Annotated in this window: 110 protein-coding genes and 2 pseudogenes (2 of these 112 cut by a window edge); 50 read left to right on the top strand and 62 right to left on the bottom strand. The window is 68.4% G+C overall.

Features of this window, described 5'->3' with window-relative positions; all coding sequences use genetic code 11:
- Both MJO54_RS16575 and MJO54_RS16580 read left to right on the top strand, forming a co-directional pair.
- Positions 1-96, top strand: partial view of an oxygenase MpaB family protein gene (locus MJO54_RS16575; protein ID WP_046285741.1) — the end only. 804 nt of this gene lie to the left of the window's left edge; only the last 96 of its 900 coding nucleotides appear in the window; its start codon lies off the left edge, out of view; it ends in the stop codon at positions 94-96.
- The gene (locus MJO54_RS16580; protein ID WP_233428569.1) at positions 96-899 is read left to right on the top strand and encodes an oxygenase MpaB family protein; all 804 of its coding nucleotides are present in this window, start codon (positions 96-98) and stop codon (positions 897-899) included. Before MJO54_RS16575 ends, MJO54_RS16580 begins: the two co-directional genes overlap by 1 nt.
- Before the next feature lie 26 nt (positions 900-925).
- Here the strand turns inward: MJO54_RS16580 and MJO54_RS16585 are convergent, their stop codons facing one another.
- Positions 926-3886: a UPF0182 family protein gene (locus MJO54_RS16585; protein ID WP_240175196.1), complete on the bottom strand. Its 2961-nt coding sequence runs from the start codon at positions 3884-3886 to the stop codon at positions 926-928.
- 56 nt (positions 3887-3942) lie between these two features.
- The gene (locus MJO54_RS16590; RefSeq protein ID WP_064887978.1) at positions 3943-4962 is read right to left on the bottom strand and encodes a YlbL family protein; all 1020 of its coding nucleotides are present in this window, start codon (positions 4960-4962) and stop codon (positions 3943-3945) included.
- A gap of 100 nt (positions 4963-5062) precedes the next feature.
- Here MJO54_RS16590 and MJO54_RS16595 point away from each other — a divergent pair, with 100 nt between their 5' ends.
- Positions 5063-6400, top strand: a complete 1338-nt coding sequence (locus tag MJO54_RS16595; RefSeq protein WP_046285733.1) for a zinc-dependent metalloprotease — start codon at positions 5063-5065, stop codon at positions 6398-6400.
- 22 nt (positions 6401-6422) lie between these two features.
- Here MJO54_RS16595 and MJO54_RS16600 read toward each other — a convergent pair whose 3' ends face one another.
- Positions 6423-7310, bottom strand: coding sequence for a lysophospholipid acyltransferase family protein (locus tag MJO54_RS16600; RefSeq protein ID WP_046285732.1), 888 nt, complete (start codon positions 7308-7310; stop codon positions 6423-6425).
- Between the two features lie 47 nt (positions 7311-7357).
- Here MJO54_RS16600 and MJO54_RS16605 point away from each other — a divergent pair, with 47 nt between their 5' ends.
- The 3 genes from MJO54_RS16605 to MJO54_RS16615 are packed head-to-tail and all read left to right on the top strand — an operon-like array spanning position 7358 to position 10254.
- Positions 7358-7933 carry a TetR/AcrR family transcriptional regulator gene (locus tag MJO54_RS16605; RefSeq protein WP_240175197.1) on the top strand — a complete coding sequence of 192 codons (576 nt, stop codon included), beginning with the start codon at positions 7358-7360 and terminating at the stop codon, positions 7931-7933.
- A gap of 40 nt (positions 7934-7973) precedes the next feature.
- Positions 7974-8843 carry a TOMM precursor leader peptide-binding protein gene (locus MJO54_RS16610; protein ID WP_046285730.1) on the top strand — a complete coding sequence of 290 codons (870 nt, stop codon included), beginning with the start codon at positions 7974-7976 and terminating at the stop codon, positions 8841-8843.
- Positions 8844-8898: 55 nt separating this feature from the next.
- Complete coding sequence (locus tag MJO54_RS16615; protein WP_046285729.1) at positions 8899-10254, top strand: macrolide-binding ATPase MABP-1; 1356 nt, start codon at positions 8899-8901, stop codon at positions 10252-10254.
- A gap of 12 nt (positions 10255-10266) precedes the next feature.
- Here the strand turns inward: MJO54_RS16615 and MJO54_RS16620 are convergent, their stop codons facing one another.
- The 3 genes from MJO54_RS16620 to MJO54_RS16630 form a co-directional block, all read right to left on the bottom strand.
- The gene (locus MJO54_RS16620; protein WP_046285740.1) at positions 10267-10512 is read right to left on the bottom strand and encodes a WhiB family transcriptional regulator; all 246 of its coding nucleotides are present in this window, start codon (positions 10510-10512) and stop codon (positions 10267-10269) included.
- Between the two features lie 124 nt (positions 10513-10636).
- Positions 10637-10768, bottom strand: a complete 132-nt coding sequence (locus MJO54_RS16625; protein WP_256364670.1) for a hypothetical protein — start codon at positions 10766-10768, stop codon at positions 10637-10639.
- A 72-nt stretch (positions 10769-10840) separates the two neighbouring features.
- Positions 10841-12949, bottom strand: coding sequence for an ATP-dependent DNA helicase UvrD2 (locus MJO54_RS16630; protein ID WP_240175198.1), 2109 nt, complete (start codon positions 12947-12949; stop codon positions 10841-10843).
- A gap of 81 nt (positions 12950-13030) precedes the next feature.
- On the opposite strand from MJO54_RS16630, the gene MJO54_RS16635 reads away from it, so the two are divergent.
- A complete protein-coding gene (locus MJO54_RS16635) occupies positions 13031-13279 on the top strand; it encodes a mycoredoxin (protein WP_046285727.1) in 249 nt (82 codons plus the stop codon).
- A 5-nt stretch (positions 13280-13284) separates the two neighbouring features.
- Here MJO54_RS16635 and nudC read toward each other — a convergent pair whose 3' ends face one another.
- From nudC to MJO54_RS16655, 4 genes are read right to left on the bottom strand one after another with little or no spacing between them, the layout of a single operon-like run.
- A complete protein-coding gene (gene nudC, locus MJO54_RS16640; RefSeq protein ID WP_109403019.1) occupies positions 13285-14211 on the bottom strand; it encodes an NAD(+) diphosphatase in 927 nt (308 codons plus the stop codon).
- Between the two features lie 28 nt (positions 14212-14239).
- Complete coding sequence (locus MJO54_RS16645; protein WP_046285726.1) at positions 14240-15316, bottom strand: potassium channel family protein; 1077 nt, start codon at positions 15314-15316, stop codon at positions 14240-14242.
- 55 nt (positions 15317-15371) lie between these two features.
- On the bottom strand, positions 15372-18884 hold the full coding sequence (locus MJO54_RS16650; RefSeq protein WP_240175199.1) for an ATP-dependent helicase: 3513 nt from the start codon (positions 18882-18884) through the stop codon (positions 15372-15374).
- Entirely contained in the window at positions 18881-22030 is a 3150-nt protein-coding gene (locus MJO54_RS16655) for an ATP-dependent helicase (protein ID WP_240175200.1), read from the bottom strand. The genes MJO54_RS16650 and MJO54_RS16655 overlap by 4 nt, the downstream gene beginning before the upstream one ends.
- Before the next feature lie 58 nt (positions 22031-22088).
- Here MJO54_RS16655 and MJO54_RS16660 point away from each other — a divergent pair, with 58 nt between their 5' ends.
- Complete coding sequence (locus MJO54_RS16660; protein ID WP_240175201.1) at positions 22089-22877, top strand: alpha/beta fold hydrolase; 789 nt, start codon at positions 22089-22091, stop codon at positions 22875-22877.
- Between the two features lie 11 nt (positions 22878-22888).
- Positions 22889-23185 (top strand): MGMT family protein, encoded by a 297-nt coding sequence (locus tag MJO54_RS16665; protein ID WP_046285555.1) that lies wholly within the window; start codon positions 22889-22891, stop codon positions 23183-23185.
- A 99-nt stretch (positions 23186-23284) separates the two neighbouring features.
- Here MJO54_RS16665 and MJO54_RS16670 read toward each other — a convergent pair whose 3' ends face one another.
- The 3 genes from MJO54_RS16670 to MJO54_RS16680 all read right to left on the bottom strand — a co-directional run bounded on the left by MJO54_RS16670 (position 23285) and on the right by MJO54_RS16680 (position 26536).
- A complete protein-coding gene (locus MJO54_RS16670; protein ID WP_046285554.1) occupies positions 23285-24139 on the bottom strand; it encodes a TIGR02569 family protein in 855 nt (284 codons plus the stop codon).
- A gap of 68 nt (positions 24140-24207) precedes the next feature.
- Positions 24208-25401, bottom strand: a complete 1194-nt coding sequence (moeZ, locus tag MJO54_RS16675; protein ID WP_240175202.1) for an adenylyltransferase/sulfurtransferase MoeZ — start codon at positions 25399-25401, stop codon at positions 24208-24210.
- A 100-nt stretch (positions 25402-25501) separates the two neighbouring features.
- On the bottom strand, positions 25502-26536 hold the full coding sequence (locus tag MJO54_RS16680) for a DUF3152 domain-containing protein (protein ID WP_064887996.1): 1035 nt from the start codon (positions 26534-26536) through the stop codon (positions 25502-25504).
- A gap of 203 nt (positions 26537-26739) precedes the next feature.
- On the opposite strand from MJO54_RS16680, the gene fasR reads away from it, so the two are divergent.
- Complete coding sequence (gene fasR / locus MJO54_RS16685) at positions 26740-27426, top strand: HTH-type transcriptional activator FasR (RefSeq protein ID WP_046285552.1); 687 nt, start codon at positions 26740-26742, stop codon at positions 27424-27426.
- Here the strand turns inward: fasR and MJO54_RS16690 are convergent.
- From MJO54_RS16690 to MJO54_RS16710, 4 genes are all read right to left on the bottom strand, one after another.
- Positions 27416-27670, bottom strand: a complete 255-nt coding sequence (locus MJO54_RS16690) for a DUF3107 domain-containing protein (RefSeq protein WP_046285551.1) — start codon at positions 27668-27670, stop codon at positions 27416-27418. The two genes, fasR and MJO54_RS16690, sit on opposite strands and share 11 nt — an antisense overlap.
- Before the next feature lie 100 nt (positions 27671-27770).
- Positions 27771-28178 carry a VOC family protein gene (locus tag MJO54_RS16695; protein ID WP_046285550.1) on the bottom strand — a complete coding sequence of 136 codons (408 nt, stop codon included), beginning with the start codon at positions 28176-28178 and terminating at the stop codon, positions 27771-27773.
- Positions 28179-28183: 5 nt separating this feature from the next.
- Positions 28184-28627, bottom strand: a complete 444-nt coding sequence (locus tag MJO54_RS16700) for a helix-turn-helix transcriptional regulator (protein WP_105295851.1) — start codon at positions 28625-28627, stop codon at positions 28184-28186.
- 121 nt (positions 28628-28748) lie between these two features.
- Positions 28749-29444 carry a ferritin-like fold-containing protein gene (locus tag MJO54_RS16710; protein WP_046285548.1) on the bottom strand — a complete coding sequence of 232 codons (696 nt, stop codon included), beginning with the start codon at positions 29442-29444 and terminating at the stop codon, positions 28749-28751.
- Positions 29445-29699: 255 nt separating this feature from the next.
- On the opposite strand from MJO54_RS16710, the gene MJO54_RS16715 reads away from it, so the two are divergent.
- Both MJO54_RS16715 and MJO54_RS16720 read left to right on the top strand, forming a co-directional pair.
- Positions 29700-31211 carry a DEAD/DEAH box helicase gene (locus tag MJO54_RS16715; protein WP_046285547.1) on the top strand — a complete coding sequence of 504 codons (1512 nt, stop codon included), beginning with the start codon at positions 29700-29702 and terminating at the stop codon, positions 31209-31211.
- Between the two features lie 14 nt (positions 31212-31225).
- Complete coding sequence (locus MJO54_RS16720; protein ID WP_240175203.1) at positions 31226-32461, top strand: Rv3212 family protein; 1236 nt, start codon at positions 31226-31228, stop codon at positions 32459-32461.
- Between the two features lie 124 nt (positions 32462-32585).
- On the opposite strand, the gene MJO54_RS16730 is transcribed toward MJO54_RS16720, so the two are convergent.
- A complete protein-coding gene (locus MJO54_RS16730; protein ID WP_434085447.1) occupies positions 32586-33377 on the bottom strand; it encodes a ParA family protein in 792 nt (263 codons plus the stop codon).
- Positions 33378-33464: 87 nt separating this feature from the next.
- Here MJO54_RS16730 and MJO54_RS16735 point away from each other — a divergent pair, with 87 nt between their 5' ends.
- On the top strand, positions 33465-34070 hold the full coding sequence (locus MJO54_RS16735; protein ID WP_064888002.1) for an acid phosphatase: 606 nt from the start codon (positions 33465-33467) through the stop codon (positions 34068-34070).
- Between the two features lie 59 nt (positions 34071-34129).
- Positions 34130-35188, top strand: a complete 1059-nt coding sequence (locus tag MJO54_RS16740; protein ID WP_240175989.1) for an isochorismate synthase — start codon at positions 34130-34132, stop codon at positions 35186-35188.
- Here MJO54_RS16740 and MJO54_RS16745 read toward each other — a convergent pair.
- A complete protein-coding gene (locus MJO54_RS16745) occupies positions 35148-35582 on the bottom strand; it encodes a hypothetical protein (RefSeq protein ID WP_064888006.1) in 435 nt (144 codons plus the stop codon). The genes MJO54_RS16740 and MJO54_RS16745 overlap by 41 nt on opposite strands.
- Before the next feature lie 13 nt (positions 35583-35595).
- On the opposite strand from MJO54_RS16745, the gene MJO54_RS16750 reads away from it, so the two are divergent.
- The gene (locus MJO54_RS16750; RefSeq protein ID WP_046285541.1) at positions 35596-36561 is read left to right on the top strand and encodes a diacylglycerol/lipid kinase family protein; all 966 of its coding nucleotides are present in this window, start codon (positions 35596-35598) and stop codon (positions 36559-36561) included.
- Between the two features lie 255 nt (positions 36562-36816).
- A complete protein-coding gene (locus MJO54_RS16755; RefSeq protein ID WP_024443658.1) occupies positions 36817-37071 on the top strand; it encodes a WhiB family transcriptional regulator in 255 nt (84 codons plus the stop codon).
- A gap of 65 nt (positions 37072-37136) precedes the next feature.
- Here the strand turns inward: MJO54_RS16755 and MJO54_RS16760 are convergent, their stop codons facing one another.
- Positions 37137-38624: a two-component system sensor histidine kinase PdtaS gene (locus tag MJO54_RS16760; protein WP_064888009.1), complete on the bottom strand. Its 1488-nt coding sequence runs from the start codon at positions 38622-38624 to the stop codon at positions 37137-37139.
- Between the two features lie 32 nt (positions 38625-38656).
- Complete coding sequence (locus MJO54_RS16765; protein ID WP_046284939.1) at positions 38657-38872, bottom strand: biotin/lipoyl-binding carrier protein; 216 nt, start codon at positions 38870-38872, stop codon at positions 38657-38659.
- Between the two features lie 263 nt (positions 38873-39135).
- On the opposite strand from MJO54_RS16765, the gene MJO54_RS16770 reads away from it, so the two are divergent.
- Entirely contained in the window at positions 39136-39591 is a 456-nt protein-coding gene (locus tag MJO54_RS16770) for a hypothetical protein (RefSeq protein ID WP_131810356.1), read from the top strand.
- Between the two features lie 106 nt (positions 39592-39697).
- Positions 39698-39772, top strand: a complete 75-nt coding sequence (locus tag MJO54_RS23840; protein ID WP_011728008.1) for a 50S ribosomal protein bL37 — start codon at positions 39698-39700, stop codon at positions 39770-39772.
- Positions 39773-39872: 100 nt separating this feature from the next.
- On the opposite strand, the gene rsrA is transcribed toward MJO54_RS23840, so the two are convergent.
- Both rsrA and MJO54_RS16780 read right to left on the bottom strand, forming a co-directional pair.
- The gene (gene rsrA, locus MJO54_RS16775) at positions 39873-40172 is read right to left on the bottom strand and encodes a mycothiol system anti-sigma-R factor (protein WP_046284920.1); all 300 of its coding nucleotides are present in this window, start codon (positions 40170-40172) and stop codon (positions 39873-39875) included.
- Positions 40169-40837 (bottom strand): sigma-70 family RNA polymerase sigma factor, encoded by a 669-nt coding sequence (locus tag MJO54_RS16780; protein ID WP_396876254.1) that lies wholly within the window; start codon positions 40835-40837, stop codon positions 40169-40171. The genes rsrA and MJO54_RS16780 overlap by 4 nt, the downstream gene beginning before the upstream one ends.
- 203 nt (positions 40838-41040) lie before the next feature.
- Here MJO54_RS16780 and MJO54_RS16785 point away from each other — a divergent pair, with 203 nt between their 5' ends.
- Positions 41041-41538 carry an aminoacyl-tRNA deacylase gene (locus MJO54_RS16785; protein WP_105295853.1) on the top strand — a complete coding sequence of 166 codons (498 nt, stop codon included), beginning with the start codon at positions 41041-41043 and terminating at the stop codon, positions 41536-41538.
- A gap of 16 nt (positions 41539-41554) precedes the next feature.
- On the opposite strand, the gene MJO54_RS16790 is transcribed toward MJO54_RS16785, so the two are convergent.
- The 3 genes from MJO54_RS16790 to MJO54_RS16800 all read right to left on the bottom strand — a co-directional run bounded on the left by MJO54_RS16790 (position 41555) and on the right by MJO54_RS16800 (position 43204).
- Positions 41555-42061: an anti-sigma factor antagonist gene (locus MJO54_RS16790; protein ID WP_240175205.1), complete on the bottom strand. Its 507-nt coding sequence runs from the start codon at positions 42059-42061 to the stop codon at positions 41555-41557.
- A gap of 192 nt (positions 42062-42253) precedes the next feature.
- Positions 42254-42427, bottom strand: coding sequence for a CsbD family protein (locus MJO54_RS16795; protein ID WP_046284941.1), 174 nt, complete (start codon positions 42425-42427; stop codon positions 42254-42256).
- 84 nt (positions 42428-42511) lie between these two features.
- A complete protein-coding gene (locus MJO54_RS16800; protein WP_240175990.1) occupies positions 42512-43204 on the bottom strand; it encodes a TetR/AcrR family transcriptional regulator in 693 nt (230 codons plus the stop codon).
- 181 nt (positions 43205-43385) lie between these two features.
- Between MJO54_RS16800 and MJO54_RS16805 the strand changes: the two genes are divergently transcribed.
- Positions 43386-44246, top strand: a complete 861-nt coding sequence (locus MJO54_RS16805; RefSeq protein ID WP_082957210.1) for an SDR family oxidoreductase — start codon at positions 43386-43388, stop codon at positions 44244-44246.
- Between the two features lie 20 nt (positions 44247-44266).
- Positions 44267-45235: a dimethylarginine dimethylaminohydrolase family protein gene (locus tag MJO54_RS16810; RefSeq protein WP_240175206.1), complete on the top strand. Its 969-nt coding sequence runs from the start codon at positions 44267-44269 to the stop codon at positions 45233-45235.
- Here the strand turns inward: MJO54_RS16810 and MJO54_RS16815 are convergent.
- A complete protein-coding gene (locus tag MJO54_RS16815) occupies positions 45232-46650 on the bottom strand; it encodes a sensor histidine kinase (protein ID WP_064888013.1) in 1419 nt (472 codons plus the stop codon). The two genes, MJO54_RS16810 and MJO54_RS16815, sit on opposite strands and share 4 nt — an antisense overlap.
- The gene (locus MJO54_RS16820) at positions 46647-47369 is read right to left on the bottom strand and encodes a response regulator transcription factor (RefSeq protein ID WP_046284925.1); all 723 of its coding nucleotides are present in this window, start codon (positions 47367-47369) and stop codon (positions 46647-46649) included. The genes MJO54_RS16815 and MJO54_RS16820 overlap by 4 nt, the downstream gene beginning before the upstream one ends.
- Positions 47370-47570: 201 nt before the next feature.
- On the opposite strand from MJO54_RS16820, the gene MJO54_RS16825 reads away from it, so the two are divergent.
- On the top strand, positions 47571-48914 hold the full coding sequence (locus MJO54_RS16825; protein ID WP_065038821.1) for a PPE family protein, SVP subgroup: 1344 nt from the start codon (positions 47571-47573) through the stop codon (positions 48912-48914).
- Between the two features lie 5 nt (positions 48915-48919).
- Positions 48920-50194 (top strand): PPE domain-containing protein, encoded by a 1275-nt coding sequence (locus MJO54_RS16830; protein WP_064888017.1) that lies wholly within the window; start codon positions 48920-48922, stop codon positions 50192-50194.
- On the opposite strand, the gene MJO54_RS16835 is transcribed toward MJO54_RS16830, so the two are convergent.
- A complete protein-coding gene (locus tag MJO54_RS16835; RefSeq protein WP_240175207.1) occupies positions 50191-51123 on the bottom strand; it encodes an SOS response-associated peptidase in 933 nt (310 codons plus the stop codon). The two genes, MJO54_RS16830 and MJO54_RS16835, sit on opposite strands and share 4 nt — an antisense overlap.
- Positions 51124-51139: 16 nt before the next feature.
- On the bottom strand, positions 51140-51874 hold the full coding sequence (locus MJO54_RS16840) for a class I SAM-dependent methyltransferase (RefSeq protein WP_064888019.1): 735 nt from the start codon (positions 51872-51874) through the stop codon (positions 51140-51142).
- A gap of 92 nt (positions 51875-51966) precedes the next feature.
- On the opposite strand from MJO54_RS16840, the gene MJO54_RS16845 reads away from it, so the two are divergent.
- The 4 genes from MJO54_RS16845 (at position 51967) to MJO54_RS23650 (ending at position 55990) form a co-directional block, all read left to right on the top strand.
- The gene (locus MJO54_RS16845) at positions 51967-53010 is read left to right on the top strand and encodes an LLM class flavin-dependent oxidoreductase (protein ID WP_064888021.1); all 1044 of its coding nucleotides are present in this window, start codon (positions 51967-51969) and stop codon (positions 53008-53010) included.
- Positions 53011-53231: 221 nt separating this feature from the next.
- On the top strand, positions 53232-53531 hold the full coding sequence (locus tag MJO54_RS16850; RefSeq protein ID WP_046284931.1) for a PE family protein: 300 nt from the start codon (positions 53232-53234) through the stop codon (positions 53529-53531).
- Positions 53532-53540: 9 nt separating this feature from the next.
- The gene (locus tag MJO54_RS16855) at positions 53541-54722 is read left to right on the top strand and encodes a PPE family protein (protein ID WP_064888023.1); all 1182 of its coding nucleotides are present in this window, start codon (positions 53541-53543) and stop codon (positions 54720-54722) included.
- Positions 54723-54736: 14 nt separating this feature from the next.
- Positions 54737-55990 carry a PPE family protein gene (locus MJO54_RS23650; RefSeq protein ID WP_165797942.1) on the top strand — a complete coding sequence of 418 codons (1254 nt, stop codon included), beginning with the start codon at positions 54737-54739 and terminating at the stop codon, positions 55988-55990.
- 12 nt (positions 55991-56002) lie between these two features.
- Here the strand turns inward: MJO54_RS23650 and MJO54_RS16870 are convergent, their stop codons facing one another.
- A complete protein-coding gene (locus MJO54_RS16870) occupies positions 56003-56131 on the bottom strand; it encodes a hypothetical protein (RefSeq protein ID WP_256364663.1) in 129 nt (42 codons plus the stop codon).
- A gap of 151 nt (positions 56132-56282) precedes the next feature.
- Positions 56283-57875, bottom strand: coding sequence for a serine/threonine-protein kinase (locus tag MJO54_RS16875; protein ID WP_240175208.1), 1593 nt, complete (start codon positions 57873-57875; stop codon positions 56283-56285).
- A gap of 141 nt (positions 57876-58016) precedes the next feature.
- On the opposite strand from MJO54_RS16875, the gene aroA reads away from it, so the two are divergent.
- The 4 genes from aroA (at position 58017) to MJO54_RS16895 (ending at position 62233) form a co-directional block, all read left to right on the top strand.
- Positions 58017-59309: a 3-phosphoshikimate 1-carboxyvinyltransferase gene (gene aroA, locus MJO54_RS16880; RefSeq protein ID WP_240175209.1), complete on the top strand. Its 1293-nt coding sequence runs from the start codon at positions 58017-58019 to the stop codon at positions 59307-59309.
- The gene (rsgA, locus tag MJO54_RS16885) at positions 59306-60295 is read left to right on the top strand and encodes a ribosome small subunit-dependent GTPase A (protein WP_064888027.1); all 990 of its coding nucleotides are present in this window, start codon (positions 59306-59308) and stop codon (positions 60293-60295) included. Before aroA ends, rsgA begins: the two co-directional genes overlap by 4 nt.
- A gap of 375 nt (positions 60296-60670) precedes the next feature.
- Positions 60671-60970: a PE family protein gene (locus MJO54_RS16890; protein ID WP_046284936.1), complete on the top strand. Its 300-nt coding sequence runs from the start codon at positions 60671-60673 to the stop codon at positions 60968-60970.
- 15 nt (positions 60971-60985) lie between these two features.
- Complete coding sequence (locus MJO54_RS16895; RefSeq protein WP_046284937.1) at positions 60986-62233, top strand: PPE family protein; 1248 nt, start codon at positions 60986-60988, stop codon at positions 62231-62233.
- 108 nt (positions 62234-62341) lie between these two features.
- Here MJO54_RS16895 and MJO54_RS16900 read toward each other — a convergent pair whose 3' ends face one another.
- The 5 genes from MJO54_RS16900 to MJO54_RS16920 form a co-directional block, all read right to left on the bottom strand.
- Entirely contained in the window at positions 62342-63601 is a 1260-nt protein-coding gene (locus MJO54_RS16900) for a fatty acid desaturase family protein (protein ID WP_046284938.1), read from the bottom strand.
- Between the two features lie 82 nt (positions 63602-63683).
- Positions 63684-64829, bottom strand: coding sequence for a ferredoxin reductase (locus tag MJO54_RS16905; protein ID WP_240175210.1), 1146 nt, complete (start codon positions 64827-64829; stop codon positions 63684-63686).
- Positions 64830-64896: 67 nt separating this feature from the next.
- A complete protein-coding gene (locus MJO54_RS16910) occupies positions 64897-65406 on the bottom strand; it encodes a DUF6912 family protein (protein WP_240175211.1) in 510 nt (169 codons plus the stop codon).
- Between the two features lie 73 nt (positions 65407-65479).
- The gene (gene ppk2 / locus MJO54_RS16915; RefSeq protein WP_064888033.1) at positions 65480-66310 is read right to left on the bottom strand and encodes a polyphosphate kinase 2; all 831 of its coding nucleotides are present in this window, start codon (positions 66308-66310) and stop codon (positions 65480-65482) included.
- Positions 66307-67701 (bottom strand): WS/DGAT/MGAT family O-acyltransferase, encoded by a 1395-nt coding sequence (locus MJO54_RS16920; protein WP_046286569.1) that lies wholly within the window; start codon positions 67699-67701, stop codon positions 66307-66309. Before MJO54_RS16920 ends, ppk2 begins: the two co-directional genes overlap by 4 nt.
- Positions 67702-67904: 203 nt before the next feature.
- On the opposite strand from MJO54_RS16920, the gene MJO54_RS16925 reads away from it, so the two are divergent.
- Entirely contained in the window at positions 67905-68447 is a 543-nt protein-coding gene (locus MJO54_RS16925; RefSeq protein ID WP_275564462.1) for an Rv3235 family protein, read from the top strand.
- 142 nt (positions 68448-68589) lie between these two features.
- Here MJO54_RS16925 and secA read toward each other — a convergent pair whose 3' ends face one another.
- The 4 genes from secA to MJO54_RS16950 form a co-directional block, all read right to left on the bottom strand.
- The gene (gene secA / locus MJO54_RS16935) at positions 68590-71373 is read right to left on the bottom strand and encodes a preprotein translocase subunit SecA (RefSeq protein ID WP_046286567.1); all 2784 of its coding nucleotides are present in this window, start codon (positions 71371-71373) and stop codon (positions 68590-68592) included.
- A gap of 108 nt (positions 71374-71481) precedes the next feature.
- Positions 71482-72183, bottom strand: a complete 702-nt coding sequence (hpf, locus tag MJO54_RS16940) for a ribosome hibernation-promoting factor, HPF/YfiA family (RefSeq protein ID WP_240175212.1) — start codon at positions 72181-72183, stop codon at positions 71482-71484.
- A gap of 120 nt (positions 72184-72303) precedes the next feature.
- A complete protein-coding gene (locus MJO54_RS16945; RefSeq protein ID WP_046286565.1) occupies positions 72304-72951 on the bottom strand; it encodes a ComF family protein in 648 nt (215 codons plus the stop codon).
- A 45-nt stretch (positions 72952-72996) separates the two neighbouring features.
- Positions 72997-73650: a carboxymuconolactone decarboxylase family protein gene (locus MJO54_RS16950; protein ID WP_240175213.1), complete on the bottom strand. Its 654-nt coding sequence runs from the start codon at positions 73648-73650 to the stop codon at positions 72997-72999.
- A 164-nt stretch (positions 73651-73814) separates the two neighbouring features.
- Between MJO54_RS16950 and MJO54_RS16955 the strand changes: the two genes are divergently transcribed.
- Genes MJO54_RS16955 through MJO54_RS16965 form a run of 3 tightly spaced genes read left to right on the top strand, consistent with a single transcriptional unit; the run spans position 73815 to position 77583 of the window.
- A complete protein-coding gene (locus MJO54_RS16955; protein ID WP_240175214.1) occupies positions 73815-76148 on the top strand; it encodes a nitric-oxide reductase large subunit in 2334 nt (777 codons plus the stop codon).
- A gap of 2 nt (positions 76149-76150) precedes the next feature.
- Complete coding sequence (locus tag MJO54_RS16960) at positions 76151-76798, top strand: hypothetical protein (protein WP_240175215.1); 648 nt, start codon at positions 76151-76153, stop codon at positions 76796-76798.
- Between the two features lie 8 nt (positions 76799-76806).
- Positions 76807-77583 (top strand): slipin family protein, encoded by a 777-nt coding sequence (locus MJO54_RS16965; protein WP_396872779.1) that lies wholly within the window; start codon positions 76807-76809, stop codon positions 77581-77583.
- An 11-nt stretch (positions 77584-77594) separates the two neighbouring features.
- On the opposite strand, the gene MJO54_RS16970 is transcribed toward MJO54_RS16965, so the two are convergent.
- The gene (locus tag MJO54_RS16970) at positions 77595-78365 is read right to left on the bottom strand and encodes an SDR family NAD(P)-dependent oxidoreductase (RefSeq protein ID WP_240175216.1); all 771 of its coding nucleotides are present in this window, start codon (positions 78363-78365) and stop codon (positions 77595-77597) included.
- Between the two features lie 168 nt (positions 78366-78533).
- On the opposite strand from MJO54_RS16970, the gene dosR reads away from it, so the two are divergent.
- Positions 78534-79175 (top strand): hypoxia response regulator transcription factor DosR/DevR, encoded by a 642-nt coding sequence (gene dosR, locus MJO54_RS16975; protein ID WP_046286837.1) that lies wholly within the window; start codon positions 78534-78536, stop codon positions 79173-79175.
- Positions 79168-80877, top strand: coding sequence for a GAF domain-containing sensor histidine kinase (locus MJO54_RS16980; RefSeq protein WP_064888043.1), 1710 nt, complete (start codon positions 79168-79170; stop codon positions 80875-80877). The genes dosR and MJO54_RS16980 overlap by 8 nt, the downstream gene beginning before the upstream one ends.
- A gap of 13 nt (positions 80878-80890) precedes the next feature.
- On the opposite strand, the gene MJO54_RS16985 is transcribed toward MJO54_RS16980, so the two are convergent.
- The 9 genes and pseudogenes from MJO54_RS16985 to MJO54_RS17025 form a co-directional block, all read right to left on the bottom strand.
- Complete coding sequence (locus MJO54_RS16985) at positions 80891-81901, bottom strand: Acg family FMN-binding oxidoreductase (RefSeq protein WP_240175992.1); 1011 nt, start codon at positions 81899-81901, stop codon at positions 80891-80893.
- Positions 81902-82163: 262 nt separating this feature from the next.
- Entirely contained in the window at positions 82164-83939 is a 1776-nt protein-coding gene (gene lpqB / locus MJO54_RS16990; protein ID WP_109403022.1) for an MtrAB system accessory lipoprotein LpqB, read from the bottom strand.
- Positions 83936-85585, bottom strand: coding sequence for an MtrAB system histidine kinase MtrB (gene mtrB / locus MJO54_RS16995; RefSeq protein WP_046285646.1), 1650 nt, complete (start codon positions 85583-85585; stop codon positions 83936-83938). Before mtrB ends, lpqB begins: the two co-directional genes overlap by 4 nt.
- Before the next feature lie 78 nt (positions 85586-85663).
- A complete protein-coding gene (gene mtrA / locus MJO54_RS17000; protein WP_013829915.1) occupies positions 85664-86350 on the bottom strand; it encodes a two-component system response regulator MtrA in 687 nt (228 codons plus the stop codon).
- Positions 86351-86402: 52 nt separating this feature from the next.
- Positions 86403-87032: a dTMP kinase gene (locus tag MJO54_RS17005; protein WP_240175217.1), complete on the bottom strand. Its 630-nt coding sequence runs from the start codon at positions 87030-87032 to the stop codon at positions 86403-86405.
- Between the two features lie 89 nt (positions 87033-87121).
- A complete protein-coding gene (gene ahcY / locus MJO54_RS17010) occupies positions 87122-88582 on the bottom strand; it encodes an adenosylhomocysteinase (RefSeq protein ID WP_105295883.1) in 1461 nt (486 codons plus the stop codon).
- Positions 88583-88655: 73 nt separating this feature from the next.
- Positions 88656-89261, bottom strand: coding sequence for a TetR family transcriptional regulator AlkX (alkX, locus tag MJO54_RS17015; RefSeq protein WP_240175218.1), 606 nt, complete (start codon positions 89259-89261; stop codon positions 88656-88658).
- A gap of 110 nt (positions 89262-89371) precedes the next feature.
- Positions 89372-89530: pseudogene (locus MJO54_RS17020) on the bottom strand (rubredoxin); the annotation flags it as partial.
- Positions 89530-90744 (bottom strand): alkane 1-monooxygenase, encoded by a 1215-nt coding sequence (locus MJO54_RS17025; RefSeq protein WP_240175219.1) that lies wholly within the window; start codon positions 90742-90744, stop codon positions 89530-89532. The pseudogene MJO54_RS17020 and the gene MJO54_RS17025, both read right to left, overlap by 1 nt.
- 169 nt (positions 90745-90913) lie before the next feature.
- Between MJO54_RS17025 and MJO54_RS17030 the strand changes: the two genes are divergently transcribed.
- The 5 genes and pseudogenes from MJO54_RS17030 to MJO54_RS23845 form a co-directional block, all read left to right on the top strand.
- Positions 90914-92482, top strand: coding sequence for an adenylate/guanylate cyclase domain-containing protein (locus MJO54_RS17030; protein ID WP_240175220.1), 1569 nt, complete (start codon positions 90914-90916; stop codon positions 92480-92482).
- The gene (locus MJO54_RS17035; protein WP_240175221.1) at positions 92472-93392 is read left to right on the top strand and encodes an alpha/beta fold hydrolase; all 921 of its coding nucleotides are present in this window, start codon (positions 92472-92474) and stop codon (positions 93390-93392) included. Before MJO54_RS17030 ends, MJO54_RS17035 begins: the two co-directional genes overlap by 11 nt.
- Positions 93389-93784 (top strand): PaaI family thioesterase, encoded by a 396-nt coding sequence (locus MJO54_RS17040; RefSeq protein WP_046285641.1) that lies wholly within the window; start codon positions 93389-93391, stop codon positions 93782-93784. The genes MJO54_RS17035 and MJO54_RS17040 overlap by 4 nt, the downstream gene beginning before the upstream one ends.
- Positions 93785-93792: 8 nt before the next feature.
- On the top strand, positions 93793-94557 hold the full coding sequence (locus MJO54_RS17045) for an alpha/beta fold hydrolase (protein WP_105295881.1): 765 nt from the start codon (positions 93793-93795) through the stop codon (positions 94555-94557).
- Between the two features lie 724 nt (positions 94558-95281).
- Positions 95282-95995 (top strand): annotated as a pseudogene (locus MJO54_RS23845) (PGRS repeat-containing protein); the annotation flags it as partial.
- Positions 95996-96607: 612 nt separating this feature from the next.
- Here MJO54_RS23845 and MJO54_RS17060 read toward each other — a convergent pair.
- Genes MJO54_RS17060 through MJO54_RS17085 form a run of 6 tightly spaced genes read right to left on the bottom strand, consistent with a single transcriptional unit; the run spans position 96608 to position 102942 of the window.
- A complete protein-coding gene (locus MJO54_RS17060; protein ID WP_046285009.1) occupies positions 96608-97681 on the bottom strand; it encodes a type I-U CRISPR-associated protein Cas7 in 1074 nt (357 codons plus the stop codon).
- Positions 97682-97686: 5 nt separating this feature from the next.
- A complete protein-coding gene (locus MJO54_RS17065) occupies positions 97687-98628 on the bottom strand; it encodes a cation diffusion facilitator family transporter (RefSeq protein WP_046285008.1) in 942 nt (313 codons plus the stop codon).
- 1 nt (position 98629) lies between these two features.
- Positions 98630-99883, bottom strand: a complete 1254-nt coding sequence (gene manA, locus MJO54_RS17070) for a mannose-6-phosphate isomerase, class I (RefSeq protein WP_064888784.1) — start codon at positions 99881-99883, stop codon at positions 98630-98632.
- Positions 99884-99891: 8 nt separating this feature from the next.
- Entirely contained in the window at positions 99892-101028 is a 1137-nt protein-coding gene (locus tag MJO54_RS17075; protein ID WP_064888785.1) for a hypothetical protein, read from the bottom strand.
- Positions 101025-102443 (bottom strand): phosphomannomutase/phosphoglucomutase, encoded by a 1419-nt coding sequence (locus tag MJO54_RS17080; protein WP_046285005.1) that lies wholly within the window; start codon positions 102441-102443, stop codon positions 101025-101027. The genes MJO54_RS17075 and MJO54_RS17080 overlap by 4 nt, the downstream gene beginning before the upstream one ends.
- Positions 102444-102501: 58 nt before the next feature.
- Positions 102502-102942: a DUF3499 domain-containing protein gene (locus tag MJO54_RS17085; protein ID WP_192830602.1), complete on the bottom strand. Its 441-nt coding sequence runs from the start codon at positions 102940-102942 to the stop codon at positions 102502-102504.
- Between the two features lie 93 nt (positions 102943-103035).
- Between MJO54_RS17085 and MJO54_RS17090 the strand changes: the two genes are divergently transcribed.
- Positions 103036-103488 (top strand): metallopeptidase family protein, encoded by a 453-nt coding sequence (locus tag MJO54_RS17090; RefSeq protein ID WP_046285013.1) that lies wholly within the window; start codon positions 103036-103038, stop codon positions 103486-103488.
- An 8-nt stretch (positions 103489-103496) separates the two neighbouring features.
- Here the strand turns inward: MJO54_RS17090 and MJO54_RS17095 are convergent, their stop codons facing one another.
- Complete coding sequence (locus MJO54_RS17095) at positions 103497-103892, bottom strand: WhiB family transcriptional regulator (RefSeq protein ID WP_105295842.1); 396 nt, start codon at positions 103890-103892, stop codon at positions 103497-103499.
- Positions 103893-104239: 347 nt separating this feature from the next.
- Between MJO54_RS17095 and cofD the strand changes: the two genes are divergently transcribed.
- Genes cofD through MJO54_RS17110 form a run of 3 tightly spaced genes read left to right on the top strand, consistent with a single transcriptional unit; the run spans position 104240 to position 107123 of the window.
- Entirely contained in the window at positions 104240-105247 is a 1008-nt protein-coding gene (cofD, locus tag MJO54_RS17100) for a 2-phospho-L-lactate transferase (protein ID WP_064888787.1), read from the top strand.
- Positions 105244-106593 carry a coenzyme F420-0:L-glutamate ligase gene (locus MJO54_RS17105; RefSeq protein WP_046285002.1) on the top strand — a complete coding sequence of 450 codons (1350 nt, stop codon included), beginning with the start codon at positions 105244-105246 and terminating at the stop codon, positions 106591-106593. Before cofD ends, MJO54_RS17105 begins: the two co-directional genes overlap by 4 nt.
- Positions 106590-107123 (top strand): NUDIX hydrolase, encoded by a 534-nt coding sequence (locus MJO54_RS17110; RefSeq protein WP_046285001.1) that lies wholly within the window; start codon positions 106590-106592, stop codon positions 107121-107123. The genes MJO54_RS17105 and MJO54_RS17110 overlap by 4 nt, the downstream gene beginning before the upstream one ends.
- A gap of 15 nt (positions 107124-107138) precedes the next feature.
- On the opposite strand, the gene MJO54_RS17115 is transcribed toward MJO54_RS17110, so the two are convergent.
- From MJO54_RS17115 to rfbD, 4 genes are all read right to left on the bottom strand, one after another.
- Entirely contained in the window at positions 107139-107495 is a 357-nt protein-coding gene (locus MJO54_RS17115) for an Rv1352/Rv1906c domain-containing protein (protein ID WP_046285000.1), read from the bottom strand.
- A gap of 89 nt (positions 107496-107584) precedes the next feature.
- Positions 107585-108658, bottom strand: coding sequence for a mannose-1-phosphate guanylyltransferase ManB (gene manB, locus MJO54_RS17120; protein ID WP_046284999.1), 1074 nt, complete (start codon positions 108656-108658; stop codon positions 107585-107587).
- Positions 108655-109542, bottom strand: a complete 888-nt coding sequence (locus MJO54_RS17125) for a glycosyltransferase family 2 protein (protein ID WP_275564464.1) — start codon at positions 109540-109542, stop codon at positions 108655-108657. Before MJO54_RS17125 ends, manB begins: the two co-directional genes overlap by 4 nt.
- A 10-nt stretch (positions 109543-109552) precedes the next feature.
- Entirely contained in the window at positions 109553-110425 is an 873-nt protein-coding gene (rfbD, locus tag MJO54_RS17130; protein ID WP_434085448.1) for a dTDP-4-dehydrorhamnose reductase, read from the bottom strand.
- A 224-nt stretch (positions 110426-110649) separates the two neighbouring features.
- Between rfbD and MJO54_RS17135 the strand changes: the two genes are divergently transcribed.
- The 4 genes from MJO54_RS17135 to ctpC all read left to right on the top strand — a co-directional run.
- The gene (locus MJO54_RS17135; protein WP_275564465.1) at positions 110650-112119 is read left to right on the top strand and encodes an LCP family protein; all 1470 of its coding nucleotides are present in this window, start codon (positions 110650-110652) and stop codon (positions 112117-112119) included.
- A gap of 10 nt (positions 112120-112129) precedes the next feature.
- The gene (locus MJO54_RS17140; protein WP_464515773.1) at positions 112130-112855 is read left to right on the top strand and encodes a TIGR03089 family protein; all 726 of its coding nucleotides are present in this window, start codon (positions 112130-112132) and stop codon (positions 112853-112855) included.
- A gap of 135 nt (positions 112856-112990) precedes the next feature.
- Positions 112991-113272 (top strand): DUF1490 family protein, encoded by a 282-nt coding sequence (locus MJO54_RS17145; protein ID WP_046284995.1) that lies wholly within the window; start codon positions 112991-112993, stop codon positions 113270-113272.
- A gap of 31 nt (positions 113273-113303) precedes the next feature.
- Positions 113304-115343, top strand: partial view of a manganese-exporting P-type ATPase CtpC gene (gene ctpC / locus MJO54_RS17150; protein ID WP_240175224.1) — the 5' portion only. It continues 177 nt past the right edge of the window; only the first 2040 of its 2217 coding nucleotides appear in the window; the start codon lies at positions 113304-113306; its stop codon lies beyond the right edge, outside the window.

Consider the following 115343-nt stretch of genomic DNA (forward strand, 5'->3'; position numbering starts at 1 on the left):
AACCGCTTCATTCCCCGATTCATCCGAACCGTCAACTACACCGTGCTGATGGCCGACGTTCGCCGTCGCATCCGCCGAGACAAGGCACTGATCTGATGGCTGACCACGACGACGGCCTGGGACCCGACAGCATGCTGTGGCACTTCCTGGCCGACCGACGCTACCTGTTCGTGCTCCCCAGGGCGGTATGTCTGCTGCTGCTGCATCCCGGCATCGCCGCCGGCATCAACGAGCATGCTCTGATGCGCAAACGCATTTGGCTGCACAAGAAACGCACTTTCACCCAAGCCGTCAACTACGCCTATACCGACGTGGACATGCGGCCCCAGATGCGGTTCGCCCACGAGCATGTCAAGGGCGTCGACAGTCTCGGCCATAAGTACCACGCCCTGAATCCCGATACGTTCCACTTTCAGCACAGCGCCTATGTCGAGTCCCTCGTCGTCATGGTGAACACCTTCATTCGTCGGCTCGACGCCGACGAGCATGAGCAGCTCTACCAGGAGTGCTGCACCTGGTATCGCCGATACGGCGTATCAACCCGGCCGATGCCCGCGACCTGGCCGGAATTCGTCGAGTACTTCGAGGATTACTGCCGGTCGCACCTGGTGGCCGGTGAACACTTCGAGCCGTTCCGCGAGCAGATTTTCGCGCCCACCGATTGGTGGATGCGCACCGTCCCCCACCCGGCCATCCGCGCCCTGCAGCACCCCCGCGCCGTGGAACTCACCGGGATCACTGTCAGCGCCGCCGACCGATGGTCACTGCGACAGTTCGTCCGGTTGGCTCAGCTGTCCGCGCTGGCCCCCAGACATCACTGGAACGCCAAGGCACGCGCCGCACTCAGCACCGCGGCACAAAACGCGCCGACGACGCCGCTGGACGCCACGCGCCGCTGACACCACGCGGCGGTTGAACTGCTCCCCTATTTGGCGCTGTTGAACTTGGCCATCGCATCGTCGAGGCGTTGCAGCGCCGCACCGTAGGCGGCGAAGTCACCACGGTGTTGGGTGTCGCGCACCGCATTGAGCGCCGATTCGACCTCGCGCAGCGCCGCGGCTTTGGCCGGGGACAACGCGACCTCGGCAGCCGGGGGCGTCGGCACCGCCGCAACCGGCGGGGTCGCCGACGGGGGCGTCCCCTGCGCGGCAGCGCCGCCCTCGGTCGGCGCGATGTCGGTGGCCGCCGCACCGGCACCGGGCCCGAACAGGCCGGTGAGTGCGTCGGAGACCGTCGGCCCGTAGCCGATCTTGTCGTTGTACATCATCGCCACCCGGATGAGGCGCGGGTACGACGACGAGGCATCGCTGGAACCCGGTGAGGCATAGACCGGTTCGACGTAGAGCAGTCCGCCCTGCGCCACCGGCAGGGTCAGCAGATTGCCCCACCGGATGCGGTTCTGGTTGTCGCGCCCGATCACGCCGAGGTCTTGGCTGACCGTGGTATCGGTGGTGATCGCGTTATTGGCCAGCTTGGGCCCGTTGACCTGCCCGGGAATGGTGAGCACGGTGAGCTTGCCGTAGGTGTCTGGATCCGAGCTGGCGCTGATGTAGGCGGCCAAATAGTCACGCTTGAACCGGTTCATCGCGCTGGTCAACTGGAAAGACGCCGAATTGTCGTCCTTGGCAAGGTTCTTCGCGACGATGTAATACGGCGGCTGGAAGCTGCTGGCGGTCGGGTTGGGGTCCAGCGGCACGTCCCAAAAGTCCGAGGTGGAGAAGAAGGTCACCGGGTCGTTGACGTGGTACTTGGCCAGCAGCATCCGCTGCACCTTGAACAGGTCTTCGGGGTAGCGCAGGTGCTCGGCGAGCTCGGGTGAGATCTCGGACTTCGGTTTGACCGTGCCGGGGAACACCTGCATCCACGCCCGCAGCACCGGGTCCTGCTCGTCCTGGGCGTACAGGCTCACCGTTCCGTCGTAAGCGTCGACGGTGGCCTTGACCGAGTTGCGGATGTAGGACACTCGCCGGTCCGGCAACAGCCGGTTGAACTCGACTTCTTTGGAGTCCGCGGTCGCCGACGACAGCGACGTCAACTCCGAGTAGGGGTAGTTGTCCAGTGTGGTGTAACCGTCGATGATCCACACCAGGCGCTTGTTCACGATCGCCGGATACACCGTGGAGTCGGTGGTCAGCCACGGCGCCACCGCCTGCACCCGGCTGGCCGGGTCACGGTTGAACAGGATCTTGCTGTCCGCGCCGATGACGTTGGAGAACAAGAAGTTGCGCTCGGCAAACTTCGCGGCGAAAACGCTACGGGCCAACCAGTTTCCGACGTTCACACCACCGGTACCGGTGTAGGTGTAGTTCTTGGTCTCGGTGTTGGTCTCGTAGTCGTACTCACGATCGGCGCCGTTGCGGCCGACGATCGCGTAGTCGGCGGCGGTGTCGGCGATCACCGGCCCGTAGTAAACGCGCGGCTGGTCGAGTCGGGCCGGTCCGTCGGACACGACACCGCCGTTGGCACCGACGACGTTGGCCAAGAACTCCGGGTATCCCCCGTTCTGGTTGGGGTCGTTGGCGATACCGCGCACGGTGTTGGCCGGCGAGGCGATGAACCCGTTGCCGTGGGTGAACACGGTGTGCCGGTTGATCCAGTCGCGCTGGTTGTCGATCAGTCGATCCGGATTCAGCTCGCGGGCGGCGACCACATAGTCCCGCAGCTTGCCCTCGTCGTCGCGATAGCGGTCGATGGTGAGCTGGTCGGGGAAGAAGTAGAAGTTCTTGCCCTGCTGAAACTGGGTGAACGCGGGGCTGACGATGGTCGGGTCCAGCAGCCGGATGTTGGAGGTGGTGGCCGCATCGGCGCCCACCTGCGCGGCGGTGGCGCGCGCGTCACCGCGGTAGTCGCGGTAGGTGACCACATCCTCGGTCAGGCCATAGGCCTGCCGGGTTGCCGTGATCGAGCGGGAGATGTACTCGCTCTCCTTCTGCGCCGCGTTCGGCTTGACGCTGAACTGTTCGACGATCAGCGGCCAGCCAGCACCGACCACGACCGACGACAGCAGCAACAGCACCAAACCGATCGCCGGAATCTGCAAGTCGCGCAGCACGATCGCCGAGAACACTGCGACCGCGCAGATCAGTGCGATCGCCAGCAGGATCATCTTGGCCGGTAGCACCGCGTTGATGTCGGTGTAACCGGCTCCGGTGAACGGCTTGCCGGTGCGGGTGTGGCTGAGCAGCTCGTAGCGATCCAGCCAGTAGGCCCCGGCCTTGAGCAGCACCAGGGTTCCGATCAGGCTGACCACCTGGATGCGGGCCGGGCGACTCAGGGCGCCGGCCCGGCCGGACAGTCGGATACCGCCGAAGATGTAGTGCGTGGTCAGGTTCGCGATAGTGGCCAGACACAGCGTTGCCAGCAGCAACCCCACCACCAGCCGGTAGAACGGCAGGTCGAAGGCGTAGAAGCCCAAGTCTTTGCCGAACTGCGGGTCGTTGATCCCGAAGTCACCGCCGCGCAGGAACAGCTGAATACGCACCCAGTAGCTCTGCGCGACGATGCCCGCCAGCACACCGATGCTGGCCGGTATTCCGAATCCGAACAGCCGCAGCCGCGACAGCACCGTGGTCCGATACCGCGCCACCGGGTCGTTGACGCCGTTGCTGGGGACGAAGACCGGTCGGACCCGGAAAGCGGTGGCCATCGCGGCGAACACGATGCCGCCGACCAGCAACGCCACCACAACGAACGTGACCAGGCGGGTCAGCAATGTGGTGACGAACACCGAGCGGTAGCCCAGCTCGCCGAACCACAACCAGTCGACATAGCCGTCGATCAGCCGCGGCCCCAACAGCAGCAGCGCGATCACGACGAAGGCGCTGCCAACCATGATCCGGCTGCGCGCGGTCAATTTCGGCATCCTCGCAGTGGGCCGCATCCCCACGTGCCACGCTCCCTAGCTCAGTTGTTCCTGACGGCCCCACTGTAGCCAACGAACACTCAGCAAGAGGGCGGCTGACCTCCGTCGGTGATGGTTCGCAACGCGCCCACCGCCTGGGCGAGGCTGTCGACTTTGACCAGTTGCAGACCCTTGTCGTCGTTTCTGGCCTCGTAGCAGTTGTCGGCCGGGACCAGGAACACCGTCGCGCCGGCCTCGCGGGCCGCCATCATCTTGTGCGCGATCCCGCCGATCGCGTCGACCTGGCCGTTGGCCTTGATGACCCCGGTGCCGGCAACGAAGTTCGGCCCGGCCAGGGTGCCGTTGGTCAGCTTGTCCACGACCGCCAGCGAGAACATCAGCCCCGCCGACGGGCCGCCGATATTGGCCAGATTGAAGTCGATGGTGAACGGCGCCCACGGCGCATCGAGGACGGACACACCCAGGAATCCGTTGGCTCGGTCCTTGTTCTCTCCGAGCGTAATCCGCGCCGTGCCGGGTGCGGCGTTCTTGCGCCGGTAGTCGATGACGACCGTTTCGCCGGGCTTGGTGTCGGCCAGCCGCGCGGTGAACTGTTGCACGGTGTAGACCGGTTGGCCGTTGACGGCGTCCACGGCGTCGCCGCGCTGCAGCGCGCCGGCTGACGGCCCGGGGTCTTGGACGTCGGCGAGGGTTACCGCTGACGGGTAGCGCAAGTAGCCGAGCGCGGCGTACTCGGCACTCTGTTCGGACGCACGGAAGTCGGCGTCGTTGCTCTCGTCGACTTCCTGACGGGATTTGCCGGGCGGATAGACCAGGTCACGCGGCATGAGCTGTTCACGTCCGGACAACCACAGAGCCAACGCCTCCCCCAGCGTCAGACCGTCACGCTGGGAGACCGTGGTCATGTTGAGGTGGCCGGTCGTCGGGTGTGTGGTGGTCCCCTCGATGTCGACCACCTGCTTGCCGTCGATCGTGCCGAGGGTGTCGAACGTCGGACCCGGCCCCAACGACACGAAGGGCACCGTCACCGCCGTCAGCAGCACGCCGAACGCGACCACCGGCAGCACAGCCGCCAACAGCGTCAGAATCCGCCTGTTCACCCCGGGTATGGTAAACGGCCGCTGCCCAGGCGGTGACGGCCCGACCACCGGTGGCCCCGTGTCGTACCGCCGGACGTTGGCGGTGAGTACGGTTGTATCTATGGCTGATCTGCCCTTCGGTTTCTCTTCTGGGGACGACCCCGACCGCGAGCGAGGTTCCCGGCCCTCCGACCCGTTCGGGATGGGTGCTGGTTTCAACATGGCCGATCTGGGCCAGGTCTTTACCCAGCTCGGGCAGATGTTCAGCGGCGCCGGTCGGGTCAGCGCGGACGGCCGACCGGCCGGGCCGGTGAACTACGACCTGGCGCGACAGGTCGCGATCAAGTCGATCGGTTCGGTGGCGCCCGTCACCGCCTCAACCGCGACCGCCATCGGCGATGCGGTGCACCTGGCTGAAACCTGGCTCGACGGGGCGACTTCGTTGCCGGCCGGCACCACCAGTGGGGTCGCCTGGACGCCGGTGAACTGGGTTGAGCACACCATGACCACCTGGCAGCGACTGTGTGACCCGATGGCCGAACAGGTTTCGTCGGTGTGGGCGTCGGCGCTGCCGGAAGAGGCCAAGAGCATGGCCGGTCCGTTGTTGTCGGTGATGTCGCAGATGGGCGGATTGGCGTTCGGCTCCCAACTGGGCCAGGCGCTGGGACGGTTGTCCGGAGAGGTGCTGACCTCGACCGACATCGGCCTGCCGCTGGGGCCCAGCGGAGTGGCCGCGCTGCTGCCCGGCGCGATCGAGGAATTGGCCGGCGGCCTGGAGCAGCCGCGCAGCGAGATCGTCACCTTCCTGGCCGCCCGTGAGGCCGCCCACCACCGGCTGTTCACCCACGTGCCGTGGCTGTCCAACCAGCTGCTCAGCGCGGTGGAGGCCTACGCCCGGGGCATGAAGATCGATATCCGGGGCATCGAAGAACTGGCCCAGGGCTTCGATCCGGCGGCGATGACCGATCCCTCGGCGATGAACGAACTGCTCAACCAGGGCGTGTTCGAGCCGAAGTCGACCCCGGAGCAACTCGCCGCGCTGGAGCGCCTCGAGACCCTGCTGGCCTTGATCGAGGGCTGGGTTCAGACCGTGGTCAATGCGGCGCTGGGCGACCGGATCCCGGGCACCGCCGCGCTCTCGGAGATGCTGCGCCGCCGGCGCGCCACCGGTGGCCCGGCCGAGCAGACCTTCGCCACGCTGGTCGGTCTGGAACTGCGCCCGCGCAAGCTGCGCGAGGCCGCGGTGCTCTGGGAGCGGTTGACCACGGCGGTCGGCGCCGACGCCCGCGACAAGGTATGGCAGCACCCCGATCTGCTGCCCGAGTCCGCCGATCTTGACGAGCCGGCCGCATTCATCGACCGGATCATCGGCGGCTCCAGCGACATCGACTCGGCCATCGACCAGGCGATCGCGGAGTTTCAGCGCGAAGCCGGTAACCCCGACGACGCCGGCGACTGAGGCACGGCGCGCGGCCTAACGATCAGTTGCGTGCGGACCCTGGCCCGGCGGCTTCGGGTGGTGAGACGGCGTTCCGCCAAGCCAACGGATTGAGGTGGCGGTAGGGGTCCTCGGCGCGGACGTCGAGCAGCTCGGCCAAGATCTGCTCCAGCGACTGTTGAGTCTTGTCCCGCACGGTGGCAACCCATTTCTCGTTCGAGACGCGCGCTGGTTTGCTGGTGTCGATGGGGGCGCCGAAGCGCAGGTACATCCGCTGCGGTCGCGGAATGAGGGTCGGGCCGATGCCGTGCTGCAGAGGTATGGCCATGTCTGGGGGCCCTGAAAGCCGTCGGGACAGTGCGGTGCTGAACCGCTCCCAGCTGCCACCGCGACGACTCACACTCCGGTACACGTCGTCGCCTCCGACCAGCCCGACCGGCACGATCGGATAGTCGTGTTCGACTGCGAGGCGGGCGAATCCGGCGCGGCCCTGCCAGCGCAGCGTGTACTCCTCCCCCTTGAATTTGGGAATCTCGCGGCCTCCGCCCGGGAACACCAGGATGGGCTCGTTGCGGCGCATCAGTTCGCGGACGGGCTCCGGGGCGCCCACCAGTGCCCCCGCAGCGGCGAGCAGATCTCGGGCCGGGCCCCGCATGCGCCCGAACTGCCGATCCGTCAACGCCCGTACTCGTTGGCCGATCGCCCGCCGGACATGGAAGGGAATCAGCAGCGCTTCGATACTGACCTGAGTGTGGTTGCCCACCAAAAGAAATCGCCCATCACGAGGAAGATTCTCGAGCCCTTCGACGTAGGGGCGGTACGCCTCGACGACGGGCGTGACCGCGTCGGCGACGGCCTCCACTGCGCGCCGCATGGCTTCGACTCGCGGCGGATGGTTCAGGATCGCGTCAGTGTCTTGGAGGACGTGCATCTCCTCACATTACAGAACGAACTAGTTCGTATGGTTATGATCTTGCTGTGAGAAGAAGCGCCACCGAGCTGCGTGGTCAGATACTTGACGCTGCCCGCGCCGAGTTCGCTCGCCATGGTCTTGCCGGGTCACGCATCGATCGCATCGCCCGCGAGGCACACGCCAGCAAGGAACGTCTCTACGCCCACTTCGGCGACAAGGAAGCACTGTTTCGCGAAGTGGTGGACACCGACGTGGCAGCGTTCTATCGCTCGGTCACCCTGCGCCCCGACGCGGTGCCCGAATTCGCCGGCGACGTCTACGATTTGGGCAGAAACAGTCCCGAACACCTGCGCATGATCACCTGGGCCCGCCTAGAAGGACTGGCCCTCGACGAGCCCCACGCCGACGGGCAGGCGATCTTCCAGCACGCGGTCACCGCCATCGAAAGCGCCCAGACCGACGGGCACATCGACAGCTCCTGGGATCCCCTCGATCTGCTGGCGCTGCTGTTCGGTATCGGCCTGGCCTGGGCGCACTCCCCCGACCCGTACGAGTCCCTCACCGACCGCGCCGTCATCGCACGCCAACGCCGCGCCGCTGTGGAGGCCGCGCGGCGCATCGTTTCTGCCCCCTGTGGATGACGGGAGGATCGTCGCAGCCTGGCATGGCAGGGTCGCCCGCGTGACCAGCGTTGGTTCCGAGACCTGCACCTACGCCCTCGATCCGGCGCTGCCGGTGTTGCTGCGCCCCGACGGTGCGGTCCAGGTCGGCTGGGATCCACGGCGCGCTGTGCTGGTGCGACCTCCTCGCGGGCTGAGCACGGCGGCGCTGGCCACCGTCTTACGCACAATGCAGATCCCGACCACGGTGGCCGCGCTACGCCATGAAGCCGCACAACACGGCCCGGTGGACACCGCAGATCTGGACGACCTGCTGGTCTCGCTGGTGGCGGCTCGTGTCGCCGTGCGCGGCGCCGCCACCCGCCGTCAGTGCCGCACGGTCTCGCTGCGGGTGCACGGCCGCGGGCCGTTGTCGGATCTGCTGGTCGAGTCGCTGCGCTGCTCGAGCGCCGTGGTCCGGCACAGCAGTCATCCGCACGCCACGGTGAGCGCCGCCGGGACCGATCTGGTGGTGCTGGCGGACTACCTGGTTCCCGATCCGCGGTTGGTGCGTGAGCTGCACGCCGCGCGGGTCCCGCACCTGCCGGTACGGGTGCGCGACGGCACCGGCGTGGTCGGCCCGCTGGTCCTGCCGGGAGTCACCAGTTGTTTACGGTGCGCCGATCTGCACCGGCGAGACCGGGACTCCGCCTGGCCCGCAGTGGCCGCACAGCTACGCCACACCGCCGCCCACGCCGACCGGGCAACCGTGCTGGCAACGGCGGCGCTGGCGCTGAGCCAAGTCGACCGGGTGATCGCAGCGGTGCGCGGCGCTGCAACCCGCCCGGACCTGACTGCTCCTTCGACGCTGGACGCCACCCTGGAGCTGGATCTGGCCACCGGATCGATGATGAGACGGCGCTGGGTCCGCCACCCGCTGTGCGATTGCTGAGGTCTCATCCGGCACCGAAAATTGTCACCGCGGTGACCAGCACCACAACAACGTCATGGATGATGGACACGTGTCAGAAATTAAACGCGGAAGCGCAGCGCGCAATGCGAAGCTGGCCAGCCTGCCCGTCGGCTTCGCCGGTCGGGCAGCACTCGGGCTCGGGAAGCGGCTAACCGGCAAGTCCAAGGACGAGGTCACCGCCGAGCTCATGGAGAAGGCGGCCAACCAGCTGTTCACGGTCTTGGGTGAGCTCAAGGGCGGCGCCATGAAGGTGGGCCAGGCTCTGTCAGTGATGGAGGCGGCCATCCCCGAGGAGTTCGGCGAGCCCTACCGGGAGGCGCTGACCAAGCTGCAGAAGGATGCTCCGCCGCTGCCCGCGGACAAAGTGCACCGGGTGCTCGATGCCCAGCTGGGCACCAAGTGGCGGGAGCGCTTCACCGAATTCGACGACACCCCCATCGCCTCAGCCAGCATCGGACAGGTGCACAAGGCGGTGTGGGCCGACGGCCGTCCCGTAGCGGTCAAGATCCAGTACCCCGGCGCCGATGAGGCGCTGCGCGCCGATCTCAAGACGATCCGGCGGTTGACCGGCATCTTCAAGCAGCTGGCCCCCGGCGTGGACGTCAAGGGCGTCATCGACGAGCTGATCGAACGCACCGAGATGGAGCTGGATTACCGGCTGGAGGCCGACAACCAGCGCATCTTCGCCAAGGCCTACGCCGGCCACCCGCACTTCCACATCCCCAACGTCGTGGCCAGCGCCCCCAAGACGGTGATCCAGGAGTGGATCGACGGCGTCGGCATGGCCGAGATCATCCGCAACGGCACCGTCGAGCAGCGTGACCTGATGGGCACCCGGCTGGCCGAGTTCACCTGGGACGCCGCCCGCCGGCTGGAGCTGATCCACGGCGACGCCCACCCGGGCAACTTCATGCTGCTGGCCGACGGCCGGATGGGCATCATCGACTTCGGAGCGGTGGCGCCGATGCCCGGCGGGTTCCCCCCGGAACTGGGCGCCGCGGTGCGCTACGCCCGGGACAAGGACTACGAGAAGGTCATCGCGGTCATGCGCCAGGGCGGCTTCATCCAGAAGGGTCAGAACGTCTCGGTGCGCGAGATCGACGAGATGCTGCGCCAGTACGTCGAGCCCGTCGAGGTCGAGGTGTTCCACTACAGCCGCAAGTGGCTGATGCGGATCGCCGGCAAGCAGCTGGAGCGCCCCGTCGAGCAGCTCAAGACCGCGCGTCAGCTGGATCTGCCGCCAAAACTCGCGATGCCGATGCGGGTGCTCGGATCCACCACGGCGATCATGTGTCAGCTCGATGCCCACGTACCGGTCAAGCGGCTCTCCGAGGAATTGGTGCCGGGCTTCACCGATCCCGAAGACATCGCGGTCGGTCCATCGGCCTGACGCTGCGGCCGTTTACGCGGCCACCGGCTCCTTACGCGGACGTCCGCGGGGTCGCTTGCGGCCGATGACGCTGCCCCGGTCAAGGATTTCACCGCCCCACACGCCCCACGGCTCGGCGCGTTGCAACGCCGCCGCCAGGCACTGCTGGCGGATCGGGCACTGAGCACACCGTGCCTTGGCCCGCTCCAGATCGGCCGGGTCGTCGGCGAACCACAGGTCGGGATCGCTGTTACACGGCAACTTCAGGGTTCTCGACATGGTGTGTACCTGCTTTCCGGTCGGTTCGTGGGGTTCGAATCCGGGGCCGGTCGGCGGGCTGCCGAGCAAAAATAATGGCCACGGATCCTGGTGGGTCCGTGGCCATCGGGGGCGGGGGCTGCGGTTAGGGCGAACCCCGATGCACGGACGCGTCTACGGCGGCGGCGGCAACTGCGTGGCGAAGACGCAGTACCGCCGCCTCGGCAGCGGCGGCATGGCGCGCGCCGGCTACCAACGGGACGCTGATCGTGGTCATGGCATCCGAGGTTAGCCGCTCGGCCCACCGACCCACAACCGAATTAACGCCGCCAGTGGCAGGACCCCGGGTTCAACCCCGGCTGCGGACCAGCTCCAACACATCGGAGCCGAACTGTTCCAGCTTGCGCGCGCCGATGCCCGGGATAGCCACCAATGCGGCCTCGTCGCCAGGCAGCATCTCGGCGATCGCAGTCAGGGTGTTGTCGGAAAAGACAATGTAGGCAGGCACTTTCAGCTCGGTGGCGGTGCGCAGGCGCCAGTCCTTGAGCGCCACCAGCAACTCGGTGTCGACGTCGGCGGCGCAGGTCTCGCAGCGGCTGAGCATGATGGCCGCCGGGGTGGCCAGCGCCTTGTTGCAGATGCGGCAATACTTCGGGGCGCCACGGGCCCGGCGCTTGGTGGATGTACGCGAATCCGACTGCGGCACCGCGCCATCAATACCGCTCAAGAACCGCGACGGCTTGCGGCCGGCCCGCCCGCCCGGAGCGCGGGCCAGCGCCCAGCTCAGCGTCAGGTGGATCCGGGCCCGGGTGACGCCGACATAGAGCAGTCGGCGTTCCTCTTCGACGGCCTCGCTGTCCGCGCCGTGCGCCAGGGCGTGCGAGATCGGCAGGGTGCCATCGGCAAGGCCCACCAGAAACACCGCATCCCACTCCAGACCCTTGGCGGCGTGCAGCGATGCCAGGGTGACGCCCTGCACGGTCGGCGGGTGCCGGGAGTCGGCACGCATCCGCAGCTCGGTCAACAGCGCCGGAAGGTCCAGGTCGGGGCGTTGGGCCACCTCGTCATCGACCAGTTCGGCCAGCGCACCGAGGGCCTCCCAACGCTCGCGCGCCTTGGCACCGGTCGGGGGCTCGGTGGTCAGGCCCAGCGGTGCCAGGACACCACGGACGAGCTGCGGCAGCGGCCCGTCGGCGCCGCGTTCGGCTGCTCGTTCGGAGGCCCGCTGCAGGGCGACCAGCGCCTGACGGATCTCCTGGCGAGTGAAGAACCCCTCGCCGCCGCGCACCTGATAGGCAATGCCGGCCTCGGTGAGCGCCTCCTCGTAGACCTCGGACTGCGCGTTGATCCGGTACAGCACGGCGATCTCGGCCGGTGCGGTGCCGTCGTGGATCAGCCGGGCGATGGACTTGGCCACCGCTGCGGCCTCGGCGACCTCGTCGGGATGCTCCCGGAACGTCGGCGTCGGGCCGGACTCACGCTGGCCGATCAGCTTCAGCTTGCTGCCGGCCACCCTCCCACGCGCGGCAGCGATCACCCGGTTGGCCAACGACACCACCTCGGGCGTGGACCGGTAATCCCGTTCCAGGCGCACCAGCGCGGCCTCGGGAAATCGGCGGGTGAAGTCCAGCAGATAGCGCGGCGAGGCGCCGGTGAACGAATAGATGGTCTGGTTGGCGTCGCCGACCACGGTCAAGTCGTCACGGTCGCCCAGCCAGGCCGATAACACCCGCTGCTGCAGCGGCGTGACGTCCTGGTATTCGTCGACGACGAAGCAGCGGTAGCGGTCCCGGAACTCGGCGGCCACCGCCGCGTCGTTCTCGATCGCGGCGGCGGTGTGCAGCAGCAGATCGTCGAAATCGAGCATCGCCACTTCACCGCGGGCCTTCAGCGCCTCGTAACCGGCGTAGACCTCGGCCAGCTTCGCCGCATCCAGCGGAATATCCCGGCCGTCCGCGGCCACCGCCGCGGGGTACTGCTCCGGCCCGATCAGGGAGGCCTTCGCCCACTCGATCTCGCCGGCCACGTCGCGGACGTCGTCATTGCTCAACCGCAGCCCCGCGTGGCCGGCGGCGCGGGCCACCACCCCGAATTTGCGGTCCAGCAGTTCCCAGCCGGTGTCACCGACCACCCGCGGCCAGAAATAGCGCAACTGCCGCCGGGCGGCGGCGTGAAAGGTCAGCGCCTGCACTCCGCCGACCCCGGCGGCCGCCCCCGCCCCGGCCGCCGCTCCCAGTGCGCGCAGCCGTGACCGCATCTCGCCGGCGGCACGCTGGGTGAACGTGACTGCCAGTACCTGTCCGGGCGCGACGTGACCGCCGGCGACCAGCTGGGCGATGCGGTGGGTGATGGTGCGGGTCTTGCCGGTCCCGGCGCCGGCGAGCACGCACACCGGGCCGCGCGGCGCCAGTACCGCAGCGCGCTGCTCCTCGTCGAGGCCGGCGATGAGCGCATCCATGCGTCCATCTTGGCAGGCACCCCCGACGGGCCCCGACGCCGATTCGGGAATCATCGAGCGACCTATTAGGTTTGGGGAGTTATGAACCAGCTCGTCATGTACACGACCCAGTGGTGCGGCTACTGCCGGCAGCTCAAGGCCTCGTTGAAGAACCTCGGGATCGACTACGAGGAGATCGACATCGAGCTGGACCCCACTGCCGCGGAGTTCGTCAGCTCAGCCAACGGCGGCAACCGCACGGTGCCGACGCTGCGTTTCCCCGACGGCTCGACGCTCACGAACCCGACCGGGCGTGAGGTCAAGGCGAAGCTGGAGCGCCTCGGCGGCTAGCCCCGTCAGCTCGCTTCAGCCCAGGACTCGATGATGGTGCGGGCGATCGAGATCGAGCCGGGCAGCAGGAGTTTGGCGTCGGGGTCGCCGCTGTTCCAGGTCCCGGCGGACAACGCGGCCCGCACTTCGTCGCGGGTGAACCATGCCGCCTCGGTGATCTCGCCGTCGCTGAAGACGAAGGTCTGCCCCGGGTCGGCCACGGCGTGGAAGCCGACCATCAGCGACCGCGGGAACGGCCACGGCTGGCTACCGAGATAGGTCACGTCACGCACGGCCAGCCCGACCTCTTCGTGAACCTCGCGGACCACGCAGGTCTCGAATGACTCGCCGGCCTCGACGAACCCGGCCAGCAGTGAGAACATCCGGACCGGCCAGTTGTGCTGGCGGGCCAGCACGACACGGTCGGCGCCGTCGTGCACCAGACAGATCACGGCCGGGTCGATGCGCGGGAATTCCTCCACACCGGTGACCGGGTTGGCCCGCGCCCAGCCGCCGCGCACCGGCTTGGTCGGCGTGCCGTCGACGGCCGAAAACCGGGCGTGGTCGTGCCAATTCAGCAGTGCGATGGCAGAGGACACCAACTGGGCGCTGACGTCGTCGAAGATGTCACCGGTGGCACGGATGTCGAGCACCGAGACGTCGGCCCCGGTCGGCGCCTGTAGCGCGCCGCGGACCGCCCAGACGTGCCGACCGTCCTCGACACGACCCAGAAACACCGCATCCGATGGCGGTTTATCGGCCAGGTCACTGGCCTCGTGCAGCACCACCCGGCCGCCGGCGACCAATACCTGGTTACGGGGATCAACGCGCAGCAGCGCGGCGGACGACCAGCCGGCGACGGCCGCGTCGGTGTCGGTACGCAACTGGTCGGCTCGATCAGCCCCGACGCGTGAGAGCAGGGGCACCTGCCGCAGCTGGAAGTTGCCCATCATTCCTCCCCGCGCCGACGCGCCGCGACCGTCACTGGGTGGCCACCGTACGCACGTAGAGCAGCCGGTCACCGGCCTCGATCACATCGACCTCCGGTGCATCCAGTCGCAGCAGCCGACCCTCGCGCACCAGGGCGAGGACTATCTCGTTGAGATGCTTGGCCGATCCGCCGACTTCCTGCTGCTCCACCTCACGCTCGGCGATGGCGTAGCCGGCGTCGGGGGTGAGCAGGTCCTCGATGATCTCGACCACCCGGGGCGTGGTGGTGGCGATGCCGAGCAAGCGTCCGGCGGTCTCCGAGGACACCACGACCGAGTTGGCGCCGGACTGCTCCAGCAGGTGCTGGTTCTCGGCTTCCCGAATGGACGCCACGATGGTGGCCTGCGGGGCGATCTCGCGGGCGGTCAGCGTCACCAACGCCGCCGTGGCGTCGGAGCCGGTGGCCACCACGATCGCCGACGCACGCTGGGCGCTGGCCAGCCGCAGCACATCCGAGCGGGTCGCATCGCCGTCGACGGTCACCAACCCGGCGGTCTTGGCGCGTTCGAGCACGGCTCGGTCGTTGTCCACCACCACGATGTCGCTCGGGGTGGTCTCGTCGTCGCCGAGCATCGCCGCGATCGCGGTCTTGCCCTTGGTTCCGTATCCGATGACGATGGTGTGGTCTTTCACTCTCTTCCTCCAACGCTGAATGCGGAACGCCTGCTGGGAGGTCTCGGTGAACGCCTCAACGGTCGTTCCGACCAGCAAGATCAAGAAGGCGATCCGCAGCGGGGTGATGACCAGCACGTTAATCATGCGGGCGAACTCGGTGACGGGCGTGATGTCGCCGTATCCGGTGGTCGACAGCGTCACCGCCGAGTAGTAAAGGCAATCCAGGAAGGTCAGCCGGTCGCCCTGCACGTCCTGGTAGCCATCGCGGTCGACGTAGACGAACAGCGTGGACACCAGCAGCGCCGCCAGCGCGATCAGACTTCGGCGGTAGACGGTGCGGCCGGGACTGGACTGCCCGTGCGGCATGCGCAACACGCCGACGAGCGCATAACTGGGTTGGGCGGTCAGCGTCTCGTCAAGACGCCGCAACCGCCGCCAGCTAGCTCCTGCCACGACGGGCGGTCATCGGTCAGCCTGACGCACGGACCCACTGTAACCACACCCATCGTCAGGCGTTGAGCAGCGCGGCCAGGTCAGCCAGTTCGGGCAGCTCGTCGGCGATGACGGTGGTCCCGGAACGCACATAGTGGAAGGCGGCTCGTACCTGCGATGCCGGGCAGCCGGTCAACGCCGCCCAGGCAAGCCGGTAGACGCCGAGCTGGACAGCCGCGTGCCGGCGCGCGTCAGGCCCGTCGGGGGGCGTTCCGGTCTTCCAGTCCACCACGGTGACGCCGCCGTCGCGCTCGACGAACACCGCGTCGATCCGACCGCGCACCACTCGGCTGCCGATGACCATCTCGAACGGCACCTCGACGGCGGTGGGAGTACGGGCTGCCCAGGGCGATTCCAGGAACGCCGCCTGCAGACGGGCCAGCTCCTGCGCATCGGCGCGGGCGGTGTCGGCGTCGGCGGCGCCGGGTAGATCTTCAAGTTCGAAGAGCCGCTCGGCGCCATAGAGTCGCTGAACCCAATCGTGAAATGCGGTGCCCAACAACGCATGCGGGTCTGGTCGAGCCGGGAGCCGGCGACTTAGACGCTGCCCCGCGCCATCGGGGTCACGGCTCAACTCGACCAGACCGCTCACCGAGAGCTGGTTGGGCAGGGTGCGGGTCTGCTGGGTTGCGGCCGTGGCTCGCTCTGCCAGCAGGGCGTCCACGTCGGCGGCCCACCGGCTAGCCGAGGGCGTGTCGTCCTGGGGTTCGCCGGCCTGCAGTTTCGCGGCGACCAGTGCCGCGCCGCGTTCGACATCACCGCGGCGGCCGTCCAGCGGGTCAGCGGGCCACACTCCTTCATTTGCGGTGTCGCACAACGGATTTTTCTCTCCGTCAGCCGGCGCCTGCGCCCAGTGCTCGACCGTCCCGCAGGGCGTCCCCTCATCGGCTGAGCTGTCGATCACCGCCTTGATCTCGGCGAGGAAATCCGACGGCCCGCGCGGCTTGGCCTCGCCCTGCCCCCAGTGGTGGCCAGAGATCAGCAGGGTGTCTTCGGCTCGGGTGACAGCGACGTAGAGCAGCCGCCGCTCTTCGTCGACGCGCCGCTGATCCAAGCGGCGCTGATGTTCGGAGATGGCGTCGGACAGCTGTTTTCGGTTGGTGACCGCGTCAGTGTCGAGCAGCGGGACGCCGTGATCGCCGGGTTCATGCGGCGGTCCCAGCTTCGCCTCTCCTCCGTCGAACCTCGCTGAACCGCCGGGTTCATGCGGCGGTCCCAGCTTCGCCTCTCCTCCGTCGAACCTCGCTGAACCGCCGGGTTCATGCGGCGGTCCCAGCTTCGCCTCTCCTCCGTCGAACCTCGCTGAACCGCCGGGTTCATGCCGCGGTCCCAGCTTCGCCTCTCCTCCGTCGAACCTCGCTGAACCGCCGGGCCCAAACGGCTGCGCCCGGTCGCCGCGCAGCAGCGGCGGCAGTTCGGATGCGTCGGAGAGCCAGCTGCGTCGCGACGCGGTCGACGGGAAAACCCGCGCCACCAGGTGCGGTATCGCGACCACCTGCCATTCCAGCCCCTTGGCGGCATGCACGGTGAGGATCTGGACGCGGTCGGCAGCGACTGCTGGCGCTGCCGGCGCCAACCCGTTCTCCACCACGGCGGCGGCATCCAGGTAAGCCAGCAGACCCGGCAGCGCAGCCTGTGCCCCGGCACCCTCGGCGTAACCGGCCACCACATCGGCGAAGGCGTCGAGTTGTTCGGTACCCGCCGCACTTGCCGCCACCGGCTGCGCGGCGAGCACCTCGCAGTCCAGGCCTAGCACCCGGCGTACCTCGGCCACCAAATCGGGCAGCGGATGCCACAGATGGCCGCGCAGCAACGTCAGTTCTTCGGCGAGAGCGACGATGCGCCGGTACCCGACGGCCGAATAGCGCTCTGCCGGACCAGGATCGGCCAACGCATCGGCCAGACATGCGGTCTCCGAATCGGGCCCGGCCGTGGCCGCGATCTCCGCGGCCGATACCGGCGCACCGGACTGCTCGGGCCGGGCCAGCTCGGCGGCGCGTCGCCACAGCGCGGCGAGATCGGCGGCGCCGAACCGCCAGCGCGGCCCAGTCAGCACCCGCATCGCCGCCGCGCCGGCGGTCGGCTCCTGGATCAGCCGCAGCATCGCCACCAGGTCGGCCACCTCCGGCACAGACAGCAGCCCGGCCAGCCCCACCACTTCCACCGGCACGCCGCGGGCGCGGATCGCCTCGGCCAGGGGCGCTGCGTCGGCGTTGCGCCGCACCAGCACGGCGGCGGTGGGCGGATCCACCCCGTCGGCGTCGGCCTGCCGGTAGCACCGCTGCAAGGCCTCGGCGACCCATTCGTCTTCGGTGACGACGTCGGGCAGCAGGGCGACCCGCACGTCGCCGGGGGGCGCGGCCGGGCGCGGCCGGAGCGATTGCACCGTCACGGAACGCCGGCGTGCCTCCGCGGAGATCTCGTTGGCCAGGTGCAGCACCTCTGGCGGGTTGCGCCAGCTGGTCCGCAGCTCCAGGGTGGGCGCCGGACTGCCGTCGGAGAGCGGGAAGTCGGTGGCGAATCGGGGCAAGTTGGTCGCCGAGGCACCGCGCCAGCCGTAGATCGACTGGATCGGGTCACCCACCGCGGTCAGCGCCAGGTCGTCGTCGACACCGCCGCCGAACAGCGACGACAGGGCGATGCGCTGGGCGTGCCCGGTGTCTTGGTACTCGTCGAGCAGCACCACCCGGTAGGTTGCGCGCAACCGGGCGCCGACGGCCTCGTTGGATTCCGCCAGGCGCGCGGCAGTGGCCATCTGGGCGCCGAAATCCATTGCCCGTTCCGCCCGCATGCGCTGGTGCAGGGCCTCAATCAACGGCACCAGCTCGGCACGTTCGGTCTGAGTGTCGAGCATCTTGAGCAGCGACTGGTTGGGTTCGGCGCGCTGGCGCGGGCCCGGCGGCAGGGTGTGCACCAGCCGCTCCAGCTCCAGGTGCGTGTGGCGCAGTGCGTCGGTGTCCACCAGGTGTTCGGCGAGCTGGCCGGCCAGCCGCAACACCATCGCGGTGACCGCAGCGGGATCCCGGTCGGTGTCCAGCTCCCCGGGATAACCGCTGACCACGTCGAACGCCAGCTGCCACAGCCCGGTCTCGGTGAGCAGCCGGGTATCGGGCTCGATGCCGAGCAGCAGCCCGTGCTCGCGCAGCAGCGCGCCCGCGAAGGCGTGATAGGTGCTCACCACAGGTGTCGTGGCCGTGGCGCCGTCGATACCTTTCGCGCCGGATCTATCCGGTTCGGCCGCCATCAGTCCGGCGCCGGCCAACCGCGCCAACCGGGATCGAACCCGGCGCAGCAGTTGGCCGGCCGCCTTGCGGGTAAAGGTCAGGCCCAAGACCTGGCCAGGGTCGGCGTAGCCGTTCGCAACCAGCCACACCACCCGGGCGGCCATCGTCTCGGTCTTACCGGCACCCGCACCGGCAATCACCACCAGCGGCCCCGGCGGGGCGGCGATGACCGCGGCCTGCTCCTCGGTGGGCTGGTGCAACCCAAGCGCGGCCGCCAGTTCGGCGGGGTCGTAGCGGCCGCTCATGCGCCGCACCCACCGTTGTGGGCCGGGCAGATCGGCCGGACCGGGCAGTGCCGGCACCCGTCGTTGACCCGGGCGGTGAACTGCGGGCCGGCGGTGGCCGCGGCTGCCTGCGCGATCCGCTCCCGCCATTGCCCGCCGGTGTCGGGCGTGAGTGGGTCTTGTTCGCGCTCGGTGGCGCCGACCGTTCCGGGTTTGGCGGGATAGACCAGCCGGCCCCCGCCGGGCTGCTCCTCGGGCCCAATGAGCCCGGCTTCGACCGCCAGCTGGTAGACGGCCAACTGGGCGTGCTGTTGTGCGTCGTCCTTGCTCACCGGGGTCTTCGCGGTCTTGACGTCGACGACCACCAGCCGGCCGGCGGCGTCGCGTTCGACCCGGTCGATCCGGCCACGCAGCCGAACCCCGTCATCACCGACGTCGATCACTCCGTCGAAGCCGACCTCGGTGCCGACTTCGGTGAGGTCGCCACGGGTTTGGGACCGCCATGCCAGAAATGTCTCGATGATGGCGCGATGCCGGTCGAGTTCGTTGGCCGAGTACCACTGCGCCGTGAACGGCAGCCGCTGCCATGCCCGGCTCAGCTCGGCCTGCAGTTCTTGCTGGCTGCCCGCCGATTCGGCGACCAGCGCGTGTATCACCGATCCGATCGTCGAGCGCAGGTCGCGACCGTCGGTTCCGCCGTGGCGTTCGGCCAGCCAGCGCAGCGGGCAGTCCAGCAGGCTCTGCAGCGCCGACGGCGACAGGGTGACCGGTCCGTCGCCGGGTTGGCGAAGTGGCTCCTCGCTGCTCAACGGCGCCGCGCCATGCCAGCTCTGCGGATCGGCACCGGGCACCCCGGCCCGGGCAAGTCGGGCCAATTGCGTTGCAGCGTCAGCGCGTTCGGAGTCGCTGACCTCGGTCTCCGGTGCACAGACCACGGCACGCAGTCGGCCCACCAGCCCGGCCGCCGACAGCACCGGCGGGGCCACGACCGGTGGCGCCGGTGCTGTTGCGGCATCACCGGTGGCGCAAGCCGCGAGTTCGGCGAAGAACTCCGACGGGAGTTGTTCCTCGGTGCCGCCGTCTCCGTCGCCGTCGACAGCGGTGATGACCAGCCGGCGCCGTGCCCGTCCCAGCGCCGCCACCAACAGCCGGCGCTCCTCGGCGAGCAGCGGGGCCCGAGCCGAGACCTCTTCCCCGAAGCCGTGCAGGGTGTCCAGGAGCCGCTGGGTTCCCAGCACGCCGCCGCGCGGAACAGTATTGGGCCACAGTCCTTCCTGGACTCCGGCGATGACCACCAGATCCCATTCGCGCCCGAGTGCGGCGTGCGCACTGAGCACACCGACCGCCTCCGTGCCCATTGCGGACTCGACGCGGGGTGCCGCCAGTTGCATGGCGGTGACGTATTCGACCAGCCCGTTCAGGGTGGCACCGGCGGTGCGCGCCGCGTACTGCTCAGCCAGGTCGAACAGTGCGGTCACCGCGTCCAGATCCCGACCGGCTTGAGCGCCTGCCGTACCGCCGCGCTCGGCAGCCGAGAGCCAGCGTTGTTGCAGCCCTGAGCGATTCCAAGCCTGCCACAGTGTGTGGTGCGGGTCGCGGCCGTCGGCGTGGCTGCGGGCCGCGGCCTGCAACACCCCGCGAACCCGGCGCAGCGCGCGGCCGTGCGCGGCCGGCAGCTCACCCGCCGCGCCGGTGAGCACAGCCGCGAGACGGTCTCCGGGCTCATGCCGTTCATGCGGGGTTCCCGGACGGGCCGCGCCGCGGCGCAGGGTGCGTTGCAGTTGCCGCAGGGAGATCGGGTCCACGCGCCCGATCGGCCCACTGAGCAAGGCCAGCGCCCGAGTTCCGTCCACGACGTCAGCGGTGCACTCCAGCACCGTCAGCAAGGCGGCCACCGCGGGCTGTTCGGCCAGCAACCCACCACTGGCCGGCAACATGACCGGAATCCCGGCGGCAGCCAGGGTGCGGGGCAGCCGCGCGGCCGCCCGCGGCACCGACCGGACGATCACCGCCATCTGCGACCACGGCACCCCATCGATCAGGTGGGCGCGCCGCAAGGTGTCGGCGATCAGGGCGGCCTCGGCGTGGCTGCTGGCCGCGGTGCGCACGCTCACCGCTCCGGCATCGGGTCCGGTGCCCTCGATGCGACGCGTGGCGCTGGTCCCGGGCAGCCGCGCGGCGACGAAGCTGATTGCCTTGGCCACCGCCGGGGAGCAGCGGTGCGACGTCGTCAGCGTCACCACGGGCACCGCGGCTCCGTCGGGTTGCGCGTCGTCGCCCAGCAGGACGGTGGGTTCGGCACCGCGGAAACCGAACACCGCCTGATCGGGGTCGCCCGCGATCACCGTCCGGTGCACGCCGGCGGCAAGCACCCGCACCAACCGTGCCGCCTGCGGGTCGAGTTGCTGGGCGTCGTCGACCAGCAGTAGCCGGATCCGGCTACGTTCGTCGACGAGCAGATCCGGGTCGGTCGCGAAGGCCTCCAGCGCCGCCCCGACCAATTCCGCTGCGCCCAGCGCCGGCGTGGTCGCCTGGGGCGCCGCTGTACCGACCGCGGCGCGCAGCAGCATCACCTGTTCGTACTGCTGGGCGAACCGGCCCGCGGCCGTCCACTCCGGGCGGCGGCAGCGCTTGCCCAACCTGGTCAGCTCCGCCGGATCCACGCCCCGTTCGGCGCAGCGCGCCATCAAGTCCCGCAGTTCGGTGGCGAAGCCGTCGGTGGCCAGGGCCGCGTGCAGCGACGGCGGCCAGGCCCCGGCTCCGTCCCCGGCGAGCAGTTCCCGGATCACGCTGTCCTGTTCGGCGCCGGTGACCAGCCGTGGTGGGGTGGCCTCGGCCCGCCGGGCGGCGCGCTGCAGGACCGCGAAGGCATAGCCGTGCACCGTGCGCACCAGCGGTTCCCGGATCGCCTGGCCGCTGTCGGGCCCGCCGGCGGCCAGCAACGTCGCGGTCAGCGCTCCGCGGTCCGCCGCGGGAAGCCGGCCCGAGCCCGTGAGCAGCAGCACCGAATTCGCGTCCACGCCGGCGGCGACGTGGGCGTGGGCCACCTCCTCCAGCAGGCGGGTCTTGCCGGTGCCGGGTCCTCCGCGCACCTGCAAAACGCCACGCGCGCGCGGATCGAGTGCCGCGGCGGCCTGCGCGGCGGATGATCCCCAATCGTGTGGCATGCCGCCTATGAGAGCACTGCCCTCCGACAAGTCTGGGCGCGGCTGGCACCATCGACGGGTGAATCCCGATCATCGACTGCATGTGCACCGCTACGGCCCGGACGGACCGGTGGGGCTCCTGGCGATCCACGGGCTGACCGGTCACGGGGCTCGCTGGCGCTACGTGGCCGAGCATCTGTCCGACATTGCCGTCGCGGCACCGGACCTGATCGGCCACGGGCACTCATCGTGGGCGGCCCCGTGGAGCATCGACGCCAACGTCGCGGCGCTGGTGGCGCTGCTGGAGGACGGCGCTGCTGGCCCGGTCCCGGTGGTCGCGCATTCCTTCGGCGGTGCCATAGCGCTGCATCTAGCCGTGGCACGGCCCGATCTGGTCGACACGCTGATCCTGCTCGACCCGGCGATCGGCCTGGACGGCGAGTGGATGGCCACGATCGCCGCTGCGATGCTGGCCTCTCCCGACTACCCCGACCCTGCGGAGGCGCGGGCCGAGAAGGAGAACGGCGCGTGGTCCGACGTGGATCCCGGCCTGCTCGACATCGAACTCGCTGAGCATTTGGTCGCGCTGCCCGCGGGCCGCTTCGGTTGGCGTATCAGCGTGCCCGCGGTGATGTCGTACTGGAGCGAGCTGGCCCGCCCCGTGGTGCTGCCGAAATCCACGCCGACCACCGTGGTGCGGGCCACCCGCACCTCGCCGCCGTATGTGGAAACGGCGCTCATCGATGGTTTGCGGGATCGGCTGGGCGCGAACTTTCAGCTGGTGGACTTCGACTGCAATCACATGGTCGACCAGGCCCGTCCCGCCGAGGCTGCCGCCGTGATCCGCGCGCAGCTGGCCCGGCGCTAGGAGCGCGGTCCGTGGCGGCCATCACCGACGAACAGGTCGAGCTGGTGCGCGCGCTGATCATCAGCGTGCCCGCCGGCCGGGTCACCACCTATGGCGACGTCGCTTCCGCGGCAGGGCTTTCCAGTCCTCGCATCGTGGGCTGGATTCTGCGCATCGACGGCACCGATCTGCCCTGGCACCGGGTGCTCCCGGCGTCCGGACGGCCGACGGACCACTTGCGCACCGAGCAGTTGGAACGCCTTCGCGCCGAAGGAGTCCTGGCCGTCGACGGGAAAGTGGATCTGCGCACGCTGCGACACCGGTTCTGACGGCGGCACATTCGGCGAGCGTGTACTGAGCGCGAAAAATTGGCCGAAATCTCGCGCTGTGTACACGTTCGGCGAGCAAAGATAAGCGAAGCGAGAAAGCTAGAGCGCCAGGCGGACCAACGCGGCCGTGCGGGCCAGCCCGGGGAACGCCTCCTCGGTCGAGCGCGGATGCAGCGCGTGTACGGCAAGGCGGAACATCAACGCGCGCAGCAACATCTGCGGCCACTCGGGCAGTGTTTCCCACCGCTCGATCAGCCCGTCGTCGGCGTCACCCCACGAGAGGGCATCGACCACCACCACCCCGGCAGCCCACGAGGCGGGCCGCCAGTAGGGCGTGATATCGGTGATACCGGGCGCCGCGGCGCCGGAGAACAGCACCGTGCCGTACAGGTCGCCGTGCACCAACTGGCTGGGACTCTTGGTGGGTTTGCGCAAGGTGGCCAACTGGTTGATCAGGTCGATCGACCGCTGACCGTCCACCGAGCCCGGTGCCAGCCGTGCACCGGCCTGCAGCGAGGCGAACGGGCGTTCCTCCCAGGCCGCCCGGTCCGCGGCGATGAACACGTCGACGTCGGCCCACGGCGCCACCGGCGCCTGGGTCAAGAATCGGGGCCGCTCCAACTTGGAGGTGGCTTCGTGCAGCCGAACCGCCGCCGAGACCACCTCGTCATGGCGCGGTTCGGGGCAGCCGCCGACGAAGGTGTCCGCCCGCCAACCCGACACCACGTAGCGTCCGTCGGTGGAGCGCACCGGGCGGGCCAGGCGGATGCCGTCAGCGAACAGGGTCTCGCGTACTTTCGCCGACCACGCGGCCCTGGCATGGTCGGCGACCATCGACAGGACCACTTCCCCGCACTTCCAGCCGTCTTCCCAGCCGGCCCCAAGCGGTGTGGGTGAAACGTTGCGAATACCGAACGTCGCCAGCACATGTTCGGGCGGCGGCTCGATGGTCACGCGATAAGACTAGCCGCGGTGATCGCGAGCGCGGCGGAGCCGGGCGCGGCGGGTCACCGCATAAACCGCTAGTACATGACCATGTCGGGCTGCATCTGCTTGGCCCACGCCACAATTCCCCCCTGCAGGTGGACCGCGTTGGCAAAGCCGGCCTTCTTCACGGTGGCTAGGGCCTGGGCCGAACGGACCCCGGTCTTGCAGTACAGCACCGACATTCGGTCCTGCGGGAGCTTCGCCAGGCCCTCACCGGTGTTGATCGTCGATTGCGGGACCAACTGGGCACCCTCGATGCGGTTGATCGCCCACTCTCCCGGCTCGCGCACGTCGATCAGTGCCAGCTGTTGCCCGGAGTCCAGCAGCTCACGCAGCTCGGCGGGAGTGATCGTGGACCCGGCGGCCGCGGCGGCGTCCTCCTCGGCAACCACGCCGCAGAACGCGTCGTAGTCGACCAACTCGGTGATCGTCGGTGTGGCGGGGTCCTTGCGGATCGCAATGGTGCGGTAGCTCATCTCCAACGCGTCGTAGATCATCAGCCGCCCCAGCAGCGATTCTCCGATACCGGTGATCAGCTTGATCGCTTCGGTGCCCATCACCGACCCGATCGAGGCGCACAGCACCCCGAGCACACCGCCCTCGGCGCACGACGGCACCATTCCCGGCGGCGGGGGTTCGGGGTACAGGTCGCGGTAGTTGAGGCCGCGCTCATTGCCGTCCTCGTCGGCTGGCGCGTCCTCCCAGAACACCGACACCTGGCCCTCGAAGCGGTAGATCGAGCCCCAGATGTAGGGCTTGTGCGCCAACACCGCCGCGTCGTTGACCAGGTAGCGGGTGGCGAAGTTGTCGGTGCCGTCCAGGATCAGGTCGTACTGCGCGAACAGTTCGACGGCGTTGGACGCCTCCAGCCGCACCTGGTGCAGCTGCACCCGTACGAGCGGATTGACCTCGGCAATCGAGTCCCGGGCGCTTTCGGCTTTGGTGCGGCCGATGTCGGAGACCCCGTGGATGACCTGGCGCTGCAGGTTCGACTCTTCGACGACGTCGAAGTCGACGATCCCGAGGGTGCCGACGCCGGCGGCGGCCAGATACAGCAGAGTCGGCGCGCCTAGCCCGCCGGCGCCGATCACCAGCACGCGGGCGTTCTTGAGTCGCTTCTGCCCCTGCACGCCGACATCGGGAATGATCAAGTGGCGGCTGTAGCGCGCTACTTCATCCCTGGTCAGCTCGCCGGCCGGCTCCACCAGCGGCGGCAGTGATATCGGCACCGGGCAATCTCCTCAACGTCGCGTCCGCCAACCCATCACAGCAGCTGGTGGGGGCAACGACAAACCGCGGGCGAAGCTTCCCGAAAGGCAGCCGACCCGCTCAGGCAATCGGAGACGGCCAGGGGTTGAAGCGGCAGGTCTTCCCGTCGGGCTTGACCCAGTCCGGGTCGAACTTCGCCGCGTCGTCGTTAGAGGTGCCGAACGTCTGCTGCATCATCACCGGCGCCAGCCCGTCCTGCTTATCGCACGGCTCATGGTGCTGGTAGCCGATGGCGTGGCCGACCTCGTGGTTGATCAGGTACTGCCGGTAGGACCCGATGTCGCCCTGGAAGGGCACGGCACCGCGAACCCAGCGGGCTTCGTTGATGAACACCCGCGGCTCCGACTTGGCCCCGTAGGACGGGTTGTAGCAGGACGCCTCCAGCGGAATCTCGTAGCCGCAGCCCTCCCGGACCGTGATCGGCGACGTCAGCGAGATCCGGAAATCAGGAGCAATCGGGCTCGTGCCGTCCACCCGCACGAAGCCGATCTGCGGGGTGTGCGTCCATCCCTTGGGGTTACGCAGGGTCTGGTCGACCATCCGGGCGAACGCCTCGTCGCCGCCGAATGCGGTGGTATCGATGCCGTTCTCCACCTCGATGGTGTAGGCGAACACCTTCTCGGTGCCCTGTCCGAACTCCGGCTCCGTACCCGGAATGACGTGCCAGGACATGTCGCCGGCTTCGGTGAACGGGCCGCCGTTGGGCAGCACCCCGGTCGGCAGGTTGACGTCGAACTCGGTGAGGCCACGCGGTGGTGCGCCGATGATCGAGGTGCCCGCCGATCCGATCGTCGGCGGCCCCTGGACCGTGTCGTCGGCGGCCTGGGTGCGCACTCCGGTGCCGGTCACCGTCTGATACACCACCACGACGGTCAGAGCCATGAGCACCGGCAGCGCATAGGCGCGCCAGCCGTAGGTGGACACGAACCTGCCCAGCCAGGTCTGCTTGCGCCACTGGCGGTGCACATCACGGTCAGACCGCAACCGCCCAGCACCGGCCGCGAGCGGGTCACGCTGGGCGCGCAGGGGCTCTCGGAAGCGATCCCGCAGCACCGGGGCTCGACCGCCGCCGCTCCGCCCCGGGTCGTAGGTCACCGTCCCAGAATGGCACAAGGTCTGCGAGCTGGGACTCTGCGGCACGCCAGGAGGTGCGCTGCGAGGAGTTCGAAATGGCGATCGACGGCCGATTGTCGGATGTCGCTGGTGGAAGTGACGGGCGCAGCGCGTAGTCTCGCTCTCACGCACCGGCCGTCGCGGACCCAGGTCCCAGGCGCCGGCCGAACCAGATTGAGGAGTCGATGAGCAAACCGATCGACACGGCAGAGCGGGACGGCGCTCAGCCGACCGGCCGCCGCTCGAGCGGCGCCAAGGCGGCGACCACCGGCGGCCGTCGAGGCAGCCGGCTCCCCCGCGACGAGCGCCGGGGTCAGCTGCTGATCGCCGCCAGTGATGTATTCGTCGACCGCGGCTACCACGCAGCCGGCATGGATGAGATCGCCGAGCGGGCCGGGGTCAGCAAACCGATCCTCTACCAGCACTTCGCGTCGAAACTGGAGCTGTACCTGGCGGTGCTGGCCCGGCACGTGGAGAACCTGGTCTCCGGCGTCCGTCAAGCATTGCGGACCACCACCGACAACCGGCAGCGGCTGCGGTCGGCGGTGCAGGCTTTCTTCGACTTCATCGAGCACGACAGCCAGGGCTATCGGCTGATCTTCGAGAACGACAACGTTGCCGAGCCGCAGGTCGCGGTTCAGGTGCGAGTGGCCACCGAGTCCTGCATCGACGCGATTTTCGACCTGGTCAGCCACGACTCCGGCCTGGACCCGCACCGCGCCCGGATGGTCGCGGTCGGGCTGGTCGCGATCAGCGTCGACTGCGCCCGGTACTGGCTGGACAGTGACCGCCCGATCTCCAAGGACGACGCCGTCGACGGGACGGTGGCGTTCGCCTGGGGCGGGCTGTCACACGTGCCCCTTACCCGGTAGCGGCGTCAGCACCGATCCCGAAACCGACCCGCCGGCTGTCGGCGACACCGATCTCCACGTAGGCGATCTTGGCGGCCTGCACCAGGAATCGGCGGCCCTTCTCGTCGGTGAGGGCGAGCAGTCCAGCACCGTCTGCGCCCTTGCCCAACGCGGCGCCGACCAGCTTCTCGACCTCATCGGGCGTCTGCGCACTGTTGATGACCAGTTCGCGCGCGCTGTCGGTGACCCCGATCTTGACCTCCACGCCTGCCCCTTTCGTTTGCGTTGGGCGTTGCTAAGCAGGCTAGTGGACGGGGGCCCGGTTGGTGCGCACCGGCCGTTCGCCCTCGGCGATAACGGACTTTTCAGCGCTGCTGAATACGGACCATATTGCCGGCGGGATCACGGAACGCGCAGTCCCGCACGCCATATGGCTGTTGCGTGGGCTCTTGGACCACTTCAGCGTCCTTCGCCTGCAACCGGTCAAACGTGCCGTCAAGGTCGTCGGAGGCCAGCAGCAGCGTGCCGTAGGTCCCCTTGGCCATCATTTCGGCGATGACGCGGCGCTCAGCGTCGGTAACCCCGGGGTTGGCCGCCGGCGGGCACAGAACGATCGAGGTATCGGGCTGCTTGGGGGGACCGACCGTGATCCACCGCATTTTTCCTTTTCCGACGTCTAGGCGCACCTCGAAGCCCAGCGCGTCGCGGTAGAAGGCCAGGGAGGCCTCCGGGTCGTCGTGCGGCAGGAAACTCGAATGAATGGTGATATCCATATCGGTCACGGTAGGGGCAGCGCGCCGGTTGGGGCTTCTCGATTCCTGATCGGTCTGGTGACCTGTTTTTCCAGGCACGACGGGATGCCCTCCGTGAGGTGCATGGTCTCCGCCCGATAGCGGCTGGGTGGCATTCCGACGAGTTCGGTGAAGCGCGTACTGAAGGTCCCCAGCGATGAGCAGCCCACCGCGAAGCAGACCTCGGTGACGCTCATATCGCCGCGCCGCAGCAGTGCCATCGCGCGTTCGATCCGCCGGGTCATCAGGTACGAGTACGGCGATTCGCCGTAGGCGAGCTTGAATTGTCGCGACAGGTGCCCGGTGGACAGGTGCACGTCGCGCGCCAGTGCCTCCAGGTTCAGCGGTTGGGCGTAGTCGCGGTCGATCCGGTCCCGGACGCGCCGCAGCCGCGCCAGGTCGCGCAGATCCTGGGCATGCCCGCCGGTCACGCGCTGACATTATCGCGACGACCCGCTTCGCCCGGCTCCGCCGCGCTCGCGATCGCCGCTATCCCATGGCGACGACCCGCTTCGCCCGGCTCCGCCGCGCTCGCGATCGCCGCTAACCCACCTAAGCCAGGCCCAGCTCGCGCATGCGTTCGTCGTGGGTGTGTTGGAGGCGATCGAAGAACCCGGCCAGCTGGGCCAGCCCGGCCGCCCCCGACACCACCAGGTCGACGAGTTCGTCGCGGTCGGCCAACACGTACTGGGCCTGGGTGATCGCCTCCCCGAGCAGGCGACGCGACCACAACGCCAGCCGGCTGCGCTGTTTGGCGCTGGCTGTCACCGCGCCGCGCACCTCGTCGACGACGAACTGCGAATGCTTGGTCTCGGCGAGCACCGCACGCACCACATCGCCCACCTCGTCAGGCAGCCCGTCGGCGATCTGCAGGTAGAAGTCGGCGGCCATCGCGTCGCCGATATAGGTCTTGACCAATGCCTCCAGCCAGGTGCTGGGCATCGTCAGCCGATGGTAATTGTCAAGGGCGGTAGCGTATTTCGACATCGCCGCGACCACGTCGACGCCGCGGCACTCAAGCGCTTCGCGGAGCAGTTCGAAGTGGCCCATCTCCGCGGCGGCCATCGCCGCCATCGAGATCCGGCCGCGCAGATCGGGCGCCATCCGGGCTTCGTCGGTGAGCCGATAGAACGCGGCCACCTCGCCATAGGCCAGTACCGCGAAGAGCTCGTTGACACCGGGATGATCGGCGGACAGCCGCGGCGGGGAAGACTGCGCTTCCGCGTCGGCGGAGGGAACCGAATTCATCACCACACTGTATGCGTTCCGCGGCGATGGACCGTTGCCCGGCCCGACCAGGTAGTATGAGCCCCAGGCAGTGCCTGTTCGGCGCTGCCGCGCAATGTGCGTACACGTGGTTGGCCCGCCTCCTCGGCGAGTGCAGGGCCCCCGGCGGTGCCTTCGAAAATGGGCAAAGTATCGACCGTCTCCAGTGTGTGCGCCCCGACCCGCACCGCGATCGACTGACATACCGCGCCGACTTCGAAAGGCATCTGCCCGCGCATGACCCCACTGATCTCTACCACCGTTCCCACTACCCCTCCGAGCTTCGCCGAACTGGGCGTTCGCGACGAGATCGTCCGCGCACTGGCCGAGGACGGTATCGAGCACGCCTTCGCGATCCAGGAGCTGACGTTGCCGCTGGCCCTGGCCGGCGACGACCTGATCGGCCAGGCCCGCACCGGCATGGGCAAGACCTACGGCTTCGGCATCCCGCTGCTGCAGCGGGTCACCACCAGCCCGGACCGGCCGCTGACCGGCGCACCGCGAGCGTTGGTCGTGGTGCCCACCCGTGAGCTGTGCATCCAGGTCTCCGGCGACCTGGCCGACGCGGCCAAGTACCTGACCGCCGGGGACCGTCCCCTCTCGGTGCAGGCCATCTACGGCGGTCGACCCTACGAGCCGCAGATCGAGGCGCTGCAGGCCGGCGCCGACGTGGTGGTGGGCACTCCGGGCCGGCTGCTCGACCTGGCCCAGCAGGGACACCTGCAGCTGGGCGGCCTGTCGGTGCTGGTGCTCGACGAGGCCGACGAAATGCTGGACCTGGGCTTCTTGCCCGACATCGAGCGCATCTTGTCTCGCATCCCCGACGACCGGCAGTCGATGCTGTTCTCGGCCACCATGCCGGGACCGATCATCACGCTGGCCCGCAGCTTCATGAACCAGCCCACCCACATCCGCGCCGAGGCGCCGCACTCCTCGGCGGTGCACGACGCCACCGAGCAGTTCGTCTACCGGGCCCACGCGCTGGACAAGGCCGAACTGGTGGCGCGGGTGCTGCAGGCCCGCGGCCGCGGCGCCACGATGATCTTCACCCGCACCAAGCGGACCGCCCAGAAGGTCGCCGACGACCTGGGTGAGCGCGGGTTCAAGGTGGGCGCGGTGCACGGCGACCTGGGCCAGGTGGCCCGGGAGAAGGCCCTGAAGCAGTTCCGCGGCGGTGACATCGACGTTCTGGTCGCCACCGATGTGGCCGCCCGCGGCATCGACATCGACGACGTCACCCACGTCATCAACTACCAGTGCCCCGACGACGAGAAGACCTACGTGCACCGCATCGGCCGCACCGGCCGGGCCGGGCGCACCGGCGTCGCGGTCACCTTGGTCGACTGGGACGAGCTGGCCCGCTGGACGATGATCGACAAGGCTCTCAACCTGTGCTGCCCGGATCCCGCGGAGACCTACTCGAGCTCCCCGCACCTGTTCACCGAGCTGAACATTCCCACCGACGCCGGCGGCTCGATCGGCAAGGCACGCCGGTCACCGGCCAAGCGGTCCGACGACGAAACCCGTGAGACCGCGGCGGACCGCGAGCGTGCGCCCCGCAACCCGAACCGGTCTCGCCGCCGCACCCGGGGTGGTCAGGCGAACGCCGCCGACGGCGCCCCGCAGAGCGTCGAGTCGGGTGAGGCCGGCACCGCCGCGCCCAGCGAGACCACTGGGCCCAGTGCGCCGCGGCGTCGCCGCCGCCGCCGCCCGAACAAGACCGCGGCCGCTGCCGCGAACGGCAGCTGAGTTAGGCCGCCCAGATGGTGCGACCCGAGCGCCGCACCTCCGGTGATCTGGTCGCGGCGGCCCTGATCGCGGTCGTGATCGTCGTCGTCGGAGTGGTCATCTGGTGGACCAGCGATGCCCGCGCCACGATCAGCCGGCCGGCATCGGACTCGGCGACCAATCCCCCATCGGCGGCGATGGTGCCCGCGGCGCTGTCGCAGCTGTGGACAGCGGCCAGCCCGGCAACCTGGGCCCCGGTGTTGGTCTCCGGCACGGTGATCACCGGTGACGGTCCGCGGATGAGCGGACGTGACCCGGCCACCGGGGAGGAGCGCTGGAGCTACTCCCGCGACGTCGACCTGTGCGCGGTGTCCTGGATCTACCGTTACGCCGTCGCTGTCTATCCCGACTCCCGCGGGTGCGGCCAGGTCAGCGCGGTTGTCGCCGCCGACGGCCTACGCGGCCCGGCCCGCACCAGCTACGCCGACCGGGCCGTGCGGGTCTCCTCCGAGGGCAGCGCGGTGCTCTCTGCCGGCTCCACCCGCTTGGAACTGTGGCGTTCGGACCTGGTTCGAGTGATGTCTTACGGGGAGATCGACGCTCGGGTGAAACCCTCGGCGCGCGGCCGCGGACAGGGCTGCACCCTGATCTCGGCGGCGGCGGCCTCCTCGGCGGTCTCGGTACTGGAGTCCTGCGCGGGCCAGTCCGATCTGCAACTGACCCTGCTGCGCGCGGGCAAGGAGGAAGACGAGCCGGAGACCCAGCACATCGCCGAACGCGGCGTGACCGCGGACTCCGGCGCGCGGGTGCTTGCGGTGACCGACTCCGACGCCGGCGCCAACACCGCGGTCTATCTGCCCACCCCGCAGCCCCGGATCGAGGTCGTCGACCAGACCGGCACCACGATCGCCAAGACCATGCTGCCGGCCAAACCCACCGCCGCCAGCGCCACATTGCCGGTCTCGCGGCCCACCGGGTTGATCTGCTGGTGGACCGGCGACGCCGTGATGGTGTTCGACTCCGGAACGCTGACCTACCGCTACACCGTTCCGGCATCCGGCGCCGCGGTTCCGTTGGGGCCGGCGGTACGAATGGCCGACCGCCTACTGATCCCGGTGACCGACGGGGTCGGCGTCTTCGACCAGGACACCGGCGCGCCTGAACGCATCATCCCGGTCAGCCGCCCGCCCGGGGTGTCGACGGTGTTTCCGGCGGTGTCGGGTCCGACGGTGTTGGAGCAGCGCGGCGACACCGTCGTCGCGCTGGGTTGATGGCGTGCGACCCGCTTCGCCCGGCTCCGCCGCGCTCGCGATCACCGCTGGGCTGATGGCGGCGACCCGCTTCGCCCGGCTCCGCCGCGCTCGCGATCACCGCTGGGCTGATGGCGGCGACCCGCTAGATCTCTGGGGTGAAGGTGGGCAGCGTCTTGCCGTTCTTCCAGTACTTGAGCAACGCCTCGGCCAGCTGCCGATAGGCCTGCGCGCCCTTGTTCTTGCGTCCGGCGATCACTGAGGCGCCCGATGCGCTGGCCTCGGCGAAACGCACCGTCCGCGGGATCGGCGGAGCCAGTACCGGCAGCTCGTAGCGGTCGGCGATGTCGAGCAACACGTCGCGACTATGGGTGGTGCGCGAGTCGTAGAGCGTCGGCAGGGCCCCCAACAGGTGCAGCTTGGGGTTGGTGATCTGCTGGACGTCCGACACGGTGCGCAAGAACTGGCCGACGCCTCGATGCGCCAGGGTCTCGCATTGCAGGGGCACGATCACCTCGCCGGCCGCGGTGAGACCGTTGAGGGTCAGCACGCCCAACGACGGCGGACAGTCAATGACCGCCACATCGAACTCGTCTTCCAGCTTGGCCAGCGCCCGCGCCAGGACATACTCGCGGCCGGCGCGCATCAGCAGCATCGCCTCGGCGCCGGCCAGGTCGATGTTGGCCGGCAGCAGGGTCATCCCCTCGTCGGTCGGTACCAACGCCGTGTTGGGCTCCACCTCGCCCAGCAGCACCTCGTGCACCGACACCGGCAGCTTGTCGGGGTCGTGGCCCAGGGAGAAGGTCAGGCAGCCCTGCGGGTCGAGGTCGACCAGCAACACCCGCCGACCCAGCTCGGCCATCGCCGCACCCAGCGAAGCCACCGTCGTGGTCTTGGCCACGCCGCCTTTCTGGTTGGCAACCGCCAAGATCCGCATCCCCGTCACACCGACATACTGGCACGGCTTGGCTCCACGGAGCACCAAACGCCGCTCGGTGTCCGCCGTCGGGCAGAATCGACGGGCGTGGGGATCGAGGAGCACCGACTTCTGCTGCTGCGCCACGGGGAAACCGAGTGGTCCCAAAGCGGTCGGCACACCGGGCGCACCGATCTGGAGTTGACCGAGGTGGGCCGGCGCCAAGCCCTCGCCGCCCGCGCAACGCTGACAAAGCTTGCGTTGGACAACCCGCTGGTGATCTGCAGCCCGCGCCGCCGCGCCCAGGTGACCGCCGAGCTGGCCGGACTGCACGTCGACGAGATCTCCGACGACCTCGCCGAGTGGGACTACGGCCGCTACGAAGGGCTGACCACCGCGCAGATCCGCGAATCCGAACCCGACTGGCTGATCTGGACACTCGGCAGTGCTGGCGGTGAGACGGTGGCGCAGGTCAGCGACCGCGCCGACCGGATGGTTGCGTCGGCGCTGCGGCAACTCCCCTCACGTGATGTGGTGTTCGTCGGACACGGCCACTTCTCCCGGGCGGTGATCACGCGGTGGCTGGAGCTGCCGTTGGCCGCCGGAGCGCGTTTCGCGATGGCCGCGGCCTCAATGGCCGTGTGCGGCTTCGAGCACGGGGTGCGCCAGCTCATCGCGCTCGGTCTGACCGGACCTCAGGCCGCAGGGCTGTGACAACACTGCCACCGACGTTCGTCCTTTCCGGGCCCTCCGGGACGCTGTCGGCCGACGCGATGACAGCCGGTTTCGCCGATGTCGCCGCCGCCCAGGCCGCATTGTCCTGTGGGCAAGCACCAATAGTGGTGGGGGCGTTGCCTTTCCGCCCTGATGCTGCCGCGGCCCTGTTCGTCCCGCGCGAGGTGCGACGCGACGACGCGCTGGCGCTCGCAGGCGGCGCGGCACTTCCGGCGGTCCGCATCGTCGCGCAGATTCCGCAGCCCGACGAGCATCGAGCCCGGATCCGCCGGGCCCTGGACGAACTGACCGCGTCGCGCAGTGCCCTGCACAAGGTGGTGTTGGCCCGCGGGCTGCGCCTGGCCGCCGATGCCCCGCTGGATGCCGGCACACTCTTACACCGGTTGATCACCGCCGATCCGAGCGGCTACGGCTATCTGGTCGACCTGAGTGCGGCCGGACAGCCCTACGCCGGCACAGCCCTGGTGGGCGCCAGTCCTGAACTGCTGGTTGCCCGCGAAGGCGACCGGGTCACCTGCCGGCCCTTCGCCGGTTCGGCGCCCCGCTCCCCCGACGCGCAAGTCGACGCTGCCAACGGAGCCGCACTGGCCGAGTCCGGCAAGAACCGCCACGAGCATCAGTTGGTCGTCGATCAGCTGCGTGCGGCCCTCGGCCCACTGTGCACCGAACTCGATGTCGCGCCGGAGCCGCAGCTCAGCAGTACCTCCGCGGTGTGGCACCTGAACACGCCGATCACCGGCCGGCTGCGCGACTCCTCCACCACTGCACTGGATTTGGCACTGGCACTGCACCCGACCGCCGCCGTCGGCGGAATTCCTACCGCCGCTGCGGTCGACCTGATCACCGAGCTGGAGGGCGACCGGGGTTTCTACGCCGGCGCGGTCGGCTGGTGCGACGCCGACGGCGACGGCCGCTGGGTGGTGTCGATCCGTTGCGCGCAACTGTCCGCCGATCGTCGATCCGCGCTGGCCCATGCCGGCGGCGGGATCGTCGCCGAATCCGATCCGGACGAGGAACTGGCCGAAACGGTGACGAAGTTCGGCACGATCCTGTCGGCTATGGGCGTCGTTCCGCCCAGCGCAGCGCCGACGGACTGAATAACGCCGCCAGCACCGCCACGGCCGCCACACCGACCACCACGCCGTAGCCCCAGCGGTGTGAGCCCACCCCCAGGTACCAGGCGACCGGCAACAGCAGCAGATTGGCGAACACCGCTATGCCGCGCCCCACCCGCCGGCCGCGCAGCAGCGCCCACCCGGCCGCCGACACCGCGACACCGACGAAGGCGAACCATGCTGCGGTGCCGTAGCCATTGGCGTCATGCTGATCCGCGCCGGCCAATGCCCGCGCCACCAGCACCACCGCGACAACCAGCGCGGCCGCGCCCTGCACAGCGACAATCAGGCCCGCGCCCAGTACAGCGCGCGGTGAGTCAGCGACGGCTTTCACGCCGCCAGCGTAACCACCCGGTCCATCTCCTCCGATGCCCATAGACTCGGATCCCGTGCGTGCCGTGCTGATCGTGAACCCCAATGCCACATCCACTACGCCGGCGGGGCGCGACCTGCTCGCCCACGCGCTCAAGAGCCGCCTCGACCTGACCGTGGTGCACACCGACTATCGCGGCCATGCCATCGAGATCAGTCAGGCCGCGTCCCGGGACGGCATTGACCTGGTCATCGCGCACGGCGGCGATGGGACGGTGCACGGCGTAGTCAACGGCCTGCTCGGGGCACCTGGTTCACCGCCACCGGCGCACCTGCCCGCGGTGGCGGTGGTGCCCGGCGGATCGGCGAACGTGTTCGCGCGTTCGTTGGGCATCGCGGCCGACCCGATCGCCGCTACCAACCAGCTCATCGAGTTGATCAACCACCCGGCGGGCCGTACCGCGTGGCGCCGGATCGGTCTCATCGACTGCGGCGAGCGGTGGTCGGTCCTCAACGCCGGCATGGGAGTCGACGGCGAGGTGGTGGCCGCGGTGGAAGCCGAACGCGAGAAGGGCCACGCCGTCACCCCGCTGCGCTATATCCGCGCGGCGGTCCCCGCGGTATTGGCCACTACCCGCCGGGCGCCGACGTTGACACTGCAACTGGGCGATGACCAGCCGGTCGAAGGGGTGCACTTCGTGTTCGTCTCGAACTGCGCGCCGTGGACCTATGCCGACGAGCGGTGCGTGTGGACCAACCCCGACACCACCTTCGAGTCGGGAATGGGCGTGTTCGCGACCACCAGCATGAAAGTCCTACCCACGCTGAGGCTAGTTCGGCAGATGCTGTCGAAACGGCCCAAGCTGCGCGCCAAACAGCTCATCCGCGACGACGACGTACTCGCCCTGCGGGTGGATGCCGGCGACACACCGATAGCGACTCAGATCGATGGCGAATATCTCGGGCTACGTACCACGATGACGTTCCGGGCGGTTCCCGACGCGCTGGACGTCGTCGCCCCTCCGGTAGAGAAAGTCCGCTGACCTGCGGAGATAGCGCTCAATTCGCTCGATGAGCGCACAGTTAAGCCCACTGTAGTACACCTACGCAGGCAAGCTGGCAGCAGCCCCGCGCAAACGTGACCTTGGCCACGTGATAAAGCGCACCCTTGACATCTGTCCAGGCTGTGAAACGATCGAGCGATCGGATGCAAGCCGTAATCATTTCTTGCGCCGCTTATACACAGTCGAAAAGCACTAGCGCACCCCGCTGCGCCCAAAGTAAGGAGTTGGAGACCTATGGATTGGCGCCACAAGGCGGTCTGTCGCGACGAGGACCCGGAGCTGTTCTTCCCGGTGGGAAACAGCGGGCCGGCTCTCGCCCAGATTGCTTCCGCTAAGCAGGTCTGCACCCGTTGCTCGGTAGTCACCGAGTGCCTGACCTGGGCGCTGGAGACCGGCCAGGACGCCGGCGTGTGGGGCGGCATGAGCGAAGACGAGCGGCGTGCGCTCAAGCGCCGCAACGCTCGGACCCGGGCGCGCAGCGGGGTCTGACCTCAGACAAGAGCGACGCGGCCCCGACCTGGTCGGGGCCGCGTCGCTTTGTGTCGGGACCTGCCTCACAACGCCTGACGCAGCCGGCGACCACCGACCGGAATGCGCAGAACCATCTCGGTCCCACCGCCTGGCGCGTCTTGCGCGGTCAGCGAGCCGTTGAGCTCCGCTGAGACCAGCGTGTTGACGATCTGCAGGCCGAGCCGGTCGGAGGTTTCCAGCCGGAACCCGTCGGGAAGCCCGTGGCCGTCGTCGTGGACCACGACGTCGAGCCAGCGCGCCGAACGCTCGGCCCGGATGGTCACCGCTCGCCGGTCCGCCTCTGCCTCGAAGGCGTGCTCGATCGCGTTCTGCACCAGTTCGGTGATCACCATGATCAACGCGGTGGCCCGGTCGGCGTCCAGCGACCCGATCGACCCGATCCTGGCGACATGAATCGGGATATCCACACTGGCAACGTCATTCATCATCGGCAGGATGCGGTCGATCACCTTGTCGAGGTTCACCACCTCGTCGACCGACATCGACAACGCCTCGTGGACCAGTGCGATCGACGACACCCGCCGCACCGACTCCAGCAGCGCCTCGCGGCCCTCAGTACTGGCCGTGCGGCGGGCCTGCAGTCGCAGCAGCGCCGCCACGGTCTGCAGGTTGTTCTTCACCCGATGATGGATCTCTCGAATGGTCGCGTCCTTGGAGAGCAGCGCGCGGTCGCGGCGCTTCACCTCGGTGACGTCTCGAACCAGCACCGCCGCCCCCGCCGGCTGGCCGTGCACGATCAGCGGCAGGGTACGCAGCAGCACCACCGCCCCGGCCGCGTCGACCTCGAACCGCATGCTCGATCCGCCCGACAGTGACTCACGCACATGTTCGGCCAGCTCGTGCGCCTCGAATGGGTCGGAGATCAGCGGACGGGTGATGGCGACCAGGTCGTGACCGGCCAGCTCGGCGGCCAGGCCCATCCGGTGGTAAGCCGACACCGCGTTCGGGCTGGCGTAACGGACCGTGCCATCGACGGCCAGCCGGATGAAGCCGTCGCCCACTCGCGGACTCGAGCGCGACACCGCGATGTCGCCGACGTCGGGGAAGGTGCCCTCGGAGAGCATGTGCACCAGATCTGCCGCGCAGTCCAAGTAGGCCGCCTCCAACCGGCTGGACTCCCTGCCGCCCGTCAACGCGGTCTGGTGGGTCAGCACGGCCACAATCCGGTCGCCGTGCCGCACCGGCACTGCTTCCATATTGCGTTGTCCGGCAATGCCTTCTCGCCCGATGACACCCGATTCGAATGCCGCGACCGCCAGCGGCATCCACTCCGGCACGACGATGGTGCCGACGGCATCGCTCAGCAGCACCGTGGGCGCGGTATTGGGCCGGCATTGCGCCACGCACACCAGCGCACCGTCGGCGTCGGGGTCGCGGCGCACCCACATCAGGTAGTCGGCGAACGACAGGTCCGCCAGCAGCTGCCACTCCCCGACCACGGCATGCAAGTGGTCCACCGCACTGCCGGGCAGAACGGTGTGTTCGGCGAGCAGGTCACCGAGGGTGGACATCGGCTAGCTTGCGCCGGTCACTGCGGCAGCGATCAGCTGATCACGGCGATCAGGTCGCCGGCCTGAATCACGTCACCGACCTGGACGGCCACCTTGCTGATGGTGCCCGCGATCTCGGCCAGCACCGGGATCTCCATCTTCATCGACTCCAGCAGCACCACGGTGTCGCCCTCGTTGATCTGGTCGCCCTCGTGGACCACGACCTCGAGCACGCTGGCCACGATCTCCGCGCGAACGTCCTCGGCCATCTTCACCTCGTTCATCACCCAGTCAACGATTGCGTACATCAAAAAAGCTAGGCCCTATCGAACCACAACCCCCTCAAGCCATCGGGCAGGGCGCTCGGGTAAGCGAACTCGAAGATAAATAAGAGGACTTAGAGAGTTCGATCCGTGATCGTGTCGTGTTTCTCCTGTGACAATTGCATAGCACCGTTACTCGAGTGTTTTGAACGCGTGACGAAATCGCCGTGACGCGGCACGAGTCGCCATCGAACTTGAGGAGTAGCGCGTTGTCTGTAAACCGTCTTGCCCGGCCGCGAGTGCGGCTGACACTGATCTGCGCCGGCGCCATGACGCTGGCCACCCTGGGATTCGGTGTCGCGTCCGCCAAAGCGGCGCCGGCACTGGTCGATGACCCCATGCCGATTCCGGCCCCCCTCGGCACCCCCAGCCCCCTCGGCGTGCCCAACGCGCTGGGCGCCCCGAGCCCGCTCGGCGTGCCCGGATCGGCCGCAGGGAGCTCAGCGGCCGGCGTGAACGCCGCGAACTCCTTCCTTCAGGTCCTCAACGGCATGCTCAACAAGGTGGTGCCAGGGGTGGGCTCGATCATGCCGACCGATGTCAGCTCGCTGACGCCGCCCGGTGCACCCATGTCCACGGTGCCCGCGCTCGAAACCCCGCCGGCCCCGCCGACCCCACCGGCGCTCGTGCCGCAGACACTCGCGGGCGCGCGGACCTTTCACTGAGGCTGCCGGAGGCGCGGTGGCCGGGCCGATTCCAGGCCCCGCCACCGCGTCACACCCGGAGGTATGAGAGACTGGCCAGCCGGAATACCTGCTAGGAGGGCCAATCATGGCAAAACGTGGCCGCAAGAAGCGCGATCGCAAGCACAGCAAAGCCAACCACGGCAAGCGACCCAACGCCTAGAGCGTTAGCTCAGCGACGCCAGCACAGCTGATTGCAAGCCCGGCCTTTGGCCGGGCTTGCTGCGGTTATCGGCTAGGTGAGGCCATACCGGTGACCCGCTTTAGCCCTCGCGGTGGATGATCGTGGTCCGGCTGATCTCCAGCCGCACCCGTTCGTAGAGACGCCGCGGAGCCTTGTCACCACTGCACTTGCGGGCGATCAGCGTCTTGATCCGTTCCTCGACCCCGTAGTGCCGCAGGCAACCCGGGCATTCCTCAAGATGCTGGCGCAGTTTGGCCTTGGTCTCCGCCGTGCATTCGCCGTCGAGCAGCGTCCATACTTCGGCGATCACCTCAGAACAGTTGGCGTCGGATCCGCCGGCATCCGGCGGCGTGTTGCAGTCCCGCGAGTGTTCGGTCACGACGACACCTCCTCGGAAGCCTGACCGCCGCGAATGAATCCACGGTCGCGGGCTACATCGGCCAGCAGACCGCGCAACTGCCGCCTGCCGCGGTGCAAACGCGACATCACCGTGCCGATCGGCGTATCCATGATCTCGGCGATCTCCTTGTACGGGAATCCTTCGACGTCGGCGTAGTACACCGCCATCCGGAACTCTTCAGGCAGCTGCTGCAGCGCCTCTTTGATCTCGGTGTCCGGCAGCGACTCCAGCGCTTCCACCTCCGCCGAGCGCAGTCCCGTCGACGAGTGTTCGGCGGTGGCTGCCAGCTGCCAGTCGGTGATCTCGTCGGTCGGATATTCGGCAGGGGTGCGTTGCTTCTTGCGGTAGCTGTTGATGTAGGTGTTGGTCAGGATGCGGTACAACCACGCCTTGAGGTTGGTGCCCTCCCGAAACGAGCGGAACCCGGCATAGGCCTTGACCATGGTCTCCTGCAGCAGGTCCTCGGCATCGGCAGGATTGCGCGTCATGCGCAGCGCACCGCCGTAGAGCTGATCGAGCATGGGGATCGCGTCGCGTTCGAACCGAGCGGTCAGCTGCTCGTCGGTCTCATCGGAACGCACCGGCGCCTTGGCCTCTGTCGAAGCTTCGGTTCCGGTACCGGGCGCACTCTCGCCGTCAGCCATCTCGATCGCTGCTGTCCCTTCTGTCGCGGTGCCCACAACCAGCCCAGCCGATAGATCGCGTTCCAGCAGACCGATCGCCGTTGACATCGGCGACTCCTTTCCGATCCTAGGGCCGTGATCGACGGCTTGACGCAGCGACCACACGAACTGCCTTACTCAACAGCGTCGGCCATGGCGCTATTTCCCGCCCGTATCCTGACGCGGTGAGTCGCGCCGCAACCCGAGCCATCGCGGCCCTGATCGCCGCACAGGTGCCCCATGAGGTGCTGCGTTACCACCATGCACCGGACCAGCGCGCTTTCGGAGCCGAAGCCGTCGAGCGGCTCGCCGGAGAGGGGCCCAACGGGGTGCGGCCTGAGCAGATCTTCAAAACGTTGGTGGTCGCGATCCCACACGGCCTGGCGGTCGCGGTGCTGCCGGTGCCGGCGAAGCTGTCGCTGAAGGCGGTCGCCGCTGCCCTGGGGGTGCCCAAGGCCGCCATGGCCGACCCGGAAGCGGCGCAACGAGCCACCGGTTACGTGCTGGGCGGGATCTCGCCGCTGGGACAGCGCAAAACCTTGCCGACGGTGGTGGACACCTCGGCGCTGGGCTTCGACCGGCTGCTGTGCAGCGCGGGCCAGCGCGGCTGGGACGTGGCGGTGGCACCCGCGGATCTGATCCGGTTGACCGGCGCGATCACCGCGGACATTCAGGCGCAGTGACCGCGGTGATCACCGTTCAGCCGTCCAAGACCGGACCGGGATCGTCGCGCGGTGCGTCACCGAGCACGTCGTCGACGGTCGCGGCGAACGAGAGTTCAGCATCGATACCCGCGGCGTCCACCACCCGGGCGGTGAGCCGTTGGTCGCTGACCAGGCAGAGCCGGATGCCACGCCGGCGGCATCTGGCCGATTCGTCGACCAGCACCGCGAATGCGCAGATTCCCATGAATTCCAGTCCACTGGTATCGATGATCAGCGGTCCGGGAGCTGTGGCCACCTCTGCGGCTTCGGTGACCAGGCGCCGCCAGACGGCGACGTTGGACGCATCGACGCTGCCACCGGCGTGAACCAGCAGCGCTGCGCCACGACGCTCCACCAGGACACGCAGCTCTTCTTCCGCAGGGACCTGCGGGGCGGCGAACGCCTCGCCGACGCACGCCTCGGCAATGACGCCACCGCCCGTCATCGCGGCGGCCGGAACCGCTTCCGCTCGCTCCGTCCCGGCCCCGTTGCGACGCCACACGGAGCAGCGGCTGAGTTTACGGCGTAAACCGAACTGCATGCGGTTGAAGCTACGCCGGTTTGTTTACGTTGTAAACCGCTCCACGGCGGCTTTCTTGGATCGTCGTGCCGTCCCGCCGCAACCCGCGTCGAGACCCGGACGCGCCACCGCCCCGCACGCCGTAAACGGCGCACGGGGCGGTGTTCTCGCTTGCTAGTCCCTAAAGGCGTCCTTGACGTTCTCGCCGGCCTTCTTCAGGCTCGACTTCCCCTGGTCAGCCTTGCCCTCGTTCTTGAGGTCGTCATCACCGGTGACCTTGCCGGCGGCTTCTTTGGCCTTGCCCGCGACATCCTGCGCGGCGTTTCTGGCTTTGTCTGCCAATCCCATCGTGAGTTCCTCCCTCATGTGGCGTTGCAACACGAGCTATACCCACGATGTTTACAACGTAAACCCGTGCGGGACCGATTTGCCTCAGCGTCGGGCGAGCAGCAGTTCGAGCCGATCCAGCATGGCCTCCAGCGCCTCCTCGAACTCCGCAGTGCTGCGGTCCTGCGACAACATCGGCTGCAGGCGCAGCAGGTGCGGGTAGTCGGTCAGGTCGCGTGCGGACCGCTCGCCCCTGTCATCGAGGAGGGCCTCATCGGGGTGCAGTTCAGCGCCGCGCGCCGACACCTCCAACAGCAGGTGACCGATCAGGAACGTGGTGTAGGAGCGGTAGGCCGCCACCGCGGCGGCATCGTCGAATCCATAGGAGATCAGCGTGTCGAGAAAGCTTTCCATCCAGCGCAGGCTGCGCAGCGGCGGCCGAACCCATGGCGCCTCCGGCGCCTGGGTGGCCACCAGCGGAAACACCTCCGGATGGTCGAGTGCGATCTGGCGTACCCCGTGCGCCAGCCGCATGAGGTAGTCCTGCCAGCCGTCCTCCTGGCGCCGCGCCGCGAGTTGATCGGCGTAGAGCCGGTCGATGATGTGGTCGACGACGCCGCTGAGCAGGTCGCCACGGCCGTGTACGTAGCGGTACAGCGCCATCGCCTCGACCCCGCAGGCCGCACCCAGCGCACGCATGGTCAATTTCGACAGGCCCTGGCGGTCAATGAAGCCGATGGCCATTTCCAGGATCCCGTCGCGGCTCAACTGCGACGTCGAGCGCAGGCCGTCGCCCATGGCCGCAGCCGCGGCGTCCACCCCGCCATCCACCAGACCACCTCTTCATCTCCGTGGCGTTTGGTGGCTCAGTTTACGTCGTAAGCCGGTTGCCAGGTAGGAATGCGCCGGGTCGACGCGATCGGGCCCGCGTTGATCGCCGGTCCGGCGCGTGGGGCCGCCGCGGCATAGGCTGACAGCCATGCCCAACTCAGGCCCTCTCTCCGGCAAGACCATGTTCATTTCCGGTGCCAGCCGTGGCATCGGCCTGGCGATCGCCAAGCGCGCCGCCCGCGACGGCGCCAACGTCGCGCTGATCGCCAAGACCGCCGAACCGCATCCCAAGCTCGACGGCACGATCTACACCGCGGCCGCCGAAATCGAAGAGGCCGGCGGGCAAGCACTGCCGATCGTCGGTGACATCCGTGACGGAGACTCCGTAGCGGAGGCCGTGGCCGCCACCGTCGAACGGTTCGGCGGCATCGATATCTGCGTGAACAACGCCTCGGCGATCAACCTCGGCTCGATCCTCGAAGTGCCGCTGAAGCGCTTCGATCTGATGAACGGCATCGAGGTGCGCGGTACCTACGCGGTGTCGCAGGCCTGCATTCCACACATGATCGGCCGCGACAACCCGCACATCCTGACGCTGTCCCCGCCGATCCGGCTGGAGCCCCAATGGCTCAAGCCCACGGCCTACATGATGGCCAAGTTCGGGATGACGCTGTGTGCACTCGGCATGGCCGAAGAACTGCGCGGGCACGGTATCGCCTCCAACACGCTCTGGCCGCGCACCATGATCGCGACCGCAGCGGTACAGAACCTGCTCGGCGGAGACGAGGCGATGGCGCGCTCTCGCACCCCCGACATCTACGCCGACGCCGCATACGCCATCGTGACCAAGCCCGCCCGCGAATACACCGGTAATTCCTTGCTGTGCGAAGACGTGCTGGTGGACTCCGGCGTCACCGATCTGTCGGTCTATGACTGTGTGCCCGGCAGCGACCTGGGCGTGGACTTGTGGGTCGACACCGTCAACCCACCGGGATACGTGCAGCCTTAGCGCCGCGCGGCGAGACGACTGTGACCGACATCTTCGTCGAAAGCGAGTTCGCGCCGCTGCGCACCGTGGTGCTCGCCCAGTCTGAACTGGCGCTGCCCGACGACATCCCGGATTCCGACCTGGATTTCCTTTCCTCCGGCTCAGCCGAAACCGTTGTCGCTGGAGAAGATTTCGGTATCGCGTGCCCGCAGCGGGCGCACCTGTGGCTGCAGGAACGGCGCAACCTCGCCGCGGTGTTGCACCGGCACGGTGTCGAGGTGCTGCGGCCGCGGATGTTGACCGCGGCCGAGAAGGCCGCAGCAGGCTCCGACGGATACGCCAATTTCTTTGTCCGCGACCCGTTCTTCACTATCGGAGACGTCGTGATCGAGGGCTCCCTTCGGTTTCGGCATCGCCGTCGCGAGGTGTTGCCGGTCCGCGACATCCTGCTCGAGCGGGTGTATCCCGCCCTCTGCGACTATGTCGCCGTCCCGGCTCCCGAGATCGCCGCCGCCGACGACACGACGCTGGGGCCCGGTCCGTTCTTAGAGGGCGGCGATGTCCTGGTCCTCGGCCGGCAGGTTTTCGTGGGGACATCAGGCCTAGCATCGAATGCACTCGGCGCGCGCTGGCTGGCCAAGCTGCTCGCTACGCGGGGCTACACCGTTGAGGTGGTCCGGTTGGTCCCCGACATCCTGCACCTGGACTGTGCGCTCGGTTTGATCCGCGACGGCCTGCTGGTGGTGTGCGAAGACGCACTGCTCGACGGGGTTCCCGCCGCGCTCAAGTCCTGGGACCGGATACCGGTTTCGCTGGCGCAGGCCAAGGAACTGGCCACCAACGGGTTGCCGATCTCCCCCGACGTCTACGTCACCGATCCCGTTTTCGGTTGGGTCGGTGAGCAATTGGAACGCCGTGGCGTCACGGTCGAGTACGTCGAGTTCGGAATCAGCCGGTCACTGGGCGGCGCGTTCCGGTGCAGCACCCAACCCCTGCTGCGCCGCAGCTAGCCGACGGGGCGCGACTCGGCCCTCGGGATGACCAGCCGGAAGCGGGCGCCTCCCTGGTGGGAAACACACGTCAGCGTCCCGCCGTGCGCGACGGCCAGCGCCCGGGCGATCGGCAGTCCCAGTCCCGCACCGCCGTGGTCGCGGCCGCGGGCGCTGTCCAGGCGCACCAGCCGATCGAAGATCCGCTCGGCATCCTCGGCGCGCACCCCGACACCGGTGTCGGTGACGACCACCGCGATACCACCGCTGTCTTCACCGACCTCGACGGTGATCTGCCCACCGGGCGGAGTGTATCGGCGCGCGTTGTCGAGCAGGTTGGACAGAATCTGCGCGACTCGCGTGGGATCGACCCAGGCGGTCACCGAGTCGAGGCCGGTACGCTCGACTCGCAGTTGCGGGGCAAGCAGCGCCGCCCGATCCAGTTGAGTGTCGACGATCCCGACCAGGTCGATCTCTTTGAGTTCCAACGGCAGTCCGGCATCGATATAGCTCAGGTCCAGCATGTCGGTGACCAATCGGGTGGCCCGCCGGGCTTCGGTCAGCAGCAGGCTGGCGCGACGATGCTGACGAAGAACCTCGGGCTCGATAGCGTCCTCATTGGCGGATTGGCCGACATGCACGCTGACATTTCCGGCGATCTGCTCCGCGGCGGCCTGCATTCCCGCTATCGGTGTGCGCAGCTCGTGGGCAGCGTCGGCGAGAAAGCGCCGTACCGCCGCCTCCGCTCGCCGCGCCCCCTGCGCGGCGCGCTGCGCCCGCTTCTCAGAGTCCTCCAACTCGTCGAGCATGTCGTCGAAAGCTTCTGCTGCCCTGCCTAGTTCGGTCTTGGGGCGGTCTGGTCTCAGTCGCCGGCCCCGGTCCCCGGTGGTGATGTCGCGGGCGAGGTCGGTGAGCCGGTCCAGCGGCGCGAGCAGCGCACGGCTTGCCCCGGCCAGCAGGGTCGATGCCAGCAGCAGGGTCCCCAGACCGGCCTCGATCATCAAGCGCCGCAATCTGCGCAGCGTCTCGTCGGATTCCGTGGTGTCGGCGACCAGGATCACCCGGTCGCCGTTGGCCAAGGGATGCACCAAGACTGTTGCGGTGTCGTCGGGTTCCAGCGGCGGGGCCGGAATCTTCGATCCGGTGGTCGCGTCGGGCTCGATCGCGGGGTCGCCGTAGCTGGTGCCGTCGGCGGTGACCACCAGTGCGGCGATGATGCCGCCGTTGAGTTGTTCCGACATCTGTTCAGCCGAGATACCCAGTGCTACCAAGGAATCCGCGCGCGTGGTTGCCGCTGCCAGTCGTTCGTGCACGCTGCGCGTTGCCAGCGCGGTCAGGGTGGCATTGATCACCAGCCCCATCGCCAGCATCAGCATGACCAGCAACGCCAGCACCATCACCGTCAGCCGGCGGCGCAGCGAGGGGGTGGCGGTCATGAACCCGCAAGTTCCAGCCGGTAACCGATCCCGCGCACCGTATGCAGGATTCGTGGTCCGTGTGCCTCGAGCTTCTGCCTCAACCCGCTGATGTGGACCTGCACCAGGTTAGGGTCGTAGGCCTCATAGCCCCACACCGCGTTGAGGATCTGCGCGCTGCTGACGATGCGGCCGCGTTGTTCGACGAGGTAGACCAACACGCGCAGCTCGGTGGCGGTCAAACCCAGCGGGGTGCCCGAGCGGGAGGCCACTCCGGCGTCGACATCGACCATCAGATCGCCGAACTGCACGGCAGCCGGTAACCGGCCGCGTCGGCGGAGCACCGCACCGACCCGCGACACCAGTTCGGCCAGCTCGAACGGCTTGACCACGTAGTCGTCGGCGCCGCCGTCCAGACCGCGCAGCCGGTCGGGTAAGCCGTCACGCGCGGTGAGCAGCACCACCCCCACCTCGCCCCAGCGCAGGATCACGTCCATCAGCGCAAAGCCGTCACGTCCCGGCAGCATGACGTCGAGGACCACCAGATCCGGCCGGAATCCGTCCAGTACCTCCTCCAGGCCGTGACCGTCCGGCTGGGTGTCGGTGAGGTAACCGGCATCGGCCAGCGCCTCGCTGACCATCTCGCGGATGGTCTCGGAGTCCTCGACAACCAGAACCCGCGGCGTTCCCACACTGAAGGGAGTACCGCCGCGACGGTCGGCGGACCGGGAATCGGCCATGGTCCATTGATAACACCGTCACGCCACGATGGGGAGAACCGACCGGCGCGGCTTACGCCCGCCGCCGCGTTCTTCAGGTTCACTTCAAGTTGACTGTCTACGGTCACGGGGTCCGAGTGCGCCCGGCTACCCCTCGCAGCGGCGCGAACCGGGAAATTCAGGAGGCACCATGACGCCTACTACCAACAGGATTGTCTGACAATGGATTTCGCGATGCTGCCGCCAGAGGTCAACTCGAGCCGGATGTATTCGGGGGCAGGCGCACAGCCCTTGCTGGCTGCTGCTGCTGCCTGGAGCGCTCTGGCCGCCGAACTGAACAGCGCGGGTGTGGCCTACGACTCGGTGATCGACGAGCTGTCCGCCGGCTGGGCCGGGCCCAGCGCCGCAGCGATGGCCGCCGCCGCGGCACCGTACGCCCAGTGGATGCACGCCACCGCCGCCCAGGCCGAACACACCGCAACGTCGACCCGGACTGCCGCCGCCGCTTATGACGCGGCGTTCGCCATGACGGTGCCTCCCCCGGCGGTCACCGCCAACCGCACTCAGATGATGTCGCTGCTTGCCACCAACTATCTGGGTCAGAACACCGCCGCCATCGCGGCCACCGACGCCCAGTACTACGAAATGTGGGCCCAGGACGCCGCCGCCATGTACGGCTACGCCACCAGCTCCGCCGCTGCCACCAGGCTGGTCCCGTTCACCGAGCCCCCGCGCACCACCAATCCCACTGGGACCGCGAATCAGGCCGGTGCGGTCGGCCAGGCCACCGCCACCGCGGCGGGCAGCCACGCCGACACCGCGGTTTCCGCGATCACCCAGGCCCTGCAGGGTCTCAGCGCGCCGGGATCGGCGGCAGCGGGATCGAATGCGGCACTGACCGGTTCGATCGGGTCGGCGGCGGCAATGGAGCCTGGGCTGGCGGCCTCCTACTTGGCGTTGGCCTCCAGCCTGTTCGGCACCTTCGTCATCGACTCGGCCGGTACCTTCGGCGTGGACGCGGCCGGCACCTTCGGAATCGACCTGATCGGCGTCGGCGAGATCGAGAGCGAACTGCTGCCGGAGATGGCTTTGGCCAGCGCGATCACCCCGGTGAGCGCCGAACTGGGTGAAGCGGCCACGCTCAGCGGGCTGTCGGTGCCACAGGCCTGGGCCACCGCGGCGCCGACGACCACCGTGATCCAGCAGGTCGGCGGCGCCTTGCCGACTGCCGCGCAAGCTGCCCTCCCCGCGGCCTCGGCGGGCGCCTCGGCATTGCCGCTGGCCGCCATCGGCGCAGCCGGGCTGGCCGGTCGGGCCACCGCGGGCCTAGGGCGGGGCCGCGCGACGGCCACCGCGAACCCGAAAACCACCCCCAAACGGGCGCCGCGCGCCCTGATCAAACAGCGCGACCAGGCCGAGAAGCCGGAGCAGCCGCCGGTACGGCCGTTGCACGGGCCGATCACGCGGATCTCCGGTGAGCTGCGGGAACTGGCCGATCTGCGCGATGCCGGGATCCTCACCGAAGAAGAGTTCACCCAGGAAAAGCAGCGCCTCCTCGGCCGGTAGCACCCATGGATTTCGCACTGTTGCCACCGGAGGTGAACTCCGGCCGGATGTATTCCGGCGCGGGCGCCGGTCCCTTGCTGGCCGCGGCGTCGTCCTGGGATGCGCTGGGCGCCGAGCTACACAGCGCGGGCCTCGCCTACACCTCGGTGCTCACCGAACTGGGTTCCGGCTGGGCAGGCCCCAGTGCGCGGGCCATGGCCGCCGCCGCAGCGCCGTACGCCCAATGGCTGCAGACCGCCGCGATCCAGGCCGAGGAGACCGCCATCGCGGCCCGCGCCGCCACCGCCGCCTACGAGTCAGCTTTCGCCATGACCGTGCCCCCACCGGTGATCGCCGCCAACCGCAGCCTGCTGATGACCCTGGTCGCGACTAATTTCCTGGGCCAGAACACGCCCGCGATCGCCGCCGCCGAGGCCCACTACTACGAGATGTGGGCCCAGGACGCCACCGCCATGTACGGCTATGCCGCCGGTGCCGCCACCGCCGGCAGGCTCAGCCCGTTCCAGCAGCCACCGCGCACCACCAACTCCGCCGCTACGTCGGCGCAGTCAGCGGCCGTCATGCATGCGGCCGCCACCACCTCCGAGGGTCACGGGGAGAGTGCTATCACCACCCTCACCCATGCGCTGGAGTCCTCGTCGGCCGTGGCCGAGGCCATCGGCGCCGACGCGCTCTTGATCAGCGAACCCGCGATGGAGGTCGGCATCGCCGGTGTCGAGCTGGTTGTCGACTCGATGGGCACGTTCGGCGTCGACGCGCTCGGCACGTTCCTGTTCGACGCGATGGGCGCCGCCGAGGTGGGCCAGGAATTGCTGCGCGCCGCCATGGCGGGTGCGCTGCCGGTCTCGGCGAACTTCGCCTCGGCGACCTCGATCAGCGGGCTGTCGGTGCCACTGGCCTGGGCCTCTGCCACGCCGGCGGCGGTGGCGCCGCAGATCGGCATGTCGCTGGTGTCCGTCGGTACCGCCGCCGCCACCTCGGCTGTTCCGGCCGTGGCCGCCGGTGAGACGGTGATCCCCGCGGCAGGGATGGCCGCAGCCGGGGTGGCCGGACGGGCCGGGGCCGGCGCCACCCGGGGGGCCCGCATCCCGACTGCCGGTACCGTCACCCCGCCGCCGGTACCACGGCCCGGCGAGCTGCCGGAGGTGCCCGCGTCCTCGGCGTTCGGCCTGCTGATGGGCGCCGACATTGAGCTGCGTGAGCTGGCCGAACTGCGCAACGCCGGGATTCTCACCGACGAGGAGTACGCGCTGGAGAAGCGCAGCCTGGTCGGACGTTAGAACAGATGGGCCTGTTCGGGTTGCGGCTCGGCCGGTGCGATCAGCTCGGGTGAGTTGTTTCGCACGCTGTTGACCAGCGTCGAGACCTCACGCACCGCGATCCCGGTCACGTCCGGCGGCTGGGAAAGCAGCGTGGTGTCGACGCCAGCATCCGGGTCCAGCCAAGTGTCCCAACGGTCTTCGGGCAACAGCAACGGCATCCAATCATGAATGCCGGCAAGTTCCCCGACGGCCGCGGTGGTGATGATCGCGAAGCTCAGCACCGCGTCGGACACCCGGTTGGGGCGCCAGACCGACCACAGCCCGGCCGCATACAGCAACGCGCCGTCACCGTGGATGTAGAACGGTGTCTTGTGGGCCCCTCCTCCGGTTCGAGGCCCTTCAGCGCGCCATTCGTAGTAGCCGTCCATCGGCACCAGGCAGCGGCGCCGCTCGACGGACGCCGAGAACGCCGGTGAGGTGGTGACCTTGTCGGCACGGGCGTTGATCAGCAACGGACCGCCGGACGCCGGTGCCCCGCCGGGACCGGCTTTAGCCCACGACGGCACCAGCCCCCAGCGCATCAGCCGCAGCCGCCGAGTCGGTACATCGCCGGGTTGATGCGGCGGTTCCAGCTTCGCCTCTCCTCCGTCGAGCCTCGCTGAACCGCCGGGTTGATGCGGCGGTTCCAGCTTCGCCTCTCCTCCGTCGAGCCTCGCTGAACCGCCGGGTTGATGCGGCGGTTCCAGCTTCGCCTCTCCTCCGTCGAGCCTCGCTGAACCGCCGGGTTGATGCGGCCCAGCGCGCCGGCTGACCAGGGTCGCGACGCCGTCGGTGGGTGCCACGTTGTAGTTCGGGCCGGCGTCTGCGTCGGCCGGTATCTCGTTGATCGCATCGATACGCGTGGCCAGCAACGCCGGATCGGTGGTTACCGCGAAACGCCCGCACATACCTTCATGGTGACAGCTAATCGATCCGGGTGGCCGCGACCGCCCAGAACGGCATGTGCACCAGGTTGTCTTCGAGCAGCGGTTGCAGGTATGCGAACCGTTCGGCCAGCGCGCGGACACCTGCCACCAGGTCCTCGCGGCCCATCGACTCCATCACCGCGATCATGTCGGTGAAGGCAGCGGGATCGAACGTCCCCTGATAGGTCGTGGTCCCGATGTGGTCGATACGCCACCCGGCGGATTCGAGCAGCGGACCAAAGCGCTCCGGGGACAAACCGTCCAACTGCCAACCGTTGACGTTGTGGCGGCCGGCTTCGAACATGAACAGGCGGGCTTGAGGCTTGGTCGCCCGGTGCAGGTTGCGCGCGTAGCGCAACTGAGTTTCTTCATCGTCCTGGAACAGGTGGTAGAAAGCGCTGTCGACCACGGTGTCGAACCGGCCGTCGAATCCGACGAGGTCAACCGCGTCGGCCACCTGGAAATCCACCGTCACACCGGCTTGCGCGGCGTTACGCTGCGCGACCGCGATGGCAGCCGGAGAATGGTCGAGCCCCGTGGTCGAATAGCCATGAGCCGCATAGTGAATCGCGTGGTGACCCGAGCCGGTTCCAGGGTCGAGAACTTCCCCGCGCAGCGCTCCGCACGCCACCAATTGCTGCACTACCGGCTGCGGACGGCCGATCTCCCACGGCTCTGGGGGCACAGCGGGCCCAGAAGACACTGCGCCGCCGAGCTCGGTATCGCTGTTCATCGCCCACAACTGTGCGTGAGTCCGGTTAACGAAAACCGAACGCGCGGTGTACGAACGGCGTCAGTCGTCCCGGTGATGGCAAGATCGCCGCTGTGCACCTCTCCGTCCTCGATCTCACGCCGGTCCGCACCGACCAGTCCACCTCGAATGCAGTGGCGGCGACGATGCGACTCGCGAAGATCGCCGACGATCTCGACTACGCCCGGTACTGGGTTGCCGAGCACCACAACATTCCGTCGGTTGCCGCCACCAGCCCGGCGGTGCTGACCGCGATGATCGCTGCCGCCACGTCGCGTATCCGGGTGGGCTCAGGCGGAGTGATGCTGCCCAATCACGCGCCGCTGGCTGTGGCCGAGCAGTTCGCGCTGCTGGAGGCCGCCCATCCCGGCCGCATCGACCTGGGTATCGGGCGTGCTTCCGGCGCCGATCCGGTGGCATCAGCGGTGTTGCGCGGAGCGACCGGCCGCGGCGATCGCGACATCGACGATTTCCCCGACAATCTCGGCGACGTGATCGCCCTGCTGGGCACCGCGGGGGTGTCCGTGCAGTTGACGGATCGCAGCTACGTCCTGAGGTCGACTCCGCACGCGCTGACGAGACCGCGCGTGTTCGTGCTGGGCTCCTCACTGCAGTCAGCTCGAGTCGCCGCGGCCCAGGGGCTGCCCTACGTTTTCGGCCATCACTTGTTCGGCGAGCACACCGACGAGGCACTGACGTGCTACCGGTCACAGTTCGTCCCGAGCGAGCTTGCCGCCGAGCCGGCCGCGTTCCTGACCGTCAATACCGTGGTTGCCGAAACACACGACGAGGCAACGGCTTTGATCCTTCCCTACCTGCACCTGCAAGCGCAGACGGCGACCGGGCAACCACCGGGCCGCCTGGAACTGGTCGAGGACGCCCAGCAAACGGTCCTGACGCCGCAGCAACACCGCATCGCACAGGGCGAGCTCTCGCGTGCGGTCATCGGAACGCCGGCCGAGGCGCTCACGCAACTGCGGGAACTGGCCGACAGGTTCGGCGTGGACGAGGTGATGCTCAATCCGGTCGCATCCGCCCGGCGGGGCACCGACCCGGCCAGCGCGCCGGGGCGCGAATCCACCCTGCGACTGTTAGCTGACGCGGCGTCGCCAAAGTGAACAACAGGTGAAGGCAAACCAACGCCAGAGGGCTGCTCGGTGAATGTTTCGGGTGCCTTTTCCAACTGTCAATGAACAACTGCTGACAGTCTCCGAAAAGTGCCCTTCGCGGCTGTGTATCGGCCGTCTGATCGCATAGCGTCGGGTCTGCGCTCAAGGGCGTACGCGATCCGCAATATGGCGATCGCGGAAAAGGGTAAAGACCTCGACGAGGAGCCTTCATGTCGTTCGTCACAACGCAACCCGAAGCGTTGCTGGCCGCCGTCGCCAACCTGCGGGCCATCGGTTCGTCGATGGCCGCGCACAGTGCCGCGGCCGCGGCACCCACCACCAGCGTGGTGCCGGCCGCCGCCGACGAGGTATCCGCGCTGACCGCCGCCCAGTTCGCCACCCACGCTCAGGCCTACCAGGCCGTGAGCGCGCAGGCGGTGGCCGTCCACGAGATGTTCGTGAACGCCCTGAGCAGCGGAGCCAACGCATACGCCGCAACCGAGGCTGCTAACGCAGCAGCGGCCGTTTAGGTCACCGCGATGAACTACTTGTCGTTGCCGCCTGAGGTGACCTCCACCATGATCTACTCCGGGCCCGGCTCGGAGCCCATGGTCGTGGCAGCGTCGGCGTGGAGCGCGCTGGCCGCCGAACTGAAATCTGTTGCGGCCGAGTACCGCGCGGTCATCAACCAGCTGACCTCCGAGGAATGGCTCGGGACGGCCTCGGCATCGATGGCCACCGCAGCCGCGCCCTACATCAACTGGATGGAGCTCACCGCCGCGCAGGCCGAGCAGGCCGCCGCGCAGGGCCGGGCCGCCGCAGCCGCCTACGAGACGGCACACGCCCAGACGGTGCCGCCGGTTGCGGTCACCGCGAACCGTGAACTCCTACAGCAGCTGGTCGCCACCAACATCCTCGGGCAGAACACCCCGTCGATCGCCGCCACCGAGACCGAGCACAACGAGATGTGGGCCCAGGACACGATGGCGATGGTCGGCTATCACACGCAGTCCAGCGCCGCGACCCAGCTCAACGAGTTCACCGCACCGCCCAACCCGACCAACCCGGCCGGTGACGCCGCGAACGCCAACGCGGTCGCTTCGGCGGCCAGCAGTGGCACGGCCACCCAAGCGTCGGGCGCCCTGCAGAGCTTGGCGAAGTCGGCCGAGAGCACCACTTACGGCGCCGATGACATCCTCGCCGACCCGAACTACAACCTGAGCAACCAGTTGATGACCCAGCTGGTGACCAACGCGAACCTGCAGTCGAACAACGTCTGTGCGGTATGGCGTGGTGTCAGCGGTGTGCTCGGTCTGCAGAAGCTGTTTGCCGACGGCGCGAAGGCGGCATCATCGGGAGCCGCCGGCGCGGCCTCCGGCGCCGCCAGCGCGGCGTCCGGCGCGGCGAGCGCGGCCACCGGTGCCGCGGGCGCGGTCGGTGGCCTCTCGGTCCCGGCGGCCTGGGCTCCGCCGCTCGCGGCGGCGTCCACGCTGGGCCCGGTCTCCGGCGGCTCCTGGGTGCCGGTGGGTCCCGCTGCCGCGGCGGCGCTGCCGTCCGCAGGCGGAATTCTCGGCGGCGCCCCGATCGCACCGCCGACGGGAATGCCCGGGATGCCTGGCATCCCGGCCGCGGGTGCGGCCGGCGCTGGCTTCCGCGGTTTCGGCGGTCCGCGCTACGGAACCGCGTTGACCGTCATGCCACGTCGTCCGTTCGGCGGATAGACCCAGGGGACTTGGTGATCGACTACGGGGCACTGCCTCCGGAAGTCAATTCCACGCGGATGTACGCGGGAGTCGGCTCCGGTCCGATGTTGGCAGCAGCGGGGGCCTGGGACGTCTTGGCCCAAGAATTGAGCGTGACCGCGGCCGCGGTGGACATGACCATCGCGGACCTGACCAGCGGTCCGTGGCGTGGACCGTCGGCGGCCGCCATGGCCGCGGCGGCACTGCCTTTCACCACCTGGTTCAAGATGACGGCCGCGAAAGCCGAAGAGGCGGCCATGCAGGCCAAGGCCGCGGCGGCCGCCTTTGAAGCCGCGTTCGCGATGACCGTGCCACCACAGATGGTGTTCGCCAACCGGGCTCAACTGATGATGTTGGTCGCCACCAACTTCTTCGGCCAGAACGCCGCGGCCATCGCAGCGACCGAAGCCCACTACGCCGCGATGTGGGCCCAGGACGCCGCCGCGATGTATACCTATGCGGGCGGTTCCGCAGCGGCTTCGCAGCTGTCGGAGTTCACTTCGCCGCCGCAGACCACCAACCCCGGTGCGCAAGCGGGGCAGGCCACCGCGACCACCCAGGCCGTCAGCAACTCGGCGGTGTCGCAGGCGACCTCCCAGACGACGTCGCAGGGGCTGACCTCCTTGCAGTCGCTCGCTCAGTCTGGCGCGGCCACGGGGGCGCCTTCGGTCCCGGGTACAGGTACGGGTACGGGTACCGCACCGACCACGGGCTCGGCGGCATGGACCGCGTTCCTGCAACAGCTGGTCACTCCGCTCCGGACACTGACCGGCTACACGAACTCGGCGATGGGACCGTTCCGGCTCGTCGACATGGTCGGCCAGGGCCTCAACGGTCACGAAGTATCTGGCCAGGCGGTCGGAGACGTCAGGGCATTCCTGGGAGAACTGGCGAAGGTGTCCGACGTCGCGAAAGCGGGAACCGCAGCCTCCTACACCCCTGGTTTCGGCGCCGCGTCGCCGTCAGTCGCCGTGGGCAGGGGCATCCAGGTCGGGTTGTTGTCGGTGCCGCAGAGCTGGCCGATGGCTCCTACGTCGGCCAATCAGGCTGCCGCGACACTGGTTTCCAGCCGGGTGGCAGCTGCGGAGTCCGGCACGATGGCGCGCGGCGGTATGGCGGGGATGGCCGGCATGGCCGGTCTGCCCGGGGCCAGTGCCGCCGCCAACGGCGGGCCTACCGGTTTCCGGTTCGTTCCTCGGTACGGCTACCGCCACCGGGTAATGAACCGGCCGCCCAGCGCCGGCTAGGCGCTCGGCGGGTCAGATCGGCGCGCCCAGCAATGCGAGCGGCAGCATTCCCAGGTCAACGGCGAGCGGGAGGCCGATGGCGTTGAGGGGTTCGCCGTCAGCCAACTTCGAGGCGAAGATGTCGTAGTTGACCTGCGGCAAGGTGAACTACAACGCGGTGCCGACATCCACGAACGGGATGCCGGTGTGCGCCGGCAAGGTACCGAGCAGGTCTTCCAACGTCGGGGGTGGTCGTAATCCCACACCCATGGCGCCCGGATGTGCCGACAGGCGATGGCCGAGCGGGCGAGGATCAGGCCGGCTTGGCCGGCTTGGTCGGCTTGGCCAGCTCGACGGACGGGTCGATCCCCACAGGAACATCACCGAATCGGCTGGCTACCACCGGAACCCAGATCTGGGCACCGCGCTGGCCGCACTCGTTGCTTTCCACGGTGGCGACCATCGCGCCGTGCAGGACGCCCGGAATGGTCGGCTCCAGGGTGAGCACCTGGGTGGTGGTCTGACTGTCCTGTCGCCCGTCGACCCCGATACACGGCGTGTGCACTGTCTGCGGCTGCGACCGCCAGGTGTCGCCGGTGAACTCAAGGGCCAATTCACTGCCGCCTGAAGGCGTCTTCACCGTCTTCCGGTGATCCTTGGCATCCAGCATCATCGCCGACGCGGTGCACGCCGAGGCGTCACAGGACGACTTGACTGCCCACCAGGTGCTCACGTTGGGCGGTTCGGGGTTGGGCACACCGTTGTACTTCTCCCCGGCCCGGTTGGCGTCGACGCGGTAGGTCCCCTCGAACGCGGGCGCCTTGGGCGGCGGCGCCACGGCCGCCGCAGGTGCACCCCCAGCGGCGACCGCCGCCGTGTCGGCCGGCTCCTCGGCCAGCAGGCGCGGCACGATGGCCGCCACCGATCCCACCACCGCAAGCCCCAACGGCACCAAGACAGCGGGTCGGGCCAGTTTCGACAACCGGCTCGGCGGAGGTGCCGGCAAGGCTCGGGGAACGCCCCGCACGACGGTCCGGGCGGCGTCGGACTCGTCATCGGAGTCCGGATCGGCAAGCTGCTCGGCCAGGGCTGCCACAAAGTCCGAGCAATCGCGGAATCGCTCGGCGGGGTCCTTAGCCAGTGCCGCGGCGAGCACGTCGTCGAACTGCTGCAGTTCGGGACGCCGGTCGCTGAGCAGCGGCGGCGGTGTGTTCAGGTGGTGGCTGATCACCGTCACCGGGTTCTCGTGCTGATACGGCGGCGCTCCGGTCAGCATCTGGAAGGTGGTGGCGGCCAAGGCGTACTGGTCAGCGCGTTCCAGGCCTTCGGCGCCCATCAGCTGTTCGGGCGCGGCGTAGGCAATGGTGCCGATGGCGAGATTGCTGGCGGTCAGCCCGGTGGGGCCGCTGAGTTGCCGGGCGATTCCGAAGTCGGCCAGCACGGCAGTCAGCACGTCGTCGCCGTCTTCAGTCACCAGGATGTTGCTGGGTTTGACGTCACGGTGCACTACGCCTTGCCCGTGCGCATAGTCCAGGGCGTCGGCGATGCTCGCGACGATCGGGATGACGATCTGAGCCGGCATCCCGGCCGGGAACTTGCGGGTGATGAGCTCACCGAGCGTCTCACCCTCGATGTAGTCCATCGACAGCCACAGCCGGCCGCGGTATTCGCCGCGGTCGTGCACGCGCACGATGTTGGGGTGCACCAGCACCGCGGCGGCCTCAGCCTCCCGCCGAAACCGCTCTTCGTAGTCGTCGTCGGCGCTCAACGACCGACGCAGAATCTTCAGCGCTTCACGTCGAGGCAGCCGGGGGTGCTGCGCAAGGTAAACCTTGCCCATCCCGCCAGCACCCACCAGTTTCAAGATGGTGTACTCAGCAAAAATCGAGCCCGACGCCAGAGCCATGCCGCAGACACTAATGATGCTGGGTAAACAGTTGGGTGATACCAGGCAGCCAACCGGCAAAGATGCCCGTCGAGGCTCGCTGAACCGCCGGGCTCATGCGCCGGTACCAGCTCTGGAGCCATGCGCTGGCAGGATGAAACCGTGACGACTTGGCCGGCACCGATGCCCACCGCCCCCATCGACGCGACGGTGACCGTGCCCGGCTCGAAATCGCAGACCAATCGGGCGCTGGTACTGGCCGCACTGGCCGCGGGACGCGGGGGCGGTGTCTCCACCCTCTCGGGCGCGCTGCGCAGCCGCGACACCGACCTGATGCTCGACGCCCTGCGGGCTCTGGGCCTGCGAGTCGAAGCAGTGGCCCACCACGTGACGGTCAGCGGCAAGATCGACCCCGAACCGAACATCCGCCTGAACTGTGGCCTCGCCGGCACCGTGCTGCGGTTCGTGCCGCCGCTGGCCGCGCTGGGCACCGTCACCGTCACGTTCGACGGGGATGAGCAGGCCCGGGCCCGGCCGATCGCCCCGCTGCTGGATGCGATGCGCAGCCTGGGTATCACGGTCGAGGGCGACGGCCTGCCTTTCGGAATCCATGGATCCGGCTCGGTCGCCGGCGGCATCGTGGAAATCGACGCCTCCGCATCGTCGCAGTTCGTCTCCGGACTGCTGCTGACCGCGGCGGCGTTCGACGCGGGGCTGACCGTGCTGCACACCGGGGCTACCCTGCCGTCCGCCCCACACATCGCGATGACGGTCGCAATGCTGCGCCAGGCTGGAATCGATGTCGATGACACCGTTCCGAACCGCTGGAGGGTCGCACCGGCGACGGCCGCAGCCCGCAATTGGGAGATCGAACCCGACCTGTCCAACGCCACCCCGTTCCTGGCGGCTGCGGTGGTCACCGGAGGCCGCGTGCGAATCGCCGGCTGGCCGGCCGTCGGTGTGCAGCCCTCCGACGCCATCATCGAGATCTTCGGCGCGACCGGTGCACGGGTGAGCCACGCCGATGCGCACCTGCAAGTCCAGGGCCCGCGCGGCTACGGCGGCTTCGATGTAGATCTGCGCGCCGTCGGCGAGCTCACCCCGACGGTGGCTGCCCTGGCCGCCCTGGCCGCCCCGGGCTCGGTGTCGCGGCTGAGCGGCATCGCGCATCTGCGGGGGCACGAGACCGACCGACTGGCGGCGCTGACGACCGAGATCAACCGGCTGGGCGGCGACAGCGTCGAGACCCCAGACGGCCTGCTGATCACCGCAACCCCGTTGCACGGCGGAATCTGGCATTCTTACGCCGACCATCGGATGGCCACCGCCGGTGCGATCATCGGGCTTCGGGTTCCCGGCGTGGAGGTCGAGGATATCGAGACCACCGCCAAGACACTGCCCGCATTTCCCCGGATGTGGGCCGACATGCTGGCCGACGCAGGGGCCGGCGCTTGAAACCGGAGGACTACGACGAATCCGACGTCAAAGTCCGCTCCGGCCGCGGTTCGCGGCCGCGCACAAAGATCCGTCCCGGGCACGCCGATGCCCAGTCGGCCATGGTGGTCAGCGTCGACCGCGGCCGCTGGGGTTGTGTCCTCGACGGCCCCGACGGCTCGGCCGATCTGCAGGTCACCGCGATGCGTGCCCGCGAGTTGGGACGCACCCCGATCGTGGTCGGCGACCGCGTCGACGTGGTTGGCGACCTGTCCGGCCGGCCGGACACCCTGGCCCGCATCGTCCGGCGCAGACCGCGGCGAACCGTGTTGCGACGCACCGCCGATGACACCGATCCCACCGAGCGGGTGGTGGTGGCCAACGCCGATCAGCTACTGATCGTGGTCGCGCTGGCCGATCCCCCGCCGCGGACCGGTCTGGTCGACCGGGCGTTGATCGCCGCCTACGCCGGAGGGCTGGCGCCGATTCTGTGCCTGACCAAAACGGACCTGGCGGACCCTGCCCCCTTTGCCGGCCAGTTCGCCGACCTGGACCTCACGGTCGTCACCGCGGGCCGCGACGACCCGCTCGACGCCGTCGCTCCCCTGCTGGAATCGCAGGTGACGGTGCTGTTGGGGCACTCCGGCGTCGGTAAATCGACATTGGTGAATCGCCTTGTCCCCGAAGCTGATCGGGCCGTCGGACGGGTCACGGACATCGGCCGGGGGCGGCACACCTCCACCCAGTCGGTGGCACTGCGACTGGAGGGCTCGGGCTGGGTGATCGACACCCCGGGAATCCGCTCGTTCGGCCTGGCCCACATCGCACCCGACGATGTGCTGCTGGCATTCTCCGACCTCGCCGAGACCATCGACGACTGTCCACGCGGCTGCGGCCACCTGGGTCCGCCGGCCGATCCCGAATGCGCACTGGACAATCTGACCGGCGCGGCGCAGCGCCGGGTCGAAGCAGCACGCCGACTACTGACGGCGCTGCGCGAGGGCTGACCCGCGTTCCACAAGGCCGAGAGTGAATCTCGCGACGCTCTCGAGGCGTGTCACGTCGTGAGATTCACACTCGCGAGCATCGCTCAGACGGCAAGGTCGACTCCGGCAACCGTCCGCTGCCGCTGAGATACCTCCCATTGGCCGCCGTCAAGTGGTGTACGACGCGGCCCCAAGGTGAACGACAGGCGTCATCCAATTAACGCCTCCGACTGGCCGATGAACACTGGCTCCACATCGGCGAAAGACGAGCGTAAGCGTCGGTGAACAACAAGTGTCAGCGCTTTTCAGACCGACAAGCCTCTCCCTATCCTGGCAATGTCCTGGAAGGTTCCTGCCAAGTCCCTGTATGCGATTGCAGGCGAAAAGGAGATCGACATGTCGACCGTTGTTACACAGCCGGAGGTACTGGCCGCGAGCGCCCGAGAGCTGCAGGCCATCACCACGGACATGGAAGCCGGAAACGCAGCGGCGGCTGCCCCCACCACCCAGATCACCCCTGCGGGTGCCGACCCGGTGTCGCTTCTGACAGCCACCACTTTCGCCGCGCATGCCGAGCTCTACCAGCAGGTCAGCGCCCAAGCCGCGGCCATGCGGCAGATGCTGGAAATGGTGTTGAACATCAGCGCTCGTTCTTACGACGCCACCGAGGCCGCAAACGCGGCTGCGGTCTCCTAGAGCTAGGTCGACGCAATGGACTTCGGCACACTGCCGCCTGAGATCAACTCCGCCCTGATGTACTCCGGCGCCGGATCGGCGCCACTCTGGGCCGCTGCCCGCGCCTGGGAGACCCTTGGCGCCGAGATCTACACCACGGCTGCCAGTTACTCGACTGTGCTGGCCGACCTGAGCGCGGACTGGCACGGGCCGGCTGCGGCCGCGATGGCTAAGGCGTTCGAACCGCATCTGGAGTGGCTCAACCGGGCCGCCGCCCAGGCTGAGCAGGTGGCAGCCCAAGCGGGTGCTGCGGCCGCTGCTCACGATGCGGCTTTCGCCGCGACGGTTCCGCCGGCGGTGGTCGAGGCCAACCGCGCGACGTTGATGTCGTTGATGGCGACGAATGTCCTGGGACAGAACACGCCGGCGATCGCGGCTACCGAAGCCGCCTACGGTGAGATGTGGGTGCAGGACGCCACCACCATGTACGGCTATGCCGGACAATCGGCGGCCGCATCGCAGTTGACGCCGTTCACGGCGCCGGCCCCCACCGTCAACCCGGCTGGGGTGGCAGCCCAGGAGGCCGCCGTTGCCCTTGCCGCCGGGACTGCGACCGCGACCGACGCCGACACGCTGGCGTCCATGATCTCGACGTTGCCTGGTCAGCTCGGTAGCCTCGCCGGCCCAGCCGCATCCAACTTGATCGAAGATCTGCTGAATCCGATCACTTGGGACGGATCGACCATCACGTTCAACGGCATGCTCGGCGATCTGATGCGGGGCCTGACCGGATCGCCCACGCTGAGTGCGTCGAGCCCATTCGACATGTTCATCCGGATGGTGTCGCCCATGCGACTTTTCACCACCGCGTTCAAGGACATGGACGGCCTGTCGCATTCGCTGGTCCCGGCAACCAAAGCTGTCGAAAAGGTCGCCGAAGGCGCCGCCAAGGCAGCTGAAGGCGCGGCCAAGAGCGTCGGCGCCGGAGTCGCAGGAGCAGCCGCCGGAACCATCGGGCACGCCTCGCTGGTCGGCCCACTTTCGGTGCCGCCGACCTGGGCCGCCGCCCTCCCCGCGGCCGCCGTCCACTCTGCCCCGGTCCAGCTGGCCAGCTACGCCAGCTCCGCCGGGGTCGCGGCCGGCGAAGCTGGCCACAGTGCCCTAGGCGGGGTGCCGATGGCGGGTGCCGGTGGCGCCGGCGGCCGCGGCGGGTTCGGCGCCTTCGGCACCCCCCGCTACGGGTTCCGGCCGATGATGGTCGGCCGGCCACCGGCTGGCGGCTGACCGGACAAGCCGTCGGGCCGATTGATCTTGTGACACTCGCCGATGCCGCGCCACGATCCGTTGTGGCGCGGCATTGGCGATGCGGGATCTGACCGAGCGCCAGTGGCCTCAGGCGGCTAGGCCGACCTTCTTGTCGCGACGCCAGCCACGCACCGTGGAGATGGCGCTCTTGAGCCCACGGCGACGACCGGTCACCGGATCGACGCGCGTAAATTCCGGCCCCAGCTCGGCGAACATCTTCTCGCTGCGGGTCTCCGGTGCGTCATCGGCGGAGTCGCGCAGAAAGCGGTCCGGCAGTGACAGTTTGGCGATGGTGCGCCAAGTCTTGGCGTACTGCACCAGGAACGGCCCGGAGGTGTAGGGCAGGTCGTACTTCTCGCACACCGCACGAACCCGCACCGCGATCTCCGGGTAGCGGTTGCTCGGCAGGTCGGGGAACAGGTGATGTTCGATCTGATGCGACAGGCTGCCGCTCATGAACCGCATCGGCTGCCCGGCATCGATGTTGGCGCTGCCCAGCAGCTGCCGCAGGTACCACTGCCCCTGCGACTCGCCGACCATGTCGGTCTTGGTGAATTTCTCTGCGCCGTCAGGGAAGTGACCGCAGAAGATGATCGCATTGGCCCACAGGTTGCGGATCACATTGGCGATCGCATTGGCCTTCACCGTCGAGACGAATGTCGCGCCGGGCGACAGCGAGGTCAGGGCCGGAAACGCCACGTAGTCCTTGAACACCTGCCGGCCGGCCTTGTCGCCGAACTCCCGCAACCGGACCAGGGTCGCCTGGCGGCTGTCACGGCCCTTGAAGATCTTGCCGATCTCCAAGTGCTGCAACGCGACTCCCCACTCGAACCCGATCGCCAACATGGCGTTGTAGAACAGGTTGAGCAGGTTGAAACGCTGCCAGCGGGTGTCGCGAGTAACCCGGATTACGCCATAACCCACATCGTCATCCATGCCGAGGATGTTGGTGTACTTGTGGTGGGCGAAGTTGTGAGTGAAGCGCCAGTGCTTGGAGACACCGGCCATGTCCCACTCCCAGCCGGTGGAGTGGATCTCTGGATCGTTCATCCAGTCCCACTGCCCGTGCATGACGTTGTGGCCGATCTCCATGTTCTCGACGATCTTGGCCACGCCCAGGGTGGCGGTACCGGCCCAGCGCGCCCAGCGCCGGTTACCAGCCGCCAGCAGCACCCGGCCGGTCACCTCGAGCGCCCGCTGGGCGGCGATGGTGCGGTGGATGTAGCGGGCGTCGCGCTCCCCGCGACTGGCCTCGACGTCCCGGCGGATGGCGTCCAGCTCTGCGGCGAGGTTCGCCACATCGGCGTCGCTGAGATGCGCAAACACCTCGACGTCGGTTACCGCCATCAGACCGCCTCTCGGAAACGCATTACCGGCTGTACCTACGCTATCGTAACCTACGTTCGCGTAGGTTACCAGCGGGTAATCATCAGGCGTCCAGTTCGCAATCGCCGACCGCTGTGCTGACGCAGGTCTGCACCCGGGTTCCCGGCTCGTGATCGGCGCCGCTCCGCAGATCGCGAACGTGCCCACCCACCAGCGTGACCACGCACGACTGGCAGATGCCCATCCGGCATCCGAACGGCATCGATACCCCGACGCTCTCGCCGGCCTCGAGCAGCGTCGTCGCCGCATCGGCCGTCACGCTCTTGCCACTGGCCGCGAAGGTGACGGTGCCACCGCCCCCGGCCGGCGCAGTGCGTGCCACCGCGAACCTCTCGACGTGCAGTTGGTCAGCGATCCCGGCTGCGGCCCAGACGCGTTCGACGTCGCCGAGCATCGCCGCCGGCCCGCACGCCCAAGTCTGACGCTCGCGCCAGTCGGGCACCTCGACGTCGAGGGTTTCCGGTCCCCGCAGCTCCAGCCGACCCTGGTCTCGAGTGGTGCGCAACAGCAACCGGTAACCCGGGTGGTCACGTGCCAGAGCGGCCAGCTCGTCGGCGAACAGCGTGTCGGCGGCCGTGGGCGCCGAGTGCAGATGGACGACATCGGCGATCGGGCCCCGGCGGGCCAACGACCGCAACATCGCCATGACCGGCGTGATCCCGGATCCGGCGGTGACGAACAACACCGTGGCCGGCGCCGGGTCGGGCAACACGAACTCCCCTTGCGGCGCGGCCAGCCGCACCACGGTTCCCGGAGCCACGCCGTCCACCAGGTGACTGGACAGAAAGCCCTCCGGCATCGCCTTGACCGTGATGGAGACGGTGCGCGCCCCGGTCACCGGCGCGGATGTCAACGAGTACGAACGCCAGCGCCAACGTCCGTCGACCAGCAGGCCGATGCCGATGTACTGTCCGGCACGGTAGTCGAACTGAAAACCCCAGCCGGGCTTGATGATCAGCGTCGCTGAATCCGCGGTTTCGCGCCGGACCTCTACCACCCGTCCGCGCAGTTCGCGGGCCGACCACAACGGGTTGGCCAAGCGCAGGTAGTCGTCCGGCAGAAGCGGAGTGGTGATCTGTGTTGCGATGCGGCGCATAGCATTCCAGACCGGATGACGGTCCGCCCCGGCGGCGGTCGGCCGCTTGGTGTCGCCGATCTGCGCAACGATCGTCGAACGCTTCTTGCTCACGAAAACTTCCCTGCTAGTTACCGGGGGGTTGATAAACCTACGGTACCGTAACCTCGCCGGGACGGCATCAGAGCAGGTCGAGCAGGAACGGCAGCTCCTGGGTCGCGTACCACGCCAGGTCATGGTCCTGGGCGTCACCGACGGTCAGCTCGGCGTCCTCGTCGCCGAGATCGGCGTCGTCGATCACCGCCAATGCCGCAAGCACGGCGGGCTCAGCCGCAGCGTTATCCACGTACGCCGCGACCACGTCACTCATTGCGACGGGCCCTGCCAACCGGACCACGGCGGCGTCTAGATCGGGGCGAACGGCGGCACCCTCGACCTCGGCAACGAGCACCGCCCGGCGGGTGGGCAACTTCTCACCGGCCGAAGCGGTGTCCGCACCGGCCAGCAGCCGCAGCGAGGCCAGCGCCGCCTCTCCGATTGCCACCTCCGCCAGCTCGTCGTCGTCGCCGTGGGCGTAGGACTCCCGCAGCGCCGGGGTCACCGCGAACGCCGTCCCGCTGACCGGACGCAAAGAACCGTCGGCGACCAGTTGGGCCAGCATGGCTAGCGTCGCCGGGATGTAAACCCGCATGAGCCAGACCTTAGCCGTGATCGCGAGCGCGGCGAAGCCGGGCGACGCGGGTCACGGCCATCAGGCACAGCCGTTACGCGTCGCCCAGCAGCGTGGCGGCGTAGTCGTCCACATAACGGTAGAGACTGCGGTCGGGCCGCTGGTAAAAACCAGTGACGATGGGCTTCTTGGGCAAGTCCACCCGCTGGTGCTCCACCTCGCGATAGGAAATCGACGCCAGCAGGTGCGCCATCATGTTCAGCCGGGCGTGTGTCTTGACTTCTGACTCGACCACATACCAGGGGCTCGAAGCGGTATCGGTGCGGGCCATCATCTCGTCGCGGGCCCGCGAATAATCCTCCCAGCGGTGCAGTGCCTCGAGGTCCATCGGCGACAGCTTCCACTGCCGCAGCGGATCGTTGCGCCGCTTACGGAACCGGCGCAGCTGCTCTTCCTGGGATACCGAGAACCAGTACTTGCGCAACAGGATTCCGTCGTCGATCAGCAGCTGCTCGAAAACCGGCGCCTGCTTGAGGAATTGCTCATGCTCTTCGGGCGTACAGAAGCCCATCACCTTCTCCACGCCGGCCCGGTTGTACCAGGATCGGTCGAAGAGCGTGATCTCGCCGCGCGCCGGCAAGTGCGCGATATAGCGCTGGAAGTACCACTGGCCACGTTCGCGTTCGGTGGGCGCCGGCAGCGCCGCAATCCGCACCGTGCGCGGGCTCAGATATTCGGTGATGCGCTTGATGACACCGCCCTTACCGGCGGCGTCACGGCCCTCGAAGATCACCACCACCCGGGTGCCGGTGTCGCGGACCCATTCCTGAAGTTTGACGAATTCGCTTTGCAGACGCAGCAATTCCTTCTCGTACACGTCGTCGGCGAGCCGCTTCTTGGCGGCTTCGAATTCGTCGTCGCTCACTGTGCTGCCTCCAGCAGTTCGGCCAGCGCCTCGTCCAGCAGTGCTGAGACCATTCCTACGTCACTCATCGCCTTGCGGTCGGCATTGACACCGAAGTAGAGCGTGCCGTTGTAAGACGTGACGCCGATCGTGAGCGCCTTGTTGGGCAACAACGGGGGCACACTGTAGGTCTCGAGCAGCTTCGCGCCGCAGATATAGAGCTGCCGCTGAGTGCCCGGCGCATTGGTGATCAGCAGGTTGAACACCCGCCCGGAGAATCCGGCGAACGCGGTCGCGACCCGAACACCCATCGCGTGCAGGGTTGGCGGGGCGAAGCCCGCCACGGTCAAAATGGTGCGGGCATCCACCAGCCCGGTCGAGGTGGGATGCGATTCGGTGGCATAGGCGATCTGGGAAAGCCGGACTACCGGATTCGGCTCGCCGACAGGAAGATCCACCAGGAACGGCGTCACGGCACCGATCGGCTGACCCGCGGAGTCGAATTCGTGGTCGGGATACACCGACAACGGCGCCAGCGCCCGTACGGTGCGTGTCGAGCCGACCGGTTCGCCGCGGGCCAGCAGCCAGTTGCGCAGCGCCCCGGTTATGACGGCGAGCACCACATCATTGATGGCACAGTCGTAGCGGGCCCGCACCGTGCGGTAGTCCTCCAGCGACCCGCGGGCCACCGTGAACAGGCGGTTCTGCGAGACCTGGGTGTTGAGCGGGCTCTGCGGGGCCGCGCCGCGCGCGATGGCCCGGACGGCATCGAACGCCTTGCGGCCCGCCCAGGTCAACGGGCTGCCGACCGTCGACCCCACTGCCTGTAGTTGGGTCCGCGGCGCCGCTACCCAGTCCCCGACCGCACCGAGGACCAACTCGACGGCGCCGGGCTCGTCGCGCGGCACCCAGATGTCTTCGTCGAATGGCGGCGGGCGCTGCGTCCGGTCGACCAGGACGTGCCCCAACGCCGGGGCCGCCATGCCGTGGACCAGCGCTTGATGGGACTTGATGTAGATGGCGACCCGGTTGTCGGCCAGCCCCTCGATCAGGTAGGTCGCCCACAGCGGACGCGAGCGATCCAACGGTTGTTGACTCAACCGCGCGACCAGCTCGTGCAGCTGGCGGTCGCTGCCGGGGGAAGGTACCGCGAGATGCCTTACGTGGTAGGTGATGTCGAACTCGTGGTCGTCCACCCAGACTGGGCGGGCCAGGCTCATGGTGACTTCGCGGATCTTCTGCCGGTAGCGCGGGATCTGCGGCAACCGCTGCTCGATGGTCTCCAGCAGTTTGTCGTAGCCCAGCCCGCCCCGGGGGTTTCGCAGAATGAACAGCGACTGCACATACATCGGCGTCGTGGTGTTCTCCAGCCGGTAGAAAGAGGCTTCCGACGCCGATAGCCGGTTCACCATCGTGGCCCGTCCTCCCTGCTGGCTCGATCCGGCCGGGCACCGCACCAGCCCCGGATCGGAGAAAAACACTGCCGCTCACGGTAGCCCGCCACTGGGCGGCGCCGCACGCGGATACGCCGCAGCCACGATTGTGCGATGATCGCCGCACACGCCCTGCCACTCTCCAGCAGGCCCGCCGCCCGGACCGACCTTGGAGAGCTGCCGTGCCCATCGATCCCACTTCGCCCCCGCGCTCGACCGTCGCGCCGATGCTCGACTACGAACCGCCTGCCCGCCCGGCCATGCCGAGCCGGCCCGCGCACCCGCCCGCGTCGGCGCCGTCGGTCCGGCCCCGCCCCGGGCATCCCCCCAGGACGCGACCCGATCGACCGGCGCGCAAAGTGTTACCGGCACCGCTGCGGTCGGCCGCGGTGTTCGCCGACGCCGCGCTGCGCCGGGTCCTGGAAGTGATGGACGGGCGCCGGCCGTCGACGCATCTGCAGCCGCTGCTTGCCGCCGGACTGGCCAACTCGGTGGTGTCGGCTCGCCCAACGCCACCGGCGGGCCAGGTTCAGCCGGCCACCCTGCAGCGAGTACGCGTGCAACCGGCAGGTTCAGGCGAACCGGCCAGCGCGGTCGAGGTTTTCGGCACCTACCGGCGCGGACGACGCACGCATGCACTGGCCTGCCGCGTCGAGTCCATCCCCGGCCCCGGCATCGGCGGAAAAGGCCCGGATTGGCGGATCGTCGCACTGCACATCGGCTAGCGCCGATCGCAAGCGCGGCGAAGCCACGCGCTGCGGGTCGGCGCCATCGGCTAGCGCCGATCGCAAGCGCGGCGAAGCCACGCGCTGGGGGTACCGCCCGCTTGCGGGGGACGGGTCGGCGCCATCGGCTGAGGCCTACGCCTCAGCTCTTGCGCGGCACCTTCGGCAGCCGCGATCCCCGGCCTTCGCGGCGGGCCGCTTCGCGCCGCTCCCGGCGCGACTGGGAAGGGTTAGCTCCCGCGGGTTGCAGGTCACCGGAGCGCCGCACCTGCGCGGAGCCGTCCTCGTCGGGGCCCGAATAGGTCAGCCCGGCCGCACCGTCGGCGCCGTCAGCACCGTTGGCGCCGTCGATTCCCTTGGCGCGCAACCCGAACTCCGCCAACCCCTCGGGGGCATCCACCGGCGCCACCGTCTGCTTCGGGACGGCCTCGACGGCGACGTTGAACAGGAAGCCGACCGACTCCTCCTTGAGCCCGTCGAGCATGCCGCGGAACATGTCGAAGCCTTCCCGCTGGTACTCGACCAGGGGGTCACGCTGCGCCATCGCCCGCAGTCCGATGCCCTCCTTGAGGTAGTCCATCTCGTAGAGGTGCTCGCGCCACTTGCGGTCGAGAACGCTCAGCAGCACACCGCGTTCCAGCTCCCGCATCGCGCCGGCCCCGGCGGTCTCGTCGACCTGGGCTTCCCGCACCGCGTAGGAGTTCTCGGCGTCGGCGAGCAGCGCCTCGAGCAGTTCCTCGCGAGTCAGGTCGTCGGCCTCGCCGATGTCGTCGGCGTGCAGCAGCTCGTGGTAGTCGATCCCGACCGGGTACAGGGTCTTCAGCGCCGTCCACAGCTGCTCAAGGTCCCAGTCTTCGGCGTAGCCCTCACCGGTGGCACCGTCGACGTAGGCGGTGATCACATCGACGAGCATGTCGTGGGCCTGCTCGGCCAGGTTCTCGCCGTCGAGGATGCGCCGGCGCTCGGCGTAAATCACCTTGCGCTGCTGGTTCATCACCTCGTCGTACTTCAGGACGTTCTTGCGGATCTCGAAGTTCTGCTGCTCGACCTGGGTCTGGGCGCTCTTGATCGCCCGGGTGACCATCTTGGCCTCGATCGGCACGTCATCGGGCAGGTTCAGCCGGGTCAGCAGCGATTCCAGTGCCGCACCGTTGAACCGTCGCATCAGCTCGTCGCCCAGCGACAGGTAGAACCGTGACTCGCCCGGGTCACCTTGACGGCCGGAACGGCCACGCAGCTGGTTGTCGATACGCCGCGACTCGTGCCGCTCGGTGCCCAGCACGTAAAGACCGCCGGCCTCGATCACTTCCTCGGCCTCGGCGGCCGCCTCCGCCTTGATCTCGCGCAGCGCCGCATCCCAGGCGGCCTCGTACTCGTCCGGGGTCTCGACCGGGTCCAGGCCCTGACCGCGCAGCCGCTGATCGGCCAGGAAGTCGACGTTGCCGCCGAGCACGATGTCGGTACCGCGACCGGCCATGTTGGTGGCCACCGTGACGGCGCCGCGCCGGCCCGCCTCGGCGATGATGTGCGCCTCGCGCTCATGCTGCTTGGCGTTGAGGACGTTGTGCGGGACGCGGCGCTTGGTCAGCTGCTTGGACAGATACTCCGAGCGCTCCACGCTGGTGGTGCCGATCAGCACCGGCTGGCCCTTTTCGTAGCGCTCAGCGACGTCATCGACGACCGCGAGGAACTTGGCCTCCTCGGTCTTGTAGATGAGGTCGATCTGGTCGATGCGCGCCATCGGCTTGTTGGTCGGGATCGGCACCACGCCCAGCTTGTAGATCTCGTGCAGCTCGGCAGCTTCGGTCTCGGCGGTACCGGTCATGCCGGCGAGCTTGTCGTAGAGCCGGAAATAGTTCTGCAGCGTGATGGTGGCCAGGGTCTGGTTCTCGGCCTTGATCTCCACCCGCTCCTTGGCCTCGATGGCCTGGTGCATGCCCTCGTTGTAGCGCCGACCCACCAGCACGCGGCCGGTGAACTCGTCGACGATGAAGACCTCGCCGTTGCGGACGATGTAGTCCTTGTCGCGGTTGAACAGCTCCTTGGCCTTCAGCGCGTTGTTGAGGTAGCTGACCAGCGGGGAGTTGGCGGCCTCGTAGAGGTTCTCGATGCCGAGCTGATCCTCGACGAACTCCACCCCGAGCTCGTGCACGCCGATGGTGCGCTTGCGCAGGTCCACTTCGTAGTGGACGTCTTTCTCCATCAGCGGCACGATCCGGGCGAACTCGGAGTACCAGTTGGAGCTGCCGTCAGCAGGCCCGGAGATGATCAACGGGGTGCGGGCCTCGTCGATCAGGATGGAGTCGACCTCGTCGACGATGGCGAAGTTGTGCGGGCGCTGCACGAGCTGTTCCAGCGAGTGCGCCATGTTGTCGCGCAGGTAGTCGAAGCCGAATTCGTTGTTGGTGCCGTAGGTGACATCGGCGTTGTAGGCAACGCGCCGTTCGTCCGGGGTCATCTGCGACAGGATCACCCCGACCTCCAGGCCGAGGAAGCGGTGCACGCGGCCCATCCACTCACTGTCGCGCTTGGCCAGGTAGTCGTTGACCGTGACGACGTGCACGCCCTTGCCGGAGATCGCGTTGAGGTACGCCGGAAGCACACAGGTCAGGGTCTTGCCCTCACCGGTCTTCATCTCGGCGACGTTGCCGTAATGCAGTGCCGCGCCACCCATCAACTGCACGTGGAACGGCCGCTGGGTCAACACCCGCCACGCCGCCTCACGGGCTACCGCGAACGCCTCGGGCAGCAGGTCGTCAAGGGATTCGCCGTCGGCGTGCCGCTGACGGAATTCGTCGGTCTTGGCCCGCAGCTCCGCGTCGGTAAGCGCTTCGACGTCCCCGGAGAGGGTGTCGATGTAGTCCGCGACCTTTCGGAGCCGTTTGACCATGCGGCCTTCACCAAAACGCAGCAACTTGGACAGCACGGCTATGTCCCCTACTCAGTCTTCGGCATTACGAGCGTCACCCATGGTAGGTGACACCGTTGCCAAGGGCGGCAATGCGCTGCCAACGCAGCTCCGCCAAGGCCGTGCTCAGACCAGACGAATCAAGCCGTAGTCGTAGGCGTGCCGTCGGTAGACCACCGACGCCTGGTCGGTCTCCTTGTCCTGGAACAGGAAGAAATCGTGGCCGACGAGCTCCATCTCGTAGAGCGCGTCGTCGACCGACATGGGCGTCGCGGTGTGTTCTTTGGTGCGCACGATCCGGCCAGGCTCATGCTCGTGGCCGTCACTGTGCGCATTCGCCTCGCGGTGGTCGGGTTCGGCCGTGCCGTCCCGGTTGAATGCGGCGGCGAGGAACTCTGGGTCCAAGTTGGTGACACCGGTGGCCTCGGCTACCGACAGCGGCGTCTTGTCGCCGTAGGAGACGTTGCGGCGGCCCTTGTCGCGGCGCAGCCGGCTCTCCAGGCGGTCGATCGCAGCCTCGAACGCGGCATAGAAACTGTCGGCGCGGGCCTCCCCGCGGACCACCGGGCCGCGGCCGTGCGCGGTGATGTCGATCTGCTGGCAGGATTTTCGCTGGCGTCGATTATTGGCGTGCTTGAGCTCGACATCGAACAGGCGAATCGAGCGGTCCAACCGCTCCACGCGGGCCAGCTTCTGCGCGACGTAAACCCGGAAATGGTCTGGAATCTCAACGTTACGGCCCTTGACCACAATCTCCGCGCCCGACTGGTCGGGCCGCTCCTCCACGTCGACTGACGCCGCGCTGGTTTCCACAAATTGATTTGCCATGCTCGACACTCTCCTGTCGTCTCGACCACGTTCCTTCAAGGTCCCCCCGCCCTTGATGACGACCGTAGCCATGCCGCCGGATACATGCCACCGGTTTGGCGCACCCATTTGACAGCCGTCTCATACCGATGCGATTACGACTGCGGCAGAAACCGGCAGCCGGGCCTGACGCAGCACCCGCACCGACTCGGCCAGGGTGGCCCCGGTAGTCACGACGTCGTCGACGATCAGGACATCGCCCGCTGCGGAGAGATGCGTCAGCCCACCCCGACGCAGCAGGACTCGGCCCGCGATGTTGCGTTCCCGGGCGGCGCTGCCCAGACCGACCGAGTCGCGGGTCAGCGCCCGCATCCGCAACGCCGGCGCGACCGTCACGCCGGGGTGGCACGCGGCGACGGCCGCGGCGATGCGCGTGACCGGATCGCCCCCGCGCCGCCGAGCGGCGCTGCGCCGGGTGGGCGCCGGGATGATCGTCAGCGGCAGTTCCACCACCTGCCAGCACAGCAGCCGCTGCAGCGCCGCCCCCAACGCCGACGCCAGCGGAGCGACGAGGTCGCTGCGGCCGCGTTCCTTGACCGCGACGATCGCCTGCCGGCGGGCCCCGGCGTAGCGACCCAGCGCGAACACCGGGACCTGCGGATCCAGCCGCGGGGCGATCACCCGCGGTTCGTCGGGCCCGACCGCCAGCTGCGCGGCGCAGACGGCGCACCATCGGGTCCCGGGTCTACCGCAGCCGCCGCACTGCAGGGGAAGCACCGCGTCAAGCACACACCGATGCTTCCCCGGGGGTACGACAACGGGACCTGGCTGCGGTCAGTACCCGGCCAGGTCCGCCGACAGGTCGGCTACCGCGACACCCTCGGGCACCTGGACCTCGGCGATCGCCTCCGGGCGGTCGTCGAACTCCAACCGCAGCGCACGGCAGATGGTGGCGTGCATGTCATACATGCAGGTGATGTAGGTCAGCTCCATGATTTCGCGATCGGACAGGTGCGCCTGCAGCACCGCAAAGATCTCGTCGGCCACCCGGCCGCCGTCGTAGACCAGCGCATCGGTGTAAGCCAGCACTGCGCGCTCAAGCCCGGAGAAGAGGTCGCTGACCTGCCAGGACGGCAACGCGGCGATCTTCTCCTCGGACATACCCAACGAACGCATCTGTTTGCAGTGCTGGGAGAAGACGAACTGGCTGCCGCGCGCATAGCCGGCACGGGCCTGACCGAGCTCGCGCAGCAGCGGGTCCAGCGAGGCGTTGCGATACAGGGCAAATCCCCGCACGGCGTGGGAGAACACCTGTGGCGCCTGGGCGAACACCGTCCACCAGTCCCCCGGTGTCCCGTGGATGGTGCGGTGGCCGGTTGGCGCAGCACAGCACACGGGGTCGACGCCCGCGCCGAACAGTCGGTCATAGAAGAACAAGATCTGCTCGTCGGTCACTTCGGCGCGCGGGATCTCGCGGAGTCTGGGCATGGCGGTGTCCTTTCCGGCCCGCACGGCGGACCGCTACTACGGTATGTCGTACCTCGGCGTCAAGGGGCATTTAGTCAACAGAGAAACTAACGCCCGACCCCAAATTCGTGAGGGCACTAACAGTTTCGCGAATTTTCATCCTCGATACTGTTAGCGTCCCGTCCATGAGCACCGATGCGACACAGGTGGGCGCGCCCACCACCGAATCCGGCCGTGCCCAGGCGCTGGTCGGCAAGGGCTGGGCGCAGGGCGTGGCCCTGGTCATGATCTTCGGTTTCCTGGTGATGGGCATCCTGGCCTATCGCACGTACACGGCGTCAATGCCGATGCCGGACAAGGTCGTTACAGAATCCGGCCAACAGCTGTTCGCCGGTGCCGACATCACCCGCGGCCAGCAGCTCTATCAGGCCCGCGGCCTCATGCAGTACGGCTCGGTGCTGGGCCACGGCGCCTACCTGGGCCCGGACTACACCGCCGAATATCTGCGGCTGGCCACCGAGAATGTCGCCGATCAGTTCAAGGCACAGGGCGTAGCGAACCCGCACGACGACGTGGTCGCCGAGTTCCGAACCAACCGCTATAACGCGGACACCAAGACGCTGGTGTTCACCGACAAACAGGTCCAGGCGTTCAACGACATCGAGAAGCACTACGCCGCCTACTTCGGCGAAGCTTCCACCAAATACGGCCTGCTGCCGCACATGATCACCGACCCCGGCGAGATCCGTGATCTGACTTCGTTCTTCGCCTGGACCGCGTGGGCGGCGGCGGCCGACCGGCCCGGCCACAACTACAGCTACACCAACAACTGGCCCTCGGAGCCGCGCGTCGACAACGGGCCCACCGGATCAGTGGTGGTGTGGTCGGTGCTGTCGCTGATCATGCTGTTGGGCGGCATCGGCATCATGTTCACCGTCTACGGTCGCTGGAGCCAGAACATCGGCTGGCACGGCACGGAGATGACCAAGCTGCACTTCCGCCAGCCCGGCGAGGTGCCGCTGACCCGCTCGCAGCGCGCCGCGATCTGGATCTTCGCCGTGGTCGCGGTGCTGTTCTTGGCCCAAGTCCTGCTCGGCGGCGCCGTCGAGCACTACCGAGCGGATCTGTCGGAGTTCTACGGGATCGACCTCGCGAAGGTCCTGCCCTACAACCTGGCTCGAACCTGGCACCTGCAGCTGTCCCTGTTCTGGACCGCGGCGGCGTTCTTGGCCGGCGGAATCTTCCTGGTGCCCTTCATCACCCGCCGCGAACCCGGCAAGCAGTCAGTCCTGGTGTATGGATTGCTGGGCGCATTGGCCGTGGTGGTGTTCGGCTCGCTGGCCTTCGAGGCACTGTCGATCTTCGGGGTGATCAAGCCGGGCAGCCTGCTCTCCCAGCAGTGGGAGTTCCTGGACCTGCCGCGCCTGTTCCAGGTGCTGCTGATCGTCGGCCTGTTCTTGTGGATCGTCATCATCTGGCGTGGCATGCGCGCGAAGCTGGCCACCACCTCGAAGATGAACCTGCCCTGGATGTTCTTCTTCACCGGGCTGGCCATCCCCACGTTCTACGCGGCCAGCCTGCTGGCCGGCAGCGAGACGCACTTCTCGGTCGCCGACTTCTGGCGGTTCTGGATGGTGCACCTGTGGGTGGAGGACTTCCTGGAGCTGTTCACCACCGCGATGGTGGCCTACATCTTCGTCCAGCTGGGGGTGGTGCGTGAGCGCGTCGCACTGCTGGTCATCTTCCTCGACATCATCTTGTACTCCGCCGGCGGCGTGATCGGCACCATGCACCACCTGTACTTCTCCGGCACACCGGTGGAGCACATGGCACTGGGCGCGTTCTTCTCGGCCGCCGAGGTTATCCCGCTGACGTTCCTGACCGTGGAGGCCTGGGCCTTCCTGCAACTGGGTGCCCGTCAGGAAACCGGCGAGCAGAACAACTTCCCGGCCCGCTGGGCGGTGATGTTCCTGGTCGCCGTGGGATTCTGGAACTTCCTGGGCGCAGGCATCTTCGGATTCCTGATCAACCTGCCGGTGGTGTCCTACTACGAGATCGGCACCGCACTGACCGCCAACCACGCACACGCCGCGATGTTCGGGGTCTACGGCATGCTCGCGGTCGCCCTGGCGATGTTCGCCTTCCGCTACGTGATCCCGGCGGACAAGTGGCCGAACAAGCTGGCCCGGATCTCGTTCTGGGGCATGAACATCGGCCTGGCATGGATGGTGTTCGTCACCCTGTTGCCACTGGGAGTGCTGCAGTTGTTCCACTCGGTGAACGCGGGCTACTTCGAGGCGCGTTCGCTCGGTTACATCACCCAGCCCGGCAATGCGTTGCTGGAATGGCTGCGCCTGCCCGGCGACGCGATCCTGATCGGTGCCGGTGTGGTGCCGTTTGTCTGGATCGCCTGGATTGCGCTGCGCAACTTCCGCTCCGGGGAGACGGTCGACGAGTTGCCGGAGAACCCGCTCTACGTCGAGGTTCCCGCAGACTCCGCAGCCGCGGGCAAGGACTGAGCATGACCGGGCCGGCGACATGGGTGTGGCTGGTTGCCGGCTACGCGCTGCTGTTGCTGGCTTTCGCCTGGGGTTTCGACCGGATGGCCCAGCGGACCTCCGAACGCGCCGCGCAGTGGCGCACCGGCAAGTTCGTGTACCACGATGACCATGACGCGTGGAAGTGCCCGCAGGATCAGTGGCTCTGGCCGACCTCGTTCGACCCGGACAATCGCGTGATGCGGTACCGGGCGACGCCGTCGGTCTGCAACTCCTGCCCGGTCAAGCAGACCTGCACCACGTCGCCCCACGGCCGGGAGATCAGCCGGGCGGTGGACCCGTGGCCGCACTCGGAAACCGGCCGGTTTCATCGAGGAATAGCTTGTGCGGTAGCGGGTTTCGGTATCATCCTGCCGGCGGCGACGTTGTTCGTGAACCACTCGGCCGCCGACGTGTTGGTGTTGACTGCGGCGATCGCCGTAGTGGCAGCCGGCGGCTATCCCCTGCTGCGGCATCTGTGGAACACCCCGAGTAACGCCCCCGATGACCGGCCACACCGATCCGTCACCGAAGATCAGGCATTGAAGGTCGAGGCCGCGATCGACCGGTACTCCACCCGGTGGGGCGGCTTTTCCGACGACGCGTCGAGCAGGAGGCAGCAGCTCAAGTGAGTGAGGGACTGATCACCGTGCTGGCCCTGGCCATCGTGGCACTGGCCGTGCTGGCATATTTCGCGCTGAACGTGGTGCGCGAGTACGAACGCGGCGTGGTGTTCCGGATGGGCCATGCCCGCCCGCTCTACCAGCCAGGACTGAAGTTCCTGTTCCCCTTGGTGGACAAAATGATTCGGGTCGATCAGCGGGTGGTCACCCTGACCATTCCGCCGCAGGAGGTGATCACCCGCGACAATGTTCCGGCCCGGGTGAACGCTGTGGTGATGTTCCAGGTCACCGACCCGCTCAAGGCGATCATGGAGGTGGAGAACTACGCCGTGGCCACCTCGCAGATCGCCCAAACCACGCTGCGCTCCCTGTTAGGGCGAGCTGACCTGGACACGCTGCTGGCCCACCGCGACGATCTCAACGCCGACCTGCGCACGATCATCGACAAGCAGACCGAGCCGTGGGGCGTCCAGGTGCGGGTGGTCGAGATCAAAGACGTGGAGATCCCCGAGTCGATGCAGCGGGCGATGGCCCGCGAGGCCGAGGCCGAACGCGAGCGCCGGGCGAAGGTGATCAACGCCCGCGGCGAGCTACAGGCCTCCGAGGAACTCAGCCAGGCGGCCGAGCGGCTTTCGCAGAACCCGGCCTCACTGCAACTGCGTTACCTGCAAACCCTTTTGGAACTTGGGGCCGACCAGAACTCCACCGTGGTGTTCCCGCTGCCAGTGGACATCATCACCCCGTTCCTGGGCGGCGCGGCCGAGGCGTTGCGCGCCGCCAAGCGCAACACGTAGCCCGCCATCGGCTACCGCGCCACCATCCCACCGTCGGCGTGGATGGTCTGGCCGGTGATGTAGCTGCCCGCGTCGGAGACGAGAAGCAGTACCGGCCCGATCATTTCGTCGGGCTCGGCAATGCGCTGCTGCAGGGTGGCAGCCTGCAATGCGGCGATGAACTCCGGCGGGTTGTTACGCACCATGTCCGTATTGACCGGTCCCGGGGCGATGGCGTTGACCCGGATCCGCGATGATGCCAGCTCTGCCGCCATGGATCGAGTGAAGGAAACCAGTGCGGCCTTGGCAGCCGAGTACATCGACGTCGCCGGTGAATAGACGAAGGCGCCGGCCGAAACCACGTTGACGATGGCGGCGTGCTCGCTCTGGCGAAGATGCGGCAGCGCCGCCTGAACCAGGAAGACCGGCCCCTGCAGATTGACCGCGAACGACTTGGTCAACGCCTCCGAGGTGATCTCGCCCAACGGCAGCGCCAGCGCATTGGCAGCGTTGTTGATGACGATGTCCACCCCGCCGAACCGCTCGACCGTGGCGTCGACCAGCGCCCCGATCGCCTCGATATCACCGAGGTGGGCGGGGACCCCGATGGCCTGCGCACCGGCCTGGCGCAGTTGCTCGGCGGCCTGCTCGCACGCGTCGGGTTTGCGGCTGGCCACCACCACGTTGGCGCCGGCGGCGGCCAGTCCGTGCGCGACCGACAGTCCGATGCCGCGCGTTCCGCCGGTGACGATGGCGGTGCGGCCGGTCAGGTCGAACAACGCGTTGAGTGCAGAGGCGTCCACTGGGATCTCCTACGTCCGGGCCGAGTGGCATGAAGCGTAATTCACCCCCAAGCTCCGACCCGTGCCCGGATCGGGGCTTTATGCCCTGGGAATCCGCCGGTGTCGCCGCTACCGTGGGCAGTGCCTGCGTGCGCGCCGCGACGACGGCTTCGGGTGAGAGGACGCGATGTGGTCAGGGTCTTTCTGGTAGACGATCACGAAGTGGTACGGCGCGGCCTGATCGACCTGCTCGGCGCCGATCCCGAACTGGAGGTCGTCGGTGAGGCCGGTTCGGTGGCCGAAGCCCTGGCCCGCATTCCCGTGCTATCTCCGGACGTCGCCGTGCTCGATGTCCGGCTGCCGGACGGCAACGGCATCGAACTCTGCCGTGACCTGCTCTCGCGGATGCCCGAACTACGCTGCCTGATCCTGACCTCCTTCACCTCCGACGAGGCCATGCTCGACGCCATCCTGGCCGGCGCCAGCGGCTACATCGTCAAGGACATCAAGGGCATGGAGCTGGCCCGCGCGGTCAAGGAAGTGGGTGCGGGGCGTTCGCTGCTCGACAACCGCGCTGCGGCAGCCCTGATGGCCAAGCTGCGCGGCGCCGCCGCCAAACCCGATCCGCTGTCGGGCCTGTCCGAACAGGAGCGGACACTGCTGAGTCTGCTCGCCGAAGGACTGACCAACAAACAGATCGCCGACCGGATGTTCCTGGCAGAGAAGACCGTCAAGAACTACGTGTCAAGACTTTTGGCCAAACTGGGCATGGAGCGTCGCACCCAGGCCGCTGTCTTCGCCACCAAACTCGAGCGCGCACGGAATGACTGACGACGCATCCGAGGAAGGCCTGAACCCGCTGCGCGACAAACTTTCTCATTTGCAGCTACGCGAACTGCTGGTCGGCGTGCAAGACCGGGTCCAGCAGATCGTGGAGGGCCGCGACCGCCTCGACGGGCTGCTGGCAGCGATGCTGGCCGTTACCTCGGGTTTGGAACTCGACGAAACTCTGCGCACCATCGTGCAGACCGCTACCAATCTGGTCGAGGCCAAATACGGTGCACTGGAAGTACATGACCGGCACCGCCGAATGCAGCAGTTCGTCTACGAGGGCATCGACGACGAGACGTTCGTCAAGATCGGCCGGCTGCCCCAGCAGGTGGGGGTAGTCGGTCTGCTGATCGACGAACCCCAGACCCTGCGACTGGACGACCTGTCCAAACATCCCGCCTCCATAGGGTTTCCGCCCCACCATCCACTGATGCGAACCTTCCTCGGCGTACCGGTAGGCGTGGGCGGCGAGGTCGTGGGCAATCTGTACCTCACCGAAAAAGCCAACGGGCAGCCATTCAGCGAAGATGACGAGGTGCTGGTTCAGGCGCTGGCCGCCGCCGCCGGGATCGCGATCGCCAACGCCCGGTTGTACGCGCAGGCCAAGGCCCGGCAATCCTGGATCGAATCCACCCACGACATCGCGACCGAACTACTGTCGGGAACCGACCCCTCCACGGTGTTCCGGTTGATCGCCGAGGAGGCCAGCAAGCTCACCGGTGCCGAGTCGGCGCTGGTGGCCATCCCACTGGACGAGGACGCCGCCGAAGCGGAGGTCAGCGAGCTCCTGGTGGTCGAAACCATCGGGCCGACAATGGCTGCCCTGTCCGGGGAAACCCTCCCGGTGACCGGCTCCCCTGTCGGCGAGGCCTTCTCGAAACGGGAGCCGCACCGAGTCGACCGGCTGACGTTGAGCGGTGTACGTGCGGCCGGGCCCGCCCTGATACTTCCGCTGCGCGCCGCCGACGCGGTGGCCGGAGTGGTCGTGGTGATGCGGCACAGCGCCACCCCCCCGTTCAATACCGAGCAACTCGACATGATGGCTGCGTTCGCCGATCAGGCCGCGCTGGCCTGGCAGCTGGCCACCACGCAGCGCCGCATGCACGAACTCGACGTGGTCACCGACCGGGACCGGATCGCCCGCGACCTGCACGACCATGTGATCCAACGGCTCTTCGCCGTTGGGCTGTCGTTGCAGGGCACCATTCCCCGCAGCCGGGACGCCGCGGTGCGGCACCGGCTCTCCGACGCGGTCGACGACCTGCAGGCGATCATCGGCGAGATCCGCACCACGATCTTCGACCTGCACGGCGTCGCCTCCGCGGCGACACCGTTGCGACAGCGACTGGACAACGCGGTGGCCCAATTCTCCGGATCGGGACTGCACACCACCGTGCAGTTCGTCGGCCCGCTGTCAGTGGTGGAGCCGGGTCTGGCCGATCACGCCGAGGCCGTGGTCTCCGAGGCGGTCAGCAATACAGTCCGGCATTCGGGTGCCACCGCAGTGACCGTGCAGATCAAGGTCGAGGACGATCTGAGCATCGAGGTCACCGACAACGGCCGCGGGCTGCCCGAGGTGATCAACCGCAGCGGCCTGGCCAACCTGCGGCAGCGCGCTGAGCAGGCGGGCGGAACCTTCAGCGTCGCATCGGCCCCCGGTGGCGGGACGGTGCTGCGCTGGTCCGCTCCCCTGGTGTCGTAATCGCCGGCGCATCTCAGGCGTAGAGCGCGACCCCTTCACCGTCTCGCGGTTCGGCCTCGCGGGCGTCGGCTGTGAGCCACTGGACGGTGTCGTTGAGGAAGCGCCGCGGGGTTGCCGGCAGCGGATCGGCATTGATCGGCGCCCAGCCGACCCGCAGCAACATCTGCGGATAGCCACTGGTTCCGAAGACGTCGCGGCGCACCACGGCGCGGGTTTCAGCGATCTCCAGCGGCTCGGTGACCGGGCAGCTGGCCAACCCCAGCGCGGTCGCGGTCAGCAGCACCACGCTGGTGGCCTCACCGGACCGCAGCTGCGCCAGCCGGTCGTCGGTCTCGGTGCCCAGCGCCAGCATCACGGCACGATCCTCGGCAGGGACGGCACCCGGCGGCTGGGCCAGCGCCGGCCCGGCGAAGAACCGGCCCGGAATCGGGGCGCCGGGATCCGGTGCCGGAACACTGTGCGCCGGAACGCCGGCCACCGAACCGTAGCGTCCGCTCCAGGTCGCCAACTCGGCGAGGTACTCGTAGTCGGTGCGGTGCTCGAACACCGCGCGGGCCACCGCCGCGTTCAGCCGGTCCAAGGCGTCGACCCGGCGCAGCATCACGCCCGCCCGGGCGGCGCGCGCACCCATCAACGCGATGTCGGCGCCGGCAACTGGCCAGCCGCTGAAGTTACGGCGGTCGGTGCGCCGGCGCGGGATCGCCGCCGCCAGCGCGACATCGACCTGGCAGAGATCGGGCTGCGGGCCACGCGGGCCCAGCTCGATCGAGGCCAGCAGGTCAGGCTGTGCCGAGTCGGGCAACCGATGGACCCTGACCTGCTGGCCCAGCGCGGCGAGCGCCACCACGGCGTGGTGCAGTGCCGCGCCGCAGCTCAAGATCATGCCCCGGCCGTCGGGGTCGACGCTGTGCAGCTGCAGATCGGGCTCGGCGTAGAGATCCAGCCGGGGCGCCGACGGCGTCGGGTCCACCCGCCAGCGCCAGGGTTGGGAGTTGTGCACCGACGGCGCTCGGGCTGCCAGCATCAACGCGGTTCGAATGGTCTCCCGAACCGCCGCGGCGCCCGGGTGACCCGCAGATTGTTCGTCCACGGTCCAGCCCCTTTCTTCGCTGGCGGCCCCGAGCCCGATTCCCGCTGAGCCCAAGAGGGCCGCGCTATTCACGATCCTCCGCGTTCCAGGGGTCCGACCAGGGCACGAAGACCCGTACCTGCGCCGTGGACGCGGGACTTCTGGCCCTGCCTGCCCGATGGGGGCGGACGAGAGCGGGACTTTGGGCTTCTGTCGCTCAGCCCGGCAGTACCGGCAGCGCGCCGCTCACCATGAACGGCCCCAGCGGCGACCAGCTCTGCTCGTCCTCGGCCGCCGCGGACGACAGCGCAAGCACGCCGCGCGGATCGGCCACATAGACCGTGGACGGATCGGCGACGATCGTCGACACCGGCAGCTGCAGGTTGCCGTTGGGCGCATCGGAGTTGACCCCGTCGATGTTGACGTAGGACACCGGATGTTTGGGATCGGATCGACTCACCACGATGTCGTCGCCGGTGCGCCAGCTCAGCGACACCGCCGAGGAACCGAGCCCGAAGCCCAGCCGGCGCGGGTAGTGCAGCACGAACTGGCCGCCCGGCATCTGTTCGACCCCGGCCAAGATCACTTGCCCGCCGATCACCATGGCCGCCCGGGTGCCGTCGCGGGACAGTTGCAGCTCGCTGATCGGTCCGGGGAACCGCGCGGAGACCGCCCCGGAGTCCACCGGGATCCGGGCCGGGCGGCCCGTTGCGACTTCCTGGATGGCCCGCAGCACGTTGTTGCCGTCGACCACCACCCACACGGCTTCGTCCAGCGACCAGCTGGGCCGCGACAGGGTGTGCCCCTCGGCTGCCTGTACCGCTTCACCGCCGAGGTCACCGATCCACAGGGTGGCCTCCGGGTCACCGGGGTGCACCACCACCGAGGCCACTTGGCGGCCATTGCGCGACAGCGCGCACGACTCCTGATCGGGCTCGCGGCCGAACGCGCCCGGCACCCGGTTGGCCTGCTGCCCGTCCAGCACCAGCAGCGAACCACCCACCAGCGCATGTATCCCCGCACCGGCCCCATCGGAGGCGCCCGGATCGGTGGTGGCCACATCCGAGGTGGTCCACCCGTCGGGGAACCTGTCGTCGAGCGCCGCACCGTCGGCGTCAATCACGTAGGGACCCTTGATATCAGCTCGGGCCAACGTCCAGATGAGTTGCGCGGCAAGCAATTTTCTGGTGTTCGGGTCGGTGGCCGACAAACTGTCCAGATCGATCTTGGCGCCACCGTAGCCGCGGCCCACCCCGCTCTTGCCCCCATCGGCGCGAGTCACCGGCCCGCGCAGCCGCACTGGCGGCGACAGCAGGTTGCGCACCCCGGCCATCTCCGGGCGGGGGCCGGCGATCAGCTTGGACACCAGTTCGGTCGCCAACTGGTCGGGATCGGACACCGCGACGTAGCGGGGATCGGGAACCACCGTCTTGCCGGTCGGATCGACGAAATAGAGCGTGTTGCGCTTGTAGGTCGCCTGGAACTGCTGCCAGTCCAGGAACACCCCGTTGGGCAGCCGGTCGATGCGCCACCCGTCGGAGGTCTTGAGCAGTTCGATCGGCTCCGGGGCCGGCAGGGCGCCCTCGGCGGTCTCGAACACCCCCATGTCCGACAGCGACCCCAGCATGTCGGCGCGCATCGTCACCGCGACCCGGCCGGCACTGCGCGTCTCGACGAACACCACGTTGTCGATCAGCAACGCGCTACCGGCGTCGTCCCAGGAGTCGGAGGCCTCCTGGGTGAGGAACTGCCGCGCCGCGCGGTGCCGGTTGGCCGGATCGGCGGTCGCCTTGAGGAATTCCCGCAGCAGCACATCGGGATCCATCCCAGGGGTGGGTTTGGGCAGCACCGACGGCGGCGGCGCCTCCACCGTGCCGATCGCCTGCGGCGCCGATGTGCTGGGCACCCCTGCACACCCCGCCAGCACGCCGACCAGCGCCGCCGTCCCTGCCAGGGCCAGCATCCGGGTCGCGATCCTGTTGCCGCGCATCATCCGATCCTCTCGGCGTGCTCGCGGGCCCGCTGGCGACGCTCCCGACGCTCGGCGGCGCTCACCGGCTTCATCGGCAGCGGGCTGGTGGTGACCTTGTGGCCGCGCACCAGCGGCAGGGTCAGCCGGAAGCAGGCCCCCTTGCCCGGCTCGCCCCAGGCTTCCAGCCGGCCCTGGTGCAGCCGGGCGTCCTCCACGCTGATCGCCAGCCCCAGCCCGGTCCCACCGGAGCGCCGCACCCGAGACGGGTCGGCGCGCCAGAACCGACTGAACACCAGCTTCTCCTCGCCCGGTCGCAAGCCCACACCGTGATCGCGCACCGTGACGGCCACCGTGTCCTCGTCGGCGGCCATCCGAATCACCACCGGCTTGTGCTCGGCGTGGTCGATGGCGTTGGCGATCAGGTTGCGCAGGATGCGTTCCACCCGGCGCGGATCGACCTCGGCGATCACCTGGTCGCCGGGCATGTCCACCTTGAGCTGGACTTCGGCGTCGGCCGCCAAGTGCCCCACGTTCTCCAGGGCGCTGTTGACCGTCGAGCGCAGGTCCACCGACTCCACGGACAATTCGGCCACGCCGGCGTCGTGCCGCGAGATCTCCAGCAGGTCGTTGAGCAAAGACTCGAACCGGTCCAACTCGCTGACCAGCAGTTCTGTCGAGCGCCGCAGCGAAGGCTCGAGGTCTTCGCTGTGGTCGTGGATCAGGTCGGCGGCCATCCGCACGGTGGTCAACGGGGTGCGCAGTTCGTGGCTGACGTCGGAGGTGAACCGGCGCTGCAGGTTGCCGAACTCCTCGAGCTGGGTGATCTCACGCGAGAGGCTCTCGGCCATGTCGTTGAACGACACCGCCAGCCGGGCCATGTCGTCTTCGCCGCGCACCGGCATCCGTTCGGACAGATGACCCTCGGCAAAACGCTCGGCGATCCGCGAAGCCGACCGCACCGGCAGCACCACCTGCCGCGACACCAGCAAAGCGATACCCGCCAGCAGCACCAGCAGCACCAGGCCGCCGGTGGCGATCGTGCCGCGCACCATGCTGATCGTGTTGCGCTCGGTGCCCAGCGGATAGATCAGATACAGCTCCAGGTTGGTGATCCGCGACGTCGTCGGGGTCCCGATCACCAGCGCTGGACCCGAAAAGCCTTCGACGTGCACGGTCGCGTACTGGTAGCTGACCTGACCGGCCTTGACGAATTCCCGCAGCGCGGCCGGCACCTGATCCACCGGCCCGGCGGTGGTCGCCGCGCGCGGCCCTTCGCCAGGCACCACCAGGACCGCGTCGAAGGCACCGGCCGTGCCGCTGCCGGCAGCCGGGTCGGTCTTGGACATCAGCGTGTTGCGAGCCAGCTGCAGACTCGACGTCAGCGAACGGGCCTCCTCACCGCCGACGATGCCACCGGCAGTGACCCGCGCCCGCACGATCTGCTCGGTGGCCGCCCGGACCTTGACGTCGAGCACCCGGTCGGTGATCTGGCTGGTCAACACAAAACCGAGACCCAAGATCACCACAGCCGACATGCCCAGCGTCAGCACCACAACCCGCAGTTGCAGCGAACGACGCCAGGCGACCTGCACCGCGCGGCGCAGTGTGTTCACACCGAGCAGCAGTGGACCCGACCGCCGGGGGCGCCGTTTGGAGCTGAAGATCATTGGCGCTTCTCCTCAGCCTCGCTGGCGCTCGGCATCGTCGAAGACGCGAAGATCACCGCAGCTGCTCCCCGGTGGGGATCACGGAGGTCCGGCCTTGTAACCCACTCCTCGGACGGTCAGCACCACTGTCGGGTTCTCCGGGTCTTGCTCCACCTTGGCCCGCAGGCGCTGAACGTGCACGTTCACCAGTCGGGTGTCCGCCGGATGGCGATATCCCCAGACCTGTTCGAGAAGCACCTCACGAGTAAACACCTGCCGCGGTTTGCGTGCCAGCGCCACCAGCAGGTCGAACTCCAGCGGGGTCAGGGAGATCTGCTCACCGCCCCGGCTCACCTTGTGCGCCGGCACGTCGATGTCGATGTCGGCGATCGAGAGCATCTCGGCCGGCTCGTCGTCGTTGCGGCGCAGCCGTGCCCGCACCCGGGCCACCAGCTCCTTGGGCTTAAACGGCTTCATGATGTAGTCGTCGGCGCCGGATTCCAGCCCGAGCACCACGTCGACGGTGTCGGTCTTGGCGGTGAGCATCACGATCGGGACCCCGGAGTCCTTGCGCAGCACCCGACAGACGTCGATGCCGTTCATGCCGGGCAACATCAGGTCCAGCAGCACCAGGTCGGGCCGAAGCTCGTGCACCGCGGTGAGCGCCTGGGTGCCGTCACCGACGACCGCGGTGTCGAAACCCTCCCCACGCAACACGATGGTGAGCATCTCGGCCAGCGACGCGTCGTCGTCGACGACAAGAATCCTTTGCCTCATGGCGTACATGGTGTCACCAGATCGAGATAAAACGTGGCTATCACACGCGCGTTTCGCAGAGTTACCCGCGCATTTCGACCGCCAGCGCAGCCGCATCGACCGTCGGGCCGGCTACCTGCCAGCGTCCAGCAAATTCCGCTCGGGCCAACCCTCGATACACCTCGCCGGTGCGGCGCTGCAGACCGTCGTCGCGCTCGTAGCTGTCGCGGGAGCGGGTGGCGTCGTGCTCCTCGCGGTGCCGGGCCCGTTGAGCGGCGAGTTCGGTGGGCACGTCGAGCAGCACCTGCCAGTCTGGAGCGGGCAGCGCGAGGCGCTCGAATTCCAGCCGGCGAACCCAGCCCACCATCTCCCCGTCGGCGTCCTGGTGCAGCCGGGCGGCGCTGTATGCGGCGCTGGAGGCGACGTACCGGTCCAGGATCACCACGTCGTTCTCACGGCACAGCGCGTCGATCTCGTCCTTGGCGCCGGCACGGTCCAGCGCGAACAACATCGCCATCGCATACACCGAGTCGGCTAGATCGCCGTGCTGTCCGTGTAGCGCCTCGGCGGCCACGTCGGCGGTCACCGAGACGCCGTAACGCGGGAATGCCAGCGTGGCCACCGACTGGCCGGCCCCCTCGAAGGCCGTGCGCAACCCTTGGGCCAGGGTGTTCTTACCGGCGCCGTCAACGCCTTCGATCGCGATCAGCACGGTACGGGCTCACCCACCCCCGCGAGCAGTCGCGAAAGCCCCCAATTTCGCGCGGAAATGGGGGCTTTCACGACTGCTCGGCGGAAAGGTCAGTACCGGTAGTGGTCCGGCTTGTAGGGGCCTTCGACGTCGACGCCGATGTACTCGGCCTGGTCCTTGGTCAGCTTGGTCAGCGTGCCGCCGAGGGCCTCGACGTGGATGCGGGCCACCTTCTCGTCCAGGTGCTTGGGCAGCCGGTAGACCTCGTTGTCGTACTCGTCGCCCTTGGTCCACAGCTCGATCTGAGCGATCACCTGGTTGGAGAAGCTGTTGCTCATCACGAACGATGGGTGGCCGGTGGCGTTGCCCAGGTTGAGCAGCCGGCCCTCGGACAGCACAATGATCGACTTGCCGGTGTCGGGGAAGGTCCAGACATCGACCTGCGGCTTGACGTTGTCGCGCACAGCGCCGGAGGTCTCCAGGGCGGCCATGTCGATCTCGTTGTCGAAGTGGCCGATGTTGCCCAGGATGGCCTGGTTCTTCATCGCCTTCATGTGCTCGAGGGTGATGATGTCCTTGTTGCCGGTCGTGGTGATCACGATGTCGGCGTCGCCGATGGCCTGCTCGACGGTCTGGACGTCGTAGCCCTCCATCAGCGCCTGCAGCGCGTTGATCGGGTCGATCTCGGTCACGGTCACCCGCGCGCCCTGGCCCTTGAGGGACTCCGCGCTGCCCTTGCCGACGTCGCCGTAGCCGCAGACCAGCGCCTTCTTGCCGCCGATCAGCGCGTCGGTTCCACGGTTGATGCCGTCGATCAGGGAGTGCCGGCAGCCGTACTTGTTGTCGAACTTGGACTTGGTGACCGAGTCGTTGACGTTGATCGCCGGGAACACCAGCTCACCGGCGGCGGCCAGCTGGTACAGGCGCAGTACGCCGGTGGTGGTCTCCTCGGTGACACCCTTGACCGACTCGGCGATCTTGGTCCATTTGGTCTTGTCGGTCTCGAAGCGCTCGCGCAGCGTGCCCAGGAAGACCTTCCACTCGTGGGAGTCACCCTCCTCGGCGGGCGGAACCACACCGGCCTTCTCGTACTGGGCTCCCCGCAGCACCATCATGGTGGCGTCGCCGCCGTCGTCGAGGATCATGTTGGCCGGCTCGCCGTCCCAGGTCAGGGCCTGCTCAGCGCACCACCAGTACTCTTCCAGCGACTCGCCCTTCCAGGCGAAGACCGGGGTGCCCTTGGGCTCCTCGACGGTGCCGTGCGGCCCAACGACGACCGCCGCGGCGGCGTGGTCCTGGGTGGAGAAGATGTTGCACGACGCCCAACGGACCTCGGCGCCGAGGTCGACCAGGGTCTCGATGAGCACCGCAGTCTGGATGGTCATGTGCAGCGAACCGGTGATGCGGGCGCCCTTGAGCGGGTTGACCCCGTGGTACTCGTGACGCAATGCCATCAGGCCCGGCATCTCGTGCTCAGCCAGCCGGATCTCCTTGCGGCCGAAGTCGGCCAGCGACAGGTCAGCGACCTTGTAGTCGATGCCGTTGCGGCTGTCCGCGGTCAAACTCATCAGTACGCCCCCGTTAGGTTCGGTGAATTGGCTCCGCTACAAGCTACCGGCGCAGGCCCAAGTCTGCTCGGCCGGGTCATTCGGCATCGATGACGCCGTAGGTCTGTGCCGCGGGGGTGAACAGTCGCGCCAAGTCGGCAGCCACGTCGTGGTCGGCTTCGGGCGGCATGGAGACATAGCTCATGGCCAGCCGCACGACGGCCCGAGCCAGGATTCCGGCGTCGTCCTCGCTGACTTTGACCCAGCTGTGCATGAACGACGACGTCAGCCGCGCTGAGCTGCGGGTGATGATCGGGCCACTGTCGGTGGTGATGATCTGCAGCAGGTCCGGCTTGGCGGCCCCAGTCAGCAGCGAGATCACCAGCGGGTCGGCGGCCGAATCGGAGAAGAAGGACCGGAATCCCTCCAGGAATGCGGCGTGGACGTCGCCGACGTTGTTGGACATAGCCCTGTCCACGGCGTCGACCAGGCGGTCGGCCAGCCTGATCGCATAACCCTGCGCCAATCCCTGGCGCGAACCGAATTCGTTGTAGATGGTCTGCCTGCTGACCCCTGCTGCCTCGGCCACCGCGGCCAGCGTGATCGATGACCAGTCCCGCCGGGTCAGCAGTTCCCGCATCGCGTCGAGCACCGAGTCGCGCAGCAGCGCCCGGGAGGCCTCGGCGTAAGGGATGCGTTTCACCACCGCGAGATTAGCTTGTGCCACGCCGCCACTGTCCCCCCGCACGCGGGACGTGCCCCCACCTCATCACTGCGTTCCGCCTCGCCACCGGGCGTCGGCCCGGCGACTTCCACCATCTCGAAATCTTGCTTCTCGCGCACCGCGCAGTCCGGGCAGCACCAGTCGTCGGGGATCTGCTGCCACGCCGTGCCGGCCGGGAAACCCTCGCGGGGCGCGCCGGTGGCCTCGTCGTAGAGGTACTCGCAGCCGGGGCAGCGGTAGCTCGCCATCACGCCGCCGCCGCTTCGGTCGCGCGATAGTGCGCCAGGATCTTCGCGCGCCGCCGCGGCGAGATGTTGACCCGGGTGATATCGCCGTCGTAGTGCGCCAGCACCCGGTGGTCCATCAGCCTGCGCCACAGCGGCGGGAAGTAGGTGAGCCCGATCAGCGACGCGTACCCGCTGGGCAGGTTGGGGGCCCCAGCCATGCTGCGCAGCGTTTGGTAGCGCCGGGTGGGGTTGGCGTGGTGGTCGCTGTGCCGCTGCAAGTGGTAGAGGAACAGGTTGGTCACCAGATGGTCGGAGTTCCAACTGTGTTCGGCGGTGCAGCGCTCGTAGCGACCGTTGGCACGGGTCTGACGCAGCAGACCGTAGTGCTCGATGTAGTTCACCGACTCCAGCAGGGAGAACCCGTAGACGGCCTGAATTACGACGAACGGGATGAGCGCCAGGCCGAACACCGCGATCAGCACTCCCCAGAGCACCACCGACATCAGCCAGGCATTGAGCACGTCGTTGGACAGCCGCCACGGCCCCTTACTCAGCCGGTGTAGCCGCGCGGCCTCCAGCTGCCAGGCCGAGCGCAGGCCACCGAAAACAGTGCGCGGCAGGAACTCCCAGAAGGTCTCGCCGAATCGTCCCGATGCAGGGTCGTCCGGCGTCGCCACCCGTACGTGGTGGCCGCGGTTGTGCTCAATGTAGAAGTGCCCGTAGCAGACCTGCGCCAAGGTGATCTTGGACAGCCAGCGTTCGAGCCGATCCTTCTTGTGCCCCAGCTCGTGCGCGGTATTGATGCCGACCCCACCCAGGGTGCCCACCGACAGCGCCAGGCCGATCTTGGCGAACCAGCTGAGAGACCCCTCGACTCCCAGCCAGCTCAGATCGGTGGCGGTGAACAGGTAGGCACCCAGGACAAGGCTGGCGTACTGGCACGGGATGTAGGCGTAGGTGCAGTAGCGGTAGTACCGGTCGTTCTCCAACTGCTCCATCACCTCGTCGGGCGGGTTCTGCCCGTCGGCGCCGAACCGCAGATCCAGCGCCGGCAGCAGGACGTAGACCAGGATCGGCCCGATCCAGAACGGCAGTTGCGCGGCCAGATGCCAGCCGAACCGGTTCATCGCCCAGACGAACGGCAGCATCGTGAACATCGCAGTCGGGGCGATCAGGCCCATCAGCCAGAGGTATCGCTTCTTGTCCCGCCACACCGCTGTGGTCTGGATGCTCATCCACGCCCCTCCTTGTGAGTTCAACCACCGTTGCGGTTGGACATTACCTCTCGATTCGTCGGCCGTCTAGACAATAGATGGGTATTTGTACAAACGGGATAGCCCGCCACGTCCCCCGGAATCCGTATAACTTGAGTGCACAACGCACTCAGGGATGGGCACGACCGCGATGACGACTGCAGGTTCGGGCGCAGGCGCGCGGCCGCGTACCACTGTCCGCGTTCGCGACTACGCGGCCGGACTGGCCTTCGCCCACCTGCTGACCAGCGCCGAGGCGATCGCGGTGGTGGTCTCGCTCAACGGTGAAACACCACTCACCGACTCCACCTTGCTGTCGGTGCCGAACCTGGTGCTGGTGGCGGTACTGGTAACGCTGGGGACGCTGTCCGTCGTCGCCGCGGGCAGTGCCAGCATCGCGCCGTCCGTGCGCTGGTACACCGCAGGAGCGCCGCCCGACCGCAGTCAACGGCGCTCGGCCATCAACATCCTGCGCCGGCAGTCAGTGATCGTGCTCGGCACGTGGCTGATCGGCGGGGCGATCGGCATGGCCGCGATCCACTCCCACAACATGGGACTGATCGTGCTGCTTGGCACGATCATCGTGTTCGGGGGCACCGCATCGCTGAGTACCAGCATGTTGTTCACCCAACGCACCTTCCGGCCGATCGTGGCCGCGGCCTGGCAGGGGTCCGACGTCCGCGCGACCGCCCCCGGAGTACTGGCCCGCCTGGTGACCATGTGGTTCATCACCTGTGCAATGCCTTCGGCGGCCATCATCGCGCTCATCGTCTGCCGGCAGATGGGCTGGATCATCGACCCGGAATCGTCGGTGGAGATCCCGGTGCTGGTGCTGTGTGTGGTGGCGGTGCTGTTGGGGGTGCGCGCCATGATCCTGGTGTCCCGATCGATCTCCGACCCGGTCGGCGAAGTCGTCAACGCGATGGCCCGGGTCGAGCGTGGCGAGATGACCACGTCGGTCGGCGTCTACGAACAGTCCGAGATCGGGCGGCTGCAAACCGGATTCAACCGCATGGTGGCCGGTCTCGCCGAACGCGACAGGCTCCAGGACCTGTTCGGTCGCCACGTCGGCTCCGATGTCGCCCGGCTGGCCGTCGAACAGGATCTCGCGCTCTCCGGCTCGGTCCAAGAGGCGGCGATCTTGTTCATCGACCTGGTGGGCTCCACCGAACTGGCGGCCACCCATCCGCCCGACGAGGTCGCCGGCGTGCTCAACGACTTCTTCCGCATCGTGGTGGACGCCGTCGACGCACAGCGCGGTTCGATCAACAAGTTTCAAGGCGATGCGGCACTGGCGGTGTTCGGCGCTCCGGTCCCCTCCGTTCACGCGGCCGCGGCGGCGCTTGCCACTGCTCGCAGCCTGATCGCCCGGCTTCGCCGGCTGCCGTTGGTGGACTTCGGGATCGGAGTCTCGGCAGGCCCGGTGTTCGCCGGCAACATCGGCAGCGAAAACCGTTACGAGTACACCGTGGTCGGCGACGCCGTCAACGAGGCCGCGCGGCTGGCCGACCGCGCCAAAGCCGTCACGGCCCGGGTGTTGTGTTCGGCGACCGCACTGGAACGCGCCGACCAGGACGAGCGGGCACGCTGGGCGCACTACGGTTCGGCGACGTTGCGCGGCCGCACGCGGCCTACCGAAATGTCGATGCCGATCATCGAGCCCGCGACCTGGGGTGCCCCGGCTGCTGGGCACGTGCCAGACTCCGAGCATGGCTTATGACATCGCCCGTCCTCAGATGGAGGGGAACATCGCCGTCGGCGAGGACCGTCAGCTCGGCTTCGCCGAATTCGGTGCCCCGCAGGGCCGGGCGATGTTCTGGCTGCATGGCACACCCGGCGCCCGCCGGCAGATTCCCGTCGAGGCGCGGCTGTATGCCACCGAAGCCAACATCCGCCTGATCGGGGTGGACCGGCCCGGCATCGGTTCCTCGACCCCTTTCCAGTACGAGACGGTGTCTCAGTTCGCCGACGACCTGCGCACCGTTGCCGACACGCTCGGCATCGACAAGATGGCGGTCATCGGACTCTCCGGTGGCGGCCCCTACACGCTGGCGTGCGCGGCGGCCATGCCCAAGCGGGTGGTGGCGGCCGGCGTGCTGGGCGGCGTCGCCCCGGCGGTAGGCCCCGAGGCCATCGACAGCAACCTGATGCGGCTGGCCCGACTCGCCGAGCCGGTACTCGACCACGCCGGGCGACCGATCAGCGTGCTGGCCGCCGGACTGATCCGCATGATCCGGCCGGTTGCCTCGCCGGCGCTGGAACTCTACGCACGGCTCTCCCCCGAGGGCGACCGCGAGATGCTGTCTCGCCCGGAGTTCAAGGCCATGTTCCTCGATGACCTGCTCAACGGTTCCCGCAAGCAGCTCGCCGCGCCGATCGCCGATGCCGTCCTGTTCGCCCGCCCCTGGGGCTTCCGGCTTGCCGACATCAAGGTGCCGGTGCACTGGTGGCACGGCGACGCCGACCACATCGTCCCGTTCTCGCACGGCAAGCACGCGGTGGCGCTACTTCCCGACGCCCGACTCTACCCGATTCCCGGGGAGAGCCACCTGGCCGGATTGGGCCGTGCCGAAGAGATTCTGCGCACCCTGCTGCAGGCCTGGGACGAAGCGGGCGAGCCGACGTCATGACCGCGCCGCAATCGATCCGGGAGTTGTTCGACCAACTCGGTCTGCAGGAGGTGCCGTCGGCCGACGGCACCTTGACACTGCAGATGCCGGTCGATGAACGGGTGGTCAACACCTCCGGCGGGCTGCAGGGCGGATTGATCGCCACCATGGCCGACGTGGCGGCCGGACAGCTCGCGGCGCGTAGCACGCAGTTCGGCAACGGCATTGCCACAACGGATCTGTTCATCCGCTACCTTCGGCCGATCAAGGTCGGGCCGGCCCGGGCCGTCGCGTCCATCCTGCGCACCGGCCGGCGTTCGGTGGTGGCCCAGGTCGACATCTACCGGGGCGACGACGATCAGCTGGCCGCCACCGCGACGGTGAACTTCGCCGCCATCGAGCTGCCTGGCTGAACTCGCCCATGTCGGTAGTGCTGGTGCACGGCAACCCGGAATCGGATGCGATCTGGGACCCACTGGTCGATGCCCTTGACCGTCGAGATGTCGTACGGCTGTCACCGCCGGGATTCGGTGCCCCACTGCCGCAACACTTCTCAGCGAGCTACCTGGCCTACCGCGACTGGCTCGAAAGTGAGCTCGAAGCCCTCGGCGGCCCCGATGAGCCGATCGACCTTGTCGGGCACGACTGGGGCGGCGTCCATGTCGTCAATCTGGCGATGCACCGCCCCGACCTGGTGCGCAGCTGGACCACCGACATCATCGGCGTGTTCGACCCGGACTACGTCTGGCCCGAGACCGCCCAAATCTGGCGGACCCCCGGAAAGGGCGAGCGGCTGGTCGCGAACATGCTCGGCGGGACAGTGGAAGACCGAACCGCACTGTGGTCGGCCACCCTGCCGACAGACATCGCCAAGTCGATGGCGCAGGCACAGGGCCCGGAGATGGGACGAGCAACCCTGCTGCTGTATCGCTCGGTGGAAGGCCCCGGCGCGATGGCGCAGACCGGCGGTGGGCTGGAGCGCGCGCGTGCCCGTCCGGGCCTTTCCCTGCTGGCCACCGGCGACCCCTATGTCGGATCCGAGGAGATCCGGCGACGCGCGGCGCAGCAGGCCGGCGCGCATACCGAAGTGCTCGACGGGCTTGGCCACTGGTGGATGACCCAGGATCCGGTGCGCGGCGCGGCGGCCCTGACATCCTTCTGGGAATCCGTCACCGAATCCCAGTGACTCAGTTCGGCGTGGACAGCGCCGAACAGCACTCCCCTCAACCGGTTTTGGCCGGTGCCGAGGGCGGTGTCGATCGCACCCAAGACCTGGCTTCCTGGACTCACGCCCCGTAGCGCGCGGGAGTCGCCGAACGTGCGCGGGGCACTCCCTCACCGCTTATTGACAATGATTTTCATTATCGATAAGTTCTTGCACAGGTTGCTCGAAGCGTTCGAAGGACAACACCCTGATCTGGCGCCCCCGCGCCCAGCACATGCCGCTCGCAGTCAATGAACGCTTCTTTCGGCCGCCCGTACGAGAACCCGCCAACGTCGTCACAGACCGGCAGCCCATCGACCGCCGCCGAAAAGATGACTGATTTGGCTTCGGATACAACGCAAATGAAGGAGTACACATGAGTAGTCGTGACGAGGCGCGGCAGCGGATCCGAGAGCGCCGTCGTGTTCTCGGTGCCGGCAGCGCAGTCAGCGCATTCGTGGCGTTCGGCCTGGGACCGGTGGCGGCCGCACCGAGCGCGCACGCCGACATCGACTGGCTGGTCGATTTCATCGATGCCAGCGCTGTATCACTCGATACGGCCGGCCCCGCCGACGCAGACCCGGGCGACTTCATCACCGATCTGATCAATGGTTTCGGACTCTACGAGGCCGTTTTCGGTCGGTTATTGGTCGGAGACGGGATCGACGGCTTTACCGGTAGCAACACCTCACTATTCGGCTGGCTGCCCGGTATCGGCGACCTCGGCGACGGCGGGTTCCTCTACGGCAATGGTGGCAGTGGTACCGACGCCACCTACATCGACAATCAGCTCATCGCAGCCGGGGCGGGCGGCAACGCCGGACTGATCGGCAATGGCGGAAGCGGCGGCGCCGGCTTGGCGGCTGGTTTCTACGGCGGCAGCACCCTGATCGAGGCCACTGCCGGCGGCGCCGGTGGTGCTGGTGGCTGGCTTCTCGGCGACGGCGGTGCGGGCGGTGCGGGTGGTTCGGGCTGGAGCGGCACGCTCGCCGATGGACTCAGCGGCAGCATCGGTGCCGCCGGCGGGGCGGGAGGCAGTGCGTTGCTCTTCGGCAATGGCGGTGCGGGTGGTGCCGGCGGCGCCGGCGGGAACGGCAGCGCGGGCGCCAACGGCCAGCTGGCCCAAATCGGCGGCGCCGGCGGAAACGGCGGTTCCGGCGGAGTCGGCGGTAACGGCGGATGGATCATGGGCAGCGGTGGTAACGCCGGAGTCGGCGGCGCCGGCGGCAATGGTGGTGCCGGTGGCGATAGTGCCGTAGACAACGCCGACTTCGTCTCCAACGGCGCTGCGGGTGGCGCCGGCGGCAACGGAGGCGCTGGCAGTGTCGGCGGCACTGGCGGCGGTGGTGGCGCCGGCGGCAACGGGATCACCGGCGGCGAGGGCGGCGTCGGCGGCAACGGCGGGACCGGCGACAGCGGGCTCGGCGGCACGGGTGGCATCGGCGGGAACGGAGGCGACGGAAGCCACTCCGGTGGTGATGGCGGTGCTGGTGGGTCCGGTGGCGCCAGCAACACCGGGGACGGTGGTCGCGGCGGCGTCGGCGGCAATGGCGGCGATTCAGACGGCCGAAGCATCACGCTGCCGGACCACACCGCGGCCTACGGGGCCGGCGGCAGGGGCGGCGCCGGTGGTCACGGCGGCGACAACATCAACTCTCACGGAGCCGGCGGCGATGGCGGGGCTGGCGGCAGCGGTGGCAACGGCATCCTGCACCACAACGACGACGTCCTCGTACCTGGCGGCGCTGGCGGTACCGGCGGCGCCGGCGGGGCGTCCGGCAGTTCGGCGGGCCAGGCCGGTCAGGCCGGCACGGAAGCCGACGGCATCACCGGCGGCACCGGTGGCGCCGGGGGAACCGGCCACCCGCACGACCACGACCACGACCACGACCACGACCACGACCACGACCACGACCACTGACAACAGAAAAGAAGCAACGCGCAAGCGCTCGGCTGGGATGTCTCAGCCGAGCGCTTGCCTCTCTGACACCTGTGTCGGTACCCGGGTTCTTCGGAGCCGGGCCGGCCCGCGTCAGTTCGGCGTGGTCAGCCGACTCTCGATGAAGTGCGGCAACCGAAACCGCCGAGGCGCATGCACGACCGGTGTGTCCTGCGGCGCTCCGCCGTTCTGGGCGGCGGTGTAGGCCGCGGAGTTACCGGTGACATGCAGCACCTGGCCACGCCAGGTGATGTCGGCCTCCCGGTAGGCCTCCACCAGAGCCCGCTCCAGCAGCTCGTCGGCCTCGGCGATCGACAACGCGGCCAAATCGACGAACTCCCCATCGCGGGCATCGAGTTTGAGCATCGTGGGGCCGGCTTCCACCAGGTCGCAGTTGGCCCGGATGCTCAGTTCGGCGTTGGAACGCGCCAACCCGGCCAGTGCGTAGGCGGCCAGCAGGACGCGGCCCGCCTCATCGCCGGCCGGACCGCAGTCGAACCGCAGCTGCCGCAGCGCGGCGAAGCTGAGCACCTGGGTGCGAATAATCCGGCTGCAGCACACGCCGGTGTCGGACACCGCACGGGGATCCGCCGATGCACCGTCGACGAGTACGCCGATGATCTCACCGGACAGCACGCCGCGGAAACGGCTTTGGCCGGTGCCCAGGGCGGCGTCGATCGCACCGAAGATCAGACTGCCGGGGCTCAGCTCCAGCAGCGCGCGAGCGTTGTCCGGTGTGCTTTCGCGGGCCACTCGGTAGGCCGGGTGCGCGATCGCGGGCTTGCCGTCGATGGAGCCAGTGAGAAAGTGCCCGTCGAAAATGCGTTGCGGCAGTTCGAGATCGGAGTAGACCAACCGGCCGCCCTCGTAGGAGACCTCCATCCGCGGGACCCGGCTCAGCAACGGATGCTGAGCGTGGATGCCCTGCAGGATCGCCGCTTCCACGCGCTGGACCTGGCTCTGATTGTCATCGATGAGCACCGTCGCCGTCGGTTCCCCGTCGATCAACCGGGTCTCGACGGCCGACGCTGAACGCCCGGCGCGAGGAGCCGGGCTGACCGCGGCGTGCGGGCCCCCGGCCGGCGCCAGCTCGGTGGACACGGTCAGGGTGCTGCCGCCGCCGGCCTGGCAGGCGGCGACAAGCTGCGGAAAGGAAAGTTGGGACAAAGCGATCAACCTTTCTGGTCCACCGAGTGTGGCACAGGCGTCCGGTCCAGGTCCGGCTCGAGATAGATCACCAGCGCCGTGGGCACAGCCGCGCGAATATTGGCTTCGGCGGCATCGATGGTGGCCGCGACGCCGGCCAGGTCGAGGCTCGGAACCACGGCGATCTTGGCCCCCACCAGCATCTCGTCCGGGCCCAGGTACTGGGTGCGGATGTGGATCAGGCGGGTGACGTTCTCGGTTCCCTCCAGCGCCGCACGAATGGCCTTGTCCTCGGCGGCGGTGGCGCCCTCGCCGATCAGCAGGCTGTGCATCTCCACCATCAGGAAGACGGCGACCACCCCCAGCAGCGCACTGATGCCCAGGGTTGCCACGCCGTCCCACACCGGGTTTCCGGTGACCACGCTCAGCCCGACCCCGATCAGTGCCAGTGCCAAGCCGATCAGCGCCGCGGTGTCCTCGAGCAGGACCACCGGCAGCTCCGGATTGCGCGAGGTGCGCAGGAACCGCCACCAGCTGCCCTCGCCCTTGAGCGGGCGCGATTCGCGTACTGCGGTGCGAAAACTGTAGGTCTCCAAGCCGATAGCCACCAGCAGGATCGCGATCGCCACCAGCGGCGAACTCAGCTCGACCGGATGGCGCACCTTCTCGTAGCCCTCGTACAGGGCGAACATCGAGCCCAGGCTGAACAGCACCAGCGCCACCACGAACGACCAGAAGTAGCGGCTGCGGCCGTGCCCGAAGGGATGCAACGCGTCGGGCGCCTTGGCGGCGGCGCGCTGGCCGAACAGCAGCAGTGCCTGGTTGGAGGTGTCGACCACCGAGTGCACGGCCTCGGCGAGCATGGCGGCGCTACCGGTGATCACGTAGCCGGTGAACTTCGCCACCGCGATCCCGCCGTTGGCCGCCAAGGCCGCGACGATGGCCTTGGTACTACCCGAGGACGACACTCTAGAGCCCTATCGTCGCCCGGAACAGGGCGGCTGGCTTCTGGGCGAGCAGCCGGATCGGCCCGTCGTCGCAGGGCACCCAGGCCGACTCGCCTCGGTGCAGCGTCAGCGTCTTGGACTTGGCGTGCACGGTGATTGAGCCCTCGGTACACAGCAGTATCTGCGGACCGTCATGGCGCGCCGGCGCGTCCACCTCGTGGCCGAGATGGGTGCCGTCGAGTGTGAGTCGCGACAGCGCGAATTCCTCGGCAGGCGTCTGGTAGACCACCTCAAGTCCCTCGGTATAGGTTGCCGGCCGCAGCGCCTGCTCGGTGGTCGGGGTGAAATCCAGCACTCGCAGCAACTCGGGGACGTCGACGTGCTTGGGGGTCAGCCCGCCACGCAGCACGTTGTCGGAGTTGGCCATCACCTCCAGACCCACGCCATGGAGGTAGGTGTGCAGATTTCCGGCCGATACGAAGATGGCCTCCCCCGGTGCCAGGCTGATCCGGTTGAGCAGCAGCGAAGCCAGGACACCCGCATCCCCGGGATATCGCTCCCCCAGCTCGAGCACCGTCTTGGCCTCGGCAGAGAATTCGCCGGCCTCAGAACTGAGGTACTGGATGGCCCCTTCCAGCACAGCGGGCACCAACACATCCAGATCGGGTTGGGGCGCGGTGATCCACGTGGTGAACAGCGCCCGCAGTCCGTCGGCGTCGGACTGCACGTCGGACTGACCGTTGCCGGACTGGCCGCCGAGCAGGTCGATGAACGGGTCCAGGTCGGATACCGCCAGCGCCCTCAGCAGATCGATGGTGCGCGCCACCGGCCGGAAGCCTGCCAGCGCCTCGAACGGCTGCAGCGCCACCAGCAGTTCTGGCTTGTGACTGGTGTCGCGGTAGTTGCGGATCGGCGAGGACACCGGGACCCCGAGCCGCTCCTCACGCTCGTAGCCCTCGATCGCCTGCATGGCACTGGGGTGGGCCTGTAGCGACAGGGGTTCGTCGGCGGCCAGCACCTTGACCAGAAACGGCAGCCGGTCACCGAAGCGCGCCTGAGCCACCGGACCCAGCTGGCCCTCCGGGTCGTGGGTCAGGACGTTGAGCAATGACACCTCGCCGGTGTCGGTCTCCAGGCAGGCCGGGTCCCCCGGGTGTGCCCCCAGCCAAAGCTCGGCCTCGGGATGCGCCGCCGGAACGGGCCGACCGGTGAACTCGGCGATAGCGGTCCTCGAGCCCCAGGCGTAGGTCCGTATCGCACCGCGTAGTTGTTCCACTGTTCCCGTCAACCCCGCAAAAGTCTCACGTAGGCGGCCGCCATCTCCAACCGCACGGCCAGCACCGCAAGCTGCTGTTCGGCCCGGCCCGGGCCGCTCGGCGACAGCGCCCCCTCCGGCGGGTTCGGGCTCGCGGTTTCCTCCGAGGCGCCCGGTGCCACCGGCACGTCCCCGGCTGCGACCAGGTCGACATCGGGTAGGCCGTTGATACGGGCCGCCACCACCGTGCGTTCGGCGGCCAGCGTCAGGGCCAGTACCCGCAGCCGGTCGGCGGCCGGGCCATCGATCTGCTCGTCATGGAAGATGTCGGCGACATCGCGGCCACCGGCGGACTGCGCCCGCAGCACGCTCACCGCGTCGGCCAGCCCAGTCGCCGCCACTGTGGTCCGACCGATCCGCAGCATCGCCGCGCTGCCGTGCCGCGCCAGCGCCAGGGTCGCCGCGCAGTCACCGGCCAACGCGACGTCACGACCGACGATGCGGTCGGCCAGCATCTTCGCCGGGTTGGTGAACAGCTCACGCGCGGCGCTGTCGCGCAGCGCCTCGGCGTCGAGTTCGTCGGCCAGCGCACCCAAGTCGGTGGGTGCGGCCGCGCCTTCCAGGGCGTCCAGGATGGCCAGCCCGGCGGCCAGGTAGCGCGGCAGGCCGAACTCCGCCGAGACAGCGATCCGCGGTTCCAGCACGGCGACGCGGCCGGCGGTGGCGTCACGCAGCGGCCCCTCGTAGGGTGCGACCACCACGACTCGCGCGCCACGACGTACCCCGGCCGCGGCCGCGGCGACTAGCGCCGGGTCACCCGGGTCGTCGCCCGCGACGATCAGGACGTCCAGCGATCCGATCCAGGACGGGACCTCGGCCGCCAGCACCAGCGGTGCCCGTGCCGAATCGCCGCGGGTGGCGGCAAGCAGGCTCCCGGCCGTGGCCGCGGTGCCGCGGGTGGACAACCAGATGATCGTCCGCGGCGGGTAGTCACGGCTCTCACTGCGCACGGCATCCAAGGCACCCTCATCGACCGTCGCGGCAGTAGCGCGGACCTGCGCGCCGGCCATCGATGCCGCCCACAGTGCGCCGTCGCGGTCAGCCGCCAGCAGGGCCTCGGTGTCATCGAGGTCGACGGTGGAGTAGGAGCCGGAGAACGCGGTCACGGACGCGACTTCTCCGCGGCGCCGACGGCTCGGCCTTGCTGGGCGATCTTTTCGGACACTTGGGCCACCACCGCGTCCACCGCGGCGGCGTCGGGCGCCTCGACGTTGAGCCGCAGCAGCGGCTCGGTGTTGGAGCTGCGCAGGTTGAACCAGCTGCCCGAACCCAGGTCTACGGTCACGCCGTCGAGGTGGTCCACCGACGACACCTGGGCACCGAAGGACCCGACCACCGCATCCACGCAGGCCTGCGCATCGGCAACGGTGAAGTTGATCTCACCGGACGCCGCGTAGCGCTGGTAGTCGGCAGTCAGCTCCGACAACGGCCGCTGCTGTTCACCGAGTGCGGCCAGTACGTGCAGGGCGGCCAGCATGCCCGAGTCAGCGCCCCAGAAATCCCGGAAGTAGTAGTGCGCCGAGTGCTCTCCGCCGAAGATGGCGCCGGTCTCGGCCATCAGCGCCTTGATGTAGGAGTGCCCGACCCGCGACCGCAGCGGTGTGCCGCCGCGCTCGGCGACCAGTTCCGGCACCGCATGCGAGGTGATCAGGTTGTGGATCACCGTCGCACCGGGCTCGCGGGCCAGTTCGCGGGCGGCCACCAAGCCGGTCACCGCCGACGGCGACACCGGCTCACCGCGCTCGTCGACCACGAAGCATCGGTCGGCGTCGCCGTCGAAGGCGAGGCCGATATCGGCGCCTTGCTCGCGCACGAAGGCCTGCAGATCGACCAGGTTTGCCGGATCCAGCGGGTTGGCCTCGTGGTTGGGGAAGTTGCCGTCCAGCTCGAAATACAGCGGCAGCAGTGTGATCGCGCCGACCGATCCGAACACCGCCGGTGCGGTGTGGCCCGCCATGCCGTTGCCGGCGTCGACGGCTACGCGCAGCGGACGCAGGCCGGAGATGTCGACCAGGGAGTGCAGGAATGCCGCATAGTCGGCCAGCACGTCGCGGTCGGTGATGCTGCCGCGCGATCCTTGGCCGTCGCCGGCCGGGTCGACCCCGGCGATCAGCTCATCGCGGATTCGGCCCAGGCCGGTATCGGCGCCCACCGGCTTGGCACCGGCGCGGCAGAGCTTGATGCCGTTGTAGGCGGCCGGGTTGTGGCTGGCGGTGAACATCGCACCCGGGCAATCCAGCGCCCCGGAGGCGAAATAAAGCTGGTCGGTCGACGCCAGCCCGATCCGGACCACGTCCAGGCCGCGGGCAACCACACCCTCGGCGAACGCCGCAGACAGCAGTGGCGAACTGTCCCGCATGTCGTGGCCGATCACCACCTGTCGGGCACCTTCCTCGGCCATCAGCCGGGCAAACGAGGACCCGACCTCGGTGACGAGGGTTTCATCGATCTCCGAACCGACCAGGCCGCGTACGTCGTACGCCTTGATCACACGGTGGACAGCCGCAGCGGGCCGAGACATGGACAGGGCTCCTGACGCAGTGGACTCTTGACGCTCAAGCCTAGCCCGGAACCCGCGATCAGTCCGAAGGGTCTGGCAACACACGCAGGTGGCCACGGCGTCGACCATTGGTCTTGCCGGGCGGACCGGGCGGTGCCAGCACACCACCACCGGGTCCGGCGGTGGACGCTCCGCGGGTCGGGGCGTCCACCGGATTGGCCTGTGGGTACCACCCGTTGGCCGGGGCCGCGCGCCCGGATTCGCGCTCACGAACCGCCTCGGCAAGCGCGATCAGGTCGTCCTCTTCAGGCGAAACCCACGGGCCGGGATGGCGGACCAGTTCCCAACCGCGCGGGGCGGTGATCCGGCCGGCATGGTTGAAGCACAGGTCCCAGGAATGCGGCTCAGCGGCCGTGGCCAGCGGGCCGACCACGGCGGTGGAGTCCGAGTAGACGAACGTCAGCGTCGCCACCGCATAGTGCGGACACCCTGGCCGGCAGCAACGACGAGGAACGTTCACGCCCGTGAGGCTATCGTGGCCGCTCGCCCCCGCAGCGCCGGACACGCGCAAGGCGCCGGCACCCTATGCACAACCGTTACCATCTTCTGCGTGATCGCCACGCGTCGCCGCTGGCGCGGCCGCGAAACCCGCGGGCCGCTGTTGCCGCCCACCGTGCCGGGCTGGCGCACCCGCGCCGAACGGTTCGATATGGCCGTGCTGGAGGCCTACGAGCCCATCGAACAACGCTGGAAGCAACGGTTGACGGCCCTGGACGTCGCCGTCGATGAGATCCCACGGATCGCCGCCAAAGACCCCGACAGCGTGCAGTGGCCCCCAGAAGTGGTCGCGGACGGGCCAATTCCGCTGGCCCGGTTGATCCCGGCCGGGGTGGATGTTCGGGGAAATCCGACGCGCGCCCGAATCTTGCTGTTCCGCAAGCCGATCGAGCAACGCGCAAACGACAGCACAGAGCTCGGCGATTTATTGCACGAGATTCTGGTGGCCCAAGTCGCCACCTACTTAGATGTCGAGCCCACCGTCATCGACCCGACGATCGACGACTAGTCCCTAGCTCAGATGATGCCGCGCTTGAGGCGGCGGCGCTCACGCTCGGAAAGCCCACCCCAGATACCGAAACGCTCGTCGTGAGCCAAGGCGTACTCCAGGCACTCGCTGCGAACCGAGCAACGCTGGCAGATCTTCTTGGCCTCCCGAGTCGAGCCGCCCTTCTCCGGGAAGAACGCCTCGGGGTCGGTCTGCGAGCACAGGGCGCGGTCCTGCCACTGCTCATTGGTGGCTGTCGCGGGGTCGAACGGGTCGAACTCGTCGTAGTCCTCGGGTGCGGGAACCAGACTCAGATGTGGGCGACTGGGCATCGCCTCCAGCCCGCTCGGCCCAGCCATTTCAGCCATTTCGGCACCGGCGTGCGGTGCTCCCCCCATCACGCCCCAAAGGTGCTCATAGGACATGCTCCGCCTCCTCACCTGTAGCGCGATCCTGATATGTCGGCCGAATCGGAAGATATTGACCATCCCGATTCGAACATGTGATCGAATCTCGGTCTGCGACACCGAAATCGGCTGGCCAACCGGGAAATGACACTAGTGTGATTAGACACGGGTTGATCAGCCCGGTCAAGCTGATTGGCCAAATTCCTTACCATCCCGTGATCGATTTCCAACGTGTCCGAGACCGGCGAGTCCGTGTCATCTACCCCACACCCGCCCCTCGGCGTGTCTTACCGCGTCCCCCGATACAGCGACGACGGCGGTCCGCCACACCGGCCGCAGCGGCGCCAAAGGTACTGTCGTGCGCTGTGAAGGTCACCGTTCTCGTCGGGGGGGTCGGCGGCGCCCGGTTCCTGCTCGGCGTCCAGAAACTACTGGGTCTGGGCCAATTCGCCGAATCCCCAGCTGGCCACGGGGCCGACGCGCACGAGCTGACCGCGGTCGTCAACGTCGGCGACGATGCCTGGATGCACGGGGTACGCATCTGCCCCGATCTGGACACCTGCATGTACACCCTGGGCGGCGGCGTGGATGCCGAGCGCGGCTGGGGACACCGCGACGAAACCTGGCATGCCATGGAGGAGTTGGCTCGCTACGGGATGCAGCCGGACTGGTTCGGCCTCGGCGACCGCGACCTGGCCACCCACCTGGTCCGAACCCAGTCGCTGCGGGCCGGTTATCCGCTGACCGAGGTGACCTCGGCGCTGTGCGAGCGCTGGCAGCCTGGAGCGCGACTGCTGCCCGTCACCAACGACAGCTGCGAAACCCACGTCGTCATCACCGATCCGGCCGACGACGCCCAGCGCGCGATCCACTTCCAGGAGTGGTGGGTGCGCTACCGCGCCCAAGTTCCCACCCACGGGTTCGGCTTCGTGGGCGCAGAGAAGGCCACGGCCACACCCGAAGTCGTCGACGCCATCACCGGCGCCGACATCGTGCTGCTGGCCCCCTCCAATCCGGTGGTCAGCATCGGTGCCATCCTGGCGGTTCCCGGTGTCCGCGCAGCGCTGCGCTCCACGGCGGCACCGGTCGTCGGCTACTCCCCGATCATCGCTGGAAAGCCGTTGCGCGGCATGGCCGATGTCTGCCTGAGCGTGATCGGCCTGGATTCCACCTCCCGGGCCGTCGGCGAGCACTACGGTGCCCGCAGCGGAACCGGAATCTTGGACTACTGGCTGGTGCACGAGGGCGAGTCCCCTGACAGTCCCGACATCGCGGGCGTGACTGTTCACGCCGCCCCGCTGCTGATGACCGATCCGGCGGCTACCGCCGAAATGGTCCGCACCGGACTGGAGCTAGCGGGGGTGTCACCATAAAGGGGCAAGGCGAGCACGGCAGCGCCGCCAAGGTCGAGATCCTGCCGGTGACCGGCTTGGGCGAATTTCGGCCCGGCGACGATCTCGCGGCCGCGCTGGCCCAAGCCGCACCGTGGCTGGCCGACGGGGACGTCGTGGTCGTCACCAGCAAGGTGGTGTCCAAGTGCGAGGGCCGCATCGTGCCGGCGCCGCACGACGCCGAGGCGCGTGATGCGCTGCGCCGCCAACTGGTCGAGGCCGAGGCGGTACGCGTACTGGCCCGCAAGGGCCGCACCTGGATCACCGAGAATCGCCTCGGACTGGTGCAGGCCGCCGCCGGCGTGGACGGCTCCAACGTGGGGTCCGACGAGCTCGCGCTGTTGCCTGTCGATCCCGACGGCAGCGCCGCCGCGTTGCGCGCCAGCCTGGCCGAGCGTCTGGGCGTCCACGTGGCGGTGCTGATCACCGACACCATGGGCCGCGCCTGGCGCAACGGCCAGATCGACGTCGCGATCGGCGCGTCGGGCCTGTCGGTGCTCAATGGCTACGCCGGATCCGTCGACCGGCATGGCAATGAATTGTTGGTCACCGAAGTCGCCGTCGCTGACGAACTCGCCGCGGCTGCCGACCTGGTCAAAGGCAAGCTCACCGATATCCCGGTGGCGGTGGTACGTGGTGTCGCCAGTCCCGACAACGGTTCCACCGCAGCCGCATTGGTGCGTTCCGGCTCCGAGGACCTGTTCTGGCTGGGCACCGCCGAGGCCATCGAGGTGGGGCGCGGGCAGGCTCAACTGCTGCGCCGCTCTGTGCGCAGCTTCGCCGGGGAACCCGTTCCGGCGCAACTGATCACCGACGCCATGGCCGAGGCCCTGACTGCCCCCGCGCCGCATCACACCCGCCCGGTCCGGTTCGTATGGCTGCAGACTCCGAGTGTGCGCACTCGGCTCCTCGATGCCATGGCGCAGCAGTGGCGATCCGATCTGACCGGCGACGGTAAAACCCCAGAAGCCATTGAGGCTAGGGTCTCGCGTGGCCAGATTCTGTATGACGCACCCGAAGTCGTCATCCCGATCATGGTGCCCGATGGCGCCCACCACTACCCGGACGCCGTCCGTACCGCCGCCGAGCACACCATGTTCACGGTCGCCGTGGGTGCCGCCGTCCAGGGCCTGCTGGTGGCGCTGGCGGTACGTGGCGTGGGCAGCTGCTGGATCGGTTCGACCATCTTCACCCCCGAGTTGGTCCGCACCGAACTGGATCTCCCGCCCGACTGGGAACCCTTGGGCGCCATCGCCATCGGCTACCCCACCGAGCCGCCCGAGCCCCGCGCCCCGGCCGACGTCGGTGACCTGCTGGTGCGGCGATGAGTCTGCACGACTCCGCTGTCGCGGCGCTGAGCGCTTGGGCCGCACCCGATTCCGCGCAGGACTCGCTGCGGCATGCGGTGCTGGCTTTTCTCGCTGCCCGCCCCGACGCATGCCGGCGCGAATGCGTTCCCGGCCACATCACCGCATCCACCCTGGTGCTCGACCACACCGGTAAGCGCGCGCTGCTCACGCTGCACCCGCGGGTGGGCCGCTGGCTGCAGCTCGGCGGGCACTGCGAGGACACCGACGCCGACATCGTCGCGGCCGCGCTGCGCGAGGCCACCGAGGAATCCGGCATCACCGGCCTGCGCCTGGATCCGGCGCTGGCGGCCGTGCACGTGCATCCGGTGACCTGCTCGCTGGGTGTGCCGACCCGGCACCTGGACCTGCAGTTCGTGGCGCATGCGCCCGCGGATGCGCAGATCGGAATCAGCGACGAGTCGCTCGCGCTGCGCTGGTGGCCGGTGGATGCGCTACCGCCGGACGCCGACGACGCGCTGGCGCATCTGGTGGCGCGGGCCGTCGGGTAGCCCTGCCACGCGGGCTCATTCGGAGTCGGTGACTCGCGTCCAGGGCTGGCAATTCTGCGACTCGAAGGCCTTGACCGTGACGGGAATGCTGGCGTACATCGGACCGATAGACGTATTCGTCTGGACCACATGGTCCTTGGCCGCATCGGGTGTGCTGTAGGTGAACCACGAACACATCGAATCTTGCGTCGGCACGTTGTTGATCCACACGCCGAAGGCCGAACCCGACCCGCCGGTGTGATACAGGCCCGGTGCGATATCGGTGCCGACCTGATAGACGCCGTTACCGGGAATCGGGTCAAGCGGATCCGCAGCGGCCGGCGCCGCCATGGCGACTGCGGCCAGGCACGCGACGAAGACCCTCGTGAACATGGTTATGACTATCCACCGTTGGCTCTGCGTGTATGGCGGAAAAGTTCGAGAAAGGTGCGCCCTGAGCGCAGCGTCAGCGGAGAGCCGGCTCAGACGTCGCTGGAGTAGCGGATGCCGCAGTCGGGGATCGACACCCCGGGCCACACCCGCGCCCCGCGCAGCAGCTCGCAGCGGGCCCCGATGTCGGCGCCGTCGCCGATCACCCCGTCGCGAATCAGTGCCCGCGGCCCGATCCGGGCGCCGAACCCGATGATCGAGCGTTCGATCACGCTGCCGGCCTCGACTTTCACGCCGTCGAAGATCACCGCGCCGTCCAGGCGGGCGCCCGGGCCGATCTCGGCGCCGCGGCCCACCACGGTTCCGCCGATCAGGACCGCACCCGGCGCCACCGAGGCGCCGTCGTGCACCAGCGCCTCGCCGCGCCGGCCGCCCAACGCCGGTGACGGCGCGATGCCGCGCACCAGGTCCGCCGATCCGCGCACGAAGTCCTCCGGGGTGCCCATGTCGCGCCAGTAGCTGGTGTCGACGTAGCCGCAGACCAACACGGCGTCGGCCAGCAGCGCGGGAAACACCTCGCGTTCCACCGAAACCGGGCGTCCGCGCGGGATGCGGTCGATGACGTCGCGGGACAGCACGTAGCAACCGGCATTGATCTGGTCGGTCGGCGGGTCCTCGGTCTTCTCCAGGAACGCGGTGACCCGCCCATCCGTGGTGGGCACGCAGCCGAAGGCACGCGGATCGCCGACGCGGACCAGGTGCAGGGTCGCCTCGGCCCCCTGCTCGCGGTGGTAGTCGTGCAGCTCGGTCAGATCCGCCCCGGACAGCACGTCACCGTTGAACACCATGGCGGTGTCTTGGCGCAGCTTGGGCGCGACGTTGGCGATTCCGCCGCCGGTGCCCAGCGGCTCCTCCTCGGTCACGTAGTCGATCTGCAGGCCGAGCGCGGAGCCGTCGCCGAACTCCTCGGCGAACACCTCCGGCTTGTATGAGGTGCTGAGGATGACGTGCTCGATGCCGGCGGCGGCGATCCGCGACAGCAGGTGGGTCAGGAAGGGCAACCCCGCGGTCGGCAGCATCGGCTTGGGCGCCGACAGGGTCAACGGCCGCAGCCGGGTCCCCTTGCCGCCGACGAGGACCACCGCGTCGACTTGGCTCAGTGTCACGGGTGTCCCTTCGTCAAGGTGCGGCGGGCGTTGCGCACCGCCAAGTGTGAGCGCACCGCCAGCGCGCCCCGCATGCTCCAGCGCAGCGGGGCCCGCCACCAGCCGGTGTGCCGGTCGGCGAGGTAGGTATAGGTGCTGCGGTGATGTGCGGCCAGGTTGCGCGCGGGGTCCTTGCCCGTGGCGTGGCCCTTCTGGTGCAACACCTCGGCCGAGGGCACGTAGACGTTGAGCCAGCCGGCCTTGGCCAACCGGTCCCCCAGGTCGACGTCCTCCATATAGAGGAAGTAGCGCTCGTCGAAGCCGCCGATCGCGTCGAACGCGGCCCGGCGCACCAGCAGGCAGGCACCCGAGAGCCACCCGACCGAGCGCTCGCTGGGCTCCAGCCGTTCCTGCCGATAAGCACGGGTCCAGGGATTGTTGGGCCACACCGGACCGACCACGGCGTGCATGCCGCCGCGGATCAGGCTGGGCAGATGGCGGGCCGAGGGGTACACCGAGCCGTCCGGTTCCCGGATCAGCGGACCCAGCGTCGCCGCCTGCGGCCACCGGGCGGCCGCGTCCAGTAGGGCTTCGATGCTGCCCGGACCCCACTGCACGTCGGGGTTGGCCACGATGAGAAATTCGCTGCGTTCGCCGCCCTCGGAGTCCAGCAGGGCCACCCCGGCGTTGACCGCTCCGCCGTAGCCCAGGTTGGACCCGGTATGCAGCAGCTGCACGTTGGGGTAGCGCTCCGCGGCTTCCTCCGGTGCACCGTCGGTGGATCCGTTGTCGGCCATCACCACCCGCACCGGGCGGTCGGTCGCCAGCGACAGCGATGCCAGGAATCGGTCCAGATGCCAACCCGGCGAATAGGTCACCGTCACCACCGGTAGGGCCTCACTCACGGCGTAGAGGTTATCTGGCCAAGGCGGCGGACAGTGCATCGCTCCACCGGCGCAGCGGTGCCAGGCCGGCCCGCGCCGACTCGGCGCCCGACAACGCGGAGTAGGCGGGCCGGGCCGCCGGGCGCGGGTGCGCGGCACTGCTGACCGGCCGTACCCGGTCCGGGTCGGCCCCGACCGCGGCGAACACCGCCCGGGCCTGTTCGTACCGGCTGGCGGCCCCGGCATTGGCGGCATGCAACACCCGAGCGCTGGGCCGGGCATCGGCCAGGACCAGCAGCGCATCGACGAGATCGCCGACATAAGTCGGGGACCCGATCTGGTCATCGACCACCTGCACGTCCCCGTCGCCCGCGGCCTTTTCGCGCATCACCGCGGCGAAGTCGGAGCCGCCGGCGGCGCCGGTGTAGACCCACGCGGTGCGCACCACCAGAGCATCCGGAGAGGCCGCCAGCACCGCGTTCTCACCGGCAAGTTTGGTAGCGCCGTAGACGGACAGCGGCCGGGTGGCATCGCCCACTTCGTACGGGCGCGGCGGGGCGCCGCCGAAGTCGCCATCGAAGACGTAGTCGGTGGAGATGTGGATCAGCCGGGCCCCGGCCCGCGCGCAGGCGGCCGCCAGGTGGCCCGGCCCGGCGGCGTTGACGGCGTGGGCACGCTCGGCGTCGTTCTCGGCGGCGTCGACCTGGGTGTAGGCCGCACAGTTGATCAGCACGTCCCCGGCCCGCAAGTCCACGGCGTCCACCGCGGCGGCATCGGTGATATCGCACTGCGCCGAGGTCAGGGCCAGCACGTGATGGCCTGTCTCGGCGGCGCGGGAGGCCAGAAAAGTGCCGACTTGGCCGCCGGCGCCGGTGATCACAATCCGCATGAGCGTCGAGCTTATGCGGCGGTCCCAGCTTCCCCTCTCCTCCGTCGACGCTCGCTGAACCGCCGACCCCACGCCGGCGGTCCCAGCTTCCCCTCTCCTCCGTCGACGCTCGCTGAACCGCCGACCCCACGCGGCGGCCCCAGCTTCCCCTCTCCTCCGTCGAGACTCGCTGAACCGCCGGGCTGCCACGCCGTACTCGGCTACCGCCGATACAGCAGTTACGCAAGTAATCTGAAGTGATGCCTGCGCAACGTGTGATTCGTGTGATTGCCACGGTGGCAGCCGTCGCCGTCGTCTTGGGCACCGGAGTGGCCTGGAGCCAGGTCCGGTCGTTCGAGGACGGGATCTTCCACGTCTCCTCGCTGGCGCTGGGCAACGGCGGGTCCGACGGCGCGGTCGACATCCTGCTGGTCGGAATGGACAGCCGCACCGACGCTCACGGCAATCCGCTGACGCCGGAAGAGCTGACCGCACTGCGCGTCGGCGACGACGAAGCCACCAACACCGACACGATCATCCTGGTCCGGATTCCCAACAACGGAAAGTCGGCCACCGCGATCTCGATCCCCCGCGACTCCTACGTGGCGGCACCCGGCCTGGACAAGACCAAGATCAACGGCGTGTACGGGGCCACCCGGCTAGAGACCGCCGACGCGCTCGTCGCATCCGGGATGGACCCGATCCAGGCGCAGGCGCGCGGTACCGAGGCGGGCCGCGAGGCCCTGATCAAGACGGTGGCCGATCTGACCGGCGTCACCGTCGACCACTACGCCGAGATCGGACTGCTCGGGTTCGCGCTGATCACCGACGCCCTCGGCGGCGTGGACGTCTGCCTCAAGGAGCCGGTGTACGAAGAGCTCTCCGGCGCGGACTTCCCGGCCGGCTGGCAGCGACTCGGCGGTGCCCAGGCGCTGAGCTTCGTGCGGCAGCGCCACGAACTCCCGCACGGCGACCTGGACCGGGTCCGGCGCCAGCAGACGGTGATGGCCTCGCTGGCGCACCAGGTCATCTCCGGCAAGACCCTGTCCAGCCCCGGCACCCTGTCGCGGCTGCAGGCCGCGGTACAGCGGTCGGTGGTGCTGTCGGCGGGCTGGGACGTGATCGACTTTGTCACCAAGGCCCAAGACCTGGCCGCGGGCAAAGTGGCGTTCGCCACCATCCCGGTGCTCGAGGAGTCGGGCTGGAGCGACGACGGCATGCAGAGCGTGGTGCGCGTCGACCCCGGCCAGGTAGCCGACTGGGTCGCCGGACTGCTGCACGATCAGGACGAGGGCAAGACCGAGCTGCTGGCCTACAACCCGGAACAGACCACCGCCAGCGTGCTCAACGACACCGACATCAACGGCCTGGCCGCCGCGGTCTCCGGGGTGCTCAACGCCAAGGGATTCGGCACCGGGTCAGTCGGCAACAACGAGTCCGGGCACGTGCCCACCAGCCAGGTGCAGGCCGCCTCGGCCGACGACCCCGGCGCACTGGCGGTGGCCAGGGACCTGGGCGGGTTGCCGGTGGTGTCCAACGAGTCGGTCCCGACCGGCTCGGTGCGCGTCGTGCTGGCCAACGACTACACCGGGCCGGGATCGGGCATGGGCTCCGGCGGCAGCGGTGTACAGGCGGCCGGCATCTCCAGCTACGACGACGAGGCACCCCAAATCCCCGTTGCGTCACCGATTCTGACCGCGGGTTCCAACGACCCGCAGTGCGTGAACTAACGTCGCTGCGGTGATCAACCTCAGCGCGGCGATCCTCGATCCGATCATGCGCGCCGACCCGGTGGGGCCACGGATCACCTTCTACGACGACGATTCCGCCGAACGCATCGAACTGTCCGCGGCGACGCTGGCGAATTGGGCCGCCAAGACCGGCAACCTGCTGCGCGACGAGCTGGGTGCCGCAGCAGGCAGTCGTATCGCGGTGCTGTTGCCCGCGCACTGGCAGACGGCGGCGGTGCTGTTCGGCGCCTGGTGGATCGGGGCCGAAGTACTGCTCGATGACACAGCGCAGGACGCCGACATCGCGCTGTGCACCGCCGAGCGGCTCGATGAGGCCGACGCGGCGGTGGCAGCCACCGGCGGCGAGGTGGTGGTGCTGTCGCTGGACCCGTTCGGCCGGCCGGCCCCCGACCTGCCGGTAGGCGTCACCGACTATGCGACCGCGGTGCGGGTGCATGGCGACCAGATCGTCGCCGAACGTGCCCCCGGCCCAGCCCTGGCCGGATCGTCGGCCGACGACGTGCTGGCGGCGTGCCAAAAGTGCGCGGCAGCGCTGGGTTTGACCCCGTCGGACCGGGTGTGGTCGACCAAGGACTGGGACAACCCGACCGCGCTGATCGAGAACATGCTGACGCTGTTCGCCGTGGGAGCCTCACTGGTGCAGGTCGCCAACCCCGATCCCGACCTGCAGGAGCGCCGCCGGGCCAGCGAGAAGGTCACCCGAAACCTGGATTGACGCGATTTCGGCGCGATTGTTCCCGCTCAGCGGGCGCAACCGCGCCGAAATCGCCATACGGCGATACATGCATAAATGCTTATATGCTGATACGCTAGCCCGCAAGAACCCGCCGTACGAAAGAGGAGATGACTCATGGCAGTGCAGGGATTGCTGGTCAAAGCGGCGTCGACGGTGTTCACCGGACTGGTCGGCGTGAGCGCCTACGAGGTGGCCCGCCGGGCCCTGGCGAAAGCCCCGCTGCACGAGGCAGCGGTGACGGCCACCGAGTGGAGCCTGCGCGGAACCCGGCGAGCCGAAGAGGTCGCCGAATCGGCACGACTGAAGGTGGCCGATGTGGTTGCCGAGGCTCGCGAGCGCATCGGCGAGGAGGCCACCCCGCCGGCAGCAGCCGTCGAGCACGACCACGACCACTGACCGCCCGGCGCCGACGATGGGAAGCGCAGCGATGAACAGCAGCGGCGCCATAGCGACCGTGCCGGCGGCCAACGACGAGCTGACGGTCATCTCCGATGCCGCCGGCCGGATGCGGGTGCAGGTCTCCTGGGTCCGCGGCGATTCACGGCGTGCGGTGGCCGCCGAAGAGGCCGCCGGCCGCGTCAACGGGGTGCGCACCGTGCACGCCTATCCGCGGACCGGTTCGGTCGTGGTCTGGTACTCCCCCAAACGCAGTGACACCGCGGAGATCCTCGCGGCGATCGCGTCTGCAGCCACCGTCGCCGCCGAGCTGATCCCCGCCCGCACACCGCGCTCGGCCGACGTCAGCAACACCGACGTGCTGCGCATGGTGATCGGCGGCGCGGCGCTGGCACTGCTGGGCATGCGCCGCTACGTCTTCGCCCGGCCGCCACTGCTGGGACCCAGCGGGCAGCTCGTCGCGACCAGCGCCACGGTCTTCATGGGTTACCCCTTCCTGCGGGGCGCGCTGCGCTCGATCCGGTCCGGCAAGGCCGGCACCGACGCACTGGTGACCGCCGCGACCGTGGCGAGCCTGGTGCTTCGGGAGAACGTGGTCGCATTGACCGTGCTGTGGCTGCTCAATATCGGTGAATACCTGCAGGATCTGACGCTGCGCCGCACCCGCCGTGCCATCTCGGATCTGCTGCGCGGCAACCAGGACACCGCGTGGGTCCGGCTGCCCGACGGTACCGAGGTTCAGGTGCCCATCGACACGGTGCAGATCGGCGACGAGGTGGTCATCCACGACCACGTGGCGATCCCGGTCGACGGCGAGGTCATCGACGGCGAAGCCATCGTGGACCAATCGGCCATCACCGGCGAGACCCTGCCGGTCAGTGTGATCGCCGGCGCCCGAGTGCATGCCGGTTCGGTGGTGGTGCGCGGCCGAGTGGTGGTCCGGGCCACCGCGGTGGGCAACCAGACCGTGATCGGGCGCATCATCAGCCGCGTCGAAGAGGCGCAGCACGACCGCGCGCCGATCCAGACCGTCGGCGAGAACTTCTCGCGGCGCTTCGTACCAGCCTCGTTCATCCTGTCGGCGATCACCTTGGTGCTCACCGGCGATGTCCGCCGCGCGATGACGATGCTGCTGATCGCCTGCCCGTGCGCGGTGGGGCTGGCCACGCCCACCGCGATCAGCGCCGCGATCGGCAACGGCGCCCGGCGCGGCATCCTGATCAAGGGCGGCTCGCATCTGGAGCAGGCCGGCCGGGTGGACGCGATCGTGTTCGACAAGACCGGCACACTGACGGTGGGCCGTCCGGTGGTGACCAATATCGTTGCCATCCACAAGGATTGGCAGCCCGAACAGGTGCTCGCCTATGCCGCCAGCTCGGAGCTGCATTCGCGTCACCCGCTGGCCGAAGCGGTGATTCGGTCCACCGAAGAACGCCACATCAGTATCCCGCCGCACGAGGAGTGCGAGGTCCTGGTGGGGTTGGGCATCCGCACCTGGGCCGACGGCCGCACCCTGCTGTTGGGTAGCCCGAACCTGTTGCGCTCGGAGAAGGTCCGCATCTCCAAGAAGGCGGCGGACTGGGTCAACAAGCTGCGCGCACAGGCCGAGACCCCGCTGCTGCTAGCAGTCGACGGCACCTTGGTCGGGTTGATCAGTCTGCGTGACGAGGTACGCCCAGAGTCGCGCGAGGTGCTTGAGGCGTTGCGCGCCAAGGGTGTTCGCCGCATCGTCATGCTCACCGGCGATCACCCCGAGACCGCGGCAGCGGTGGCGGCCGAACTCGGCATCGACGAATGGCGGGCCGAGGTGCTGCCGGAGGACAAGCTGCAGGTGGTCCGCGGACTGCAGGACGAGGGCTACGTGGTGGGCATGGTCGGTGACGGCGTCAACGACGCGCCGGCATTGGCCGCCGCGAACATCGGGATCGCCATGGGTCTGGCCGGTACCGACGTCGCCGTGGAGACCGCCGATGTCGCGCTGGCCAACGACGACCTGCGCCGGCTGCTCGACGTGCGAGACCTGGGCGGACGTGCCGTTGAGGTGATTCGGCAGAACTACGGCATGTCGATC

The organism is Mycolicibacter virginiensis (genome assembly GCF_022374935.2).
GTDB lineage: Bacteria > Actinomycetota > Actinomycetes > Mycobacteriales > Mycobacteriaceae > Mycobacterium > Mycobacterium virginiense.

Excerpts from the sequence above, each read along its gene's own strand:
- MJO54_RS16580 (WP_233428569.1), top strand. The coding sequence starts at position 96 with ATGGCTGACCACGACGACGGCCTGGGACCCGACAGCATGCTGTGGCAC.
- MJO54_RS16595 (WP_046285733.1), top strand. The coding sequence starts at position 5,063 with ATGGCTGATCTGCCCTTCGGTTTCTCTTCTGGGGACGACCCCGACCGC.
- MJO54_RS16600 (WP_046285732.1), bottom strand. The coding sequence starts at position 7,310 with ATGCACGTCCTCCAAGACACTGACGCGATCCTGAACCATCCGCCGCGA.
- MJO54_RS16615 (WP_046285729.1), top strand. The coding sequence starts at position 8,899 with ATGGATGATGGACACGTGTCAGAAATTAAACGCGGAAGCGCAGCGCGC.
- MJO54_RS16620 (WP_046285740.1), bottom strand. The coding sequence starts at position 10,512 with ATGTCGAGAACCCTGAAGTTGCCGTGTAACAGCGATCCCGACCTGTGG.
- MJO54_RS16625 (WP_256364670.1), bottom strand. The coding sequence starts at position 10,768 with ATGACCACGATCAGCGTCCCGTTGGTAGCCGGCGCGCGCCATGCCGCC.
- MJO54_RS16630 (WP_240175198.1), bottom strand. The coding sequence starts at position 12,949 with ATGGATGCGCTCATCGCCGGCCTCGACGAGGAGCAGCGCGCTGCGGTA.
- MJO54_RS16635 (WP_046285727.1), top strand. The coding sequence starts at position 13,031 with ATGAACCAGCTCGTCATGTACACGACCCAGTGGTGCGGCTACTGCCGG.
- nudC (WP_109403019.1), bottom strand. The coding sequence starts at position 14,211 with ATGATGGGCAACTTCCAGCTGCGGCAGGTGCCCCTGCTCTCACGCGTC.
- MJO54_RS16650 (WP_240175199.1), bottom strand. The coding sequence starts at position 18,884 with ATGAGCGGCCGCTACGACCCCGCCGAACTGGCGGCCGCGCTTGGGTTG.
- MJO54_RS16655 (WP_240175200.1), bottom strand. The coding sequence starts at position 22,030 with ATGCCACACGATTGGGGATCATCCGCCGCGCAGGCCGCCGCGGCACTC.
- fasR (WP_046285552.1), top strand. The coding sequence starts at position 26,740 with ATGAGCAAACCGATCGACACGGCAGAGCGGGACGGCGCTCAGCCGACC.
- MJO54_RS16695 (WP_046285550.1), bottom strand. The coding sequence starts at position 28,178 with ATGGATATCACCATTCATTCGAGTTTCCTGCCGCACGACGACCCGGAG.
- MJO54_RS16710 (WP_046285548.1), bottom strand. The coding sequence starts at position 29,444 with ATGAATTCGGTTCCCTCCGCCGACGCGGAAGCGCAGTCTTCCCCGCCG.
- MJO54_RS16715 (WP_046285547.1), top strand. The coding sequence starts at position 29,700 with ATGACCCCACTGATCTCTACCACCGTTCCCACTACCCCTCCGAGCTTC.
- MJO54_RS16720 (WP_240175203.1), top strand. The coding sequence starts at position 31,226 with ATGGTGCGACCCGAGCGCCGCACCTCCGGTGATCTGGTCGCGGCGGCC.
- MJO54_RS16730 (WP_434085447.1), bottom strand. The coding sequence starts at position 33,377 with ATGCGGATCTTGGCGGTTGCCAACCAGAAAGGCGGCGTGGCCAAGACC.
- MJO54_RS16740 (WP_240175989.1), top strand. The coding sequence starts at position 34,130 with ATGACAGCCGGTTTCGCCGATGTCGCCGCCGCCCAGGCCGCATTGTCC.
- MJO54_RS16745 (WP_064888006.1), bottom strand. The coding sequence starts at position 35,582 with ATGGGCATCGGAGGAGATGGACCGGGTGGTTACGCTGGCGGCGTGAAA.
- MJO54_RS16755 (WP_024443658.1), top strand. The coding sequence starts at position 36,817 with ATGGATTGGCGCCACAAGGCGGTCTGTCGCGACGAGGACCCGGAGCTG.
- MJO54_RS16760 (WP_064888009.1), bottom strand. The coding sequence starts at position 38,624 with ATGTCCACCCTCGGTGACCTGCTCGCCGAACACACCGTTCTGCCCGGC.
- MJO54_RS16765 (WP_046284939.1), bottom strand. The coding sequence starts at position 38,872 with ATGGCCGAGGACGTTCGCGCGGAGATCGTGGCCAGCGTGCTCGAGGTC.
- MJO54_RS16780 (WP_396876254.1), bottom strand. The coding sequence starts at position 40,837 with ATGGCTGACGGCGAGAGTGCGCCCGGTACCGGAACCGAAGCTTCGACA.
- MJO54_RS16795 (WP_046284941.1), bottom strand. The coding sequence starts at position 42,427 with ATGGGATTGGCAGACAAAGCCAGAAACGCCGCGCAGGATGTCGCGGGC.
- MJO54_RS16800 (WP_240175990.1), bottom strand. The coding sequence starts at position 43,204 with ATGGGCGACGGCCTGCGCTCGACGTCGCAGTTGAGCCGCGACGGGATC.
- MJO54_RS16805 (WP_082957210.1), top strand. The coding sequence starts at position 43,386 with ATGCCCAACTCAGGCCCTCTCTCCGGCAAGACCATGTTCATTTCCGGT.
- MJO54_RS16815 (WP_064888013.1), bottom strand. The coding sequence starts at position 46,650 with ATGACCGCCACCCCCTCGCTGCGCCGCCGGCTGACGGTGATGGTGCTG.
- MJO54_RS16820 (WP_046284925.1), bottom strand. The coding sequence starts at position 47,369 with ATGGCCGATTCCCGGTCCGCCGACCGTCGCGGCGGTACTCCCTTCAGT.
- MJO54_RS16825 (WP_065038821.1), top strand. The coding sequence starts at position 47,571 with ATGGATTTCGCGATGCTGCCGCCAGAGGTCAACTCGAGCCGGATGTAT.
- MJO54_RS16830 (WP_064888017.1), top strand. The coding sequence starts at position 48,920 with ATGGATTTCGCACTGTTGCCACCGGAGGTGAACTCCGGCCGGATGTAT.
- MJO54_RS16835 (WP_240175207.1), bottom strand. The coding sequence starts at position 51,123 with ATGTGCGGGCGTTTCGCGGTAACCACCGATCCGGCGTTGCTGGCCACG.
- MJO54_RS16840 (WP_064888019.1), bottom strand. The coding sequence starts at position 51,874 with ATGAACAGCGATACCGAGCTCGGCGGCGCAGTGTCTTCTGGGCCCGCT.
- MJO54_RS16850 (WP_046284931.1), top strand. The coding sequence starts at position 53,232 with ATGTCGTTCGTCACAACGCAACCCGAAGCGTTGCTGGCCGCCGTCGCC.
- MJO54_RS16855 (WP_064888023.1), top strand. The coding sequence starts at position 53,541 with ATGAACTACTTGTCGTTGCCGCCTGAGGTGACCTCCACCATGATCTAC.
- MJO54_RS16875 (WP_240175208.1), bottom strand. The coding sequence starts at position 57,875 with ATGGCTCTGGCGTCGGGCTCGATTTTTGCTGAGTACACCATCTTGAAA.
- MJO54_RS16890 (WP_046284936.1), top strand. The coding sequence starts at position 60,671 with ATGTCGACCGTTGTTACACAGCCGGAGGTACTGGCCGCGAGCGCCCGA.
- MJO54_RS16895 (WP_046284937.1), top strand. The coding sequence starts at position 60,986 with ATGGACTTCGGCACACTGCCGCCTGAGATCAACTCCGCCCTGATGTAC.
- MJO54_RS16900 (WP_046284938.1), bottom strand. The coding sequence starts at position 63,601 with ATGGCGGTAACCGACGTCGAGGTGTTTGCGCATCTCAGCGACGCCGAT.
- MJO54_RS16910 (WP_240175211.1), bottom strand. The coding sequence starts at position 65,406 with ATGCGGGTTTACATCCCGGCGACGCTAGCCATGCTGGCCCAACTGGTC.
- MJO54_RS16920 (WP_046286569.1), bottom strand. The coding sequence starts at position 67,701 with ATGGTGAACCGGCTATCGGCGTCGGAAGCCTCTTTCTACCGGCTGGAG.
- hpf (WP_240175212.1), bottom strand. The coding sequence starts at position 72,183 with ATGGCAAATCAATTTGTGGAAACCAGCGCGGCGTCAGTCGACGTGGAG.
- MJO54_RS16950 (WP_240175213.1), bottom strand. The coding sequence starts at position 73,650 with ATGCCCAGACTCCGCGAGATCCCGCGCGCCGAAGTGACCGACGAGCAG.
- MJO54_RS16955 (WP_240175214.1), top strand. The coding sequence starts at position 73,815 with ATGAGCACCGATGCGACACAGGTGGGCGCGCCCACCACCGAATCCGGC.
- MJO54_RS16960 (WP_240175215.1), top strand. The coding sequence starts at position 76,151 with ATGACCGGGCCGGCGACATGGGTGTGGCTGGTTGCCGGCTACGCGCTG.
- MJO54_RS16980 (WP_064888043.1), top strand. The coding sequence starts at position 79,168 with ATGACTGACGACGCATCCGAGGAAGGCCTGAACCCGCTGCGCGACAAA.
- MJO54_RS16985 (WP_240175992.1), bottom strand. The coding sequence starts at position 81,901 with ATGCTGGCAGCCCGAGCGCCGTCGGTGCACAACTCCCAACCCTGGCGC.
- lpqB (WP_109403022.1), bottom strand. The coding sequence starts at position 83,939 with ATGATGCGCGGCAACAGGATCGCGACCCGGATGCTGGCCCTGGCAGGG.
- mtrB (WP_046285646.1), bottom strand. The coding sequence starts at position 85,585 with ATGATCTTCAGCTCCAAACGGCGCCCCCGGCGGTCGGGTCCACTGCTG.
- mtrA (WP_013829915.1), bottom strand. The coding sequence starts at position 86,350 with ATGTACGCCATGAGGCAAAGGATTCTTGTCGTCGACGACGACGCGTCG.
- MJO54_RS17025 (WP_240175219.1), bottom strand. The coding sequence starts at position 90,744 with ATGAGCATCCAGACCACAGCGGTGTGGCGGGACAAGAAGCGATACCTC.
- MJO54_RS17030 (WP_240175220.1), top strand. The coding sequence starts at position 90,914 with ATGACGACTGCAGGTTCGGGCGCAGGCGCGCGGCCGCGTACCACTGTC.
- MJO54_RS17035 (WP_240175221.1), top strand. The coding sequence starts at position 92,472 with ATGGCTTATGACATCGCCCGTCCTCAGATGGAGGGGAACATCGCCGTC.
- MJO54_RS17040 (WP_046285641.1), top strand. The coding sequence starts at position 93,389 with ATGACCGCGCCGCAATCGATCCGGGAGTTGTTCGACCAACTCGGTCTG.
- MJO54_RS17045 (WP_105295881.1), top strand. The coding sequence starts at position 93,793 with ATGTCGGTAGTGCTGGTGCACGGCAACCCGGAATCGGATGCGATCTGG.
- MJO54_RS17080 (WP_046285005.1), bottom strand. The coding sequence starts at position 102,443 with ATGTCTCGGCCCGCTGCGGCTGTCCACCGTGTGATCAAGGCGTACGAC.
- MJO54_RS17095 (WP_105295842.1), bottom strand. The coding sequence starts at position 103,892 with ATGTCCTATGAGCACCTTTGGGGCGTGATGGGGGGAGCACCGCACGCC.
- MJO54_RS17110 (WP_046285001.1), top strand. The coding sequence starts at position 106,590 with ATGAGTCTGCACGACTCCGCTGTCGCGGCGCTGAGCGCTTGGGCCGCA.
- MJO54_RS17115 (WP_046285000.1), bottom strand. The coding sequence starts at position 107,495 with ATGTTCACGAGGGTCTTCGTCGCGTGCCTGGCCGCAGTCGCCATGGCG.
- MJO54_RS17135 (WP_275564465.1), top strand. The coding sequence starts at position 110,650 with ATGCCTGCGCAACGTGTGATTCGTGTGATTGCCACGGTGGCAGCCGTC.
- MJO54_RS17145 (WP_046284995.1), top strand. The coding sequence starts at position 112,991 with ATGGCAGTGCAGGGATTGCTGGTCAAAGCGGCGTCGACGGTGTTCACC.